The following is a 113,536-nucleotide window of genomic DNA, read 5'->3' as shown; positions in this document are numbered from 1 at the left end:
GCGAGCCGGTCCGCCGCCGACAAGGTGGAGATCAAGTCCGAGACCCCGGTTCAGGACCAGACCTTGAACAAGGACCTGGACCCCGAGGCCGAGCACGACCGCAAGTGGAACAACTTCGTGGACCGGGTGCGCGAGGATGGAACCGGCCGGACCGAGACCGCAACCTCCGCCAAGACCGCCGCCACCGAGGCCAAGGCGGGCGAGGCCAAGACCGCCCTGGCCCAGCAGACCGCCGCCTCCGCCAGCACCGCCAAGGGCAAGGCGTGGGAAAATGTTTCCGCCCCCAAGGTCCTCAAGCAGGTCGATCAGGCCGTGCTCAAGACCCTGCAAAACGGGGCCAAGCAGCTGACCCTGCAGCTCACTCCCGAGAACCTGGGCAAGCTGTCCGTGGTCCTCTCGGTCCAGGGCAAGGAGGTCAGCGCGACCATCCGGACCGAGAATTCCGACGCCCACAAGATCATCACGGACAACCTTCAGATCATTAAGAATTCTTTAGAATCTCAAGGCCTGAAAGTGGACAAGCTGGATGTCCAGGCCGGGCTCGCCGACAACCAGAATTACGGGAACTGGTTCGGCGAAAGCCAGCACAATCTGTCCCGCGAGCGGGAGGCCATGGTGGCCATGCGCAACCACATGCGCTCCATGCGGGCGCAGAACGGAGGCGGTGTGGCCCGGGACGTGCAATCCGTCGGAGAACGGGTAATTACTTCCGATCAGGGCTTGCACCTTATCGCATAAACGAGGTCTATCATGGGTTACGTAGACACGACAGGCATCTATCTGGGGCAGCAGGAGGAGCGACTTGCCGCCTCGAACACGCCGACCGAGCATGAAACCAGTCTGGACCAGGACGCCTTCCTGTCCATCCTGGTGGCCCAGCTCACGCACCAGGATCCCCTGAACCCCATGGAGGACACCGAGATGACCTCTCAGTTGGCGGAGTTCTCGAGCCTGGAGCAGCTGACCAACATCAACGACGGCATCTCCACCCTGAACGAGACCATGTCCCAGAGCGACATCCTCACCGCCGTGAGCTTCATCGGCAAGGAGGTCAAGGCCGAGGGCTACAAGGTCAGCCTGAGCGAGGGCAACGCCTCGACCATCTACTACGGCTTCGGCGAGACCGTCTCCAGCATCATCATGAACATCTACGATTCCGAAGGGGCCATCGTCCGCACCGTGGAGCTCGGCAGCAAGGAGTCCGGCACCTACCAGTACACCTGGGACGGCAAGGACGAGGACGGCGAGCTGCTGCCCGACGGCCAGTACGGCGTGGGCATCCTCGGCGTGGACACGGGCGGCGACTACGTCATGGTCCAGACCGAAATCTCCGGCAAGGTGGACGGCGTGGTCACCGAGGACGGCACCCAGTACTTGCGCCTGGAGGACGGCCGGTTCATCAACATGCTCAACGTCAAGGAGGTCGTCGATCCCGACGCCTCCGCCACGGTCGATGCCACCGACACCTCGGACGAGGGCAACGACACCGACACCGGCGCCTAGGCGACGAACGATCATTTCACTCCGGACCGAAGGCGGTCCGGGGCTCTTGGAGAAGAGATTAGGAGGTTATTATGGGTTTAGGAGCATCACTGTTCTCAGGCATTTCCGGCCTGACGGTCCACTCGGAGCGCATGACGGTCATCGGCAACAACCTGGCCAACGTGAACACCACGGGCTTCAAGGGCGCCATGATGCAGTTCGAGGACCTGGCCAGCGCCGACTTCGCCACGGTCAACGGCGTGGGCCAGGTGGGACGCGGCGTGCGCGTGTCCACCATCTATTCGGACTGGGGCCAGGGGGCCTTCGAGACGTCCACCGAAGCCACGGACATGGCCATCTCCGGCGACGGCCTCTTCGTGGTCTCGCCCCTGGGCGAGGATGAGAAATACTACACCAGGGCGGGCAACTTCCGCTTCGACAGCGACGGCTACCTGGTGGACCCCCACGGCTACGTCCTCCAGGGATGGGAGATCGAGCGCTCCACCACCACGGTGACCACGACCACGTCGAGCACCACGGAGACCGCCAACTCCGCGCGGATCATCGGCACGCCGACCAACATCCGCATGGAGAACTTCCAGTCCGAGCCGAACCCGACCACCAACGTGTCCATCGTCACCAACCTGGACCCCTCGGCCGCGGACGGCTCCACCAGCTCGACCAACCCCTATTTCGCCATGTTCAACAACTGGGACGGCTCGGCCGAGACCCCGCTGGCCTCGACCCTGTACGCCTACTCGACCACCCTCAAGGTCTACGACGACATCGGCACGGCCCACAACCTGACCGTGTACTACGACCCCGTGACCATGAGCAACGCGGGCGGCGACACGGTCTGGGAATTCATGGTCACCTGCGAGCCCTCGGCCGACCGGCGCATGCTCTCCGGGGCCAACGGCCTGATGACCTCCATCGGCGAGGCCCAGACCTCGGCGTCGGGCGTGCTCATGATCGGCACCCTGACCTTCACCACCGGCCAGCTCTCGGGCATGAGCGCCTACACGCTCAAGTCCAACGGCGGCACGAACATCAAGGACCTGTCCAACTGGTCCCTGGCGGACTTCTCCACCAGCGGCTTCCCGGTCTGCACGGCCAACTTCCTGGGCAAGTCCAACGCCAGCACGGCCGAGGCCGCCGAGGCCACGCCCCTGCAGATCGACTTCGGCATCTCCAACAAGGACCTGTCGAGCAACGGCTCCGGCGCCGTGACCATCGGCTGGGACGGCGGCCTGGGCAACGTGCCCACCAATGCCGCCATGGTCGGCAACAACATCAGCAACACCGGCTACCTGGCCAACTTCAAGGACCCGGCGGTCAGCGCCCTGGCCACCCAGAGCTTCGACACCGGCGGCTCGTCCACCCTGTACCAGAGCCAGAACGGCTACTCCGCGGGCATCCTGCAGAACATCTCGGTCTCGCGCGAAGGGGTCATCTCCGGCCACTACTCCAACGGCCAGGTCCTGGAGCTCTACGCCGTGACCCTGGCGACCTTCACCAACCAGCACGGCCTGCGCCGCGAGGGCGGCAACCTGTTCACCGAGACCCTGGAGTCCGGCCCGGCCCTGACCGGCCAGGCGGGTTCCACGGGCAAGGGAACCATCGACGGCAACGCCCTGGAGATGTCCAACGTGGACATGGCCACGGAGTTCGTCAACATGATCACCACCCAGCGCGGCTTCCAGGCCAACACCAAGGTGATCACCACCGTGGATTCGATGCTCGGCGAAGTCATCTCCATGAAGCGGTAACAACGGTCTCAAGTAACCCATACTGATAGACGTCCTTCTCCAAGCGCCCCCCGGCCACCCACCGGGGGCAAGAAAAAACCCGGCGGCCCCGCGATGTGAACTCATCGCGGGGCCGTTCGGGTTATGGTGCGGGCACGAAACCGGCTGGGGAGGGTTGCGCCCTGCTCTCGTGCTTTTTTGAGGAAAAGGCGGTTGCGAGAGCGGGGGAATGGCCGCGCATCCGCGTCGGGGCTTTGGATTGTTTTCGTTACATCGTATTTCGCCCTTACGGCGACTTCCTTTTTTGCCGGCGCAGAAAAAAGGAAGCAAAAACTGCGCTGCGGTGCTGCCGCGCGCCGACGGACCCAAGAGCCGGTAGGCGGCTTTCGCTGGTTGTGAGCGAATGTCTGCCGCGCAGACGCGCTCAAACCCGCGCTTTCGCCGCCGGACACGGGCTCTAGGGTCCGCCGCCGATTACCGCTCTTCGGCTGCGAGGAGTGGGCCGGTGCGGATGGCCGGGTACGAAGAGGCGGGGTGAGGGGAATTGGGCAGCGGTCGCGCGGTGGAGGTTGGGAATCTCATCTGTGGGCGGGCTTGGAAGGAACACAGTTGGTTTGACCGTACTCGCGCGACAGGGGTGTAGCGGATCGCCTTGGCGGCGGCCCACTGAGACTCAGGTAAAGCGCGTCGCGGAATGCCTAGGAAAGCTCACCGCATTCCCTCCCCCTTTCATGGCTCTTCCAACACAAACTCCCGCCTTCACCCCTCATCCCCCGCCCACACTCCCCCAACTCGCGCCCACTGGAGCGATTCGGGTGCCCCCGGCACCCGACAGCGGCTCTCCGCCCCGCCCTCCCGCGTCCCACCGCCACTCTTCAAGCACCCAACCAGCCCTGGAGGGGGCGCGTAGAAGCCGACCGCGAAGGGGGGGCGGCTCCTGTTCCACCGAAGCTCGGTCTCCTTCAAAAGGGGCCATCCCGCTCCAGGAGCCGCACTTTACTTTTGCTCAGATGGAGCCACCCCGAGCGGATCGGATTCTTGCGACCCCTCCCCGGGCGGCCGCCCACCCCGCAAGGCCCTTTTTTTCGTCTATTTTTTTGGGCCAGCAAAAAAATGGACCCCGCCGGGAGGGCATGGAGAAATGTGTGGGGCGCAGCCCCACACGACGGCTCTCGGAGGGAGGGGCGCAGCTCCCTCCCGGCTCTCCTCGCCGCAGGCGCGCTCTTCAGGCAGCGCCGCAGGCGCATTCACCACACAAAATCCAAGGCGAACCTTCGAACAAGCAAACCGCACCCGCTACCCATCCATCATTATGTTCTTAAGGCACCGTCGATGCCCATCGACGCCCCCCTCCCCACCCGGCAAATATTGACGAACCATTGACAGCCAACGGTTTCCACTCCTTTCCGCAAGCGGAAAAAATAGCCTTTCTAGACTTTTTTTAAACACTCAGTTTCTTAATATTCCTTGAGAAAATTAAGTTGGCACACATGATGCTTAATTTTGGCAAAATGGATTTGAGAATCGAACAAGGAGGGTTCTGATGTCTTTAGTCATTAACCACAACCTCATGGCGATGAACGCCCAGAGAAACCTGTCCGAGCACTACAGTCGGCTCGGCGTTTCCACCCGGCGTTTGTCCTCCGGCCTGCGAGTCGGCACCGCCGCGGACGATGCGGCCGGGTTGGCGATTCGCGAGCTCATGCGTTCGGAGATCAGCTCCCTGCACCAGGGCATCCGCAACGCTTCCGACGCGATTTCGCTGATCCAGACCGCCGACGGCGCGCTCCAGGTGGTCGATGAGAAGCTGATCCGCCTCAAGGAACTGGCCATGCAGGCGTCCACGGGTACCTACAACTCGGACCAGCGCATGATTATCGACTCCGAGTACCAGGCCATGTGCTCGGAGATCACCCGTATCGCCAACGCGACGGACTTCAACGGAATTTACCTGCTCAACGGCAACCTGTCCGGCGATCCGGGCGTGGACCACGACGGCACGGGCCTCCAGGCCACCGGCCCGCTGAAGATCCACTTCGGCACCGGCAACGACTCGGCCGAGGACTACTACTACGTGGCCATCCAGGGCTCCACCGCGTCCGCCTTCGGCCTCGGCCACCTGGCCGCCATGAAGAACGGCGACACCTGGGAGGCCATGAACGCGGGCAAGTCCATCTCCACCCAGGCTCTGGCCCAGGCCGCCATGGAGGCCATCAACCAGGCGATCATCTCCAAGGACAAGATCCGCGCCAACCTCGGTTCCATGCAGAACCGGTTGGAAAACACCATCACCAACCTGGAAATCCAGGCCGAGAACCTGCAGGCGGCCGAATCCCGCATTTCCGACGTCGATGTGGCCCAGGAAATGACCGAATTCGTGCGCAACCAGATTCTCACCCAGTCCGCCGTCGCCATGCTGGCCCAGGCCAACTCCCTGCCCAGGATGGCCATGCAGCTCATCGGCGGCTAGCCGCACCGGACTGCACGCGACTGAAGACCATCGGAAACCGGCCCTGCGGGTGCATCCCGCAGGGCATGGTCTCCGGTGGTTTTTCACGCCTGATGTCGGGGGAATCTATTCTTCTTCGAGAAATTCCAGGCCCATGCGCGCGGCCTCCTGCTCGGCCCGCTTGACGCTGGTGCCCAGGCCGCGAAACCGTTCGCCGTTGGGCAGGGTCACGTCCACCTCGAACAGCTTCTCGTGCTCGGGGCCGCTGGTTCCGGAGAGCACGTAGACCGGCCGGTCGCGGAACACATCCTGGGCCACTTCCTGCAACCGGCTCTTGTAGTCCTTGGTCTCGGGCAGCATGGCCCGGGCGGGCCACTGGTCCTCGAAGATGTCCAGGATGGTCCGGCGGGCGGCCTCGAAGCCGCCGTCCAGGAAGACCGCGCCGAGCAGGGCCTCGAAGGCGTCGGCCAGCAGCGCGTCGCGCTCCCGGCCGCCCTGGAGCTCCTCGCCCCGGCCCAGGCGGATGAACCGGTCCAGTTCGAGCTCGCGGGCGATGCCCGCCAGGGACTGTTCCTTGACCAGCTGGGAGCGGATGCGCGTGAGCTGGCCCTCGTGGGCCGTGGGGTAGCGCTTGAATCCCTCCTCGGAGATGCACAGTTCCAGCACGGCGTCGCCCAGAAATTCCAACCGCTCGTTGTCCTCGAACCCATCCTGCTCGTTGGCGAACGAGGAGTGCGTCAGGGCCGTCTCCAGGAACTTGACTTGGCCAAACCTATGGTGGATACAATCCTGTAGCGCAGCAGTATCCATTCAACCCCCTTGTTTATGCAGCCAGACGCCCAACTTCACGAACTTTTCAACCCCGAATCCATCGCCGTGGTCGGCGCTTCCCGAAGCCCTCTCAAGCTCGGGCATCTCATCCTTTCGAATTTAATCTCGGCAGGGTACAGGGGGACAATATTTCCCGTCAATCCCGCGGGCGGAGAAATTCTCGGTCTGACCGCCTACCCGTCCACGGCCGACCTGCCGCGCCCGCCGGACCTCGGCATCATCGCCCTGCCGCGCGAGCAGGTCCTTCAGGCCATGCGCGACCTGGCCGACGCCCGCGTGGACGCCATCTGCGTCATCACCGCCGGGTTCCGCGAGACCGGCCGCGACGGCTTCGAGCTGGAGATGGAGATGGCCGACCTGGCCCGGCGCCGGGACATCACCCTGCTCGGCCCCAACACTCTGGGGCTGTTCAACACGGCCATCAACCTGAACGCCTCCATCGCCCAGACCATGCCCGCCAAGGGGTCCATCTCCTTCTTCTCCCAGAGCGGAGCCCTGTGCTCGGCCATCCTGGACTGGGCCGAGGGCGAATCCATCGGCTTCTCCAAGTTCGTCTCGCTCGGCAACAAGGCGGGCGTGTCCGAGGCCGACGTGCTCGAGGCGCTGGGCGACGACCCGGACACCAAGGTCATCATCGGCTACCTGGAATCCGTGGACGACGGCCGCAGATTTCTGACCCGGGCCCGGGCCGTGACCGAAAAGAAGCCGGTCATCATGATCAAGGCGGGCACCACCGCCGCGGGCGCGCGGGCCACGTCCAGCCACACCGGCTCCCTGGCCGGGAGCGTGGAGGCGGGCCTGGCCGCGTTCAAGCAGGCGGGCATCATCCGGGTGGAGAGCCTGGAGACCCTGTTCGACCTGGCGCGCGCCTTTTCCGAGCAGCCCCTGCCCCAGGGCCCGAACTTGGCCGTGGTGACCAACTCCGGCGGACCGGGCATCCTGGCCGCAGACGCCTGCGAGGCGGCCGGGCTCAACCTGGCCCGGCCCTCCCTGGCCACCCTGGAACGGCTGGCCAAGGCGCTGCCGCCCTTCGCCTCGATCTACAACCCCATCGACATCATCGGGGACGCCAAGGCCGAGCGCTACCGGGCCACCCTGGAGGCCGTGGCCGAGGACGAGGTCACCCACGCCATCCTGGTCCTGCTCACGCCCACGGCCTCGGCCGAGATCATCGAGACCGCCCAGGTCATCATCGACGTGGCCAAGACCTGCGACAAGCCGATCTTCGCCTCGTTCATGGGCGAGGATCGCATCGGCCCCGGCCGCGACATGCTCCTCAACGCGGGCATCCCCTGCTACGCCTACCCGGAACCGGCGGTCACGGCCATCTCGGCCATGCTCGCCCACTACCGCTGGAAGAACCGCCCCTACCCGGTGGAGGTCTGCTTCCGCCGCGACAAGGGACGGGCCGAGCGGACCATCGAGGCCGCCCTGGCGGCGGGCGTGACCGAGCTGCCCTTCAACGACGCCATGGACATCGCCGCGGCCTACGAGCTGCCCGTGCCCGAGACGCGGCTGGTGCGCACCTCGGACCAGGCCGTGCGCGCGGCCAAGAAGATGGGCTACCCCGTGGCGCTGAAGATCGAATCGCCCCACCTGACCAGCCGGGGCGAGGTGGACGGCGTGGCCCTGGACCTGCACACCCCGCGCGAGGTGCGCGACGCCTGGCTGGACATCACCGCCCGCGCCCAGCGCAAGCGCCCGGACATCTACATCGCGGGCTGCCTGGTCCAGACCATGGGCCCCATCAGGGCCCGCGAGGTCGTGGTCCGCTTCGCCCAGGACCCGCAGTTCGGCCCGCTCATTTCCTTCTGCCTGGCCGGGCCCTCGGCCGAGGTCCTCGGCGACGTCAGCTACCGGCTGGCCCCGCTGGCCCTACAGGACGTCCAGGACATCGTCCGCGAAATCCGCTCGTTCCCCCTGCTGCGCGGAGTGCGCGGCGCGGAACCGGTCAACCTGACGGCCATCGAGGACATCCTGCTGTCCATGTCTCAGATGGCCACGGACTTCCCGGAGATCCGCGAGGCCGTGCTCAACCCCATCCTGGTGGACGCCGAGGGGGCCTTCGTGGCCGACCTGCGCGTGACCGTGGGGCCCATATGACGTTTGGACATTTTTTGCGGTCTCATATACTAACAAAAGACGGGGCGGAGCGGTTCCCGCCCCTTTCACCCTCAGGAGGACAATAGGCATGGCTGGACTCTACATCGGCTCGACAACCGGGTATTCAGGCAAGAACATGATCGTCATGGGCCTGGGCCTGCGCCTGCAGAAAGACGGGTACAACGTGGGCTACATGAAACCCGTGGGGGCCATGCCCATGGAGGTCGACGGCAAGCTCGGCGACGAGGACGCCGCCTTTGTCCAGGACGTGCTCGGCCTTTCCGAGGACCCGGCCATGGTCACCCCCGTGGTGGTCACCCAGGACTTCAAGGTCAAGGCCTTCACCGGCAAGATGGAGGGGCTGCTGGACAGCATCGTCGCGGGCTATGAAGCCGTGTCCAAGGACAAGGACATCACCCTGGTGGCCGGTTCCGGGTCCATGTACTCCGGCAAGTACTGCGACACCGACGCCATCTCCGTGGTCCGCCGCCTGGGCATCAAGACCATCGTCATCGACCGCTTCCAGAAGGAACTCAAGTACGACTACCTCATGGCCATGAAGGAGACGCTCGGCGACCTCATGGCCGGGGCCATCCTCAACGACGTGCCCCCGAATTTCATGGACGAGATCACCCAGCTCCTGGGCCCGGCCCTGGAGGCCAAGGGCGTCAAGATCCTCGGCGTCATCCCCCGCGACCCGCTCATGGGCGCCATCAAGGTCGGCGACCTGGCCGACCGGCTGGGCGGCAAGATCATCTCCGCCCACAACAAGAGCGAGCGCGTGGTCGAGTCCTTCCTCATCGGGACCATGCAGGTCGAGAACTTCATGACCCACTTCCGCAAGAAGAAGAACTCCGCCATCATCGTGGGCGGCGACCGGTCCGACGTGCAGCTGGTGGCGCTCGAAGGCGACTGCCCCTGCCTCATCCTGACCGGCAACCTCTACCCCAACGACATCATCCTGACTCGGTCCGAAGTCCTGGAGACCCCGATCATCATGGTCCGCGAGGACACCTTCACCGTGGCCAAGAAGATGGACGACATCCTCTCCCGGCACAAGCTGCGCGACGCCATCAAGATCAAGCAGGGCGCGGAGCTCGTGTCCAGCAACATCGACTTCGAATACCTGGTCAAGGAACTCGGCCTGAAATAGCGCACGCCCGCCACAGACGAAGACAAGGGTGGTCCGCCGACGCGGACCACCCTTTTTTTGTCGCCCGCCGCCGGGCGAAAGTCGTTGCTGGCCTCCGTCGAGCGAACGTCCGCCTCCGGTCACTCCGCCCCGGAGGCCATGGACCGGAACACGAAGCCGAGGTTGGCGGGGTTCTCGCCGACCCGGCGGATGGAGTAGGGCCACCAGTCGCGGCCGAAGGGCAGGTAGAGGCGCACGGACACACCCCGGTCGGCCAGCTCGCGCTGCCAGGCCGGGCGGACCCCGAGGAGCATCTCCACCTCCCACCGGTCGCGTTGCCAGCCGTTGACCTGGGCCACGTGTTCGGCAAAGGCGGCCATGCGGTGGTCGTGGGTCCCGAAGACCGGGTACACGCCGCGCTCGCGGGCCTCGGGCGAGAGCAGGGTGACGATGGCCCGACGATAGGCCTCGTCGCGCTCCGCCCTGCCGGTCACGGCCACCCGGCCGGGCTCGGCGAAGGCCCCCTTGACCAGGCGGACCCTGGCCCCGTCCGCCACCAGCCGGGCCAGGTCGCCTTCGGTCCGGTGCAGGTAGGCCTGGACGGTCACGGCCACGGGCAGCCCCTCGGCGCGCAGGGTGTGGTACAGGTCCAGGGTCGGTTCCGTGACCGAGGAGTCCTCCATGTCGAGCATGAGCACGTCGCGCCCGCCCCGGCCGTTTTCGGCCACGTCGCGGGCCAGGGCGGCCACATTCCCGCGGCAGGCATCCCAGGAGATCATGGCCCCCAGCTGGGTCGGGTCCACGGACAGGTGCACGTCCAGCCCGGCCTGGCCCAGCCCCTGGGCCACCCCGGACAGGGCCCGGCGGGTGGCCTCGATCTCGGCCGGGTCGGCCACGTATTCGCCGAGATAGAACAGGGAGGCGGACAGCCCCCGCTCGCGCAGGGCGCGGGCGCGCGCCAGCCCCTCGTCCCCGTCCCGGCCGCCCACGAACCGGCGGGCGAACCGGCCCATGTACCGGGATTCCTGCATCAGCCGGGTCACGGACGCGCTCCGGGCCAGGCCGATCATCATCTTCTGCCACAGCGGCATAGCTCCTCCTTGGTTTCGGGGGCACCATGCCGCAGGGCGCGGACCGGGTATTGTACGAAATTGCGGCCCGGATCAGGACCGGCCGCCCGCCAGGTACTGGCCGGGCGTGGCCCCGGTGAACTGGCGGAACACGCGGGTGAAGTGGGCCTGGTCCGCGAAGCCGGTCTCGGCGGCCACCCGGCTTACGGGCAGCCCCTGGGCCAGAAGGCGCTTGCCCAGGTCCACGCGCAGCTGGTTCTGGTAGGCATGGGGCGGCAGGCCCGTGGCGGCCTGGAACACGCGCAGCAGGTGGCAGCGGCTGAGGGAGGCGGCTTCGGCCAGTTCGTCCAGGGAGACCTTTTCCGCCAGGTGGGCGGCCAGATAGTCGCGCACCGCCCGCACCGCGTCCCGTCCGGCGGGCCGGGGGGCCGGGCCGCGTTCGGGGCCGGACACGGGGCCGGGCGCGCCGTGGCGGGACACGGCCTCGGCCAGCAACTGGACGAGCAGGGTCTCCTTTTCCAGCCGGTCCGCGTTGTCGGCGATGGCCGTCTGAAGGGCGCGCAGCCGCTCGGCCAGCGGGCCGTCATCGACCACGGGGTCGGGGAAGCGCGGGGGCTCGGCCTCCGGGCCGAAGAGCTCGCGGGCCGTGGCCGTGAGCCAGGCCGGGGCCACGTAGAACATGGTGTAGGCCATGTCCGAGTCCGGGTCGGGGTTGCAGGCGTGGGCCAGGCCCGGCCCGATGAACACGAGCTGGCCGGCGGTCGCGACGTGCCGCCCCCCTTCGAGCTCGAAGGTGGTCCGGCCGTGCTCGATGAAGCCCAGGGAATAGGCGTCGTGGACGTGCGGGCGGAAGGCCTCCTCCCGGTAGGAGGACCGGCGCACCTCCACGCCCGGCAGGTCCGGGTCGCGCCAGAAGCGCACTTGGCGGTTGGTCGGCGTCTTGCCCATGCCCCTTGGTACGGGCACGCCGCCCGCGCGTCAACCGCCCGGAGCGGTGGGAAAAGGCTGTATCCCCAAGGGGCAAACGGGTACACTCCGGCCATGAGCAATGCATGCATCGACAAGACCGACCTGACCACGCGGCCCATTTCCGAGGTCATCCGCCAGGTGGCGGTGCCCTCGAGCGTGGGCTTTTTCTTCCACACCATGTTCAACGTGGTGGACACATGGTGGGCCGGGCGCATCGACACCGAGGCCCAGGCCGCCCTGGCCCTGTCCCTGCCCGTATACTTCATCATCACCGCCCTGGCCGGGGGCATCGGCACCGGGTCCACCGCCCTGATGGGCGCGGCGCTCGGGGCGCGCGACCGGAACAAGGCCGCTCTGGTGGCCGTGCAGATGCTCGGCTTCGGCCTGCTCGCGTCCGTGCTCCTGGCCTGGTTCGGCCTGACGTGGTCCCCGGCCATCTTCGGCTGGCTCGGGGCGCACGGCTCCTACCTGGACACCTGCCTCGAATACATGATCCCGATCTTCGCCTGCAACGCGGTGAGCATGGCCCTGTTCCTGTTCAACGCCATCCTTCAATCCCAGGGCGACACGGCCAGCATGCGCAACGTGCTCATCCTCATGGCCTCGCTGAACGTGATCCTGGACCCGTGGTTCATCCACGGCGGGTTCGGCCTGCCCGCCATGGGCCTCCAGGGCGTGGCCTGGGCGACCATCCTCCTGCAATGCGTGGGCGCGGTCTACCTGCTGCGCAAGGCCCGGCGCACCGGGCTGCTCAAGACCGACAAGGGCCGCAACCTCATCCCCCGGCTCAAGATCTATGCGGAAATCGCCCACCAGGGATTCCCGGCGGCGCTCAACTCCATGACCGTGGCCCTGGGCTTCTTCGTCATCTTCCGCTACGTGTCCGGGTTCGGACCCGAGGCCTCGGCGGCCTACGGCGTGGCCACGCGCATCGACCAGGTGGTGCTCATGCCGACCATCGGCCTGTCCGTGTCCGCCCTGACCATCACGGCCCAGAACTACGGCGCGGGCAGGATCGACCGCATCCGCGAGAACTTCCGCAAGAACCTGCTCTACGGCGCGTACCTGCTCATCCCCCTGTCCGTGCCCATCCTGTTCTTCGCCGAGCCGCTCATGCGCATCTTCACCCAGGACCCGGCGGTCATCGCCGTGGGCGCGGGCTACCTGCGCATCGACGCCTTCACCCTGTACGGCTACGTGGCCATCTTCGTGCCCACCTCGGTCCTCCAGGGCATGAAGCGGCCCCTGTTCGCCATCTGGCTCGGCCTGTCCCGCCAGGTGGTCGCCCCGTTCCTGCTCTTCACCCTGTTCACCCAGCTCCTCGGCTACCCCATCACCGCCCTGTGGCTGTCCATCTTCGCCATCGTCTGGACCTCCGCCGCCGTGGCCCTGTGGTTCGCCAAACGAACCATCGACAAGGTCGAGTCCTGCCAGTCCCGCACCCCCTGACCCGACCCAACCGCCTTCGCACGCAAAGCGCAGCCCCCCCCCCCGGAGCATCTTCGAGCGCACCGCGCGCGAACAGCCCCCACCTGGAGCGATTCAGGTGCGGCACGCACCCGACAGCGGCTCTCTCTCCCCTCCCCTGGAGCGCCTTCGAGCGCACCGCGCGCGAACAGCGGCTCTCTCCCCCGCGCACGCACGCCGCGAGGCTTTCGAGAGTGGGTCAGCCGTGCATTTTTAGCGAGGGGCTTTCATCCTCACGTATGGGGCAATACGCTGCGGTGAAAGCCCCTCGCTAAAAATGTGCGGATGGCCCGCTATCGGAAGCCGCCGCCCCCCGCGCCACCGTGGAGTTGACACCATAGCCGCGCGCGGCTATGGTGTTCAACTCCACGGCGGGCCAGTAGCTCAGTTGGCAGAGCCACCGGCTCATAACCGGTCGGTCCCAGGTTCGAATCCTGGCTGGCCTACCAACGACCCACTTCCGGGAGACGTGATTGACGAAGACCCGAAAGCAGAAGATCGCATATATCCTGAAATCCCCCGTTAAGGCCGTTGGCCGGGTGATCGAAGAGGACAAGAGATGCTCCCGAGGGGGAAACCCTACGGGAGCATCCTCATTATGGTAGGTGGCCGTAAGCACATGAAAATTCAAGACATTTTAGCGATTTTCCGCAACCTCGCCCCGGAGGGCAACCAGAGTTCCTGGGACAATTCCGGGGTGCAGGTGGCCGGGAGCGCGGCCGAGACCGGCAAGGTGGCCGTGACCCTGGAGCCGACCCCGGCGGCCGTGGGGCGCTGCCTGGACTGGGGCGCGGGCGCGATCATCACGCACCACCCCCTGTACCTGAAGCCCAAGGCCCCCAACGCGGAGTCCATGTACCTGGACGTGCTGCGCGCGGTGGTCCGGTCCGGGAGCTGGCTGTACGCGGCCCACACCTCCCTGGACACCCGGCCGGGCGGCCCGGCCTTCTGGCTGGGCGAGGAGCTGGGCCTGACGGGCGGGCGGCTGCTCGAGGTGGAGCACGGCAGCGCGCCGGTGGAGGCGTCCTTCTACTGCGACGAGCCCATCTCCCGCGAGGCCGCCGACATCTGGGCGGACCACGACGGGGTGCACTCCGTGGCCCAGAGCCGCACGGGCGAGGTCCGGGTGGTCTGCGACGAGCCCCAATGGCGCGGGCTGGCGGACAAGATCGAATTTTCCCTGGGCCGACGCCCCCTGTTCTACCTGCGCTCCCTGACCGCGCCGGTCAGCGAGGTGGGCTTCGGCGAGGCGGGCGAGCTGCCCGAACCCCTGGCCTTCGAAGCCTTCATGGCGCGGCTGGCCGGGCTCATCGAACGCGAGGTGCTGATGATCGCCGGGCCCAGGCCGGAGACCGTGCGCACCGTGGCCTACTGCGGCGGGTCGGGCACGTCCCTGATCGAGCGGGCGGCCGGGGCCGGGGCGGACGTGTTCGTCACCGGGGACATGAAGTACCACCCGGCCGTGGAGACCCCGGTCTGCGTGGTGGACGTGGGCCACTTCTCCCTGGAAGAGGAGATGATGCGCCGCTTCGCCGTGGAATTGGGCGAGGCCCTGCCGGACGCGGAGGTCCGCTTCTTCCCGGGCGAGGACCCCTTTGCCCCCTATGTCAAATAGCGGAAGTATTTTTCGTGATTTCAAATAGACAGAGAGGTTAATCCATGTATCAGAAACAGATTGAACAGTTGATCGTCCTTCAGGAAGTGGACGACGAAATCCTCGAGCTGACCAAGGAAATCGACCAGGCGCCCCAGGAGCTGGCCGATCTCGAGGGCCAGCTCGGCGAGTTCGAGGAGCGCCGCGGCCAGATCGACGAGAAAATGGGCATCCTCAACGAACAGAAGAAGAAGCTGTCCGTGGAGATCGAGGAGGATGCGGGCAAGATCAAGAAGTCCAAGAACAAGCTGATGCTGGTGGGCAACACCAAGGAATATCACGCCATGATGCGCGAGATGGATTCCCTGGAAAAGCTCAACCGCATGCGCGACGACGAGCAGGCCGCCGTGCGCGAGGAGCTGGTCCGCCAGGATGAGGCCACCCAGGCCCTGAATGATGAAATGAGCGGCGTGCAGGAACAGTTCGAGGCCCTCAAGACCACCCTCGAAGAACGCCTGGAAAAGGCCAACAAGAAGCTGGAGGCCCTGAACCGCAAGCGCAAGAAGGCCTGCAAGGCCGTTCCGCCGCCGATCCTGGGCCGCTACGAATTCATCCGCGAGCGCATGGAGCACCCGGTCATCGTGCCGGTGTCCGAAGGCGTGTGCTCGGGCTGCAACATCATGATCCCGCCGCAGGCGTACAACGATCTCCAGAAGGGCCAGCAGATCCTGAGCTGCCCCAACTGCCAGCGGCTGATCTACTGGCAGGCCTTCGTGCAGGCCGAAAACATCTCCTTGGACGAAGAGGAGTAGCATCACAAGTCCGGAGTCGGGCAGGTCATCGCCGCGGTCCAACGACCGGGGAGGAAAGTCCGGGCTCCACAGGGCAGGACGCTGGGTAACGCCCAGGGGGAGCGATCCCCGTCAAGTGCAACAGAAAGCAGACCGCCTCCGGGATTTCCCGGCGGTAAGGGTGAAACGGTGGGGTAAGAGCCCACCGGCTGTCGCGGCGACGCGGCAGGCCAGGTGAACTCCGTCCGGAGCAAGACCGAATAGGACAGCGTTTGAGGCCGGCCCGGCCGAGCTGTCGGGTTGGTTGCTCGAGCCGTCCGGTAACGGCCGGCCTAGATGAATGATGACCACCCCGCAAGGGGAACAAAACCCGGCTTATGACCGGCTCCGACTTGTGTTACCGCGCGGGGGAGGCCACCCTCTCCCGCGCCCGATTTCGACAGGCAACCGCAGGGACCGCAATGAACGACATCTGGGGCATGATCCTGGCCGCAGGCTCGGGCACCCGCCTGGCCGAGGCCACGGGGGGCGAGCGCAAGCAGTACCTCGAGTACAAGGGCGCGCCGCTCTTCTGGCACTGCGCCCGGACCTTCGCCCGCGCGGCCGGGATGAGCGGTCTGGTCTTCGTCTTCCCGCCCGAGGATGCGGCGGACCAGGAAAAGAAGCTGCGCCAGTACTTCAAGACCGAGGACCTGGGCGTGCGCTGGGCCGTGGCCCAGGGCGGCGCCCGCCGTCAGGACTCGGTGCGCAATGGGCTGGCCGCCCTGCCCAAGGAATGCGGCCGGGTGCTGGTCCACGACTCGGCCCGCCCGTTCGTCTCGGCCCGGATCATCGCGGACCTGATCGAGGCTCTGGACCGGGGCGCGCGCGGCGTGATCCCGGCCATCCCCGTGACCGACACCGTGAAGCGGGTCGCGGACGGGACCGTGCGCGAGACCCTGAACCGGGCCGAACTGGCCGCGGTGCAGACCCCCCAGGGGTTCGAGACCGCGCTGCTCCGGGAGGCCCACGACCGTGCCCTGGCCGAGGGCTGGGAGGTCACGGACGACGCCTCCATGGTCGAGCGGCTGGCCGAGGTCCGGGTCATCCCCGGCGAGGCGGGCAACGTCAAGATCACCGTGCCCGAGGACCTGGAACGGCTGCGCGCGGCGCGGACCACCGTGCCCTGCATCGGCTGGGGCTACGACGTGCACCGCTACGGCGGCTTGGCCGACCGGCCCATGGTCCTGGGCGGCGTGCCCATCCCCGGCGGCCCGGCCGTGGTCGCCCACTCGGACGGCGACGTGCTCCTGCACGCCCTGGCCGACGCCATGCTCGGCACCTTCGGCGGCGGGGACATCGGCACCCACTTTCCGGACACGGACCCGAATTTCGACAACGCGGACAGCGGCATGCTCGTGCGCGAGGTCATGGCCATGGCCGAGCGGGCCGGGACCCGCGTGGTCCACGCGGACCTGACGGTCATCGCCCAGATTCCCCGCCTGGCCCCGCACGCGGCGCAGATCGCCCGCAACGTGGCCCGGCTCCTGGGGCTCGAACCGCACCAGGTCAACTTCAAGGCCACCACCGAGGAGAAGCTCGGCTTCACCGGCGAAAAGAAAGGCATCAAGGCCGTGGCCTGCGTCACCGGCCTGAGGGAGATGTGATCGTGTCCGGGCTGAAGAAGTTCCTGCTCTCCTTCGTCATCTTCGCGGCCATCTGTTTCTTCGGCCTGAAGTGGTACGTCAACGCCGAGGTGGACAAGGAGCTGACCCGGACCGTGGCCGAGACGCCCGGCCTGGCCCTGTCCTACGCCGACCTGACCGTGCACATCGTGGACCACACCGTGGTCCTGGACCGGGTGGACGCCCTGTTCCCCTCGGGCCAGCACATCCAGGCCGACTCCGTCAGCATCGCGGCCTTCGACCGGAACAACCCCATCCCCCACTACGCGACCATCGCGGCCAGGGGCCTGACCATCGAGGTGTCCCCGCAGAATTTCGGCGTATTGTCCGGATACATCCGGGGGCTCGGCATCGAGGTCCTGTCCGGCGACGGCACCCTGGACTACGCCTACGACCCGGAGACCAAAATCCTGGAGCTCAAGGGCCTCACCCTGGACGATCCCAAGCTCGGGGCCCTGCGGTTGACCGGCTCCCTGGACAACCTGAACCTGACCGGGTTCCGCCCGGAGCAAAGCTTCGCCCTGGGCATCCGCAAGGCGGTCCTGACCTTCGACAACCGCGAGTTCATGCGCCTGGTCAGCGCGGACTGGGCCCGGCGCATGGGGCTGTCAGAGACCACCACCCTGGGCAGGATCAGCGCCGAACTGGACGGCCTGGCCGCCTACGCCGAGACCCAGGCCAACGAACCGGCCCGCGAGACCATGCTCGGCCTGAAGACCTTCCTGAACGATCCCGGCACACTGACCGTGTCCGCCAACCCGGCGGAGTCCGTGCCCGTGCTGTACTTCTTCATGGGCCGGGACCTGTTCGAGAACCTGGACCTCCTGAACGTCCGCGTGGACAATGGCCCGGCGGGTAAAATTTAATCGAAGTTGAAGTATTTCAATACAATAAAAATGGAGTAATCCAATGAGACTCTACAATACCCTCAAACGGCGGAAAGAAGAATTCACCCCGGCCCACAACAACGACGTGAACATGTACGTCTGCGGCATCACGGCCTACGACCTCTGCCACATCGGCCACGCCCGCTCCAGCGTGGTCTTCGACGTGCTCTATCGCTACCTCAAGCACGAGGGGTATGACGTCAACTTCATCCGCAACTTCACGGACATCGACGACAAGATCATCAAGCGCGCCAACGAGGTGGGCAAGGAGGCCAGCGAGATCGCCGAGAAGTTCATCGGCGAGTTCTACGTGGACATGGACCGCCTGAACATCGAACGGCCCAGCGTGGAGCCCAAGTGCACCGAGCACATCCCGGAGATGATCGCCCTGACCCAGCGGCTCATCGACAAGGGCCACGCCTACGCCACCCCGTCCGGGGACGTCTATTTCAAGGTCCGCTCCTTCGAGGGGTACGGCAAGCTGTCCGGCCGGAACATCGACGAGCTGGAGTCCGGCGCGCGCATCGCCCCGGGCGAGGAGAAGGAGGACCCGCTGGACTTCGCCCTGTGGAAGGCGGCCAAGCCCGGCGAGCCGTTCTGGGAATCCCCGTGGGGCAAGGGCCGTCCCGGCTGGCACCTGGAGTGCTCGGCCATGTCCGAAAAATACGCGGACCTGCCGCTGGACATCCACGGCGGCGGCCAGGACCTGGCCTTCCCCCACCACGAGAACGAGGTGGCCCAGAGCGAGGCCGCCACGGGCAAGCCCTTCGCCAACTACTGGGTGCACAACGGCTTCGTCCAGATCAACTCCGAGAAGATGTCCAAGTCGCTCGGCAACTTCTTCACCATCCGCGACATCCTGGCCAAGTTCCTGCCCGAGACCCTGCGCTACTTCCTGCTGACCATGCACTATCGCAGCCCCCTGGACTTCTCCTTCGACGCCCTGGAAGAGGCCGAAAAGGGCCTCAAGCGCATCTATTCCGCCCTGAACCAGATCGACGAGGAACTGGCCAGGGACAAGTGGAAGAAATCCCCGTTCCCCGAGGAACTGGTCAAGGAACTGGACGACCTCGAAAAGCACTTCGCCGAGGCCATGGCCGACGACCTGAACACCGCCGGGGCGCTCGGCCACGTCTTCTCCGCCATCCGCCTGGCCGGGCGCGTGGCCGAGGACAAGAACCTGCGCAAGTCCGAAGGCGGCCGCGACCTCTTCGCCCGGATCAAGGCCGACATGGCCGACTGGGCCTCTGTCCTCGGCATTTTCGAGCGCAAGCCCGCCGAGTTCCTCCTGGAACTGCGCGACAGCCGCGCCGCGCGCGCGGGCATCGACCCGGCCAAGGTCCGGGAACTCCTGGACGCCCGCGCCCAGGCACGCAAGGACAAGGACTTCGCCCGGTCCGACGCCATCCGCGACGAACTCGCCGCCATGCAGGTCGAAGTCCACGACACCCCCCAAGGCGCCACCTGGGACGTGCTGTAGGGGAGAAGAATGCCTCCGGCGGCCGGGGGAAGGGGGAAGGAACCCTTTGAAAAGGGCTTCCCTTTCCCCCTTCCCCCGGACCCCCTTCCCCCTTTCCCTCCTAAACTTTTTAGCGCCGCTTCGCGGAGTGCGCCAAAGGAAAACCCCGGTTCGTTGAGCCGGGGTTTTCCTTTGGCGCGCGCACGGTCTCGCCGAAGGCGCGATAAAAAGCTTTGAAGGGGAGTCCAGAGGGGAAACTTTCTCGAAAGTTTCCCCTCTGGCCGCCGGAGGCATGCTTTTCTCTACTCGACCAGGAACGACCAGAAGTAGCGCTCCGTCCCGGCCGCCGGGTAGCTGGCCGCGTCGCCGAGGCGCCAGCCCGCGGGGATGTCGTTTTCGGCGGGCGGCGGGTCGTTGGAGAGGATCACGGCGACGCCGGTGCGTTCCGTGTCGCGGCGGAGCATGGGGTGAATGAAGTCGAGGAGTTTCTGCCAGGGCATGAAGGCGCGGCTGAGGATGAGGTCGGCGGTGGCCTGGTGCCCGGACCGGGACAGCCGGTCCAGGGCGTCTTCGGCCCGACCCAGGAAGACGTTGGTGGCGGGCAGGTCGAGGCGACCGAGCACGCTCTTCATGAAGGTGGCCCGCTTCTCGCGCACCTCCACCAGCCAGTAGTCGCCGTCCTGCCAGAGCACGCGCAGGGGGATGCCGGGCAGCCCGGCCCCGGCCCCGAAGTCGAGGCACAGCGGCCGCTCGGGCAGGCGCAACCCGGTCACGAAGTCGGCCAGGAACAGGGAATCCACCACCAGCCGGTCGAACACTGTCCGCCAGTCGGACGGGCCGACCAGGTTCATCTTGCGGTTCCACTTCATAAGCTGGTCCAGGTACGCGGCCAGCAGTTCGGCCCGGTCCGGGGCCAGGTCGCGGCCCAGGCTGCGCGCGGCGGCCAGCACGTCGTCACGGGAGGGGGTGGTATCGGGCATGGGCAGGAAATACGTTGTTTCCGGGAAACAATCCAGCCCTCCGCAAGCAGGAAGGCCGCCCGGGACAGGCGGCCTTCTTGGGGAGGATGTAGGGTGTGACGTTCGGGCGGAATGGCTGGACCGCCCATGGTAGAGAGTATGTCATGCGCGTCGGGGCCGGTCATGCCCCATCCGCACCTCCCTTCTACACCCCCCAGCCCAAAAAACATTGACCTGGATCAACGCCGGCAACATTTTTCAAAAAAACTTGCCGACACCCACCAACGCGCCTCGGGTGCCACAGGCACCCGACAGCCCACCAGCCAATGCGGTATACCCCCCCTCCCCCAACTGGAGCGATTCGGGCGGCGCAGCCACCCGAAAGCCCGCCATTCAAAGGGAATAAAAAACGTCCCAACTCCCCCAACTGGAGCGACTCGGGTGCGCAGCACCCGACAGCGGCTCTCTCCCCCGCGCTCGCACTAGGCTTTCGAGAGTGGGTCAGCCGTGCATTTTCTTCCGGCCGCGACAACCGCAGCGTGCCTCAGCTCTTAGGCCGAGCTTGCTCGGTCTTAGAGATGACGACAGCAGCGATAGCCGTCTACGTGAGGATTGGCGCGGCCGGAAAAAATGTGCGGATGGCCCGCTATCGGAAGCCGCCCCCCGCGCGCGCTACTCGTCCACAGGACGAGTATAATCGCAGCCCTTCTTAGGGCAGGCGATGTGGTCGCCCTTGTCCCTGGTGGTCTTGCGCACGAGGATGGGATGGTCGCACTTGGGGCAGTGCTCGTTGATGGGCCAGTTCCAGACCGCGTAGTCACACTTGGGGTATTCGGAGCAGGAGTAGAATATCTTGCCCCGGCGCGAGGATTTCTCCACCAGTTCGCCGGTGCACCCTTCGCGCGGGCAGGGCACGCCCGTGGAGTACGGGGCGGCGTAGGTGCAGTCCGGGTAGTTGGAGCAGGCGATGAAGCGCGAGCCGGTGCGCGCCTTCTTGAGCAGCAGTTCGCCGCCGCAGTCCGGGCAGACGCCGACCACCTCGGGCTTTTCCGACTCCACAACCTTGATGTTGCCTTCCTCGTCGCGGGTGAAGTTGACGATGGACTTGCAGTCCGGGTAGCCGGTGCAGCCCAGGAACTCGCCGCGCCGGGACTGCTTGATGGCCATGGGGCGGCCGCACTTTTCGCAGATGACCCCGGTGTCCTCGGGCTTTTCGCGCTCGACCACGTGGATGTGGCCTTCCTCGTCGCGGGTGAAGTTCTTGATGTTCCGGCAGGTCGGGAACCCGGTGCAGCCCAGGAATTCGCCGGTCTTGCCGAACTTGATGGCCATGGGCTTGCCGCACTGGTCGCAGTTGATGTCCGTGACCTGCTGGGACCGGGCCATCTCGGTGCGCGCCTTTTCCAGGGTGGGGTAGAAGTCGCCGCCGAAGTCACGGAGCAGTTCCCCCCAGTTCTTCTTGCCGTCGGCCACGTCGTCGAGCAGGGACTCCATCTGGGCGGTGAAGCCCACATCCATGAGGGCCTGGAAGTGCTCGGACAGCTGGTCGGACACGGTGAAGCCCAGCTCGGTGGGCACGAACCGCTTCTCCTCGAGCCGGGCGTACTCGCGGTCGATCAGGGTGGAGATAATGGCCGCGTAGGTGGACGGCCGGCCGATGCCCAGCTCCTCCAGGGTCTTGACCAGCGACGCTTCGGAGTAGCGCGGCGGCGGCTGGGTGAACTTCTGTTCCTTTTTCAGCTCGTTGAGTTGCAGGACCTCTCCCTCATGCAGCTTGGGCAGCTCCACGTCGTCCTCGGAACCGGCCTTGTCCATGGCCGCCAGGAAACCGGCGAAGAGCAGCCGCTCGCCCTTGGCGCGCCACACGGTCTGCGGGGCGTTGACCAGCACGGTGGTGTCCCAGAAGGTGGCCGAGGCCATCTGCGAGCCTACGAACCGCTGCCAGATGAGCCGGTAGAGCTTGTACTGCTCGGCCGGGAGGAAGCTCTTCACGCTTTCGGGCGTGATGGCCACGTCGACCGGCCGGATGGCTTCATGCGCGTCCTGGGCCCCGCCCTTGGTCTTGAAATTCCGGGTCTTGGACGGATAGTAGTCCGCCCCGAACATCTCCAGGATCAGCTCCTTGGCCGCTTCCTGGGCCTCCTTGGCGATGCGCACGGAGTCGGTACGCATGTAGGTGATCAGGGCGGTGGTGCCCCGGCTGCCGAGCTCGACGCCCTCGTAGAGTCGCTGGGCGATGGACATGGTCCGCTTGGCCGAATAGCCCATGCGCCGGTTGGCGTCCTGTTGCAGGGTAGAGGTGATGTACGGCGGCAGGGGCTGGCGCTTGCGCTGCTTTTCCTGCACCGAGTCCACGGTGAACGCGCCCTGTTCGAGCAGGGCCTGCAAGGCCTCGGCCTCGCTCGCGGTGGAGATGTGGTTGGCCCCCGGCTTGACCGCCTTGCCTTCGAGCTTGTGCAGGTCCATCCAGAACGGCGGCGGGTTTCCGCCCGCCAGGAGGACCTTGAACGGCCAGTATTCGTCCGCCTTGAAGGCGCGCCGCTCCTTTTCGCGCTCCACCAGGATCTTGAGCGCCACGGACTGCACGCGCCCGGCCGAGATACCGCGCTTCACGTTCTTCCACAGGATGGGCGAAATCTTGTAGCCCACCAGCCGGTCCAGGATGCGCCGGGCCTGCTGGGAGTCGAACAGGTTCTCGTTCAGGTCCTGGGCGTGGGCCAGGGCCTCCTTGACCGCCCGGGAGGTGATCTCGTTGAACTGGATGCGCCGGATGTTGTCGTTCACCGGCCGGAGCAGCTCGGCCACGTGCCAGGCGATGGCCTCTCCCTCGCGGTCCGGGTCGGGCGCGAGATAGACGGTGTCCGCCTTCTTGGCCGCGGCCTTGAGGCGCTTGACCACGTCCTCCTTGCCCTGGATGATCTCATAGTGCGGGGCGAAGTCGTTCTCCTCGTCCACGCCCAGGTCGCGGGTGGGCAGGTCGCGCACGTGGCCCACAGAGGCGTCCACCATGTAGTCCTTTCCCAGGAACTTGGAGATGGTCTTCACCTTGGCGGGGGACTCGACGATGATCAAATCTTTCGGCATGTTGCGGCTCTCTTCTCAGGCTGTTGAAGGACGCGCGATTGCGTCCTCGCACTCGCGCATCCTTCAACAACCGAAGGATTGTATCCGGCCTGTCTTGGTGGCGGCGGGGTCCCGGCACGTCCGAAACCCGTTCCCGACAGACTGAGGGGGGTCTATGCCCGCTTTTCCGCCGACTCGTCAAGCCTCTTTATATGGATAATGGGTGAAACGGTCATTTTCTCCTATTTTCCGTCCCGGTGCAATGCCCGGCCCGGCCCGGCTGTGACCCATTCTCCATGCGCGGGGCACATTCCGTCACCCGTTCGTCAGGCTGCCGACCAAAGGGCGGGGTATGGTCACGAGATCATACAACCTATCTGCATTCAAGGAGAAAACAATGTCTTCCGAAGCTCTTAATCGTCGTGATTTCCTGAAACTGGGGGCCCTGGCCGGGGCCGCCGCCGCGATCACCGCCCTGCCCGTGCGCGCCCAGGCCGCCCCGTCCGCCGTGACCCTGGACGAGTGTCTGGCCATGACTCCCGAGGCCATGGCCGACGCCTCGGGCCCGGTGTCCGCCTCCTGGGAGTCCATCCTCCAGGCCGCCGCGGCCATCCGCAACCCGGCCCTGCGCGCCCAGGTCCGGGAAATCCTGAACAACCCCGCGCCCACCGTCACCAAGGGTATCGGCGCGTCCGAGAAGCAGGCCATCCACAAGGAGCTGGCCGCCAAGGGGCTGATCAAGGACGTCTCCGAGGCCGACTTCCTGCCGCCCTCGGCCGACCCGGCCAACGCGCCCCAGCCCTTCCGCTCCGCGCCCGGCTCCGGCTATTCCAGCCACCACGCCTACCCCGGCGGGCTGTGCACCCACACCGGCCTGAACACCCGCGTGTCCATGGCCCTGTACGACGGCTACCGCGAGGTCTACGACTACATGCTCGACCGCGACGTGGTCATCGCCGCCCAGCTCCTGCACGACCTGCACAAGCCCTGGGTCTTCCAGTGGAACGCGGACGGCGAGTCCCGCACCGAGCGCTCCCTGGCCGGAACCGGCGAGCACCACCCCCTGGGCGTGGCCGAGTCCATCCACCGGGGCGTCCCGGCCGAGGTCGTCGTGGCCCAGGCCTGCGCCCACAACCACCCGCGCACCGAACAGGACGAGGCCCAAGTGGTCGGCTGGCTGACCGCCGCGTCCATCATCGCGGGCGTCGATCCCGTGGCCTACGGCCTGCTCGCCGCCGACGGCAGGACCCTGCCCCTGCCCCGCCGCCAGGAAGGGTTCGTCACCCACCTCGGCGACCACGACTGGGTCCTGACCGTGCCCGCCAACCAGTGGGTCCTGCCCGTCCTCGAAAAGGTGGCCGTGCGCGACTACAAAATCTCCCAGGCCGACCTCAAGGCCAAGCCGTTCAAGCAGTTCCGCAACTACGTCTACTCCCAGGCGACCATCATGTCCCTGTACGAAACCTACGCCGCCCAGGGCGAACCCGAACTCGTCCGCACCATCCACGCCATCGTCACCCCCGCCTAAGGGCGGTCACACTCCACGCCGGGCGCGGCTCGCCGCGCCCGGCATGTTCCGCCTCCGGCGGCCGGGGGAAGGGGGGAGAGGGAACCCTTTGAAAAGGGCTTCCCTCTCCTCCTTCCCCCGGACCCCCATCCCCCTCTCCTTCCTAAACTTTTTAGTGCCGCTTCGCGAGGTGCGGGGGCGTTTGTGGTGGTCTTCGGGCCGGGGGGGTGGCGTAGGCGAGGGGCCGGTATGGGGAGAAAGAAAATACTGTCAGGATTCTGTTGGCCGGGGTACTAGAGAAAATCTAGACTTAACATTCCGGCAATATTGGCCATTTTCATGCGGTTACAGTTCCGGTAAAATTTCGGGTGGTTAGGGGGCGCAAAGTCGTGGTATAAGCGGATACGCGGCGAACGGTTGCGAAAAATCATCAGTAACTCAGTAAACTAATTGAAAATCGGACCGATAAGAGCCATTGGGACCTAAGGGCCCGATTGGGCGGGTCGGCAGCGGTCCGGTGGGGCAGAGTCGAACATGAACGAGAGAAAACGGGAACTGGCCGAACGGGCGGCCGAGGTGCGCGAGGCCCTGGCCGTGGCCGCCGGACAGGCGGGCCGCGCGGCCGAGGACGTCACCCTGGTGGCCGTGTCCAAGCTGCACCCGGCCTCGGACATCCGGGACCTGGCCGAGACCGGCCAGACCGAATTCGGCGAGAACTACGTCCAGGAGGCCCTGGACAAGCAGAACGAGTTGGCCGGGCTGAACGTCAACTGGCATTTCATCGGCGGGTTGCAGTCCAACAAGGCCAAGTACGTGGCCGGGAAGTTCGCCCTGGTGCACAGCGTGGATTCCTCCAAGCTGGCCCAGGCGTTGCATAAAAAGGCGGTGAGCCTGGACGTCGTCCAGGACATCCTGATTCAGGTGAACATTGCGGGGGAAACGCAAAAGTCCGGAATCACGGTGGAAAGCCTGCCCGAGCTGGCCGAGGCGGTCCTCGGCATGGAGGGGCTGCGGCTCGTCGGATTGATGACGATGCCGCCGTTTTTCGACGAGCCCGAGCGGGCCAGGCCGGTGTTCGCCCGGCTGCGGGAGCTGCGCGACGGGCTGGAACCGAGGCTGGGCGTGTCCCTGCCGCACCTGTCCATGGGCATGACCGGCGACTTCGTCCCGGCCGTGCAGGAGGGGGCGACGCTGGTGCGCATCGGCACGCGGATTTTCGGGGCGAGGCCGCCGCGCGGCTAAGAACAAAGCGGAGACAGCATGGATCTGGGTACCATAATCGGCATCGTCCTCTCCTTCGGACTGGTCCTGTCGGCCATCATGACGGGCTCCAGCCTGATCATCTTCGTGTCCGTGCCCTCCCTGCTCATCGTGGTGGGCGGCACCATCGGGGCCGGATTGGTCAACTACCCCATGAACTACGTCATCGGCGTCATCGGGGTCATCAAGAACACCTTCTTTTCCAGTCTGGACTCCCCGGCCGAGGTCATCGACCGCTTCAAGGACTACGCCAACCGCGCCCGCCGCGAGGGCATCCTGTCGCTTGAGCCGCTCATCAAGGAGATCGACGACGACTACATGCGCAAGGGGCTGCAGCTGACCGTGGACGGCCTGGAGCCCCAGACAATCCAGGAGATCCTGGAGACCGAGATCTCCTACCTGGCCGAGCGGCACGCCACCGGCGCGGACGTGGTCTCGGCCCTGGGCACCCTGGCCCCGGCCATGGGCATGATCGGCACGGTCATCGGCCTGGTCCAGATGCTCCAGACCATGAGCGACCCGTCCTCCATCGGCCCGGCCATGGCCGTGGCCCTCCTGACCACCCTGTACGGGGCGATCATCGCCAACCTCGTGCTCATGCCCATGGCGGGCAAGCTCAAGGCGCGCAGCAAGGAGGAGGTCCTGCTGCGCGAGATGATCATGGAGGGCATCCTGTCCATCTCCAAGGGCGAGAACCCGCGCATCATCGAGGAGAAGCTGAACAGCTACCTGCCGCCCAAGGACAGGATCGTCTCCGACTAACCATCCCGCCCGAGGGGGCGCGCCATGGCCAAGAAGAAGCAAAAACGGAACTGCGAGGAGATGCCGCTGTGGATGGTCACGTTCGCGGACTGCATGACCCTCATGCTGACCTTCTTCATCCTGCTCGTGTCCATGGCCACCATCGACCAGCGGCGCAAGCTGGTGGCGCTCGGCTCCATCATCGGCACCTTCGGCTTCAACCAGGCCGGCTACGACACCTTCTCCCAGAAGGACACCAAAAAGACCGTGGAGCCCGGCCCCATCGACACCGGCGACCTGGAGCCGCTCCAGTCCCTGAAATGGGAGAACGTGAGCCAGGACATCAACTTTTCCTCCAGCCGCTTCGTCCAGATCCTGTCCATCAACGCGAGCCTGCTCTTCGGCCCGGACGGCTACACCCTGAGCCCCGAGGGGCGGGCCACCCTGGACCGCTTCCTGCCCCTGCTCGAACAGGTCAAGTACCCCCTGCTCCTGGCCGGGCACACCTCGGACCTGCGCGACGAGCTCGGCATGAACTACCAGCCCGGCGACGACAGCCGCAACCCGGACCTCTCCTGGAAGCTCTCCCTGAACCGGACCCTGGCCATCTACCGCTACCTGCTCGACAAGGGCATGAGCCCGGACATGCTCCGCGTGGAGGGGTTCGGCAAGTACCGGCCGCACTATCCGCCGGACACCCCGGAGAACCGGGCCCGCAACCGGCGGGTTGACATCGTCCTGGACAAGCGCTCCAGCCGCCTGAGCGACCGCATCGTCGAGACCATGCCCGTGGTGCCCGACCGCCGGGACGCCATGAGCGTGGACGGCTTCGAGTTCGACGTGTCCACGCCCAAGGAGCTGCAATAGCCATGGGCAAGAAAAAGAAGGAAGCGCCCTGCCCGCCCATCGCCCTGTGGCTGGTCACGTTCTCGGACCTGATGACCCTGCTGCTGACCTTTTTCGTCCTGCTCCTGACCATGGCCTCCATGGACAATTCCATCCTGACCAAGGTCACCCTGACCACCGCGGACCTCGGCCTGCTCGACAAGCGCGGCTCGGGCCGGGTCAACGCCAAGGAGCGGCTCATCGTCGAGCTCATGGAAAAGCCGTGGGAGGTCCTGGACAAACAGCAGCGCATCAAGGACCTGCTCTTCCCGGACGACATCCTGCCCGACGAGATCAGCAAGGCCGAACTGAACGACAACCTCGACGTCCTGGCCAAGCAGGACGGCGTTGCCCTGGTCTTCACCGACCGGATTTTATTCGCCCCGGGCGGGTCCGAGCTGTCCGACACGGGCAAATTCCTCATGGCCCGTCTGGTGCCGATGATGACCCAGACCGACGCGCCCATCAACGTGGCCGGGTACACCGACGCCTCGGACGCGACCCAGACCCCGCTCGAACTGTCCGGGGACCGCGCCCTGGCCGTGCTCGCCTTCCTGGTGGACAAGGGCGTGCACGACTCGCGATTCTCCCTGTCCGCCTACGGCGACGCCTTCCCGGTGATCAACGAACTGGGCCGGCCCGTGGCCTCGCCCAGGAACCGGCGGGTGGAGATACTGCTCAAGACCGCCCGGCCCATCGGCGGCTATTGACGGACCTGAAAAGGGCCTGGCAAACCGGGCCGATTGACGATAAGCAACGGATAACAACCCGCGAAAAAGGGAACTGCCATGGCTGAAGAAGCACTGCTCCAGGAAGAAGGAAAAAAGAAGAAGGGCGGCCTGCTCAAGTGGATCATCCTCGTCGTCCTGCTGGCGGCGCTGGGCGTGGGCGGCTGGTTCGGCTACAAGATGTTCTTTGCCGCGCCCGCCGAGGACACGGCCGCGCAGACCGACGCCGCGGGCGACCCCGGCAAGCCCGCCGAACAGCTGGAGGGCCAGATCGTGGCCCTGCCCACGTTCCTGGTCAACCTGGCCGACCCCCTGGGTCGACGCTACCTGAAGCTCGGGGTGGAGGTGGAGGTGCGCGACGCCGACGCCCAGGCCGCCCTGACCAAGTACGAGGCCAAGGTCAAGGACACCCTGCTCCTGCTCCTGTCCAGCAAGACCTACGAGGGGTTGTCCACCATGCAGGACAAGGTGGAGCTCAAGCAGGAGATCGCCGACCGCCTGAACCAGATCATCGGCAACGGCGGGGTGCTCCGGGTCTACATCACCGAGATGGTCATTCAATAGCACGCTTCTTGCTAGTTCGGTTTCGGGCCGTCCCGGTTTTTGACGGCCCGGACGATGAACAACGTTTTCAACGAGGTGAGCGACATGGCTGACGATCAGGATAAACTCGCGCAGGAATGGGCCGACGCCCTGCTCGAGAGCGGCGATTCGGACCCCCTGGGGAACCTGGACGACGTGACCGACCCCTCCGAGGCGGGCAGCGCCGACATGGGCAGCGACGACGAGGCCCTGGCCGACGAATGGGCCGCCGCCCTGGCCGAGACCGAGCAGGAGGAGGTCCGCCACGAAAAGGAGCAGGCCTTCCTGTCCACCCAGACCCACGACTACGAACTGCCCGACATGGGCCCGGACGCCAAGGCGGGCAGCTCCTCGGGCAAGCGCGACCTGGACTTCATCCTGGACATCCCGCTGGAGGTCTCGGCCGAGCTGGGCCGCACCAAGCTGCTGATCAACGAGCTGCTGCAACTGGGCCAGGGGTCCGTGGTCGAGCTGAACAAGCTGGCCGGCGAGCCGCTGGAAATCTACGTCAACGGCAAGCTGGTGGCGCGCGGCGAGGCCGTGGTCATCAACGAGAAGTTCGGCATCCGGCTGACGGACATCATCAGCCCCATCGAGCGGGTGAAGCAGCTTGGCTAGCCCCGTTTCGGTCGGCGCGGCCGCCCCGGTGCAGCTTCCGGCAGTGGATTCGGGAACCACCATCCTGACCACCGCCGGTTACCTGTTCCTGCTGCTCGGCGTCATTTTTCTGGCCTACTGGCTGCTCAAACGCTTCGGCGTGCCCGGCGCGCTGACCTCCTCCGGGCCCAACGGCCCCCGGCTGGTCAACCGGCTGATGCTCGGCAACCGCCAGTCCGTGGCGGTGGTCCGCTACCGCGACAAGGATTTGCTGCTGGGCGTGACCGAGCACAACGTCACCCTGCTGGCCGAGGAGGAGGCCGCCCCGGAGCCGGAACCGGCCGGGCGCAGGTCCTTCGCCTCGGTCCTCAAGCGGAGCGCGGGCCGTGACTAGCAAACGGTTCGTCGTCCTGCTGACGGTCCTGGCCGCCGTGCTCCTCCCGGCCCTGGCCTGGGCCCAGGCCCCGGTCATTCCCAAGCTGTCCATGGAGCTGGCCGCCGGACAGGCCGATCCCCAGGAGGTCTCGACCCTGCTCGAGATACTCTTCCTGCTGACCATCCTGTCCATCGCCCCGGCCATCCTGCTGACCATGACGTCCTTCACCCGGATCATCATCGTCTTCCACTTCATCCGCCAGGCCATGGGCACCCAGCAGATGCCGCCCAACCAGATCCTGGCCGCCCTGGCCATCTTCATGACCATGGTCATCATGTACCCGGTGGGCAAGACCATCAACGAGACCGCGCTCCAGCCGTACATGAACGAGACCATCAATTTCACCGAGGCCCTGACCAGGGCCCAGGTCCCCATCCGCCAGTTCATGTTCAAGCACACGCGCGAGAAGGACCTGTCGATCTTCTATTCCATCACCAAGGAGCCGCGCCCCGAGAACAAGGAGGAGGTCCCGACCATCATGCTGGTGGCCGCCTACACCATCTCCGAGCTCAAGACAGGCTTCACCATCGGCTTCCTGATCTACATCCCGTTCCTCATCCTGGACATGGTGGTCGCCTCCATCCTGCTGGCCATGGGCATGATGATGCTGCCGCCGGTCATGATCTCGCTGCCGTTCAAGATTCTGCTGTTCATCCTCATCGACGGCTGGAACCTGCTGGTGGGCTCCCTGGTCAACACCTTCCAGTGACCACGCGCACCGTGTTGCCCGGGGAGCGGTGCGTCCGAAGACCTCCCCGCAACCTCAACCGCCCCGGCAAGGAGGGCCTGAAATGACACCGGAATTCGTCGTCGGATTCGCCAGACAGGCCATCGAGATGACCCTGATCATCTCCCTGCCCATGCTCGGCATCGGCATGATTGTGGGCATCTTCATCTCCATCATCCAGGCCGCCACCCAGATCCAGGAGATGACCCTGACCATGGTGCCCAAGATCATCGCCATCTTCCTGGCCCTGCTCCTGGCCTTCCCCTGGATCATGGACAAGATGACCGCGTACACCACCAATCTCTTCCTGAACCTGCCCAACTACATCCGCTAGCCCGCGCCACGGGCCGGTTCGCGCCCCTCGGCGCCCTGCCGCGCCCCGCCTCCGGCCCCCGAACCGCCGTCCATACCCGAACGGGTATCGGACATTCGCTTATTCCTTGCCAAAATTCATTCAGGATATTAACGTTGCCCAACGTATCCTTTATTCAAGTAAATATTGATACAGGCAGGAGAAAGCATGTTGCCGCGCCGCTTAGCCCCCCGACGGACTCCCCCCCTTCTCCTCCTGCTCTGCCTCCTGCTCCTGCCGCCCGTCCGGGCCGGGGCCTATCCGCTCTTCCGCGCCGCCGAAATCGCCCTGCCGCAGGGCACCACCCTGGCCCAGGCCGTGGAACGGCTCGTCCCGGCGGACGCGCCGACCCCGGTCAAGGTCCTGGAACCCGCTCCGGGCACGCTCATCCCGGTGGACGCGGCCTCGCCCATCCTGCGCTGGGAGGACCCCGCCGCCGAAGCCTGGCTGATCACCCTGAGCGTGGACGGCGAGCCCCTGTGCAAGGGGCTCCTGGACGCCCCGTACTGGGTCCCCGAGCGCGGCCTGTGGGAGCGCATCCGGGCCGCAGCGGGCGAAAGGACCATCGAGGCCCGCATCGCGGGCATCGGCCCGGACGACCGTCTGGTCTCCTCCGGCGCGACCTCCTTCGCCGTGTGCGACGAGCCCGTGGCCGCGCTGCTCTCCTTCCTGCGCAAGCGGCTGCCCTTCCGCACTGCCCAGAAGAATCCCCACGACAGCCAGGTGGTCGTCGGCGACCTCACGGAGTACGGCAGGCCGCGCATCGTCATGCAGGACGTGCCCGTGTGCTTCAACTGCCACGCCTATTCCCTGGACGGGTCCACCTACGGCATGGACATGGACTACAAGGGGGACAAGGGCGGCTACGCCCTGGTGGACGTGACCGAGCGGGTCTCCCTGACCGACCGCGACGTGGTCTCCTGGAACGCCTACGTCCCGCCCAAGCCCGCCGCCTACAGCATGGGGCTGTTCACCAGCCTGTCCCCGGACGGTCGCTTCGCCGCCTCCACCGTGGGCGAGACCTCGGCCTTCATCATGCTCGACGACCTCTATTTCTCCCAGATGTTCTACCCGGCCACTGGCCAGATCGCCATCCTCGACCGCGGGACCGGCGCGGTGGCCCCCCTGCCCGGAGCGGACGACACCCGTTTTGTGCAGACCAACCCGTCCTTCACCCCGGACGGCACCCGGCTGGCCTTCGCCCGGGCCGACGTCCAGCCCGACCTCGTGGCCAGGATCGTGGCCGGCGACCTGCGCAAGGAGGACCCCGCCCAGGACATCCGCACCGCCAACGCCAAGTATCCCATCCAGTTCGACCTCTGGTCCGTGCCCTTCGACGGAGGCCGGGGCGGTGAGGCGCGGCCCATCGAGGGGGCTTCGAACAACGGCCTGAGCAACGTCTTTCCCAAGTACTCGCCGGACGGCCGCTGGCTGGCCTTCACCCAGTGCGCCACCGGCCTGGTCCTCCAGCCCGACGCCCGGCTGGCCATCGTCCCGGCCGAAGGCGGCGAGGCGCACGTGCTCGCGGCCAACACGAAGCTGATGAACTCCTGGCACACATGGTCGCCCAACTCGCGCTGGCTGGCCTTCGCCTCCAAGGGGAACTCCCCCTTCACCGAAATTTTCCTGACCCACATCGACGACGACGGGCGGTCCAGTCCGCCCCTGCGGCTCTTCCGCTTCAGCCATGCGGAACTGGCCGCCATGGTCCCGGAGTTCATCCCGGACCATGCCAGACACAGGCAACGATCCATGGAGCTCGCGGACCCGGAGGGGGCCTTGGGCGAGTCCATGGCCACGGACGGCAGATAGGGGAAATATTTCATTTTTATTCAAGGAGAACAACATGGTATGCAAAACTAGAGGACTGTGCGCATTACTGGCCTGCCTGCTCGGGCTCGGCCTGCTGCTGATCCCGGCCCTGGCCTCGGCCTACGGGGGCGGGGGCGACGTCGGAGGCCCGCCCTCCTCCTCCACCAACATCGAACCCTGGACCCAATCCGAGCTGCAGGAGATCTTCAGCTCCACCTCGGCCCAGCAGCGCGACACCCTGGTCCAGGCCTTCTCCGGCTCGACCATCACCAAGCGCGACCTGCTGACCATCCGCCAGGTCTTCCTGGAACACAACTCGGCCGCGGCCAACAACGAGGCCGCCATGCTCGACGCCTGCGTCAAGACCCTGGAGGTCCTGGACAAGATGGGCGAGATCACCCAGGAGGGTCTGTCCTTCGTACCCGGCGTGGGCTGGGTCACGGCAGCCACCCTGAGTGCCGCGCGCGGCGGGGCCAACGCCTACCGCGACGGTCTGGGGACCAAGGACATCGTCAAGGGCGTGGTCATCAGCGCCGGGGCCTCGACCCTGGTCGGCCGATTCTCGCCCCTGAACGCGGACCAGGCCTTCAACACGGCCAGGGCGGGCATCAACGTGGCCCGCAGCACGGTCAGCCAGCAGGTCAAGACCCGGGCGGTGGCCCTGGTCAAGCGGGCCTTTGCCCGGTTCGGCATCAAGAAAACTGCGGATTACGCCACGGAAAAGGGCATCGGCAAGGCCATGGAGACACTGGCGGACTACGTCGGCGCGCCGAACATGGCCCAGCAGCCCAACTACGTCCAGGACCCGTCGTTCGACCCCATGTCGTCCGCACCCGCCACGCCCATCGCGGGCGGCACGCCCCAGCTCTAGGCTCGAGGCCCGGAACCGAACCAGCAACCAAAGGCGATAATCCATGCGCAAATACAGCTTATTCCTGCTCGCGCTGCTGTGCAGCCTGGCCCTGGCCGGATGCGACACGCCCACGGGGACCGCGACCCTGACCCCGCCCCCGCCCAAGGACGTGCCCGCGCCCCAGGTCATCCCCCCGGCCCCGGAACAGAAACTCGACGACATTAAGCTCGTCTCCGCCGCCCTCATCGAACGGCTGCGCGGCGGACACATCAGCGTCGAGAACGTCACCCTGGACCCCGACGGGCAGCACTCCGTGGGCGAACTCGACTTCAACTACGACGGCTTCGACGTCAAGAACGTGGCCGTGACCGGCTACATCACCGCCGAACTCGCGCCCGGCAAGGTCCAGGCCATGCTCGAAGGGCTGATCCTTTTCAAGGACATGATCAACCGCCGCGCGGGCGTGTACTTCTGCGCCCAGTACGTGGTCAGCCAGCGGACCATCAACATCACCAAGTCCGTGGTCGCGGGCATCCCGCCCGACTTCCCCAGGGTGGAGACCTACTTCATCCCCGCGGAAAAGTTCAAGGCGGCCGCGTCCACCCTGCTCTCCTACACGGACTACTACCTCTTCGCCATCGAGAACGCCGAACCCATGACCTACGGCGAGGGCGAGAGCTCCGCAGGCCTGACCGGCGACTACTACATCCTGACCTTCTGCAAGGACCGCATCTACGAGGAGGCAACCCTGTCCATGAAGGTCACGGACCGGCCCTACGGCGCGGGCAAGCGGCTCGCCGAGGGCGTGTCCATCAACGACTCCGGCTGGCGCATCCTGGTGGCGGGCGGCAAGTTCGCCCCCGGCTCCCGGCGCTACAAGTTCTACGTGGGCGTGACCTACAAGCAGGAGACCGGTTCCTACCTGCCCGAGGTCGTGGTCGGCGAGTTCCACAACGTCAAGCGCCCCTATGAGGCCGAACCGGCCACGGCGGCCGCCGGACCCACGACCGCCGAACCCGCCGCGCAGGCCGCCGAAGGCCCCCTGGCCTCGGGTGCGCGCTTCCTCAATCCGGTCTTCCCGGAGGACGTGGAGGTCATCCAGATCCGGCTGCACGAACTCAAGCTGTACAACTACAAGATCGACCGCGACTTCGGCCCCCTGACCCGCAAGGCGCTGGACACCTTCAACGAGCAGCACGGCCTGCCCAAGGGGCAGTGGTCCCTGGGCGTGCAGAAGGAGCTGTTCAAGGGCACCGGCCAATAGCCGCCCGCACAGGAAAGGAGAACCCTCGTGTCACACGGCAATCCCCGCTCGAAACACCTGCGTCTCGGCCTTGCGGCCGCCCTGCTCTGCCTGTTCCTGCCCGCCCTGGCCTTCGCCTACGGCGGAGGCGGCGACGTCGGAAAGAGCACCACCGGCGGCCCCACGGGCCAGGACCTCCCCGACTGGATCGACTCCACACCCTACGAGACCGGCATCGAAGGCGAATACGTGGAGCCCGCCCCCGGTACCTGGGGCGGCTACTACACCCCGGAAGGCCGGCCGACCCAGAAACCCGGCAAGAACGACACCCCGTGGTACAACACCCCGGAATACGAGTTCGTCGAAAAGCTGGTCATCGACCAGACCCAGGACAAGATCATCGAGATGGTCCTGGCCAGCAACCCCCAGCTGCTGGCCACGGTCAAGGCCCTCCAGGCCGCCAACGGCGTGTACGAGTTCACCAGGGACGCCAAGGACAAGCTGGACAAGTCCAAGAAGGACTACCAGAAGGCGCTCATCGGCAACATGGGCTCCAACCTCAAGGGCCCGGACAGCGAAATCCCGGAAATGAGCTCCTACACCCCCGGAGGCGGCGGCCCCGCACCGCTCAACGAAAGCATCTTCATGCAATAAGGACCCCATCATGCGCATCAGACTCCTCATCCCGGCCCTGCTCCTGCTCCTGTGCCAGGTCGTCCCCGCGGCCGCGGCCGACCAGCAGTGGCCGTCCGACGCCCGCGACGTGGCCTACGCCGTCGCCTGCCGGGCAACGGGCCAGCCGGGCCTGGCGAACATCACCTTCGATCCCGGCACCCAGGCCACCATCGAAGGCGCGGGGAGCGGCTTCTACGCCGCCTTCCAGACGGGCCGGATCGTCCTGGTGGGCTACGCCAACCACGGCGTGGGCAACCGCTACGACGCCGACGTCTCCGGCGTGATAAACCTCACGGACAGCAGCGGCCGCCTCACGGCCCTGCAATTCGCGGCCACCTACACGGTCAACGGCGCGGCCATCCGGGTCAACCGGTGCGCGGCCGCCACGGCCTCGCCGCCCACGGCCCTGGTCGAGGTCTTCATCGTGCCCATGGAGACCTTCGCCACCATCCCCTACGAGGTCTTCTCGGACTGGAACGCCCTGTACAGGCTGGCCCGCGAGCACGCCTACACCCCGCCGCAGACGGACGCCCCGGCCGGGAACTACATGGTCATGTCCTTCCTGCGCAACCGGCTGCCCCTGAACGCCAAGTTCGAGGCCATCGTCTCCGACCGCAGGACCGCCAAGCGGGCCACGGACAACTCCGTCAAGAACCAGGAGCGGTACATGGACTTCCAGGGCTGGCGCGTGCACATGTTCGCGGCCAAGTTCTCGCCCACCAGTTCCCGCGACCGGTTCTACATCAACTACTACTACACGCCGGGCAACGGCATGCCCGAGAAGGACCGCGACCGCGTGCAGATCGCCCGCTGGGACTCCAAGCCCGCGGACAAGCCGCAGCCCGCCAGACGGCCCATGGTCGTTGAGGAGGCCCCGCGCACGGCCCAGGCCGGGTACTCGGACGACGTCATCGATCCCATGCGCACCGCCGAGCCCGCCTCCGCCCGGACCGCGCCCGCACCGCAGGCCCGGACCGCGCCCCAACCGGCCCCGCAGGCCGTTCCCCGCGCCCAGTCCGCGCCCCAGGCCATCCCGGCGGCGCAGCCCGCGCCCCGACCGGCCCCGGCCCCGGCCCCCGTGGCCAGCGCCCCGGCCCAGGGTCCTCTGGAACGCGGCCTGGCCTTCCTCAACCCGGTCTTCCCGGACGACGTGGAGCTGATCCAGAACCGCCTCAGGGAACTGGGCATCTACAAGGGCCCCATCGACAAGCGGTTCGGGCCACAGACCAAGCGCGCCCTGGACCACTACGCCGTGGGCCAGGGCTACCCCAAGGGCCAGTGGTCCCTGGGCCTGCAAAAGGTCCTGTTCCGGGGCACCGGCCTCTGATCGGACCTTCGACCGGCAAACCAGGGGCGGCCTCACGCGAGGCCGCCCTTTTTTTCGGGCACGGGGCCGGACGGCGGGACCAACGCGGGGACGCCGCCGCGCCGTCCGCCGGGGAAGGCGTCTCCACCCCGGTTCCACGCCCACGCGGGTGGTGACAAGCGGCGGGAAAGGGCTTAGATTCGGGGGTACGGTGAAAACGCCGCGCAAAATCAACCTGAACGAGAGCCCATGACCCAGAAGACCTTCCCCAAGGGGTTGCCCGGCAGCAAACTGCGGGCGGCCCTGGACCCGGCCACCATTCCCTACGCCACCAGCGCCGACGTTCCGGCCCGGAACGTATACTCCAGGCTCCAGCCCAGGGCGATCCACGCCCTGTCCCTGGCGCTTGAGATCAAGGGCAACGAGCACAACCTGTACGTGGCGGGCGAGCCGAACATGGGGCGCACCTATTTCGTGCAGTCCTTCCTGAAACCGGCCGCGGCCAAGGCCACGCCCCCGGCGGACTGGGTCTACCTGTACAACTTCGAGGACAGCGACAAGCCCATCGCCGTGTCCCTGCCCGCAGGCCGGGGCCGCAAGTTCAAGACGGCCCAGACCAAGGCCATCGCCCATATCCGCCAGGAGATTCCGGCCCGGTTCGAGAAGGACACCTTCCAGAAGAAGCACGAGCGCATCGTCAAGAAGTTCAACGCCAAGCGTGAGGAATTGTTCAACAAGATGGACGACACGGCGGAGAAGGAGAACTTTTCCCTGTCCCTGGACGACGAGGGCGTGCTGACCCTGTCGCCCATCGTGGACGGCGAGGTGGTCTCGGACAAGGACTTCGACAAGCTCAAGCCCGCCCAGCGCAAGAAACTCAAGGCCAAGGGCGAGGAGCTGCTGGCCGGGGTCAGCTCCATCCTTCGCCAGATCAACCAGAACGAGATGGACATGCGCGACTCCGAGACCGCGCTGCAACGGGAGACGGCCAAGGCGGTCATGGCCGACTGCTTCGCGCCCATGGCGGACAAGTTCAAGGACATCAAGGGGCTGGCCGACTACTTCGCGGCGGTCACGGACGAGGTGGTGGACAACGTGGACCAGTTCACCCCGCGCGACAACTCCCTGGCCGGGCTGCTGCCCGAGGGCATGCCCACGGGCGAGGACTTCTTCAACCGGTTCGAGGTCAACCTGTTCGTGGACAACGGCAAGACCAAGGGCGCGCCCGTGGTGGTGGAGGACCACCCCACGGCCTTCAACCTGCTCGGCTCCATCGAGCGCGAGGCCGAAATGGGCGCGCTGTACACGGACTTCACCCTGATCAAGGCGGGGTCCCTGCACCAGGCCAACGGCGGGTTCCTGATCCTCAACGTGGAGGACCTGCTGTCCAACCTCAGCTCCTGGGAGGGGCTCCTGCGCGCGCTCCGGTCCGGACAGTCGCGCATCGAGGACCCGGTGGACCCGGAACAGGTCCGCGCCCGGACCATCCAGCCCGAGCCCATCGACCTGGACCTCAAGGTGGTCCTCATCGGCACGGACGAGCACTACGAGGTTCTGCTCTACAGCGACGACCGGTTCGCCAAGTATTTCAAGCTCAAGGCGCATCTCCAGCACGCCACCTCGCGCACGGCGGCGAACATCCGCAACTACATCTCGGTCATCGGCCAGACCGCGCGGGAGGCCGGGGTCCTGCCCCTGACCCGCGAGGCCATGGCCGGGCTCATCGACTTCTCCTCCCGGCTGGCCGAGGACCAGAAGAAGATGTCCCTGTTCATCCCGCTCATCCGCGAACGCATGATCGAGGCCTCGGCCCTGGCGCGCATGGCCGGCAAGGAGGTCGTGGACGTCTCGGCCATGAGCGAGGCGGTCCGGGCCAAGGACTACCGGGCCAACCTCTACGAAGAGGAGTTCATGGCCGACTACGACCGCCAGGTCATCAAGGTGGACACCGACGGGTACGGCACCGGCCGGGCCAACGGGCTGTCCGTGACCCTGTTCGGGGACTACGAGTTCGGCCTGCCGCACCAGATATCCTGCACCGTGGGCGTGGGCCACGGCGGCATCCTGGACCTGGAGCGCGAGGCCCAGCTGGGCGGGCCCATCCACACCAAGGGCATGATGATCATCAAGTCCTACCTGGTCCGGCTGTTCGCCCAGAACAAGCCCATCGTGCTGACCGGGTCGCTGTGTTTCGAGCAGTCCTACGCGGGCATCGAGGGCGACTCGGCCTCGGGCGCGGAGCTGGCCTCCCTGCTCTCCGCCCTGTCCGACACGCCCATCAACCTGTCCTACGCCATGACGGGCGCGGTCTCGCAAAGCGGCGCGGTCATGGCCGTGGGCGGGGTCAACCGCAAGATCGAGGGGTTCTTCGAGGTCTGCCGCCGCCGCAAGCTGACCGGCCGCCAGGGCGTGATCCTGCCCGCGGACAACGTGGTCAACCTGATGCTCAAGGACGAGGTGGTCCGGGCCGTGGACGAGGGCAAGTTCCACATCTTTCCGGTCACGTCCATCGAGGAGGCCCTGTTCATCCTGACCGGACTCAAGTGCGGCACGCGCGGCAAGAACGGCCAGTTCCCGCTCGGCACCCTCTACCGCAAGGTGGACCAGCGCTTGGCCGAGCTGGCCGAGCTGGCCCTCAAGACGACCTCCGGCGGCTGCGGCAAGTAGATCAGAAGGTCCGCACCAGCCACTCGCGGAACACCGGATCGACCAGGACCAGCCCCTTGTCCGTCTCGACCACGTAATCCTGGTTGCGCAGGTGGCTGACCGCCTTCTGCACACCGCCCGCGCTCAGGCCGTAGGCGGACAGGAAGGCCCTGGATGTGGGCTTGGCGCCGGGCTCCCTGGCCAGGCCGATGAGCACGGCCTGCTGCACCGAGGTCAGCCCGTCGATGATCCCCTGGTAGGCGTAGCGCTCGTTGCCGAGCATGAGGTCGAAGGCCCGGTCCACATCCTCGAGACCGGGCGACGGCGGCCCGTCGAACAGGAAATACCCCAGCATCTGCGCATAGTACGGATACTGTTCCACCCGCTCCGAGACCCGCGCGGCCGACGGTTCCGGGATGTGTCCGCCCGCGTCGGCGAACCGGTCGCGGATGTACCGGGTCAGGGCCTCGTGGGGCAAGGGCGGCAGTTCCATGGGAAAGCTGCTGTTGTAGAACGGCCTGCCGTTGTCCGCGAACATGGCCCGCAGGATGCGGCGGCGGCTGCCCGCGTACAGGTAGGCCGCGTCGTGGGTCTGCATCTGTGCGCGCAGCAACGCCTCGGTCTTGCCCTTGTCGATGCCGACGATGTCCTGGAACTCGTCCAGGGCCACGTGCACGGGGTGGCCGCACTCGGCGGAAAACCGGCCGATCTCCCCCAGCAGGCTTTCGAGCAGGTCGTACCCGGACAGCCCGGCCACGGGCCGCACGTCGATCTGCACACCGCCGTCCGGCGTGGGCGAAAAGGTGGGGCGGTAGGTTTGAAAGAAGCGCAGGACCGCCCGCCTGCCCTTTTCCAGCAGGGGCTCGCGGCGGTTCAACCCCTCGTACACGGCCTTGGCCAGCCGCCCCGCCAGGTCGTCCACGGACATGACGCGGTACAGGTCCGCGTACACGGTGTACCCGCCCTGCCCGGCGATGCGGTCCTGAACGCGCAGGATCAGCGAGGTCTTCCCGTACCTGCGCGGCGAGAACAGGGTCACGCTCGCCCCGTTCAGGCCGTGCCGGACCAGTTCGTCCAATTCCCGTTCCCGGTCGCAGAACGGGTCCTCGGGACGAAGCGTTGTGATGCGGAACGGATTCTTCATGTTCATGGCTCCACTTGAATTATTCTCTGCGCATTATTCTATAAGAATTATTTTTCTGTCAAGCGGTATGCGCCATGCGTTGACGCGGGCCCGGCGCGCCGTTAGGGTCAGGCAATCTCTGCGAAGGAGCTCATCAATGTACTGGATAGCGTTCGGCGACATACACGAATCAACCGGCCTGCTGGGGTCCGTGCCCGGCCTGGCCGAAGCGGACGGGGTCATCGTCACCGGGGACCTGACCAACCGGGGCGACCGCGAGGCGGGCAAGCGCGTGCTCGACGACGTGGCCCGGTTCAACCCGCGCATCCTGGCCCAGCCCGGCAACATGGACACCGACGGGGTGACCGCCTACATCCGCGAGCGGGACATGGACATCCACCTGCGCGTGCGCGAACTGGCCCCCGGCCTCAAGCTCATGGGCGTGGGGCTGTCCACCCCCACCCCCTTCGGCACGCCGGGCGAGGTCCCGGAAGCCACCCTGGCCGAGTGGCTGGACCAGACCTACGCCCTGACCGACGGCTTCGAGCGGCTCATCTGCATCATCCACGAGCCGCCGCTCGACACCGAGGTGGACCGCCTGTCCAACGGCCAGCACGTGGGCAGCCCGGCGGTGCGCGCCTTCCTGGAACGGGTCCAGCCCGCCCTGGCCGTCACCGGCCACATCCACGAGGCCTCGGGCACGGACCGCATCGGCGAGACCCCGGTCATCAACCCCGGCATGCTCGCCCACGGCGGGTTCGTGCGCATCGACTACGACGGCGAAACCCTGTCCGCCGCGCTCATGAGGGTCCGGTGAACGGCATCGGCTTCATCTGGGTGGGCAAGCTCAAGGAGCGCTTCTCCCAGGACGGGTGCGCCCTGTACTGGAAGAAGCTGTCGCGCTTCTTCCCGCTGGAGGAGACGGTCATCAAGGACGCGCCCGGCAAGCTCCCCCCGGCGGACAAGAACCGGGTCGAGGGCGAGCGCATCCTGGCCAAGGTCAAATCCGGCGACGTGCTCATCCTCCTGGACGAGTTCGGCGAACGGCTGACCAGCCGCGCCCTGGCCGACAAGCTCCGCGCCTGGACCGACGCGCCCAACCAGCGGCCGGTCTTCGTCATCGGCGGCCCCTTCGGCCTGTCCGACGAGGTCAAGGCGGCCGCCCGGCACACCATCCGGCTGTCCGACATGACCCTGCCCCACGAACTGGCCCGGCTCCTGCTCCTGGAGCAGCTCTACCGCGCCGGGACCATCCACCGGAACATGCCCTACCACCACGATTAACGGAGATTTCCCATGCTCGACATCGACTACCTGGAACGCGTGGCCCACTATTTCGACTCCGGCGACTGCCAGTTCGAATTCGAAAACGGCGAGGAGGAACGCCGCCTGCTGATCATCGACTTCCTCGAACACCTCATGGAGCTGGGCGAAAAGGCGGACGAGCTGGCCACCAAGCTGATCTTCAAGGACGCCTACGCCTCCCTGACCACCGAGGAGGGCGCGGCCGCCGCCGAGGCCGCCGAGGCGGCGGAAAAAGGCACGAAGCAGTAGGCGCCCCGCGAGGGGCGCGCCGTGCCCGGCCGTAAACGCCGGGATTGATGGGATGGTCGGGGACGCGGTGCGTGCCCGGCCCGAGGAGAACGCCGTGCACGCGGCCCCGCTTGGGGCCGTTTTTTTTTGCGGCTAGACCACCAGGATGGGGATGTTCACCCGGTGGCGCACCGGCTCCACGGTCTCGCCCCAGAGCAGGTCGCCGAGCAGGCGGTGGCCGTGGGAGCCCATGACCAGCATGTCCACGTTGTGCCCGGCCGCGAACTTGATCAGCTCCGGGGAGGACTCGCCGAACAGGAGCACCGGTTCCACGGCCACGCCGGTGGTGGCGATCTCCTCGGCGATCTCCGTCAGGTACTGCTCGTCCTCGCGGGTGTGCTCGTCGTAAACGTGCTGCTCCCCGCCCGCGCCGCTGCCGAAGACCTGGGCCAGGGCCGTGTCGGTCACATGGACCAGGGACAGCATGGCCCCCTCCCGTTGCGCGATGGACAGGGCCTGGCTGATGATCGCCGGGTCGCCCGCGTCCCGGCCCAGGGCCGCGGCCACGTGCGAGACCTTGCGCGTCTCGATCTCCCGGATGACCGCCGGGGCCCCGCCGGGCGTCTCCTCTGCCCACCCCTTTTCACCGCGCACCAGCGGCAGGACGAGCAGGTAGAGCAGGAACCCTCCGGTGGCCAGGGCGGCCAGGACGATGAGGGCCGTGACGATGAACGGCGCGCCCCCGGCGCTCCAGTCGGCGATCTGGTCGTAGACCAGCTTGCCGTTCAGCCCGATGATCACGGCGGAGGTCAGCCAGGCCAGGACCTTGACCCACGACCGGCTGGCGAAGGAGCCCATCTTCAGCCTATCCCCGGTGAAGTGGACCAGGGGCACGATGGCGAAGGGCAGTTGCAGGCTGAGGATGACCTGGCTCAGGATGAGCAGCCGGTAGGTCCCGGCGTCGCCGAACAGGGCGATGACCACCACGGCGGGCAGCAGGGCGATGCAGCGGGTGATCAGCCGCCGGAGATAGGGGCGCAGCCGGACCTTGACGAACCCCTCCATAACGATCTGCCCGGCCAGGGTGCCGGTCAGGGTGGAGCTCTGCCCGGCGGCCAGCAGGGCCAGGCCGAAGGCGATGGGGGCCACCTGGGTGCCCAGCAGCTGGGCGAGCATCTGGTCCGCCTGCTGGATCTCGGTGACCACGATGCCGTTGCGGTGGAAGACCGCCGCCGCCAGGACCAGGATGGCGGCGTTGACGAAGAAGGCCGCGTTCAGGGCGATGGTCGAGTCCAGCAGGTTGAAGCGGCAGGCCTGGGCCTTGGCGTCCGCCAGGCGGGACACGTTGCGGGTCTGCACCAGGGAGGAGTGGAGATACAGGTTGTGGGGCATGACCGTGGCCCCGATGATGCCCAGGATGATGTAGACCGAGCCCTCGGGCACGGAGGGGACGAGCCCGGCGGCGGCCGCGCCCCAGTCGGGCTTGGCCAGGAAGAGGTTGACGATGAACCCGCCCGCTATGACGGTGATCAGGGAGAGGATGAAAGCCTCCATCTTGCGGATGCCCAGACGCTGGATGACCAGGAGCAGGAAGGTGTCGAAGAGCGTGACCGCCGCGCCCCAGAGGAGCGGGAGGCCGAAGAGCAGATTGAGGCCGAGGATGGTCCCGAGGACCTCGGCCAGGTCGCAGGCCGCGATGGCCACCTCGCAGAAGAGCCAGAGGACGAAGGACGCGGCCCTGGAATATTCGGCCCGGCAGGCCTGGGCCAGGTCCTTGCCGGTGACGATGCCCAGCCGGGCGGCCAGGGTCTGGAGCAGCACGGCCATCATGTTGGACATGAGCACGACCCAGATCAGGGCGTAGCCGAAGCGGGAGCCGCCCTCCAGGTCCGTGGCCCAGTTGCCGGGGTCCATGTAGCCCACGCTGACCAGGTAGGCGGGCCCGAGAAAGGCGAAGATGCGTTTCCACAACTTGGGGTCACGGGTCTGGACGCTGCCGTGCACCTCTCCCAGGGATTTCCCGTCGGGCTGAACCGTACTCATCTCCATCGACTCCATGTCCGCTTGATCAAACGCGCCGGGGAACGCGCCCCGAAGCCTCAACCGGTACACCCGACCCCGGCGGAAAGGCAAGCCGGGCCGCCCCCCTTTTCACCCGATAGTCACCATCGCCACAAAACAACCAACCACCACCCGCGAACGCGGCGGACGAAAAGAAGCCCCCCGCCACACCCGCGAAGCGCCACAAAAAGTTTAGGAAAGGAGAGGGGATGGGGGTCCGGGGGAAGGGGAGAGGGACAACCCTTTTCTCAAAGGGTTTCCCTCTCCCCTTCCCCCGGCCGATCGCTGCTGTCCTCATCCGTAAGGCTCGAAGACTCGCCAACGGCTGAGGCCCGGAGGCACCGCTTCCCTACTTCGCCAGGCGGGCGAGGTCGGCTTCGCGGATTTCCTTGCGTTTGATCTTGCCGGAGATGGTCTTGGGCAGTTCGTCCACGTATTCGATGACGCGCGGGTATTTGTACGGCGCGGTCAGTTCGCGGACAAAGGACTGGAGCTGCTTGGTCAGGTCTTCGGACGGCTCGTAGCCGGGGGCCAGGACCACGGTGGCCTTGACCAGCTGGCCGCGCACGTCGTCGGGCAGGCCGGTGACGGCGGCCTCGATGACCGCGTCGTGGGCCACCAGGGCGGACTCCACCTCGAAGGGTCCGATGCGGTACCCCGAGGATTTAATCAGGTCGTCGGTGCGGCCCATGAACCAGAGGTAGCCGTCCTCGTCGGCCCAGGCCTTGTCCCCGGTGTGGTACCAGCCGTGGCACTTGACGCAGGCGGTCTTTTCCGGCTCGTCCATGTAGGAGTCGAACAGGCCGAGCACGGGCGAGTCGATGTTGATGCAGATCTCGCCCTCCTCGCCCTGGGGCACGGGTTTGCCCTCCTCGTCCATGAGGGCGATGTTCCAGCCGGGCACGGGCTTGCCGATGGAGCCGGGCTTGGGCTCCATGAACTTGAAGGTGGCCACCTGCAGGGTGGTCTCGGTCTGGCCGTAGCCCTCGAAGATGGGCATGCCCACGGCCTTTTGCCAGGCGTGGAAGACCGAGTCGTTGAGCAGCTCGCCCGCCGTGGTGCAGTGGCGCAGGTTGGACAGGTCGTACTGGGACAGGTCCTCGCGCACCAGGAAGCGGTAGATGGTCGGCGGCGCGCAGAAGGTGGTCACCTTGTTGTCGGCCACGACCCTGAGCAGGTCGCCGGGATGGAACTTGCCCCGGAAATCCCAGACGAAGATGATCGCCCCGGCCATCCACTGGCCGTAGAACTTGCCCCAGACCGACTTGCCCCAGCCCGTGTCGGACACGGTCAGGTGGATGTCGCCCGGCTCCAGGTCGTGCCACAGCGCGCCGGTGGTGTAGTGGGACGCGGCGTACTTGTGGTTGTGCAGGACCATCTTGGGCAGGCCCGTGGTGCCGGAGGAGAAGAAGATGACCATGGGGTCGTTGCCGCCGGGGGAGTCCGGGGTGCGCGGGAAGCTCGGATCGCCCGAGGCGAGCAGCGCATCAAAGTCGAGCCAGCCGTTTTCGGCCTTGCCCTCCACCTGGACGAGCAGTTTCAGACCGGGGCAGTCGGGCCGGGCCCGGTCCACGCGCTCCACGATGGAGTCCTCGCAGATGAGGGTGGAGATGCCCGCGTAGTTGACGCGCTCGCGGATGTCCTTGCGGGTCAGCAGGGACGGGGACGGGATGGGCACCGCGCCGATGCGGTGCAGGGCGAGCATGGTCACCCAGTATTCCACCCGCCGGTAGAGAATGACCATGACCCGGTCGCCCTTTTTCACACCCTTGGCGACCAGCGCGTTGGCCAGCCGGGAGGAGGTCTCCTGGAAATAGCCGAAATCGAAATCGCGCCGGTTGTAGTGGTCGTCCACGTGGATGAGCGCCGGGGTTTTCGGGTCCTTGGCGTCCAGGACGTCGAAGGCGAAGTTGAAATCCTCGGGGCACTGGGGCGTGTATCGTTCGCAAAAATCCTTGTAATCGACGTATTCTTCTTTGGTGAACATGGGGGTTTTCTCCGTGATTCAGATCAGGTTTCGTGATTTTTTCCGCAACAAAAATCCATGAACTTGTTCCGGGCGGGTCGGGGGATTCCCGACCGACCCTATAGAATCACGTCGAGAAAACGGACGGGCTTGCCGTCCAGGCCGCGCAGGGCGTGGGGGGTTTCCGAATTGAAATAGAGCGAGTCGCCGGGCTCGACGATGATCGGTTCGCCGCCCAGGCGCACCTCGAGGCGGCCTTCGAGCACGTAGATGAACTCCTGGCCCCGGTGGGCGGTCTCGGTCATGTCCTCGCCGGACTTGGGCGGGACCTCGATGAGGAAGGGCTCCATCTCGCGCCCGGCGAACTTGTAGCCCAGGGACTTGTAGTCGTAGTCCTTGCGCCGGTCCACGGAGAATCCCTCGTTCCTGCGCACCAGGGAATAGGACTTCAGGTGCGGCTCGCGGCCGGAAATGAGCGTGGTCAGGTCCACCCGGCACAGCCGGGACACGTCGAGCAGGTAGCCCACCGGAATCTCCATGGTCCCGGACTCGAAGGCCAGGACCTTCTCCTCGGTCACGCCGAGCAGGTCGGCCATCTCCTTGGGCGTCCAGCCGATGCCCTCGCGCACGCCCACCAGACGGGGCGCGATCTCCTTGTACTGTTCCATTCCATACCTCCAAAAGGGGACTGTTCAAAAGGGTGCGCCCAAACGGCGCGGGCATGCGCGCGGCCGGGAAAGCCCCTTTCCCGAACGCCCGCCGCTCCGTTGCCCTACCCCCTGCCGATACGTGCGGCAAGGGATTCCGGGGGAGACCTCCGACAGCGGGTCCCCCCCGGCATTGTTCACGCGATCGCTAGGCGTCGGGCCACAGGTCGGCGGCCAGCTCGCGCAGCTTGTATTTCTGGATCTTGCCCGAGGCGGTCATGGGGTACGCGTCCACGAAGGTCACGTATTTCGGGATCTTGTACCGGGAAATCCGGCCACGGCAGTAGTCGATGATGTCCTCTTCCTCGATGTCCGCGTCGCCCTTCCGGATGACGAAGGCGCCGCATTCCTCGCCGAACTTGCTGCTCGGCACGCCGGCCACCTGCACGTCCAGGACGCCGTCCATCTTGTACAGGAACTCCTCGATCTCACGGGGGTAGATGTTCTCGCCGCCGCGGATGATCATGTCCTTGAGGCGGCCAGTGATGGTCAGGTAGCCGTCCTCGGCCATGACCCCGAGGTCGCCCGAGTGCAGCCAGCCGTCGTCGTCGATGGCGTCGCGGGTGGCCTTCTCGTTGTTGTAGTAGCCCTTCATGACGTTGTAGCCCCGGCAGCAGACCTCGCCGACCACGCCGGGGGGACACTCCTCGTTGGTCTCGGGATTGACCACCCGGACCTCGATCTCGGGCATGGCCCGGCCCACGGTCTCGGTCATGTGCTTGAGGGAGTCGCCGACCACGGTCTGGCTCATGACCGGGCTGCCTTCGGTCAACCCGTAGCAGATGGTGATCTCGCGCATGTTCATCTGCTCGATGACCCGCTTCATGACCTCCACCGGACAGGGCGAACCGGCCATGATCCCGGTGCGCAGGGACGAGTAGTCGAAGCGCGTGAAAAGCGGGTGGTCGAGGATGGCGATGTACATGGTCGGCACGCCGTACACGGCGGTGCAGCGCTCCTGGTCGATGGCGGCCATGACGTCCAGGGGCACGAAGTCCTCCAGCAGGACCATGGTCACGGCGTGGTTGACCGCGGCCATGACCCCGAGCACGCAGCCGAAGCAGTGGAACAGGGGCACGGGCAGGCAGAGCCGGTCGCCGGGCACGAACTTCTGGTTCGCGCCGATCCAGTAGCCGTTGTTGACGATGTTGTAGTGGGTCAGCTGCACGCCCTTGGGGAACCCGGTGGTGCCCGAGGTGTACTGCATGTTGACCACGTCGAACGGGTTCAGGGAGGCCTGGCGCTCGGCGTACTGCTCGTCCGTGACCATGGCGGCCATGGCCTGGAGCTCGGGGATGGAGTACATGCCCCGGTGCTTCTCATGGCCCAGGTAGAAGACCCGCTTCAGGTGCGGAAACTTCTCGCTCTTGAGCTGGCCGCGCTCCTGGACGCGCAGTTCCGGCACCTGCTCGTAGGTGGTCAGCACGTAGTCGTGGTCGCGGTACTGGCCGATGATGAACAGGTTCTCGGTCTCGGAGTGCTTGAGCAGGTATTCCAGCTCATGGGAGCGGTAGTGGGTGTTGACCGTGAGCAGGACCGCCCCGATCTTGGCCGTGGCGAATTGCAGGGCCACCCAGTAGGGCACGTTGTTGGCCCACACGGCCACCTTCTCGCCCTTTTGCACGCCGAGCCCCATCAGCCCCTTGGCGATGGTGTCGGTCAGTTCGTCGAACTCCTGGTAGGTCAGGCGGAAGTCGCGGTCCACGTAGACCACGGCCTCGATATCCGGGTACAGTTCCGCCTTCTCGTTCAGCAGCTTGCCGAGGGTGATTTCTCTCAGTGCGCTCATACACCCTCCTTATTCCGGGAAATAGAGGACGGCGTAGATCTCCGCCTTTTCCTCTCCGCCGCAGGCCACGTTGTGGGGCACGATGGAATTGAAATAGATGGAGTCGCCGGTTTCGAGGATGCGCTCCTCCTGGCCGTAGCGCACCCGCAGCTTGCCGGAGTGGACCACGATGAACTCCTCGCCCTCGTGGGAGGACAGGGACTCGTCCCTGGCCGACTCGGGCATGAGCTCGATGAAGAACGGCTCCATGTGGCGGTCGGTCTTGCCCTTGCCCAGGGAGTGGAAGATCAGCCCGGTCTCCTTGCCGTCCGGGTGCATGATCAGCTCCTCCTCGCGCTCGGCCAGGCGGATGATCAGCGGGTCGCTCGAAACGTGGTCGTCCATGAAGGTGCCCAGGCGGACGCCTAGGGCGCGGGCCAGCTTTACCAGGGGCCGCAGGGAGGGGTACATGTCCTCCTCTTCCACGGCACGGATGAAGTCCTCGGACAGGGTGGTTCTGTTGGACAGATCCTCGATGCTCAGATTCTGCTTCTCTCGGTAGGCGCGAATCCTCTTCCCGATAGTACTCATGTTGTTTCTCCGTTTTCGATGGCACAAATGCTGGCGCAGGGACTCTTACGATGCTGACGGGAGTGTCGGGGGACGACCGTCGCCCCTGCCTGTAGCGGATATAAGGACATTTGTCACCACTTGGCAAAACAACGCTGCTCAACCGTTAGACCGGTTGCCTTCCCCGGGGTCCGCGTGTACCGTTTTGCACTCGGACCCCTTTCGAGACCACGAGGCATTGTTGTGAACCCTGACGAACCCCTGACCCTCGGCCGCCCCGGCAAGGCAAAACCACACGCCACGGGCGCTCCCCGGCGTGCGGCGGTCCCGGCCGACGTCCGCGTGGCCAGGATTTCGGGCGCCTTCTCCAGCCAGGTCGTGGCCCTGGTGGGCACCGGCACCACCCGGCGCAAGGTCGTGCAGAAGGCCTTCTGGTTCGCCGAGGAGGCCGAGCCCGGTCCGGACGGCGCCCGCACGGTCCTGGTCCAGCCCCTGAACAACCAGAACGTCCCGTCCGGGGACAAGCAGCCGGTACCCCTGCCCGACTTCCTCCACGACTACAGCCCGGAACTCGAATACTACCAGGCCGAGGTCTACCCGCGCATGCGCGAGCTCAAGGAGACCCTGACCCGCGCCGAGAAGCAGCGCGGCCAGGGCGCCCTCTACTCCGCCCAGTTCGAATACGAATCCGCCCTGGGCCTGGACGAGCAGAACGTCCGGGCCAACTTCGGCCTTGGCCTGACCTACCTGGCCCGAGGCGACACGGACAAGGCGGGCGACATCTTCAAGCGGCTGGTCGCCCTGGACGCGGCCTTCGCCCCGGAGCACAAGCACCTCTTCAACGAGTTCGGCATCAGCCTGCGCAAGTCCGGGCTCACGGACCAGGCCGTGGCCTACTACGCCCGCGCCCTCGAGATCACCGAGGAAGACGAGAACCTGTTCTACAACATCGCCAGGGCCCACTTCGAGCGCGGCGACGAAGCCCGGTGCCGGGAAAATCTGGGCAGAGCCCTGGAGCTCGCCCCGCACATGGAGGTCGCCCTCCGGTTCCTCGAATTTCTCGACAAAAAGGCGGGCTAGGGTGTCCCTCTCCCTGGACCGGGTCTCCTTCGCCTATCCGGACGGCCCGGCCATCCTCGACAACGCCTCCCTGGCGCTGGAACCCGGCGGCTACCACCTGCTGCGCGGCCCGTCCGGCGCGGGCAAATCCACCCTGCTGCGCCTGCTCTGCCGCCTGGAGGAGGCCCAGACCGGGATTATTTCCTTCAAGGGCACGCCCATCCGCGACATGCCTCCGCCCGAGCTGCGCCGTTGCGTGGCCTACGTCCAGCAGCTGCCCACGCTCCTGCCCGGCACGGTCCGCGACAACCTGCGCCTGCCCTTCGCCTTCAAGGCCAACGCCGGACTGACCCCGCCCGAGGACGCCGCCATCTCGGCCCAGCTCGCTGCCTTCCTCCTGGACGGCGTGACCCCGGACTCGCGGGCCGACAAGCTGTCCGTGGGCCAGGCCCAGCGGGTCTGCCTGATCCGCTCCCTGCTCCTGTCGCCCGAGGTCATCCTCCTGGACGAGCCCACCGCCTCCCTGGACGCCCACTCCTCACGGGTGGTCCTGGACCGCACGCGGGAGCTGGCCGAGGGCGGCGTGACCGTGGTCATGATCTCCCACTCCGAGACCGTGCCCGACGGCGTGACCCGTTTCATCGCCCTCGAAGACCGCAGGCTGGTGCTCGCTTGACCCCGCACATCATCGAAATCGGCCCGTGGCAGCTCGCCCTGTGCCTCGGCTTCGTGCTCCTGGCGGGCGCGACCTCCTTCGTGCACAAGCTCGGCCTGGGCCGTGACCTGGCCGTGGGCACGGTGCGCACCTTCGCCCAGCTCTTCCTCATGGGCTACGTCCTCAAGTTCATCTTCGAGGTGCGCATCTCCTGGCTGGTCCTGCTCATGTTCGCCTTCATGGTGGCCGCCGCCGTGCACACCATCCGGGGGCGGGTCAAGGAGCGGTCCATCTCCTTCGCCGTCCCCACCTTCCTGTCCATGCTCGTGTCCTACGCCCTGGTCACCGTGGTGGTCACCGGGGTCATCGTCGGGGCCAGGCCGTGGTGGACGCCGCAGTACTTCATCCCCCTGGCGGGCATGATCGTGGGCAACTCCATGAACGCCATCTCCATCTGCCTGGACCGGCTCTTCTCGGACCTCCGGTCCCGGCGGGCCGAGGTGGAGATGAAGCTCGCCCTGGGCGCGGACTATCGCGAGGCCTCGCGGGAAATCCTGGCCGGGGCCGTGCGGGCGGGGATGATTCCGTCCATCAACTCGCTCATGGCGGTGGGGTTGGTATCCCTGCCGGGGATGATGACCGGGCAGATTTTGTCCGGCACGGACCCGTTGACGGCCATCCGCTACCAGATCGTGGTCATGTTGATGTTGGTGGCGTCCACCGCGGTGGGGGCGTTGATTGTCACCAATCTGGTGAGGAAACGGTGTTTTTCCAAGGGGCAGCAGTTGTTGCTCCGATAGCGAGTTCCTTCCCTTTCCTTTTTTTTCTTTTCCCTTTTCTTTGCCTTTTGCGGTCTGGGCTCGATACGACGGCGAGAGCCGCGTTGGAGCCTGCGGCTCCTCGCTCCGGGGACGCGCCCTCGGCGCGAAGAGCCAGCGAGGCGGCTGCGCCGCCTCGGCTTCCATGCCCTCCCGGCGGGGTCCATTTTTTTGCTGGCCCAAAAAAATGGACGAAAAAAAAGGCCCTGGAGGGGACGCGGCCGCCCGGGGAGCGGGCGCAAGAATCCGATCCGCTCGGGGCGGCTCCATCTGATCAAAAGTATCAACCGGCTCCCGGTGCGGGATGGCCCCTTTTGGGGAAGACCGAGCCTCGACGGAACAAGAGCCGCCACCCCTTCGCGGTCGGCTTCTACGCGACCGCTCCAGGGCTCGTTCGGTGCGGGGAAGAGGGGTGGCGGGACGCGGGGAGGCGTGCCGCTGTGCGGGGGGCGCTGTCGGGTGCCCGAGGGCACCCGAATCGCTCCGAGAGGGGGGGAAAGAAAGGCCGCCCGGTGGGCGGCCTGATAATTATCGGGTCAGGGGATATCTATCCAGGCGGTGCCCTGGCGGGAGCTTTGCAGGCAGGCCTCCATGAAGCGGACGCCGCGCAGGCCGTCCTCGCCGGTGGGGAAGTCCATGGCCGCGCCCGTGGCGATGGTGTCGCAGAAGGACTTGTAGATGTTGGCGAAGGCCAGGAGCCAGCCCTCGGGGTGGCCGGCCGGGGTGTGGGAATAGGCCATGGCGCCGGGCAGCAGCTCCGGGGTGCCTCGGGTGATGATCCGGGCGGGCTCGTTGATCGGCGTGTAGCGCAGGTGGTCCGGATCCTCCTGGAACCATTCCAGGCCGCCCCGGTCGCCAAAGACGCGCAGCCGCAGGCCGTTGACCGTGCCCGTGGCCGCCTGGGAGTACCAGTAGACCCCGCGCGCGCCGGTGTCGTACTCGGTCAGGATCACGCCGTTGTCGTCGAGCGTCCGCCCCTCCACCAGCGAGTCGAGGCGGGCGGCCAGCCGGGTCAGGGTCAGGCCGGTGACGTGGGGCACCAGGTATTCGACGTGGGTGCCCACGTCGCCCAGCGACAGGACGCCGCCGCTGCGCTCGGGGTCGGTCCGCCAGGAGGCCTGGACGTTGCCCGAGGTCTCCACCGGCTCGGCCAGCCATCCCTGGGGGTACTCGCAATTGACGAAGCGGACCTCGCCCACGTCACCGCGCGCGATCATCTCGCGCATCTGCCGGACCATGGGATAGCCCGCGTAGGTGTAGGTCACGGCCAGGACCAGCCGCCGCTCGCGGGCCAGCCGGACCAGCTCCTCGGCCTGGGCCGAGGTGTGGGTGAACGGCTTGTCGCACATGACGTTGATGCCGCTCAGGAGGCAGGCCTTGACGTTGGGGTAGTGGGCCTCGTTGGAGGTGACCACCACGGCGAAATCCACATCCCCGGCCTCAAGCCGGGCCAGCTCCTCGGGCGTGGCGTAGACCCGGTCCCCGTCCAGTTCGAGTTCCCGCCCCAGGACGCGGCTCTTTTCCAGGTCGCGGGAGAAACACCCGGCCACCAGCCGGGCCTGTCCGTTCAGGGCCAGCGCCCGCCGGTGCACGCCGCCGACAAAGGCGCCCGGTCCGCCGCCGATCATGGCATATTTGAGCATGTCTTCACCTCTTTTCGGGGCAGCATACACCATCCCCGGCCGCCGGGGAACCCCGTGGAACGGTTCCGCTGGCCTCGTGAAACGGGCTGTGCTATCCCCCGGGGCATGGGATTCTTCACGAAACTGCTGTCCGGGCCGGACCAAGGCCGGGGGACAGAGCGGACCAGGACCGCCGGGGACCTCGGCGAGGACGCGGCCGCGCGCTACCTCGAAGCCAGGGGATTCCGGGTGCTGGCGCGCAACTGGCGCTTTCACCAGTGGGAGCTGGACCTGATCTGCCGCGACCGGGACACGGTGGTCTTCGTGGAGGTCAAGACCCGGCGGGCCGGGTCCATGGGTGCGCCGGGCGAGGCCCTGACGCGTAAAAAGCAGGCCCGGCTGATCAAGGCGGCCAGCCACTACCTGACCGAGCACGACCTGTGGGACGAGCCGTGCCGGTTCGACCTGGCCTCGGTCACGGACACGGGCCGGGTCCTGACCGTGGAACTCGAGGAAAACGTCTTTCAACTGGATGGACAGAGAGCATGAGCGATACCGGCACCCTGTTTGTCGTGGCCACCCCGCTGGGCAATGCGGACGACCTGTCACCGAGGGCGCGGCAGGTCCTCATGGACGCGGACGTGGTCCTGGCCGAGGACACCCGGCGGGCCGGGCTGCTCTTCCAGCGGCTGGGGCTGCCGCGCCACGGCAGGCTGATCTCCTTTTTCGAGCACAACGAGGACAAGAAGCTGCCCAAGGTCCTGGACCTGCTGGCCGAGGGGCTCCGGGTGGCGCTCATCTCGGACGCGGGCACCCCGCTGCTGTCCGACCCCGGCTTCACCCTGGTGCGCGCCTGCCGCGAGCAGGGGTTCCGGGTCACGCCCGTGCCAGGCCCGTCCGCCCCGGTCACGGCCCTGTCGGCCTCGGGGCTGCCGCCCCTGCCCTACACCTTCCTGGGCTTTCCGCCGCGCAAGAAGAGCCAGACCGAGCGGCTGTTCACGGCCCACCGCGACACCGGGGCCACCCTGGTCCTGTTCGAGCGCAAGACCCGGCTCAAGGGCACCCTCCAGATCGCCCGCGAGATCCTGGGCCCACGCGACTTCTGCGTGGCCCGCGAGCTGACCAAGGAGTACGAGGAGTTCCTGCGCGGCAACCTCGACGCCCTGGACGGGTTCGACTTCGAGCTGCGCGGCGAGCTGACGGTCATCATCGCCCCCGGCGGGGACGACGGCGAGGCGGACGAGGCGGTCATCCTCAGGCGCATCGAGGAGGAGACCGAGATCGGCGGCAAGCCCAAGGAGATCGCCCGCCGCGTGGCCGAGCGCAGCGAAGGCTGGACCGCCAAGGAAGTCTACGCCCTCATGCGCGACTGATCGCAAAGACCGGGGAAAGGTGCCTCGCCAAGCGAAGCGGAAAGACCCCGCGCCGAAGGCGCCGTAGAGGGATGCAAGGGTGCGAACCCTTGCCCGCCGGAGGCGAAAATCACCCGACATCGCCGCGCAGCGGCATCCAAACCTGACTTTTCCTCATACCAAAAAAATCCGGAAGGCCGGAAGCGGGGCATCCCGCTTCCGGCCTTCCGGTTGCAGCAACAGGCTTGGGCCGGGGCTATAAGCCGTACAGGGCGTCCTTGTGGAAGAAACAATAGAAGTCGCCGGACTCGGCGAACAGCGCGGGATGACGCCGGGTGAAGCGGCGGGCGGAGCGCAACGCGGTCGGGCAGCATCCCTTGACGAACGCGCCGACGATGGGACCGAGACTCGCCAGAAACGCCATCACGGCGAAGACCAGCAGACCGTCCACGAACATGAGATCGATTTCCATACTTTTATCCTCCGAAATTGATTCAAACTAAAGTATAGCCTCTTTTCGCGGCGAAGCAACCCCCTTTGCAAATTCTTTTCTTCACATTCCCCCGTCATTCGGGCATTTCCGGGCGGCTTGACATCTCGGCCCGACTGCTTGACAAAGCCCCGTATGAACCTGTCGAGCATTGCCCGCAAAGGGCTTGACGGCGTCCTGCCCTCGGACGCCGAGATATTGTTCCTTATTGCACAAGCGCAGGAACGCCTCCCCGAGCTGCTCGGACACGCCCGGCGCATCCGTGAGGCCCGGTTCGGCAACCGGGTGGGGCTGTGCGCCATCGTCAACGCCAAGTCCGGGACCTGTTCCGAGGACTGCGCCTTCTGCGCCCAGTCCGGCCACCACGCGGCGCACAGCCCGGAATATCCCCTGCTGCCCACGGGCGAGATCGCGGCCGCCGCAGACCGGGCCAGGGCGTCCGGGGCGACGCGGTTCGGCATCGTGGCCTCGGGCAAGCTGGTGGGCGGGCGCGACCTGGACGGCTTCGAGCGGGCGGTCCGGGCCGTGGCCGGGGTCGGCCTGACCCCGGACCTGTCGCCGGGCCTGCTGGACCGGGCCCAGCTGGCGCGCCTGAAGCGGGCCGGGCTCGCGGGCTACCACCACAACCTGGAGACCTCGGCCACGCATTTCCCCCGCATGTGCACCACCCATGCGTACCAGGAGGACGTCGATGCGGTCCGGGCCGGGCTCGACGCCGGGCTGTACGTCTGTTCGGGCGGCATCTTCGGCATCGGCGAGACCTGGGACGACCGGGTGGAGCTGGCCCTGCTCCTGCGGGAGCTGGGCGTGCCGTCCGTGCCCATGAATTTCCTGACGCCCATTCCGGGCACGCCGCTGGAGCACCGCGCCCCCCTCGCCCCGGAGGAGGCCCTGGCCATCGTCGCCCTGTACCGCTTCCTGCTGCCGGACCGGCACCTGCGCATCTGCGGCGGGCGGCCAACGGTCTTCGGCGAGGCGCGGCTCGAGCCGCTGACCGCCGGGGCCGACGGCCTGATGATCGGCGACTACCTGACCACGCGGGGCAACGACGCGGCCTCGGACCTCGAAGACATGCGCCGGGCCGGACTGGCCCCGGCAAAGGAGTGATCCCCATGGCCGACAAGCGACATCCCGACCAACCCCGGTCCGGTTCCCCCCTGCCCGACTCCCCCCTGTCGGACCTGCACCGGCTGGTCTGGACCGCGCTCCTGGCCGCCCTCATCGGGGCCGGGGCGTACCTGATCGTGCCCATCGGCCCGGTGCCGGTGTCCATGCAGCCGTTCTTCATCTTCCTGGCCGGGTACCTGCTCGGACCCCGGCACGCGGTCATGGCCATGGGGCTGTACCTCCTGGCCGGGTGCATCGGCCTGCCCGTGTTCGCGGGCGGCAAGTCCGGGCTCGGCTACCTGTACGGGCCCACGGGCGGCTATCTGATCGGCTTCCTGGGCACGGCCTTCCTCTGCGGACTGGCCCGAACCCGCGAGGGCGGGCTGCCCTGGGCGCGCGGTCTGGTCGCCGGGCTGGCGGGCGTGTCCCTGGCCTACCTGACCGGCGCGGCCTGGCTCATGCACGCGCTGGACATTACCTGGATCAAGGCCGGTGCCGTGGGCGTGCTGCCCTTCATCCCCTGGGACATCCTCAAGGTGGTCGTGGCCCTGGCCTGCGCCCGGCACATGGTCCGGCTGGGCCTGACGCCCGGCCGGTAGCGAGGCGATTCCCCGCCCCCACTGGACAGCCGGGACCGTCTATGCTTTGATGCGCTCCCGTCCATAACCTGATAGGATGCGCCCAATGAAGACCACGCCGCTGACCGATATCCACCGCCTGACCTGGACCGCGCTCATGGCCGCCCTCATCGGGGCCGGGGCCTGGCTCAACCTGCCCATCGGCCCGGTGCCGGTGTCCCTCCAGACCTTTTTCGTGGCCCTGGCCGGGTTCGTGCTCGGCCCGGTGCGCGGCGGCCTGGCCGTGGGACTGTACCTCCTGGCCGGGGTCGCCGGACTGCCCGTGTTCGCGGGCGGCGGGTCCGGGCTCGGCCACCTGTTCGGGCCCACCGGCGGCTTCCTGATCGGCTTCGTCCCCTACGCCTGCATCGCCGGACTGGCCCGCGACGACGACGGGATCTCCTGGGCGCGCGGGTTCGTCTTCGGCATCCTCGGCATGGCCGTGCTCTTCGTCCTGGGCGTGGCCTGGCTCAAGTTCTCCCTCACCCTGACCTGGGCCCGGGCCTGGGCGCTGGGCGCGGCCCCGTTCCTGCTCTGGGGGCTGATCAAGACCTCCCTGGCCGTGATCACCGGCCGCCACCTGGTCCGCGCCCGCCTCCTGCCCGCCCGCACCTAGCACAGGGACGTCCATGGCGGCTCACGGCATCTCCCGACTCCAGGCCGACACCAAGACGGTGGCCTTCCTGCGCAGCTTCCTGCGCTGCTACCTGACCGGCGCGGGCTTCAACACGCGCGGCATGCAGAACATCGGGCTGATGTACGCCATGCTGCCGGGGCTCGGGGCCATCCACAAGGACCCCAAGGACTTCCGCGCGGCCCTCAAGCGGTACGCCCGCCACTACCAGTCGCACCCCTTCTGGACCCCGTGCATGGTCGGCATCCTGCTCAACGTGGAGACGACCATCAGCGCGGGCCACTTCCCGCCGCGCATGCTGGCCAAGGTCCGGGACACCACCAGCTACACCCTGTCGGCCATCGGCGACTCGGTCTTCGCGGGCAGCCTGCTCATCTTCTGGGCCCTGCTGACCATCTGCCTGCTCCTGACCGGCTTCCCGTACCTGGCCTTCGCCCTGGGGCTGGTCATGTTCGTCGGGCTCCAGGTCTTCCGGGCCTACACCTTCATCGGCGGGGTCAAGCAGGGGTTCCGCTTCCTGGAGCGGCTCCGGCACTGGGACCTGATCAACTGGGGGACCAAGGTCAAGTACGCCAACGCGGCCCTGCTCCTGTGGCTGTGGACGCTCATCTGGCCGCGCCCCTATGACTGGTGGGAGTTCGCGGTCGGCCTGGCCGCGCTCCTGCTCTTTGCCCGCTACGTGCGCACCGGCCTGCTCTCCAGGGTGCTGGCCGTGGCCGTGTTCGTGGGCCTGATTGAACTTTTCCCGTGGATCGAGACCGCGGCCAAAAACGCTTTTGGCTTGTGATTTCCCTCCCGATCGGACATAACCACGACGTGAAAAGCAGGTTTTGCTATGACGGATGAAAGCACCAAGACCGACGAGACACCGGGGTACCTATCCAGGAAGGTGGTCGTCTCCTCGGAGAACGGGCTGCACGCCCGGCCCGCGGGTCGGCTGGCCCAGGAGGCCCAGACCTTCGACTCGGAGATATCCCTGGTCGTGGACGGCCAGTCCGTGGACGCCAAGTCCATCCTGGACATCCTGACCCTGGCCGCCGGTCCGGGCAATTTGGTGGAACTGCGCGCCGAGGGCGCTGACGCCGCGGCCGCGCTGGATCGGCTGGAAGCGCTGTTCCTGAACAAATTCGAAGGGGCATAAATGGCTGACTCGACCCTCACGGGCATACCGGTCGCCACCGGCATTGCCATCGGCAAGGCCTTTTTCGTGAACCGGAATCACATGGCGAACCTGCCCCGGCAGATCGTCGCCGCTGAAGACATGCCCGCGGAGATCGAACGCCTCCACGCCGCCTTCAAGGCCGTGGAGGGCGAACTGGCCGCCATCCGCGAACAGGTGCCCGAGGAACTCAAGAGCCACGGCTCCCTCATCGACACCCACATGATGATGCTCAAGGACCCCAAGCTGTCCGGGTCCGCCAAAAAATACATCGAGACCCTGGGCCTGAACGCGGCCTGGGCGCTGGAAAAGGCCGTCTCCGACCAGGAGGCCGCCTTCGAGGCCATCAAGGACCAGTACATCCGCGAGCGCATGCAGGACGTGCGCGTGGTCGCGGAAAAGGTCCAGACCAAGCTCATGGGCGTGAAGACCGACCTGTCCTCCATCTCGGGGCGGGCCATCATCATGGCCCACGACCTGACCCCGGCGGACACGGTCGAACTCCAGGTGGACAAGATCATGGCCTTCGCCACCGTGCGCGGCGGCAAGACCTCGCACACGGGCATCATGGCCCGGTCGCTGGGCATCCCCGCCCTGGTGGGCGTGGGACGTCTGGAGGAGGTCCACGACGGCGACCTGGTGGTCATCGACGGCCTGACCGGCAAGATCGTGGTCAACCCCACCGAGTCCGAGCTGGCCGAATACAACGAACGCGCCGCCCTGTTCGAGGACTACACGCGCAAGATCCGCCGCCACTGCCACCTGCCCGCCGAGACCTTCGACGGCTCGCGGGTCATGGTCCAGGCCAACATCGAGCTGGTCGAGGAGGTCACGGCGGTCCTGGACAACGGCGGCGAGGGCGTGGGGCTGTATCGCACCGAGTACGCCTACCTCAACCGGACCAGCCTGCCCACCGAGGACGAACTGGCCGAGAAGTACATCGACCTGGCCGCGATCATGTCCCCGCGCAAGGTGGTCTTCCGCACCCTCGACCTGGGCAGCGACAAGTTCATCTCCGCCTTCGGCGAGCTCAACGAGACCAATCCGGCCATGGGGCTGCGGGCCATCCGCTTCTGCCTCAAGAACCCCCAGCTGTTCAAGACCCAGCTGCGGGCCATCCTGCGCGCCTCGGCCTACGGCAACGTCTCGCTCATGTTCCCCATGATCTCGGGCGTGAAGGAAGTCCGCCAGGCCAAGGCGTGGCTGGCCCAGGCCAAGGCCGAGCTTCGGCGCGAGGGCGTGGACTACGACCCGGACATGCCGCTCGGGACCATGATCGAGCTGCCCGCGGCGGTGATGATCGCCGAGTTCCTGGCCCAGGAGGTGGACTTCTTCTCCATCGGGACCAACGACCTGATCCAGTACTCCATCGGCGTGGACCGGACCAACCGGCACGTGTCCTACCTGTACCAGCCCCTGCACCCGGCCACCCTGCGGGCCATCAAGTTGGTGGTTGACGCCGCGCACCAGGCGGGCATAGAAGTGTCCCTCTGCGGCGAGGTGGCCTCGGACCCGTTCTGCGTGCCCATCCTGCTCGGCATGGGCATCGACTCCATCTCCATGACCCCCCAGGCCATTCCCGGCATCAAGCGCATCATCCGGCAGACCAACATGCACGACTGCCGCCTGCTGCTCAAGGACGTCCTGGAGTGCCGCACGGTCAGCCGCATCAACAACCTGGTGATGGACAACATCTTCAAGCATTTCCCGGAGGAAGTGACCTTTTTCTCCTCCCTGCTCGAAAACGACGAGCTGCCCAGCTAGCATCATGGCCAAGAAAAAAAACAAGACCCTTTCGCCCGACACCATCGCGGTCAACAAGCAGGCCCGCCGCCTCTACGAGATCCTCGAGACCTTCGAGGCGGGCATCTCCCTGGTGGGCTCCGAGGTCAAGTCCCTGCGCGGGGGCCAGGTCTCGTTCAAGGACGGCTACGTCTCCTTCCGCCAGGGCTCGGCCTTCCTGGTGGGCGTGCACATCGCGCCCTACGAGAAGACCGGAACCTACGACCAGCACGACCCGGAACGCGCCCGGCGGCTGCTCCTGCACAAGCACGAGATCAGCGTGCTCCAGGCCAAGACCGAACAGAAGGGCCTGACCGTGGTGCCCATGAAGATGTACTTCAGCCGGGGCAAGGTGAAGGTCCAGCTCGGCCTGGGACGCGGCAAGAACGTCCACTCCAAGAAGCAGGACCTGAAGGACCGCGACATCGCGCGCGACACCCAGCGGCAGCTGGCGTCCTACTAGCGGACGTCCTCCGGGCGGGGACGGGCGACCCCAATACGCAAGGAGCTGCCATGAGGCGATTGTCCGTGAAGTTGGCCTGTGCGGCCGTTGTCCTCGTCGTGCTCGCGGGCTGCGGCCCGGCGTCGGCGGCCGACGGTGCGCAGGCGATCCGGGCGCAATGGCGGGTCGAGGCGGTGCCGGGCGACGACTGGCCCGCATACTGGCTGGTCAACAAGGACCATTCCGCATTGCGCCAGGAGATGTTCCTGGCCGGCCCCATAGCCGGCGAGCGCCCCTGGATCAGCGACGTGGTCACGGTCGACGGGAAACGGGGGATTTACCTCATCGTCTATTATGCGGGACAGCCCGGCACCAGCGAGCTGGTGGACGTCTTCTACGCCCTGGTCTACGACGCCCGCGACAAGGCCATCCTCGGCCACTATCCCTATAGCCGCAAATCCTGCCGGAACGACTACGGCCCGGAGTGGATCTTCGGGAACAACCGCATACGAATCCGGGACGAGGGCGCGGAAATCGTCGTGATCGACTACTGAGCCTTCCGACCGGACCGGCCCGCACCGTCGATGAACGTCGCCCTTCCGCCGCCGCCCGGCGATCCTACAATTTCTCTATGATCAGCCGATACCGGCCATAGGGGTGGGCGTCCAGCTCGACGGAAAACAGGGTGTCCAGGGCCTCCACCTCCACCAGACGCTGAAACACCGTCGCATCCGGCCCCTTGCGTATGCGGATGCCGTCGCCCGAGATGACCGTTGACGTCTCCCCGTCCAGGTCGGCAACGGTGATGCGGAACCTGTCCCCCTGGAATGCCAGGACCTTGTAATAGGTCATGTGCTCGCCCCCGACGTCGGCGACGATGGTCAGGGGCGCGGCGTTTTGCGTGAAGTCGATGTAGCTGTAATCCCGGCTGACCAGCTCCTGACGGTGGCGCACCTGGGACGGGACGCACCCCGCGACCACGGACAGGAGGCACAACACCAACATCGGCAGGCCCGGGCGGACGGTCCGGGCCGGTTTGTCGGACAGCGTCCGCAAGAAAGCAACGGATATCATGGCAAGCCCTCCGCACGGCGGCTTCACGGTTCACGACTTCGGGTTCATGACAACGGGTTCACGACAACGATTCGCGGCCCGGAGGCAGGCAACGGCAACCGTCACGAGTCCGCCGGGAGCCAGTCCCATACAGGGGGGACGGACGGGAACGGATTATTTTTGTCCGCTCCAGCACCAGCTCGGCGCAAAGACCGTCGCCTCGTCCTTCGGCACCGGCCCGATTGCCGCATAGCCCCCGGCCGCACCGGCCCTTTGCCGCCAGGCCAGACGGACCGGCTTGGGCGGCGAGCAGGACAGGCAATCGTCGGTGAGGTGGTCGAAGATCACCAGGTCGCGCATGGTCGCCCCCGCCCCGTCGAGCACGCAGGGGATCGCCCAGCTTTCCACGGCCGCCGCCTCGCGCCATTCGCCGGAGGGTTCGTGCACCAGGAAATGGAAGGTGCAGGCGTGGTTGCTGCAAAACCCCTTTTGCACGGCCACCATGTCCTCGCTCCGGTCGCCGTTCAGGTCCACCGCCGCGACCAGGGTCTCGGCGGGGAACACCCCGACACCCCGCAGGAACGCATCGCCGAGGACACGGGCGATCACGTCCCGCTGCCCCGGCACGGGAGGCGCGAAGTCGAGCCGGGAGGCCGCGTCGGCGGCAGAAGCCGAACAGGCGAGCACCCACGCCAGGACACAGGACAGCCACAATTTCTTCATCGTTTCAGCCGAAAAAGGGGAGTGTTCACGCCGTCTCCGGAGAGTCTAGAACAGGCTGCCCTGGACCTGCGGCTTTTCCTCGGGCCGGACCTTCCGGAAGGTCAACCGGTGGAGGCGGCAGGGGCCGAGTTCGCGAATGGCCGCCACGTGGGCCTCGGTGCCGTAGCCCATGTGTTTGGCCAGGCCGTAGCCGGGATAGCGGCGGGCCAGCCGAACCATGAGCCGGTCGCGGAAGGTCTTGGCCAGGACCGAGGCGGCGGAGATGGCCGGGACCTTGCCGTCGCCCTGGACCACGCACTCCTGGGGGATGTCGCGTTGCAACGCGTGGCCGGGGATGAGCTTGTCGCCGTCTATGCGCAAGAAGCGCGGCTCGGCCTTCAGGGCCCACACGGCCCGGCTCATGGCCCGGAACGTGGCCTGCAGGATGTTGATCTCGTCGATCTCCCACGGCCAGGCCACGCCCAGCCCCCAGGCCACGGCCTGCTCGCGGATGCGCGGATAGAGCGCCTCGCGCTTCGCGGCGGTCAGCTTCTTGGAGTCGTCCAGCCCCGGCAGGTCGTACTCCGCCGGCAGGATGCACGCCCCGGCCACCACCGGCCCGGCCAGACACCCCCGCCCCGCCTCGTCCACGCCCGCGATCTCGGTCGCCGCAAAACTCCGTCCGCCGAACAACAACACCTGCGCCATCGCTTTTCCTCCGCCCCGTTTGTGCCCCAAACCCCGCCGAAAATCCACCGCCCCAAACCAGAAAAGCCCGGAGTGCCATTCAACACTCCGGGCATATATATCAATGTAACATCTGGAAAATTTTCGGAGAAGTGGGTGGCTGTGCCGACGGGAGGTAAAGCCGGGGGCCGAAGCGTATCGTAATACGCGAGGGTCCGGGTTTGCCGAGCGGCGGTGCAGACGCCCGCTTATCCTCCCTCCAAACCAGAAAAGCCCGGAGTGTCATTCAACACTCCGGGCATATATTTTATCTGATTTCTTGTAATTTTTTGGAGAGGTGGTGAGATGCGGCGACGCGAGGGGATTTCAGGGCCGCCGCGTATCTTAATACGCAAGGGTCTGAAATCGCCGAGCGGCGTCGCAGATCGCCGCCTATCCGAAAAATTATTCCCAGATCTGCTTGGACTTGATGCGGGCGGCCTTACCGCGCAGATTGCGCAGGTAGTAGATGCGGCTGCGGCGAACCTTGCCCTCGGAGACCACTTCCACGCGGTCGATGAAGGGGGAGTTCATGGGGAACACGCGCTCCACGCCGATGCCGTCGGAAATCTTGCGCACGGTGAAGGACGCGCCGGTGGTGCCGCGACGGCGACGCAGGACAGCGCCCTGGAAGACCTGGATGCGCTCCTTCTCGCCCTCGATGATCCGGTAGTGCACCTTGACGGTGTCGCCGGCCTTGAACTCGGGGATATCCAGACGGATGTGTTCGGCTTCGATTTTCTTGATGATGTCCATGGTATTCTCCTTAAAATTGCAGAGTGCTGGACCAACGGCCCGCAGCCGCCATCCGCCTCTAGTACTCATCCGCCACGAGCCGGTCGACGATGATGGCGACCGCGCTTCTGACCGACAGATGGTTGTAGTCATCCAAATACCGGAGCGGCCTGACAATGCCGTCGGTTTTGGAGAGGACTTCCTCCGCCAGACCGTGTCCAGTACCAAATATCAATAATACTGGAGAGTTGGCGAGCCAGCTTCGCACATCGCCGAAGGTCAGGGCGGGCTGGGCTTGTTTGCGGCGATCCAATCTTGCAGACGTGGCCGCGAAGCGGGGACGTTGCCCTGTTTGCGCCTCGATGTCAAGAACCGCGCCCTCGATATCGTCAAAAACCTTGACCTTGGCAAAGGCCTCGGCCCGGTCCGGATTGGCCTGCGCGCCCGCGCCCTCCCGCCAGTGGCCCAGGAGCCGTTCGGCCAGCGCCTTCTGGTCCTCGATGGGCGTGGTGGCGTAGAATCCGCCCAGCCCGTAGCTGCGGGCCACGCGGGCCATGTCGTGCAGGTCCAGGTTGGTCACGGACACGGCCACCTTTTCGCCGAACTTGTTGGTCACGGGGTAGTGACACAAGGCGATGTACAGGTTGCGCCCCAGCCGGGTGCGCGGCAAGCGGCGCAGAAAGTCGATGTCCTCCACGGTCAGGCGGGCCGTGGGCAGGACGTCCGGCCGGTCGCGCAGGGTGGCGGTCAGGGACTGCTCGCGCCGCCAGGCCGTGATCCTGCCGTGGTCTCCGGAGCGCAGGACCTCGGGCACAGTGAGCCCGTCGAACTCCTCGGGCCGGGTATAGTGCGGGTATTCGAGCAGTCCGGCGGAAAAGGACTCCTCGTCGCCGGATTCCTCGTGGCCCATGAAGCCGGGCAGGAGCCGGGCCACGGCCTCCACCAGGCAGACCGCCGCGGCCTCGCCGCCGTTGAGCACGAAATCGCCCACCGAGACCAGCTCGACGGGATAGAGGTCGAGCAACCGCTCGTCGATGCCCTCGTAGCGGCCGCAGATGAGGGTCACGTCGTCCTCCAGGGCCAGCTCCCGGGCCTGGGCCTGGGTGAACGGCTTGCCGCGCGGGGAGAGCATCAGGATGCGCCCCCTGGACGGAATGGAGTCCAGCGCCTTGACCATGGGGTCGAGCTTGAGGAGCATGCCCGGCCCGCCGCCGAAGGGGCGGTCGTCCACGGACTTGTACACCCCGCCCGCGAACTGCCGGACGTCCACGAAGTCCAGGCCCACCAGGCCGGTGTCCACGGCCTTGGACATGAGCCCGCTGCCCAGGGGGGACTCGAAGAAGTGCGGGAAGATGGAGACGAGGTGGAAATTCATGCGGTCGGCTTCTTCGGGCGCGGCGGGCGGCGCTTCTTCGGTTTGGGCGGCTCGGGGTGCAGGTAGAGGTCGAGCAGCCCCTCGGGCGGCTCGACGACGATGGTCTCGGTGTCCAGGTCCACGTCCAGGACGAACTCGGGCACGGCGGGCAGGAGGATCTCGGTGCCCTCGCCGTTCTCGATGACCCAGGTGTCCTGCTCGCCGGTCTCGTAGAACCCGACCAGCTCGCCCACCTCGGTGCCGTCGGTCAGGACCACCCGACAGCCGATCATCTGGTAGAGGTAGTGCTCGCCCTCGTCCGGTTCGGGCAGGTCGGCCTCGCGCACCAGCAGCTCCCGGCCGCGCAGGGCCTCGGCCTGATCGCGGTCGGTCACCTGGGGCGAAGTCATCAGGACCAGCCCCTTGTGCTCGCGCCAGGAGGTCACCTCGATGGGCCGGGGACGCCCCTTGCCGTCGGACAGGAACAGCGGCGTACGGTCGAAAAGGGCCGGGGAGTCCGCATAACTTTTTATGCCGAACTCCCCGCGAATGCCGTGCGCCTTGACCACCCCGCCCACGGGGATGAAACCGGGCTCTTTCTTCATGGGCTTTCCGCTCGTTTGCTCTGGGGGACCGGGCCGTCCAGCCGGACCGCCCGGAGCCGGACATGGCCGCCTGCCGCAAAAGACCGGGGCCGCCGCGCAGGCTTGCCCGCACGCCGGTCCATGGTCGTTCGCGTCCCGCCTCGGGCCGGAAAGGCCCTCGCGCGGACGTGCAGATGTCCAGCCGTTCCCGAAGGAGAAGCTACTCGAGAATCTCCAGCACGGAGCGTTTCCGCGCCTTGGTGGAGGCGGCTCCAAGCAGCGTGCGCATGGCCCTGGCCGTGCGACCCTGCTTGCCGATGACCTTGCCGAGGTCTTCCTTGGCCACCTTCAGCTCGATAACCGAGGTCTGCTCGCCTTCGACTTCGGAAACTTGCACTTCGTCCGGGTTGTCCACCAGGGACTTGGCAATGTACTCAATCATCTCTTTCAACATGACGTCACCTCCGGTGCCGACGCGTCGCCGCGCGCCGTGAATATGAGCTGCCAAACGTGGTCCGGACCCGCAGGTCGGGCCGGCGGGCCCGCCTGTCAAAAAAAGCGCGCGCTACTTGCCGGCTTTCTTGAGCAGAGAACGAACCGTGTTGCTGGGCTCCGCGCCCTTTTCCAGCCACTTCTCGATCTTCTCCATGTCCAGCGAGATCTCGTTCGGCTGGACCATGGGATTGTAGTGCCCGAGGAATTCGACGGGGCGTCCATCGCGGCGGACGGCGCTGTCGAGAGCCACCACGCGGTAGAAGGGACGCTTCTTGGAACCCATACGGGACAGTCTGATTTTCATTGCCATGGTTCTTATACTCCCAATAGTTGATTAATACGTTTTTGCCTACTTTATGGCAAGTTATATCGCTTGAAGGACCTGTGTCCCGGTCACTTACTTTTTGCGCTTCTTCTTATTCTTCTTTTTGTTCAGCTTTTTCTTCTGACGCTCTTTCAGCGTCTTCTTGGAGACGGTCCGCCTGGACTCCTCCTCCGCGCCGGGCATCCCCGGCATGCCGGGCATTCCGGGCATGCCGCCCAGCGCGCCCATGTCGGGCATGCCGCCGCCCAGGCCGGGCAGCTTGGGCAGTCCGCCGAACAATCCCTTTTTCTTCTTGCCGTCGCCGCCGCCCATCATGGACTGCATGACCTTGCTCATCTGCTTGAAATTCTTGATGAGCGCATTGACGTCGGCGATCTTCACGCCCGAGCCCCTGGCGATGCGGTCCTTGCGGCTCGCGTTCTTGAGCAGTTCGGGCTGGCGGCGCTCCTTCAGGGTCATGGAGGAGATGATCGCCTCGGTGCGCTTCATCTCGTCCTCGGGCAGGGCGTTGTCGCCCAGCTGCTTCATGATGTTGCCCATGCCGGGGATCATCTTGAGCAGCCCCTCCATGGAGCCGAGCTTCTTGAGCTTGCGCATGTGGCCCAGGAAGTCCTCGAAATCGAACTCGGCCTTGGCCATCTTCTCGGCCAGGGCCTTGGCCTCCTCCTCGTCGATCTCGCTCTGGGCCTTCTCGATGAGGGTCATCATGTCGCCCATGCCGAGGATGCGCGAGGCGATGCGGTCGGGGTGGAAGAGCTCCAGCTCGGAGAGCTTCTCGCCCACGCCCACGAACTTGACCGAGCGGCCGGTCACGGTCTTGATGGACAGGGCCGCGCCGCCTCGGGCGTCGCCGTCCATCTTGGTCAGGACCACGCCGGTGATGCCGAGCTTGTCGTTGAACGACTCGGCCACGGTGACCGCGTCCTGGCCGGTCATGGCGTCGGCCACGAACAGAATTTCCTGGGGCTGGCACTCGCGCTTGATGTTCGCCAGCTCGTCCATCAGCTTCTCGTCGATGTGCAGCCGGCCCGCGGTGTCGAAGAGGATCAGGTCGCAGCCCAGCTCCTCCGCCTTGACCAGGGCGTCCTTGCAGATGTCCACCGGGTTCATGTCCGTGGTGGACGGGTAGACCGGCACGTCAAGCTGCCGGGCCAGGGTGTTCAACTGGTCGATGGCCGCCGGGCGGTACACGTCGGCGGGCACCAGGTACGGCTTCTTGCCGTGCTGCTTGCGCAGGAAAAGCGCGATCTTGCCCGAGGAGGTGGTCTTGCCCGAGCCCTGGAGGCCGACCATCATCAGCTTCAGCGGCCTGGCCTTGAGGTCCAGGTCCTGCTGCTCGCCGCCGAGCAGCTCGATGAGCTCCTCGTTGACGATCTTGATGAAGTGCTGGCCGGGTTCGAGACCCTTGAGGACCTCGTCCCCCAGGGCGCGTTCCTTGACCTGATCGACGAACCGCTTGACCACCTTGAAGTTGACGTCGGCCTCGAGGAGCGCCAGACGCACCTCCCTCAGACCCTCCTTGATATTGTTCTCGTCAAGGGTCTTTTTGCCGCCCAACCTGGAGAAGGTGGCGCCGAGTCTTTCTTGCAGGCTCTCAAACAACGGATCAACTCCCCGGAATTACTAAATTTCTTCTTTTTGCCTGCGCGAAGACCACCGTCCAGCGCGGGCAAAGAGGACGTTTGTTAAGCCAGATTCCCCGGATAGTCAAGGGCGGCGGGGGATGCTCACAGGAGCCGCCCCTGCTCCGGAGGCGCGGGAGGTCCCTTGTCCGGGCCGGGGTCGGGCACGGCTTCGAGCAGTTCCGGACCGTCCGTGACCGGGCTGTTGACCCTCGGCGACACGGGCCAGACGCGCATGGCCCCGGCCGGGTACGGGACCAGCAGCCGGGCCAGGTCCCCGCGTTCGGCCGCCGGGTCGAGCCAGGCGGACCAGGCGGCGGGCGGCAGGATGACCGGCATGCGCTCGTGGATGTCCGCCATGACCGCGTTGGGCGGGCAGGTCAGCACGGACAGGCTGTCCAGGACCTGGCCGCTCCGCGGGTCGGTCCAGCTGGCCCCGATCCCGGCCATGGCGAAGCAGTCCGCGTCGCGCAGCCCGAAGGCGAAGGGCGTGCGCACGCGCCCCTCGCGCCGCCACTCGTAGAAGGCCTGGGCCGGGACCAGGAGCCGCCGGGCCCGCGCCCCCTCCCGGAAGGACGGCTTGTCGAACACGGTCTCGCTGCGGGCGTTGATCAGCCGCGCCCCGATCTGCGGCGAGTCGGCCCAGGCCGGGACCAGCCCCCAGCGGCGGCGCGCGAACCCCTGCCCGTCCAGGCAGAGCACGTCGCTGCCCGGCGCCGCGTTGTAGCAGGGCGCGTAGTCGTCCGGCATGGGGAGGCCGAAGACCTCTTCCAGCCGCTTCTTGGGGATGCCCAGGGCGAATCGTCCGCACATGGGGCCAAGCATACCCGGTTGCGCGCCCTTTCGCCACCCCGTGAACGGGTCGGGGCACACGTTGCGCGGGGGGCGAAAATGTGCCAATAATCCAAGGCAGATGTCATACCACCGGGAACAGCTCTTCGTCGGCGTCTGGCTGACCCACTTCGTGCCCTGCTTCTTTGCCGGGGCCGTGCTCCTGCTCACGGCCGGGCGGCTGCCCCTGCCCCTTGTTCCGGACGGCGCGGCCGCCGCCCCGATCCGGACCGTGCTCAACGGCACCGCCATGGCCCTGATCACCCTGCTCTACCATCGCTGGCGCAACCGGCGCATCCGGCGCTACTGGCCGGAGACCGAGGCCGTCTATGCAGGGCCCCGACTGCGCCGCGCCGCACTGGTCGGATTCCTGGCCGGCGCGGCGGACATCCTGCTGACCCTGAACGAATGGGGCGTTCTCTTCCTGGCGGTCCTGGTCCTGGCCGTCCTGGGCTGGAACCTGCGCGCCTTCGCCCTGCGCGCCCTGCTCCTCATGCGGCCCAACGGCGAGATCACCTGGGCCGACGTGAACGAACTGCTGCGCATCTACCTCGCCACCCTGATCGGCTTCACCCTGGTCAACGCGGCCGTGGACGGACTCCACGTCCTGGGCGGAAGCATGCCCCCGTTCGGATTCATGTCCGAAGGCGGCGAACTCTTCCTCAACGCCCTCTACTATACGGTGGTGACCATGACCACGCTCGGTTTCGGGGACATCGTGCCCCGCACCTGGGACGGCAAGATCCTGCTCATCATCCAGAGCCTGCTCAGCTATTTCATGTTCGCCTTCATGATCGGTATCATCACCCGCGGCGTGACCCAGGGCCGCCGACCGTAACCGGAGACCAGCCATGCCCCTCGATCCCCTCGTCATCCTCCTCGCCTTCGGCTGCGGCTACGTGGTCAGCCGGGCGGGGCTGCCCCCGCTGACGGGCTACCTTCTGGCCGGGTTCGTCCTGTCCACCCAGGGATACGTTTCCGGTCCGGCCATCCAGGCCGTGGCCGACATCGGCGTGACCGTCCTGCTCTTCACCATCGGGCTCAAGCTCCGCGTGAAGAGCCTGCTCCGACCCGAGGTCTGGGCCGGGGCGTCCGTGCACATGCTCCTGACCGTGGCCCTGTTCTCGGCCGGACTCATGGGGCTGTCCGCCGCCGGGTTCGCCTTCTTCTCCGGCCTCGGCTGGCCCACGGCCCTGCTCATCGCCTTCGCCCTGAGCTTTTCGTCCACGGTCTTCGCGGTGAAGATCCTGGACGAGAGCGGACGGGCGGGCTCCCTGAACGGACGGACGGCCATCGGCGTGCTCATCATCCAGGACATCTTCGCGGTCCTGTTCCTGGCCTTTTCCACGGGCAAGCTTCCCACGGCCTGGGCCCTGGCGGTGCTGGCCGGGCTGCCGCCCGCCCGCTGGGTGTTCATGCGCATGCTCGACCGCATCGGCCACGGCGAACTCCAGGTCCTGTTCGGTTTCTTCCTGGCCTTCGTGGCCGGGGCCTGGGCCTTTGACGTGGTCGGCCTCAAGGCCGACCTGGGCGCGCTGGTAATGGGCATGCTCCTGGCCCCCCACCCCAGGGCCAAGGACCTGGCCGGAGCCCTGTACTCCATCAAGGACTTCCTGCTGGTCGGCTTCTTCCTGGAAATCGGCCTGGCCGGGCTGCCGGACCTGGCGACCCTGAACGCCGCCCTGATCCTGATCCTCGCCCTGCCCATCAAGGTCATCCTCTTCTTCCTGATCTTCACCCGATTCCGCCTCCGGGCCCGGACCAGTCTGGTCACCGCCTTCAACCTGGCCGACTACAGCGAATTCGGCCTTATCGTCGGCGGCCTGGCCGCGGCCAACGGCTGGCTGTCCCGCGACTGGCTGCTGGCCCTGGCCATCGCCCTGTCCCTCTCCTTTGTCCTGGCCTCGCCCCTGAACCGCCGGGCCGACCGGCTGTTCGAGGCATGGCGGAAATTCCTGCAACGGTTCGAGACCCGGGAGCTCCACCCGGACGAGGAACCGTACCAGGCGGGCAACTGGCAGGTGGCCGTGATCGGCATGGGCCGGGTGGGTACCGGAGCCTACGACTACTTCACCGACAAATTCGGCCCCGTGGTCCTGGGCCTCGACCTCTCCCCGGAAACCGTGGACAACCATCTGGCGGAAGGCCGCCAGGTCCTGCTGGCGGACGTCACGGACCCGGACTTCTGGCGCAAGCTCCCCCGGACCCGCTCCCCGTTCAAGCTGATGGTCCTGGCCGCCCCCGCCCTGGAGACCCAGCTCCACGTCCTGGACAGGCTCAAGCAACGCGGGTTCGCAGGGACCGTCGCGGCCATGGCCCAGTATGACGACGAGGTGGACATCCTGCGCGAGGCGGGCGTGGACACCGCCTTCAACATCTTTGCCGAGGCCGGTGCCGGCCTGGGCTCCCACATCTGCCGCGAAACCGAGGATCTGGGCATCGAATCGCAGCTGCCCGACGAGGGCTGAGCGCAGGCCGTGTGCAGCCCCGTGCACCCGGTTGCCAGGGGCGCGCGATGGGTATAGGGGACCCGCCAGACAGGACAGGTTCCCCCATGAAGATCACTCCCGACCGTTTCCGGCTGGCCGTCCAGGCCGCCTTCACCCTCCTCTCCCTGTACGCGGGCTACCGCTTCCTCCTCTTCCTCGACTGGGTCGCGGGCCGCTCGGACGTCTTCACGCCCAAGCCCGGCGCGGTGGAGGGGTTCCTGCCCATCTCCGCCCTGCTCGGCTTCCGCAGGCTCGTGTCCTCGGGCTTCTGGGACCGCGCCCACCCGGCCGGGCTGGCCGTGTTCCTGGCCGCCCTGGTCATGGCCTTCCTGTTCCGCAAGGGGTTCTGCGGCTACATCTGCCCGGTGGGCTTCCTGTCCGGGCTCCTGGAACGGGCCGGACGCAGGCTCGGCCTGGCCAAAGTCCCGCCGCGCAAACTCGACCTGGCCCTGCACGCCTTCAAGTACCTGGCCATGGCCGCCTTCCTGTTCGCGGTCTTCGCCATGGACCCGCGCTCCCTGGAATCCTTCCTGCGCAGCCCGTTCAACCTGACCTCGGACGCGCGCATGCTCGACTTCTTCCTGCACCCGTCCGGCCTGGCCCTGAGCGTGCTCGCGGCCCTGGTCCTGCTCAGCCTGCTGGTGCGCAACTTCTGGTGCCGGTACCTCTGCCCCTACGGCGCGCTCCTCGGCCTGCTGGCCTGGTTCGGGCCGGTGCGCGTCACCCGCGACAAGGACGCCTGCGTGCACTGCGGCAAGTGTTCGGCAAGTTGCCCCTCGGGCATCGCGGTGGAAAAAAAGGACCGGGTCCTGACTCCGGAGTGCATCGGCTGCGGCCAGTGCATCGGGGCCTGTCCGGTCAAGGGATGCCTCGGATTCTCCGCCCTCGGACACCGCATCCCCTGGCAGACCGTGGCCGTGGGGGCCGTGCTCGTGCTCGTCATAGCCCGCCTCTGGGCCGGATACGCCGGGGCCTGGGACAACCCCCTCCCCCCCGACATGCTCAAACGCATCTACCAGGCCGGAGCCGGGCTGTAGGGGGGAAGAGAATGCCTCCGGCGGCCAGAGGGGGAAACTTTCGAGAAAGTTTCCCCCTCTGGACTCCCCCTTCCAAGCTTTTTGTGTGCCTTCGGCATGTCCGTGCGAACGCGGGAAGGTGCGTCTTTTTTCTTAAAGAGAACGCACACCATCAGGCTTTCGAGAGTGGTGCAGCCGTGCATTTTCTCGGGCGCAGCTCAACCGGAGGCGTAGCCGTCTACGGTGACGGATTGAGCGAAGCCCGAAATATGTGCGGATGCGCCGCTATCGGAAGCCGCGCACCGAGAACACCCCGCGAAGCGGCGATAAAAAGTTTAGGAAGGGAGAGGGGATGGGGGGTCCAGGGGAAGGGGAGAGGGAAACCCTTTTCTCAAAGGGTTTCCCTCTCCCCTTCCCCCGGCCGCCGGAGGCATCCCCCTCTATCCCAGCCGCCGCAGGCGCTGCATGGCGTCTTCGAGGACGTCCATTTCCTTGGCGAAGCAGAAGCGCGCCAGGGTTTCGCCCACCGGGCCGGAGTAGAAGGCCGAGCCCGGCACGCAGGCCACGCCGGTTTTTTCCAGCAGGTACAGGGCGCGTTCCTTGGCGGTTGCGCCGGGTAGCCGGGTCACGTCGGCCAGGGTGTAGTAGGCCCCGGCCGGGACGTGCGGGGTCAGGCCGATGGCCCGCAGGGTGTCGCAGAAACGGTCCCGCTTCATCTGATGCTCGTCGGACACGCCCCGGTAGTAGTCCGGCCCGAGTTCCTCCAGCCCCGTGGCCGCGCCGATCTGGAGCGGCGCGGGTGCGCAGACGTAGACCAGATCGCTGAAGTGGCCGATGGCCAGAGCCCACTCGGGGTCGCACAGGGCGTAGCCCAGCCGCCAGCCGGTGATGGCGAAGACCTTGGACAGTCCCGAGATGGTGATGGTCCGGCGGGCCATGCCCGGCAGGGTGGCCGGGGCGATGTGCTCACGGCCGTCGAAGACGAAGTGCTCGTAGATTTCGTCGGTGAAGACGAACAGGTCGTGGGCCTCGGCGAAGTCGGCGATGACGGAGAGCTCCTCGCGGTCGAAGACCTTGCCCGCCGGGTTGGACGGGGTGTTCAGGACGATGGCCCGCGTTTTCGCGGTCACGGCCCGCTCCAGGTCCTGCGCCGCGAAACCCCATTCCGGCGGTTCCAGGGTGACGTAGACCGGCTTGATGCCGAGCGAGACCATGGTCACGATGTGGTAGCCGTAGTAGGGCTCGAAGACCAGAACCTCGTCGCCCTCGTCGAGCAGGGCCAGGCAGGCGGCATAGAACGCGCCCGTGGCCCCGCAGGTGGCGACCACCTGGCCGTCCGGGTCCAGGTCCATGCCGGTGAAGCGGCGCTGCTTGGCCGCGATGGCCGCGCGCAGCCGGGGCAGGCCGTCGAAGCGGGTATAGATGTTGGTGCCCGCGCGCATGGCCTCCTCGGCCCCCCGGATGACCGGCTCGGGCACGGGCAGGTCGCACACGCCCTGGGCCAGGTTCACGCCCGACACGCGGGCGCATTCCAGGGTCATGTTGCGGATTTCGGACTGGGCCACCAGCGGCCTGCGTTTGCTCACGTTCAGCGACATGGGGATACTCTCCGGTTGAAACGGTGGGATGGCGACAGGCTCGAACCATAGCCGACTTCCCGGCGGAATAAAACCCCGGACGCGTTCCGGCCCGGCCCGTCGCCCCGAGGGTTTGACGCTTTTCTTGCCATTGTCTATAGGTAATGGGCTCTGTGCTGCCGACAAAGGAGAGACCGGTGCAACGTCCGGCGTACCCGACCCTTCCTGCGGCCCTTTTCGCGTGTCCCGTTGCGGACGCGCTCCCCGACAATGCCCACCGCCCGGCCCGGCCCTTGGCCGGAAACGCCGCCTCCGGCCTCGACCGGCTGCTCGGCCTGCTGCTCGGCCTGCTCCTCCTGCTCCTGGCGGCCCTGCCGCTGTGGGGTTGCGGCCCGGACAGGCAAGCCCCGCTCACGGCCGGGGAGGCCGACAGGTTCGTCCACGACAACCGGCTGGTCCAGGAACGGGGCCGGGAGGTCCGCGATTCCCTGGGCATCATGGACCTCAGGGAGAAGGAACGGCTCGTCGGCCGGGCCAAGAGGGAGAAGAGCGTCGAGCTGGGCTGGGACCCGGCCCGCTACGACCACGTCTTCCAGCTCTTCCTCGACGCCCTGCGCATGCGCGGCTACCGGGAGTCCCTGGCGCGCCTCGAACGGGAGATGGGCCAATCCCCCTCGCCCTCGAAGCTCGAACAACTCCGGAACACCCATGCCTACATGGAGAAGAACATGCGCGAACTGGACCGGCACAGGGCGGAAACCTCCACCGCCGCCGAGCGGACCTTCGTCCATGAGCGCCTGGCCTCCCTGTCCGAGCCCTTTGACGAGAGCGCCCCGGTCTTCCATTGGGTCGAGTGACCGCGCCGGGCCGAGCCGACGGCGGGCCCGGGTTGACGAAAAAGGCGCATCCCCCTATAGCCTGTAATACGAAACCTTTTTTTCAAGGAGCATCCCATGAGAGCCCTGACCTCCGCCTTGCTGTCCCTGCTGGTCCTGTGTTGCCTTGCCGCCTGCGGCAACGACGTGGCCGACGATCCCAAGCTGTCCGAGGAAGGCAAGGAGGTCGTCCAGGCCGTGGGCGGTCCCTTTGACGCGGCCGAATTCAAGAAATTCCTCAAGGTCCTGCCGGAGATTCCCGGCCTGACCGCGCAGAACGCCGGCGACGGCTCGGGCGTGGGCATGAGCGCGGCGGTCAAGAGCGCCATCGCCTCCCACGGCTGGGACGAGAACCGCTTCCTGTACATCTACGGCCACGCCATGGTCATGGCCAACTACGAGCAGATGCAGGGCATGACCGCGCAGTTGCAGGACCAGTTCAAGGACCTGCCCGAGGACCAGCGCAAGGCCATGGAGCAGATGATGTCCCAGCAGGTCGGCGGCCAGGTGGACGCCTTCAAGGCCGAGGTGGACAAGCAGGTCCCGGCCTCGGAACAGGCCGTCATCCGCGACAACATGGACGCGCTCATGACCGCCGTGGGCATGCGCTAGGCCCGGCATGACCAACCTGCTCTCCCTCTGGGGACTGCCTCCGGGCCGCCAGCGCACGGATATCGTCCTGCCCGGCAGCCCGGAGCGCTGCCTGTCGCGCCGCGCCCTGGAGGACGGCCGGGGCCGGATCTGGATGCTCGAGACCCTGCGGCCGGGCCAGTTCGAACGGCGTGAGCGCATCGGCCGCGCCCTGGACGGGCTGTCCCGCGCCGGGCTGCCCGTGCCAGCCTACCTGGCCGGACCGGACGGCCGGTTCGTGGTCGAGCACGACGGCCGGTATCTACAGCTCTCCCCTTACGTGCCCGGCGACCCCCTGCCCCAGCCCGAATTCATCGAGGACGGCGCGCGCGGCGAAAGCCTGGGCGCGTTCCTGTGCCGGTTGCGCGAGGTTTCGGGCACGGTCCGCGAGTTCGACGACGAGCCGCCCTTTGTCCTGGAGGCGTACGTCAACGAGCTCCTGACCCTCATGGCCGAACGCCGCCCGGACCTGCACAGGGACCTGATCCCGGTATTGCCCGCCCTGGCCCCGCTCTTCGAGGCCTGGCCCGGCCTGACCACCGCGTTGTGCCACGGCGATTTTCACCCCCTGAACGTCATCTGGCACGGCCGGGCCGCCGTGGCCGTCATCGACTGGGAGTTCGCGGGCATCCGGCCCTGCCTGTTCGACGCGGCCAACTGCCTGGGCTGCGTGGGCATCGAAGACCCCCACGCCCTGGTGCGCGGCCTGGCCCCGGCCCTGCTGCACACCCTGCGCCGGGGGCTGTGCCTGGACCGGGACGCCTTCGCCCTGCTGCCCGAACTGCTCCTCGGCCTGCGCTTCGCCTGGATGTCCGAATGGCTGCGCCGCAAGGACGAGGAGATGATCGGAATCGAGGTTCACTACATGCGCCTGCTGGCCAACTCCCTGGACACCCTGCTCCCGGCCTGGCAAAAACTGCTCGGAGAATGATGCGCTTCCTCAATACCTACGCCCACCTGCCCGCCCCCTTTTTCCAGCGCATCGACCCCGAGCCGGTGGCCGCGCCCACGCTCATCCGCCTGAACCGTCCCCTGGCCGAACGGATGGAACTCGACCTGCCCGGCGACGAGGCTGACCTGGCCGCCGTGTTCACCGGCAACCGCATCCTGCCGGGGGCCGAGCCCGTCGCCCAGGCCTACGCGGGCCACCAGTTCGGCCAGTTCGTGCCCCAGCTCGGCGACGGTCGGGCGCACCTCCTGGGCGAGGTGGTCAACGCGGCGGGCGAGCGGTTCGACATCCAGTTCAAGGGGTCGGGCCGAACCCGGTTCTCGCGCGGCGGCGACGGCCGCGCCCCGCTCGGCCCGGTCATCCGCGAGTACGTGGTCAGCGAGGCCATGCACGCCCTGGGCGTGCCCACCACCCGCGCCCTGGCCATGGCCGCCACGGGCCAGCCCGTGTTCCGCGAGGACGAACTGCCCGGCGCGGTCATCACCCGCGTGGCCTCGGGATTCGTGCGCGTGGGCACCTTCGAATACTTCGCGGCCCGGCGCATGGAGCCCGAGTTGCGCCTGCTGGCCGACCACGTCATCGAACGCAACCACCCCGAGGCGCGCCAGGCGGCCAACCCGTACCAAGCCCTCTTCGAGTCCGTGTGTGCGGCCCAGGCCGAACTCATGGCCCGGTGGCTCTGCCTCGGCTTCGTGCACGGGGTCATGAACACGGACAACACCGCCGTGAGCGGCGAGACCATCGACTACGGCCCGTGCGCCTTCCTGGACCGCTACGACCCCGACGCGGTGTTCAGCTCCATCGACCAGTTCGGGCGCTACGCCTTCAACCGGCAGCCGAACATCATAACCTGGAACCTGGCCTGCCTGGGCGGCTGCCTCCTGCCCCTGCTCGATCCGGACGAGACCCGCGCCCGCGAAATCGGCGAAACGGTCCTCGACGGCTTCATCCCGGCCTTCACCGGCCACTACCGCCGCGAGCTGTGCCGCAAGATCGGTCTGCCAGGCGACGACGAGTCCTTCGGGCTGGCCCGGCGGCTCCTCGAACTCATGCGCACCGGCCGGACCGACTTCACCAACACCTTCCGGTCGCTTGCCGATGCCCAGGCCGCCCCGGCCACGTTCACCGCCCCGTTCGCCACGCCCGACATCGCCGCCTGGCTCAACGACTGGCTCAGGCGCCTGACCGACACCGGCTCCGCCGACACCGCCCGCGCCGTCATGCGCGCCGCCAACCCGGCCTTCATCCCGCGCAACCACCGCATCGAGCAGGCCATCCGGGCGGCCGTGACCGGCGACTTCGCCCCCACCCACCGGCTCATCGACGTCCTGGCCCGCCCCTTCGACGATCAGCCCGAAAACAACGCATACGCCACCCCGCCCCGCCCCGAGGAGCGCGTCACCCAAACCTTCTGCGGCACCTGATGCCTCCGGCGGCCCATCGCCGAGCGGATGCCTCCGGCGGCCAGAGAACCCTTTGAAAAGGGTTCTCTGGACTCTCCCAAACTTTTTGTCGCCGCTTCGCGGGTTGCAAGCGCGATTACCCCGGCCAACAAGGGCCTCCCTCCCCCAAATGAAACGATCCGGGCGGCGCAGCCACCCGACAGCGGCTCTCCCCCCGCGCTCGAAACAGGCTTGGGAGAGTGGGTCAGCCGTGCATTTTTCGCTGCCCCATTGGGATCGAACGCATAAAAAAAGACCCTGCCGCACCCGGCAAGGCCTCATCTTCATTCTTCCCTCTTCTGGAGCGATTCGGGCGGCGCAGCCACCCGACAGCGGCTCTCCGCGCTCGGGATAGGCTTGGGAGAGTGGGTCAGCTGTGCATTTTTCGAGGGCCCGTTTGACCGCAGCGTAGCCTTCTACGTGAGGATCAAACGGGCCCTCGAAAAATGTGCAGATGGCCCGCTATCGCAAGCCGCTTTGGTCAGTCATCCAAATCAGCCGCCAAGGCGGCGATCTCTTCGCGGATAATCTTGGCCGCCTCGGCGGGCACGAGCTGGGCGATCTCCTCGCGCAGGCGGTGCTCCAGCTCCTCCACGCGGCCCTCAAGCTGGCGGACCTTGGCCTGGAGGCTCTCCAGGGTGGGCTCGTCCTCCCCGTGGGTCTCGGCCAGGAGCAGGGCCACGTCCTCTTCCACGTCCATTCCAGCGTCGGGCGGCATGGCCTCGGCGGCCAGGACCTCGTCCAGGGACCCTTCTTCCAGGTCCATGACCAGGTCGTCGTCCAGGTCGGCCTCCGCCTCCTCGGCGTCCACCACCCCGGACACGTCCACCTCGACGTTGTCCAGCAGGCTGTCCACGTCCTCGATGTCGTCGTCCTCAAGCTGGTCCAGGCCGGTCAGTTCGGCGTCCACCGGCGCTTCGACGGCCTCGGCGGCCAGGTCGGCGAAGACGTTGCCGTCCACGACCACGGGCCCCGCGGGCTCCTCGAACGGTTCGGGCTCCTCGCCTTCGGGCTCGTCCATGATCGCGTCCAGGGCGTCGGCGTCCATGGCCTCTTCCACGGAACTCTCGGGCTCGGCCACGGGCATCTCGGGCGCGGGCTCATCGTCCATGACCGAGGCCAGCAGATCCGGATCCAGGTCCTCGTCCAGGTCCGGGACCTCGACGTCGAGGGAAATTTCTTCTTCGGGTTCGGCCTGGACCTCTTCCTCGATCAGGTCGTCCAGGTCGATGAGCGGCTCTTCTTCGGCGGCTTCGTCGGCAGGTTCGGCAACGGGCTCGGCCTCGGGTTCCTCGATCAGGTCGTCCAGATCGATGATCTCCTCGTCCTCGGGCTCCTCCGCCTGATTGTCCTCGGCGATGTCCGCCACCAGGGCCTCGGCCTCCGCACCGTTGGGCGCGCTCTTTGCGGCGGCCTTTTCGGCGTCGGCCCGCTCGACCAGCTCGACCACCTCGTCGAGGACGATCAGGTCGTCGTCCCCGTCGGACTCTTCGGCCAGGTCGTCCAGGAGGAGCAGGTCGTCCTCCTCCCCGCCTTCATCCCCGCCGTTCGGGGCTTCCTCCACGACCTCGTCCAGGACCAGCAGGTCGTCGTCCCCGGCCTCGGGGGCGGCCTGCGGGGCCGGTTTCGGGGTTTCCACCTGGTCGTCCAGCACGATGGGACCGCCGCTCTCGTCCACGACGGGAGCGTCTTCGAGGTCGTCGGCGAAGAGGTCCTCGAGCTCCTGTTCGAAGTCCGCGTCCACGGTATCGGGGTCGAAGCCCTCGTCGGCAGCGGGTTCGTTCAGCACGTCGCGCACATCGGCGTCGTCATCTTTGGGAGCGGGCGGTGGAACCGGGGTCATGGTTGCCTCCAGACGGAGTTTAAAAAGGGGGGCCGTGTTGCACAGCCCCCCTTGGATTCACCCTAAAGGCTTATTTGGGGTGGCATTCCTTGCAGCTGACCGGAACGTTCTTGCCGGCCTTCTTTTCCTTCTTGTGGCAGGCCAGGCAGGAAGCGTCGGACTTCTTGCTGTGGAAGGCGGAGTAGAAGCTGGTCGGCTCCTTCTTGGCAGCCGCGCTCGCGTCGATGTGGCAGCCTTCGGAAGCACAGCCCTTGACGTCGTCCTTGCTGGTGGCCTTGTGATGGCAGACCAGGCAGTCGATGCCGCCGTCAACGTGTTTCTTGTGCGGGAAGACCACGGGCGTCTTGGTCGCTTTGGCGCCGGCCGGGACCTCGATGGTGATGCTGTCCGCAGGCGCGTTGGCCGCAATGACCACGGGCAGGCAGAAGACGCACACCAGGGCGGCCACCATCAGGCTGATGATGAGAGATTTCTTCATGTACCTAGTTCCTCCTGTTGCATAAAAGATAAACAGTCACACTCTCTACTATGCGGGATAAATAAGTATCCACCCCCTGTCAAGCGGAGGGCTGCCATCGTAGACCCTTGCTTTTACCCGATAAAGCCCCTTGAGCGCAAGGGGGGATTTGCACTTTGATCCGGCGGTTTTACAGGGCGTATTTGCGGTGATAGCCGCGCGGGGTGAGCATGCGCCCCCCCACCAGGCGGGTGGCCGAGTTGCCGACCAGGAGCACGGTCTGCATGTCCGCCTTTTCCACATCCACGTCCTTCAGCGGCACGGCCTCGACGAACTGGCCCACGCGGTACGCCTTGCGCACGATGCCCACGGGCGTGGTCGGCCTGCGGAACTGGCCGATGATGTCCAGTGCCTCGCGCAGGTGGTCGCTGCGCCGCTTGGAGCGGGGGTTGTACAGGGCGATGACGAAATCCGCGCTGGCCGCGGCCTGAAGGCGCTGTTCGATGCGCTCCCACGGGGTCAACAGGTCGCTCAGGGAGATGGACGCGAAGTCGTGCATGAGCGGCGCGCCGAGCAGGGCCGCCGCCGCGTTGAAGGCGGCCACGCCGGGGATGACCTCGAAGGGCACGGTCTCGAGCAGACCCTCGCTCTCCAGGACCTCCATAAGCAGCCCGGCCATGGCGTAGATGCCCGCGTCGCCGGAGCAGACCATGACGGTCCGGCGCCCGGACCGGGCGTGCTCCACGGCCTGCCGGGCGCGGTCCAGCTCGCCCATCATGCCCGTGGAGATGACGATCTTGCCCTCGAGCATGCCGTCCGGGACCAGCTCGATGTACGCCTTGTACCCGGCCACCACCTCGGCCTCCTCGATGGCCCAACGGGCCGCCGGGGTCAGCAGGGAGATGTCCCCGGGTCCGAGACTGACCGCCTTAAGCACGGTTGCTCCGGGCCACGGCCAGGGTCACGGTGGAGGTCTTTTCCTTGGTCACGATCAGCTCCCCGCCGTGGGAGGCGAGCATGGCCGAGGCCTCGGCCACGCTGGGCACGCCCATGTGCGCCTGGACGCGGTCCGAGGGCGTGGGCGTGTCCACGGCCGCGAGCTGGGCCGTGGAGTAGAAGACCGGGTCCACGCCGAACTCCTCGGCCGCCTCGAGCAGGCCGGGTTCGTTGCGCTTGGCCTCCACCGAGCCGACCGAGGCGATGGATTCCATGGAGAAACCGTATTTCTTGAAGACCGCGTAGACGTGGTCCAGAATCTCGTAGGTGGTGATGTCCCGGCGGCAGCCGATGCCCAGATGCAGGACCCTGGGGTGCAGGGCCAGGCTGCCCTCGGGGGCGTCGTTGTGCCAGGAGACCCAGATGCCCGGCATGGTGTCGTTCCAGTCCTCGTACCCGACCTTGCCCTCGAAGGAGGCGTTCCAGGCCAGCCCGAGCCAGTCCTCGGGGTCGTAGAGCTGGACGGTCCGGTCCTCAAGCAGGGCCATGTTCACGTCCTTGACCTTGTTGATGGTCCCGATGGCCAGCCCCTTGGCCATGGCCAGGCTGTCGATGGACAGGACCCCGGCCGAGTCCGTGGCCGTGGTGATGACCGACTGCCCGCCCATGATGCGCGCGCAGCGGTCGGCCAGTTCGTTGGCCCCGCCCAGGTGGCCCGAGAGCAGGCTGATGGCGAACAGCCCGGTCTGGTCCATGCAGACCACGGCCGGGTCGGTCTCCTTGGATTGCAGGTGCGGGGCGATGCAGCGGACCACGATGCCCGCGGCGGCCACGAAGATGTGCCCGTCGAAGGCGTTGAACGAGGCCGAGACCAGGTGTTTGAGGGACTCGAAGGAGATGGCGTCCTCGGCCTCCAGGTTCTTGGAGGCATAGAGCGTGCCCGGCAGCCTGGCGGCCAGCCGCTTGGCCACGGCCAACCCCTGGGAGGTCAGGGCGTAGATGGCGATTTTCTTTGCTGGCATTCCTTCTGTCTACCAGCAACCTCGGGTCGGGGGAAGAAAAAAACAGCATGACGTGGGGTGTTTTTTCCCGGTTCCCGCACGGTCGGCGAAAAAAGGGCCGGGAACCCGAAGGATTCCCGGCCCGATGGGTATACTGGTGGCGAAACGACCTAGAATTCCACCGCGCGGGCCGCGGCCAGGGTCTTCTCGAAATCCTCGTCCGAGTGGGCGAAGGAGGTGAAGGCGCACTCGAAGCCCGCCGGGGCCAGGTAGATGCCTTGGGCCATCATCTGCTTCCAGTAGATCCCGAAGGTGGTCTGGTCGCAGCGGCCCGACTCGGCCATGTTGGTCACGGGCGCGTCCGAGAAATACAGGGTGAAGGCGGAGCCCGCCTGGGCCACGTAGACCGGCTTGCCCTTGGCCCGCAGGATGGCGGCCAACTCGTCGGTCAGGGCCTTGGTCTTCGCCTCCAGGGCCGGATAGTCGCACTCCTGCAACCGCTTCAGGGTGGCCAGACCGGCGGCCATGGCCACGGGGTTGCCGGACAGGGTGCCCGCCTGGAACACGCCGCCCACCGGGGCCATGTGCTCCATGATCTCGCGCTTGCCGCCGTAGCAGCCCACCGGGAACCCGCCGCCGATGATCTTGCCGAGCGTGGTCAGGTCCGGGGTGATGCCGTAGCGCTCCTGGGCCCCGCCGGGGGCCAGGCGGAAGCCGGTGATGACCTCGTCGAAGATGAGCACCGCGCCGTATTGCGTGCACAGGTCGCGCAGCCCCTGGAGGAAGCCCTCCTTGGGCAGGACCAGACCCATGTTGCCCGCGCACGGCTCCACGATGACGCAGGCGATCTCGTCGCCCGAGGTCTCGAAGTGCTTCCGCACGGCGTCCAGGTCGTTGTACTGGGCCAGCAGGGTGTGGCTGATGACCTCCTCGGGCACGCCGGGGGTGCCGGGCACGGTGCCCGCCGCCGAGCCCGCCGCCGCCAGGAAGGCGTCGGCGTGGCCGTGGTAGTTGCCGATGAACTTCACGAACTTGTTGCGCCCGGTATAGCCGCGCGCCAGCCGCAGGGCGGACATGGTCGCCTCGGTGCCGGACGAGACCATGCGCATCATCTCCATGGACGGGATGATCCTGCTGATCTCCTCGGCCAGCAGGACCTCGCCCAGGCAGGGCGCGCCGTAGCTGGAGCCGTGGTCCACGGCCTCATGGGCGGCCGCGTTCACGGCCGGGTCCTGGTGCCCCAGGAGCAGCGGCCCCCAGGAAAAGACGTAGTCGATGTACTTGCGCCCCTCCACATCCCAGAGATACGCGCCCTTGGCGTTCTCGATGAAGACGGGTTCGGCATTGACGTACTTGCAGGCCCGAAGCGGCGAGTTGACCCCGCCGGGCATGAGGGCCAGCGCCCTGGCGTAAAGCGATTTCGAATCCATTGTGGTGCTTCCTATTTGAAATAGACCATGGAGGTCTTCTTGAGTTCCTTGAGGGACCTGAGGGTACAGTGGTCGTCGATGCCCACTGCCTGTTCCAGCTCGGCCACCACCTCGTCGGTCTGGCCGGGCCGCTCGCCGTGGATCATGGTGTAGACGTTGTAGGTCCACTCCGGGTAGGTCCGGCGCACGTAGCAGTGGGATATCTCGGGCCGATCGGCGAATATCTGGCCGACCTCCTCGATGCGCTCGTCCGGCACCCGCCAGGCGACCATGGCGTTGTGGCCGTAGCCCGCCTTCTGGTGGCGCAGGGTGGCCCCGAAGCGGCGGATGATCTTGCGCTTCTTGAGATCGGCCAAGAGGTCGATGACCTCCCGCTCGGTCGCGCCCGCGGCCTCGGCGATAGTCTTGAACGGCTGCTCGGTGTCCGGCAGGTCGCCACCCGCCAGGGCGAGAATCCTTTCCTCGGTTTCGCTGAATCGTATTGCCATGGGGGGTCTATACATTCCGCCGCCCCCGGATGCAACCGGCGCGGGCGGTTTTCGGCACGGTCCCGCCCTTGCCACGCACGGTCGGGCCACGTATGCTGGTGTACTCGACAACCGAGCCAAGGAGATCCTGAATGAAGATAGCTGTACTGGGCGCGGGCGCATGGGGCACCACCCTGGCCGACATGCTCGCCAAAAATGGCCGGAACACCACCCTGTGGGCGCGCGAGCCCGAGGTGGTGGCCGACATCCGCAACCATCGGGAAAACCGGGTGTTCCTGCCCGGCGTGACCCTGTCCGAAGCGCTTGAGGTCGAGTCCGACCCGGCGACCGCCTTTGACGGGGCCGACTACTTCCTGGTTGTCATCCCCAGCCAGTTCATCCGCCCGGCCCTCGTCGGGTTCCGCGACCTGCTCCCGGACCGCCCGGTCCTGGTCAACGCCTCCAAGGGCATCGAGCTCAGCACCCTGGCCCCGGTGTCCCGCGTGGTGGCCGAGGCGCTGGAGGGCAAGGGGCCCCGGTACGCGGCCCTGTCCGGCCCGTCCTTCGCGGCCGAGGTCTCGCGGAACATGCCCACCTCCGTGTCGCTGGGCTGCGAGGACCACGACCTGGGCCGCGAGCTGCAGGAGGCCTTCTCCACTCCGTATTTCCGCGTCTACTACACCCCGGACTACCGGGGGGTGGAACTGGGCGGCGCGGTCAAGAACGTCATCGCCATCGCGGCGGGCATCGCCGACGGCCTGGGCTTCGGCCACGACGCCCGGGCGGCCCTGATCACGCGCGGCCTGGCCGAGCTGAGTCGGCTGGGCGAGGCCATGGGCGGCCAGGAACGGACCTTCATGGGGCTGTCCGGCATGGGCGACCTGGTCCTGACCTGCACCGGCGACCTGTCGCGCAACCGCCAGGTGGGCCTCAAGCTCGGCCAGGGCAAGACCCTGGACGAGATCGTCGGCGAGATGAAGGCCGTGGCCGAGGGCGTCAAGACCACCCAGTCCCTGCACGACCTGGCGGCGAAGCTCGAAGTGGAGCTGCCCATCACCGAGCAGGTCTACAAGATTCTCTACGAAGGCAAGGACCCGGCCCAGGCCACCACGGACCTGATGAGCCGGGACCTCAAGGATGAGTAACAGGACGAATAACAGGACGAACAACCGAAGGAGCGCCATGCGCCGAATCATCGTCGCCACCCTTTCCGCCGCCCTGGTCGCGGCCGTCCTGCTGTCGGGCGGCTGCTCCAAGCCGTGGACCCACCCCGACTACTCGGGCAAGGAGCTGGACCGGAAGTTCCAGGAGGACTCCCTCAAGTGCGAGGTCGTCGCGGGCGAGGAGTTCCCCCTGGACAAGCACAAGCAGAACAAGCGGTTCCTGATGTGCATGGCCGACCTGGGCTGGAACTACCACCCGGACGGCGAGGGCTACCGCTTCCAGACCAAGCCGCGCTAGGCGGGGGACGCCATGGCTGACGGTCGGGTCCTGGTCCTCGGTTCCACGGGCTACGTGGGCGGGCGGCTGGTGCCGCTGCTCTTGTCGCGCGGCCACCCGGTGCGGGCCGCCGGGCGCAGCGTGGACAAGATCCGTGCCCGCTCCTGGGGCGACAAGGTCGAGGCCGTGCGGGCCGAGATGCACGACCTCGAGAGCCTGAAACAGGCGGCCGAGGGGTGCGACGCCGCCTTCTACCTGGTCCACTCCATGACCCGTCCGGGCCGCGACTTCGCCGAGCAGGAGCGCGACGCGGCCTACAACATGGTCCAGGCGGCCAAACACGCGGGCCTCAAGCGGATCATCTACCTCGGCGGGCTGGGCGAGGACCGCGAGGACCGGCCCCTGTCCACGCACCTGCGCTCGCGGGCCGAGGTGGGCCGCATCCTGGCGCTGGGCCCGGCCAAGGTGACCACCCTGCGCGCGGCCCAGATCATCGGCTCGGGCTCCTCGTCCTTCGAACTGGTCCGCTACCTGGCCGACCGGCTGCCGTTCATGATCACCCCGGCCTGGGTGCGCACCAGGACCCAGCCCATCTGCATCCGCAACGTGCTCGGCTACCTGGCCGGGTGCCTCGAAAACGAGGCCACGGCCGGGCTGACGCTCGACATTGGCGGGCCGGACGTCCTGTCCTACGAGGAACTTTTCCATCTCTACTCGGAGGTGGCGGGCATCCCCCGGCGGCGGCTGCTGCCCCTGCCCTTCGTCTCCCCGCGCCTGTCCTCCTTCTGGGTCTCCCTGATCACCCCGGTGCCCATGCCCCTGTCCCGCGCGCTCATCGAGGGGTTGCGCAACGAGGTCGTCTGCCGGGACCACCGCATCCGCGAGCTGGTCCCCCAGGAACTGCTCTCCTGCCGCGAGGCCATCCGCCGCGCCCTGGAAAAGACCGAACAGCAGGCCGTGGAGACCTGCCTGTTCGACGTGGGCTCCGCCTGCATGCCCGAGTGGGCCTCGGTGGACGACCCCCGGTACGCGGGCGGCACGCGCTTCGAGATGGGCTACCGGGCGCGGCTCCAGGGAGACCCGGACAAGGTCTGGGAGCAGGTGGCCCGCATCGGCGGGGAGCGGGGCTGGTATTTCGGCGATCCGTTGTGGCGGCTGCGCGGCCTGCTCGACCGGCTCCTGGCCGGGCCCGGCCGACGGGGCCGCCCGCGCGGCGACAGCGAACCGCGCGTGGGCGACGCCCTGGACTTCTGGCGGGTGGTCGCCTCGGACTGGGGGCGTCGGCTCCTGCTCAAGGCCGAGATGCGCCTGCCCGGCGAGGCCCTGCTGGAATTTCGGCTGGACACCAAGTGGGACAACGCCGTGGACCTGTCCATGACCGCCAAGTTCCTGCCGCGCGGCCTGACCGGCATCCTCTACTGGTATGCCATGTATCCCTTCCACGTGCTGCTCTTCGGGAACATGCTCGAAAACATCTCCGACCTGGCGGGCACCACCCTGTACGAACCCGCCCGGCGGGTGCGCTGACCGTGAGCCGGGGGCTGCGCACCGGCCGGACCACCGGCACCTGCGCCGCAGCCGCGGCCATGGCCGGGGTCCGCTTCCTGCTGACCGGCGAAACCGTGGCGTCCGTGGATGCCCCCCTGCCGCCCGGCGGCGCGCTGACCGTGCCCGTGGAGCGCATCGAGCCCGAGGACGGCGCGGTCCGCGTCACGGTCGTCAAGGACGGCGGCGACGACCCGGACGCCACCCACGGCCACGAGATCCAGGCCGTGGTCCGGGTGGAGCCGGGGGACGGCCCCTTGGGCGTGGTCCTCGCCGGCGGCCGGGGCGTGGGCCGGGCCACCCTGCCGGGCCTGCCCGTGGCCGTAGGCGAACCGGCCATCAACCCCGACCCGCGCCGCCAGATCGAGGCGGCGGTCCGGCTGGCCGCCCAGGGACTGACCTCCGGGCGCGTCACCGTGACCATCGAGGTCCCCGAGGGCGAGACCATCGCCAGGGCGACCATGAACCCGCGCCTGGGCATCGTCGGCGGCATCTCCATCCTGGGCACCCAGGGCATCGTCAAGCCCTACTCCCACGCCTCCTGGAAGGCGACCATCGAGGAGGGGCTGAGCGTGGCCCGGGCCCAGGGGCTCGACCGGGCGGTCATGACCACGGGCCGCCGCAGCGAGCGCCTTTACCTCGACGCCCGGCCCGACACCCCGGAAACGGCCCTGATCCAGGCCGCCGATTTCTTCGAGTTCGCCATGAACGCCGCCGCCGACCACGGCTTCACCCGGGCGGCCTGGTCCCTGTTCTTCGGCAAGCTGGTCAAGCAGGCTCAGGGGCTGCCCTACACCCACGCCGGGACCCACCCCGTGGACTTCGCCCTGCTGGCCGACCGCTGCCTCGAAGCGGGCTGCGACCCGGCCCACGCCCCGGCCGTCCGCGCGGCCAACACCGCCCGCCAGGTCCTCGACCTGCTGGCCGACGACCCGGGCCGCCCGGCCCTGATCGCCCTGCTGGCCGGACACGCCAAACGGGCCGCTGAAACCTTCTCCGGCAACCGGGTCGCGGTGGAATACCTGGTCTTCGACTTCGACGGCGCCCGCCTGTTCGGGGACTGACGGAGCTGCCCGCCCAGCGCGGATTCCTTTTTTAGAGTATGGCCCGGAGGAGCCAGAGGGTGGCCATGCCGCTGAGGATGGTCACCAGGATGCTGCGGGTCTTCCAGGCGGCCAGCACGGCCACGGCGGCCGCCGCCGGACGGGCCAGGCCCGTGGGGCCGCCGTCCGTGCCGTGCAGGAGCACGGCGGGCACGATGATGGCGGGCAGGACCGAGGCCGGGATGAACCGGAGCATGCGGACCACGGCCTCGGGAAAGGTCACGCGGTCCACGATGAGGATGAAGGAAAAGCGGATCAGGAAGGTGCCCAGCCCGATCAGGACGGCCACCAGCCACCAGGCGGACGCGTCACGCACGGGCGAGCCTCCGTTCGGCCAGGTAGCCGATCAGGATGCCGGTCACGGCCCCGGCCATGAGCCCGAGGTTATAGGGCAGTCCGTCGGCGAAATAGGCCACCGTTCCGGCGGCCAGGGCGGCCAGGGCCGTGGGCCGGTCCCTGATGGCGGGCACGACCACGGCGATAAAGGTCAGGGGCACGGCGAAACCCAGGTCCCAGGCGGGCGGAATGACCGCGCCCGCGGTCGCCCCGAGAACCGCGCCCACGGAATAGGAGCCCCACACGGCCAGGCCCGCGCCGAGGAAATAGTACGGCTTGTTCACGGGCTCCGCGTCCTGCCGGGCGTAGCGGGCGATGGACAGGGCATAGGCCTGGTCCGAGAGGATGAAGCCGAGCAGGGCCCGGCCGGGCAGGGGCATGGTCTTGAGGTGCGGGGCGATGGAGGCCGAGTACATGAAAAAGCGCAGGTTGATGATCAGCCCGGTGAGCACGACCACGACCAGGGAGGCGTGGTGGGTCATGAGCTGGACCGCGGCCAGCTGGCTGGCCCCCGCGTTGATGGCCCAGGTGAAGCCGAGCGCCCCCCACAGGGACATGCCCGCGCCCGCGCTGACCGCGCCGCAGATGAGCCCGAAGGGAAGCATGCCCAGGAGAATGGGGATGGAGTCGCGCGCCCCGGCCAGAAGGGATTGTCGTCTATCGTCCATGTCAGTCGATCCGCCGTCCGGTGGAGTTACAGTCCGGCCCGTCCGCCGTCAACGGATTAATTGCCCGCCGCGCCCTCCGGGGGACTGGACTTTTGGGCGCAAATGACGGGATACTCGCGACCATGAAAACCAAGGAAACCTACCGTTGCGCCGCCTGCGGCGCGCAGTCCCCCCGCTGGCAGGGCCAGTGCCCGTCGTGCAAGGAATGGAACACGCTCGAGGCCGTGACCGTGACCAGGCGGGACTCGCGTCCGGTGGGCGCGGCCGCGTCCCAGGCAACGCCCCAGGTCCTGGAGGACCTCGAAAGCGAGCACCTCGGGGCTCGGACCTCCGGGCTGCCCTCCCTGGACCACCTCCTCGGCGAGGGGCTGGTGCCGGGCGCGGCCATCCTGCTCGGCGGCGAACCCGGCATCGGCAAGTCCACCCTGCTCCTCCAGCTGGCGGGCAGCCAGGCGCGCCTGGGGCACACGGCGGTCTACCTGTCGGGCGAGGAATCCCTGCCCCAGCTCAAGGCCAGGGCGGACCGCCTCGGCCTGCTCGGGCCGGGGCTGCTGGCCATGGCCACCAACAAGGTCGAGGACGGCCTGGCCGTGCTCGAAGGGCCGAACCCGCCGGAACTGCTCATCGTGGACTCGGTCCAGACCCTGGCCTCGCCGCTGGCCGAGGGCATCCCCGGCTCGGTCAGCCAGGTGCGCGCCGTGTCGAGCGAGCTGGTGGAGAAGACCAAGAAGTGCGGGACCACCCTGATCCTGGTGGGCCACGTGACCAAGGACGGCCAGATCGCCGGGCCCAAGCTCCTCGAGCACATGGTCGACACGGTCCTGTACCTGGAGGGCGACCGCAAGCATTTCTCGCGCATCCTGCGCGTGCTCAAGAACCGTTTCGGGCCGAGCGACGAGCTCATCGTCTTCACCATGAAGGAGCAGGGGCTTGAGGTGGTCGAGGACCCGGCGACCTTCTTCCTGGGGGCGCGGGACCCGTCCCTGTCGGGCACGGCCATGGCACTGGCCGTGGATGGGCAGCGGCCCTTCGCCGTGGAGGTCCAGGCCCTGGTCTCCAAGTCCTTCCTGACCATCCCCAGGCGCACGGCGCTCGGCTTCGACACCAACCGCCTGAACCTGCTCCTGGCCGTGCTCGAAAAACGGCTGCGCCTGAACCTGAGCGGCCACGACATCTACGCCAAGATCACCGGCGGGCTGGCCTCGCGCGACCCCGGCCTGGACCTGGCCGTGGTGGCCGCGGTCATGTCCTCGTTCTACGACCAGCCGTTGCCCGAGGCCTCGGTCTACTGGGGCGAGATCGACCTGAACGGCCAGGTGCGCCCGGTGGCCGCCCACGACGTGCGCCTGAAGCAGGCCGCGCGGCTGGGCCACGGCCCGGTCTGCCACTCGGGCACGGCCCCGACCCTGGCCGACCTGCAACGGCTGCTCTTCGGCAAGCGGTAGCCGACCCCATGACATTTTCACCGAAATAGTGGTACCTTCGGCCAGACCGTGCCGTATGGATGCGGTCGGCGGACGCGCGACGGGGCGCGCCCGCGCATCGGCGAACAGCGACCTCAATGCGGAGGAAGACATGAGCGACATTCTCGACTGGACCAACGCGGACCTCGATACACTGGATATGGCGGCCTACGCGGCCCGGGCCGAAACCATGGCCGCGCGGCTGCGCGAGGAGACCGGCGCGGGCAGGCTGCCCTTCCTGACCATGCCCTACGAGGCGGCGCTGAAGAAGCAGCTGGCCGATCTTGAGGGGTACCTCGACCGGTTCGAGCACATGCTCCTGCTCGGCATCGGCGGCTCGGCCCTGGGCGCGCGGGCCCTGCAAAAGGCCTTCCACCCCTCCCAGGACCGGCCCGGCCACCGGGGCAAAAGCCTGTGGATCGCGGACAACGTGGACGCCTACGCCCTGACCGCCTACATGGACAGTCTGCCGCCCGAAAAGACCGTTGTGGTCACGGTGTCCAAATCAGGCGGGACCATCGAGACCGTGGGCCAGTATTTCATCATCAAGGAGTGGATGAAGGAGCGGCTGGGCGACGCCTGGGCCGACAACATGCTCCTGGTCACGGACGCGGAAAAGGGATTCCTGCGCGGCGAGGCCGACGCCTACGGCATCAAGGCCCTGCCCGTGCCCGACAACCTCGGCGGACGCTACTCCGTGCTCTCGGCCGTGGGCCTCATCCCGGCCCTGTTCCTAAGCATGGACATCGACGCGCTCCTGGCCGGGGCGCGCGAGGTGGCCGACGTCCTGGCCGACCCGGCATTGAGCGGCGAGACCCTGGCCGGGACACAGGCCTTCCGCCTGGCCGCCTGGGGCGCGGCCCTCATGGACAAAGGCTTTACGGAGATGATCTTTTTCGCCTATATCCCCTTGTGGGCCAGCTTCGGGGACTGGTTCGCCCAGCTCTGGGCCGAGTCCCTGGGCAAGGAGGGCAAGGGCAGCCAGCCCGTGCCCGCCGTGGGCGTGACCGACCAGCACTCGGTCAACCAGATGTTCATGGACGGCGTGCGCAACAAGGCGTGCCTCTTCCTGACCTGCCCGTCCCTGCCCGACGGGCCGGACTTCCCCGAGGACCTGCCCGACCAGTTCGCCTACGTCCGGGGCAAGCCCTTCGGCGAGCTGATCCGGGCCGAGGGACTGGGCACGCGCATGGCCCTGTCCAGGAGCGGCGTGCCCCTGGTGGAGATCCGCATGGGCGCGGACGGTCCCCGGCAGGCGGGCAAGCTCATCGGCCTGCTCGGCGCGGCCACCATCCTGACCGGCTGGCTCATGGGCATCAACCCCCTGGACCAGCCCGCCGTGGAGCTGGGCAAGCGGCTGGCCAAGGCGCGCATGGACGCGGACGGGCTCGCCGAGGAGAAGGCGCACCTGGCCGCCTTCCTGAACGCAAACAGAGACGAACGGGAGTTCTGAGTCGTTGCAAAACAATCATGAGGAAGGCAGCAGCCCGCTCCAGTTCGTCCGGGTCATTTCCTGGACCCTGCTGGTCATCATCCTGAGCTTCAGCCTGCTGTTGTCGCTCTTCATCTCCAAATATGCGGAGCAGACCCTGCTCGAGAAGCAGGAGGCCTTCGCCCTGCTCCTGGCCGAGAACGTCAGCCACCAGCTGTTCACCCGCTTCGTCATCCCCACGGTGCTGAAGTTCGGGGCCATCCGGCTGCGCAACGAGGACCAGGCGGGCGCCATGGACAAGGTGGTCCGCTCGACCATCCACAGCTTCCACGTGTCCACCCTGCGCATCTACGACCGCGAGGGCAACATCACCTATTCCCTGAACAAGGACGAGGTCGGCAGCGACGGCAACGCCGACTACATGGTCGGCAAGACCTGGGAGAGCGAGGCCTTCAGCGCGGAGATTCTGTCCAAGGTCTCCAAGGTCGCCTCCCTGTTCCGGGTCAGCCTCGACCCCGACTCCATGGTCCTGCGCGCCTACTACCCCCTGCGGGTCGAGCGCAGCCTGACCGACATCGAGTCCAACCCGATCATGGGCATCCTGGAGTTCCAGCAGGACATCACCGCCGACTACCTGGCCACCCTCAACTTCGAACGGCTGATCATCGCCTTTTCCCTGGTCACCTCCCTGGTCCTCTTCTTCCTGGTCCTGACCGTGCTGCGCCGGGCCGAGCGGCTCTCCAACCGGCAGCTGCGCGAGAAGGAGCGGCTCATCTTCGAGTTGCAGCAACAGGAGAAGCTGGCGGGCATGGGGCGCATGGTCGCGGGCGTGGCCCACGAGATCCGCAACCCGCTGGGGATCATCTGCTCCAGTTCCGAGCTGGTCCTCAAGAAGGCGCGCAAGGAGAACAGCTCCAACGTGCGTATCCTCGAGGCCCTGCACGAGGAGGCCAAGCGGCTGTCGCGCACGGTCACGGAGTTCCTGGACTACGCCCGGCCCAAGAAACCGGCCATGCACGACGTGGACATCCGGTCCATCCTCGATCAGGTGGCCGTCTTCATGGAGCCCGAGTGCGAGAAGCTCGGCGTGACCGTGGACCGCGACTTCGACGGCGACCTGACCACCAAGGGCGACAAGGACCTGCTCTACCGCGCCTTCTACAACCTGGTGGCCAACGCGCTCCAGGCCATGAACGGACCGGGCGAGCTGTCCATCAGCGCGGCCCGGGGCGAAAAGGGGCTGCACGTGACCATCATGGACAGCGGGCCGGGCTTCGCCCCGGAAAACCTGGACCGGGTGCGCGACCCGTTCTTCACCACCAAGGACACCGGGACCGGCCTGGGGCTGGCCCTGGTCTCGACCATCTTCGAGAGCCACGGCGCGGAGATGGCCCTGAGCAACGCCGAAGAGGGCGGCGCGCGGGTGGACGTCATCTTCCCCGCCTAGGCCCGCAACCCACGGAGACAGACAGCATGTCGAAAGCATGGATACAGGCCAAGCACTCGGAATTCGTCCGGGACCTGTTCAAGTTCTTCTGCCAGGCGTGCGACCAGCTGGAGATGCAGTTCGTCCGCTTCGACGAGGACGGCACGGTCGAGTTCGACGTGCTCAAGGACCTGGTCGGCACCGAGATGAACAAGGGGCTCTTGTGGCGCATGAAGGACACGGCGCACCACGTCTTCCGCAACGACCCCCACGCCCAGCTGGGCGGGCAGTTCCTGGACTGGGCGCTGGGCTACATCTTCCACGAGACCCTGAAGCTCAAGGAGGACGCCTACCAGAAGCAGAACTACGCGCCCTGGTTCCACCGCCTCTACGAGGGCGACCTGAACACCTCGGAAAAGGACGTCACCCAGCAGCTCTTCCAGGTCCTGAACCAGACCGAGGAGTCCATGCGCCGCGAGATCGACCGCATCCGGTTCATCATCGCCAAGTGCCGCCAGCTGCTGCCCTACTACCTGCACCGCTACAGCGACAACGTGCTGCTGGCGCGCTACATCTTCTCCCAGAACGGACTGGTCCGGTCCGTGTTCACCGGCGAGTACGACGGCCTGATCTTCGCCATCTACGGGCACGAGCCCGAGCGCATGTACATCCTGGCCAGCCAATCCCTGCGCCTCGGCGGCTGGGTGGAGGAGGCGGCGCAGGCCGTGGAGGAGGCCGTCCGCGAGAATCCGACCAGCAAAATGGTGTTGCAAGAAAAGAAAATTATTGATAATTGGTCTGATACAACAAATACATGACCCGGCCTTTCGCCGGGGATTGTGAACCGTGATTCATATGAGGAGGCCTTCAATGAAAAAGCTGATTTTACTGGTAATCGCCCTGTGCGTCGTGTTCGCCTGGGGCTGTTCCAAGAAAGTCCAGACCGAACCCGAAGTGGTTGTGGTCGAAGAAAAGGAAGTCGTCGTCGAGGAGCAGCCCGCACCGGCTCCGGTGGTTGATCCCATGGCCGTGTACAAGGCCGAATACGACGCGCTGCCCGTCACCCATACCGTGACCAAGGGCGAATGCCTGTGGTGGATTTCCGAGTACAAGCACGTGTACAACGATCCCTTCATGTGGCCCCTGATCTACAAGGCCAACCGCGACAAGATCAAGAATCCCGATCTGATCTACCCCGGCCAGCAGTTCGACGTGCCCCGCTACGGCTTTGACCTCGAGGAAGTGAAGGCTTCCCGCAAGCAGGCCGGCGCGCCCTGGAAGGCCCTTGAGCCCGGTCAGGACGCCGTCATCCCCGCGGAGATGCGCGCCGCGCTCGGCTACAGCTTCTAAAGGCCAGCCTCACCAGCCATACAGACCCGCCCATCCGCGAGGATGGGCGGGTTTTTCCGTTGTCCGCCCTTCCGCTCCGATTGGACCGCAAGAAACGGGTGGTTTTGCCCGGCCCCTCCGGGTAGTCTGCCCTCATGACCGCTGAAGACACCCGCCACCAGGCCCGCCTCGCCGCCGTCCTGAATCGCGACCAGACCGGGGATTTCGTCTACGCCGTGCGCACCACCGGCATATACTGCCGTCCAGGCTGCCCGTCGCGCTCGCCCAACCCGGCAAACGTCGCGTTCTTCGACACCCCGGCCCAGGCCGAGCAGGCGGGCTTCCGGGCCTGCAAGCGCTGCCGCCCGGACGACCCGGCCCACCGCGACCTGGCCTCAAACCGCGTCATCAGGGCCTGTCGGGCCATGGAACAGGCCCTGGACGCGGGCGACGAAGCGCCGTCCCTGGACGACCTGGCGCGGGGCGCGGGGTTGAGCCCGACCCATTTCCAGCGGTTGTTCAAGAGCCGCGCGGGCGTCTCGCCCAAGGAGTACGCCCAGGCCCTGCGCGACGAGCGCGTCCGCTCCGCCCTGCGCAGCGGCTCGTCCGTGACCCGCGCCCTCCTCGACGCGGGCTTCGGCTCGGCCAGCCGGTTCTACGAGCGCGCGGGCCGGACCCTGGGCATGAACCCCGCCGCCTACCGCAAGGGCGGCCGGGGGATGACCATCCGCTACGCCGTGGCCGACTCCTTCCTCGGCCCGGTCCTGGCCGGGTTCACCGACCTCGGCGTGTGCGCCGTCGAGCTCGGCGACACCCCCGAGGATCTGGTCCGGGCCCTGCGCGACCGTTTTCCCGAGGCCGACCTATGCGACGCCCGGGCCGACCTCGCCCCGCTCCTGGCCGAAGTGGCCGCGTTCATCGCCCGCCCGGACCACGGGTTGGACCTGCCCCTGGACATCCGGGGCACGGCCTTCCAGATCCGCGTCTGGAAGGAGCTGGCCTGCATCCCCGTAGGCGAAACCCGGACCTACACGGACATCGCCGCGGCCCTGGACAACCCCGGCGCGGTTCGCGCCGTGGCTTCGGCCTGCGCCGCCAATCCCCTGGCCGTGGTTATTCCCTGCCACCGCGTGGTGGGGAAGTCGGGGCGGTTGGCGGGATACCGATGGGGTATCCCGCGCAAGCGGGCGTTGCTCGACAATGAGCAAAATGAGGAATGAGAGGCGGCCGGGAAGGCTGGCCCCATGCCTTGGGGAAGAGCCGCATCGGGGGCTGCGCCCCTCGCTCCGAAGAACGCGCCTGCGGCGCGAGAGCCGTCGTGCGGGCTGCGCCCGCACATTGCTCCATGCCCTCCCGGCGGGGTCCATTTTTTTTGCTGGCCCCAAAAAATAGATGAAAAAAAGGGCCGTGCGGGGTACGCGGCCGCCCGGGGAGGGGGCGCAAGAATCCGATCCGCTCGGAGCGGCTCCATCTGATTAAAAGTATAGACCCACTCCCGGAGCGGGATGGTCCCTTTTGAGGGAGACCGAGCTTCGGTGGAACAAGAGCCGCCACCCCTTCGCGGTCGGCTTCTACGCGCCCGCTCCAGGGCTGTGACGGTGCGGGGAAGAGGTGCGGCAGGAGGCGGGAAGGCGTGCGGGTTGGAGGGACAAAGAACCGTTGTCGGGTGCCGGGGGCACCCGAAGCGCTCCGGGTCTAGGGCTCACGGTAGGCGTCCAGGTCCGGGGCGGTCTTGCTCGGGTGGAACTCCACGATTTCGTATTCGGCGGCTCCCTCGATCAGGAAGGGGTCCTCGGCAATGATCGCCTTCACTTCGGCCCGCGATCCGGCACGGGCGATGATCACCCCACCCGTGCGCGGTTCCCGCCGCCCGGAAAACAGAAACGTCCCGGCGGCATAATTCTTTTCAAGATATTCGACATGCGGCGGAATGAGCCGGTCGATCTCGGAGAGGGGCTTCACGTAGGTGAGGAGCAGGATGAACATGCGGCAATTCCCTGTTTTCGGATGAAATAGCAAGCGGAAGTGTACTGTCGCCGACAAGAGAAGGCCAGCGCAAAAAGTCCCTGCCGAACCACCCCTGCCCTGCCCGAATCGCTCCATTGGTCGCAGGGGAGAAAGGGACACGAAGGTCCGTGAGAGGAAACGAAGTACGACCACGCAACCGCGACCATTTCTCTGCTCCCCTCCCTTCTTCGTACCCGGCCATCCACCCCGACCCACTCCCCAGCCCGATGTGGATGCGCGGCCAACCTTCCCGCAACCCGCTTCTTCGTACCCCGGCCATCCACCCCGGCCCACTCCCCACACCCGAAGAGCGGTAATCGGCGGCGGAAGCGCAGGTTTGAGCGCGTCTGGGCGGCAGACATTCGCTCACAACCAGCGAAAGCCGCCTACGGGTTCTTGGGTCCGTCGGGGCGCGGCAGCACCGCAGCGCAGTTTTTGCTTCCTTTTTTGTGCGCCGGCAAAAAAGGAAGTCGCCGTTAAGGCGAAACACAATGTAAGGATGACAACCCAAAGCCCCGACGCGGATGAGCGGCCATTCCCCCGTACACGCCCTCTTCCCAAAGACGAAAGGGCCGGGAAAGCACTCGCTCTCCCGGCCCATGTCGTCTCTAAAAACACCACGCCTGTTAAGGCGTAACCACCTCCAGCCCCCCCATGTAGGGCCGAAGCGCCTCGGGAATGACCAGGGAGCCGTCGGCCTGCTGGTAGTTCTCCAGCACGGCCACCAGACAGCGGCCCACGGCCAGGCCGGAGCCGTTCAGGGTGTGGGGATAGAGCTTCTTCTTGGAGTCCTTGGGCTGGAAGCGGATGTTGGCCCGCCGCGCCTGGAAGTCCTCGCAGTTGGAGCAGGACGAGATCTCGCGGTACTTGCCCTGGCCGGGCAGCCAGACCTCGATGTCGTAGGTCTTGGCCGCGCTGAAGCCCATGTCGCCCGTACACAGGACGATGGTCCGGTAGTGCAGGCCGAGGATTTCCAGGATGCGCTCCGCCGAATGGGTCATCTCCTCAAGCGCCTCGTAGGAGTGGTCGGGATGGGCGAAGTTGACCATCTCCACCTTGTAGAACTGGTGCTGGCGGATGAGGCCCTTGGTATCCTTGCCGTAGGAGCCGGCCTCGGACCGGAAGCACGGGGTCTGGGCGCAGAACTTGACCGGCAGCTTCTCCTCGGGGATGACCTCGTCCGCGTAGATATTGGTCAGGGGCACCTCGGCCGTGGGGATGAGGTAGAATTCGCGCTCGTCGGTCAGCTTGAACAGGTCCTCCTCGAACTTGGGCAGCTGGCCCGTGCCGGTCATGGTCTTGCGGTTGACCATGAACGGGGGCAGGACCTCGGTGTAGCCGTGCCGCTCGGTCTGGGTGTCGAGCATGAGCTGGGCCAGGGCGCGCTCCAGCCGGGCGCACCAGCCGAAGCTGATGGAGAACCGGGCCCCGGCCAGCTTGGCCGCGCACTCGAAGTCCAGGCCGCCCAGGGCGGTGCCGATCTCCCAGTGTTCCTTGGGCTCGAAATCCATGACCGGCTTCTCGCCCCAGTAGCGCAGGACCGGGTTGTCCTCCTCGCCCGCACCCAGCGGCACGGACTCGTGGGGGATGTTCGGCACGGACATCATCCAGTCCTGTTCGGCCTTTTCCACCTCGGCCAGCTCGCGGTCGAGCTCCTTGGTGCGCTCGGCCACCCTGCCCATCTTTTCGAGCAGGTCCGAGGCGTCCTCGCCCGCCTTCTTGCGCTTGGCGATCTCCGGGCCCACCGCGTTCTTCTCGGCCTTGAGCGACTCCACCTCGCCGATGAGCTGCTTGCGCCGCTCGTCCAGGTCGGTGAACTCGCGCACGTCGATTTTCGAATGGCGCTTTTCCAGGCTCGCGCGGACCAGGTCCGGATTCTTCTGCATCAATTTGAGATCAAGCATGACGAAATATCTCCTGATTGTGGCTTCGATACCGGGTGTATCCTAGGCCACGGCTTCTTTCAAGGCGGCCAGGACCTGTTCGCGGTCCATGGCCGTGGTGTCGATGACCACCGCGTCGTCGGCCGCCTTCAGCGGGGCCACGGCCCGGTTGCGGTCCTGGGCGTCGCGCCGGGCGATCTGCGCTTCGAGCGCTGCGCGGTCGGCGGGTTTGCCCATGTCCCGCAGTTGCAGGAAACGCCGCCGGGCGCGCTCCTCCACGGAGGCGTCCAGGAAAAACTTGTGCGGGGCGTCCGGGAAGACCACGGTGCCCATGTCGCGGCCCTCGGCCACCAGGGAGAACCGCTCGCCCAACCGCTGCTGGGCCCGCTTCAGAAAGGTGCGGATGACCGGCAGGGTGGCCACGTTCGAGGCCCACATGCCGACCTCCTCGGTGCGGATCTCGTCCCCGATGGGCGCGCCGTTCAGGGACAGGACCGAGTCCTCGCCCTCCCCGGACAGGCCGTATTCGAACCCCGCCAGGGCCTGCTCCAGCTTCGGTTCGGGCCAGTCCCAGGCCCCCTGCCCGAGCTTCCAGGCCACGGACCGGAACATGGCCCCGGTGTCCAGGTAGGGGATGCCGAGCAGCCGGGCCAGCCGCTTGGCCATGGTCGATTTGCCCACCCCGGCCGGGCCGTCGATGGTCACGATCAGGGGTTTACCCATTGAGGATGTCCCCCAGGGCCTGGATGAACAACCGGTTCTCCTTGTCCGTGCCCACGTTCACGCGGATGCAGTCGGCCAGGCCGAAGCTGCCCAGGTGGCGGACGATGATACCGCCTTCGAGCAGGGTCTGGAAGACCGTCTTGGCGTCCATGGGCGGCCGGAACATGACAAAGTTGGACTGGCTCGGCCAGACCTTGCAGCCGAGCCGGGTCAGCTCGTTGGTGAAATACTCGCGCCCGCGCATGACCGTGGCCAGGGTCTCGTTGAAGAAGACCTCGTCCTCGATGGCGGCCAGCCCGGCCTCCTCGGCCAGCAGGTTGACCGTGAACGGGATGCGCGCGTTGCGCATGAGCGCGGCCAGGGGCGCGGGCATGATCCCGTAGCCCAGGCGCATGCCCGCCAGGCCGTAGGCCTTGGAAAAAGTGCGCAGGCAGACCAGGTTCTCGAACTTGTCGAAGGCCTGGACCGGGGAATAGGACTCCGGCGGCCAGGCGAACTCGATGTACGCCTCGTCCACCACCAGCAGGCAGTCCCTGGGCAGCACGCCCGCCAGCACGGTCAGGTCCTCCACCCCGGCGGCCAGCCCCGTGGGGTTGTCCGGGCTGGTGACCACGACCATGGCCGTGTTCTCGTCCGCGGCCTCGGCCAGGGCGTCCAGGGGCAGGGCGCAGTCCTCGCCGCGCGGCACCACCCGGCACTCCAGGCCGCACAGCTTGGCGCACATGCCGTACATGGCGAAGCTGTGCTCGTAGAAGACCACGTTGGAGATGCCCGGCACCGCCTTCATACGGAAGAGCATGTCGATGATCTCGTCCGACCCGTTGCCCACCAGCACGCACTCCTCGGGCACGCCCGCAACCTCGGCCACGGCCCGGGTCAGCCTCGGGGTGTGGTTCTCCGGATAGCGGAAGGCCCGCGCCGCGTTGCGCTCGATGGCCTTGACCACCAGCGGCGACGTGCCCAGCGGGTTCTCGTTGCTGGCCAGCTTGATGACCGAGGTCAGCCCGTACCGCTCCTGAATCTGCTCGATGGTCAGACCCGGCACGTACGGCGCGAAATCCAAAATCTCCGGACGAACGGTAAACTCTCTCATCACTCTCTCCTCGAAAAATCGCCTCGCGGACGCGGATGGCCGTGCCTTGCCGTCCCTGAAGCGTCTCCCCGCGTCCCTCCCCGCGAAGCGCCCAAAAAGTTTCGGAGGGTGAGAGGGGTTGGGGGTCCGGGGGAAGGGGGAGAGAGGGAAGCCCTTTGCAAAGGGTTCCCTCTCTCCCCTTCCCCCGGGCGCCGCAGGCGCAAATAAAAAGGAACGGCCGAGACCGTTCCTTATATGGTTTATCCTGGTCCGTAAAGGAACTAGCTGGGTCGGACGGTGAGAACCGGGGCCTTGGAGCTCTTGACCACCTTTTCGGCCACCGAGCCGAAGAGGATGCGGTCGATGCCCTTGCGGCCGTGGGTGCCCATGACGATCATGTCGCACTTCTCGGCCTCGCAGATGGCCAGGATCTCCTCGGCGGGATAGCCGGTGACGACCTTGCCTTCCACGTTGAGATCGCTGAAGTTCTCCTTGACGAACGCATTCATGGTGTCCTCGGCGCCGGTGACGATCTCGCCCACGAAGCTCTCGATGGAACTGGGCGGCACGTGGAAGCCCACGTACTGGCTCAGGGACGGCGCCACGTAGAGTACCAGAATCTTCGCCCCGGAACTCTTGGCCATCATACTGGCGTAGTCGGCGACCATGGGGCTGTAATCCGAGAAATCAACCGCGCACAAAACCTTCTTGATTTCGGCCATGTCCTTCTTCCTCCTTGCTGTATGGTCCACCCCCCGAAAAACGGAGGGGAATGACTCCTGCCTACTTTTTCTATGCCTTTCCCGCTGCGGATAGACAACCTTTTTCTTCTGCATTAGAGTTGCCGTGTGCACGGGCGGCACCGCCCCGGCGGCAGAAATTGCCGGGCCTTTCATTGTATAAGAATATGATTTTCCAGCAAGTTGTCAATAGGTAGGCGTTGGCAGGGTCCTTGCAACATTCCAGGCAAACCACAGGATAGGAGTTGAACCATGGAGATCCGTCCTGATCAGATCGAGGGCGTCCAGCCGGAACAATCACAGCGCCGCAACAAGGCGACGCAGTCCGACGCGGCCTTCGGGGATCTTCTCAATCAGGAAGTGGCGCGGGGAGAAACGGCTGTCTCGCCGTCCGTTGCGCCGCCCTTAATCGTGAATCCCCTGTTCGCCGCCGGGTCGGTCGCCGAAGTGCAGGCCGTGTCCGACGACGGCGCGGAAATCGCGGGCCAGGTGGAATCCATCCTCGACAAGTGGGACGACTACGCCGCCACCCTCGCCGACCCCGAGGCCGGACTCAAGTCCGCCTACGGCACCCTCGACGAGATCGCCGACGACGTGGCCAGCCTCAAGGCCGGACAACCCGACCTCGAGACCACCCACCCCGGACTCAAGTCCATCGTCGATGAACTGGAAACCCTCGCCGCCACCGAACAGTTCAAGTTCAACCGCGGCGACTACGCCTAACAAACAAAACCCCCATTTCGCCCGGCCCGGCCCACTCCCGTGGACCGGGCCGCCCTCTTTTTCAAGGCATGCCTCCGGCGGCCGGAGCGCTGCCCCGGACCCCGCCAGAGAACCTTTTGAAAAAGGTTCTCTGGACTCTCCAAAACTTTTTTCGCCGCTTCGCGGGGTGCGAGCCCAAACAAAACGGCCTTCAACCCTCCACCGGGTCAACGGCCTTTGGTCTTCACTCTTCATGGAGCGATTCGGGTGCGCAGCACCCGACAGCGGCTCTCTCCCCCGCGCTCGGAATAGGCTTTCGAGAGTGGGTCAGCTGTGCATTTTCTTCCGGCCGCGACAACCGCAGCGTAGCCGTCTACGTGAGGATTGTCGCGGCCGGAAAAAATGTGCAGATGGCCCGCTATCGGAAGCCGCCTCCCGCAAAGCCGGACATACGCAAAGCCCCCCGGAAGCGCACGGCTTCCGGGGGACCTCCAATCTCTATAACTATGGCGGCTATTCGCCCAAGTACGCTTTGCGTATATCCGGATTCGCCAGCAACGCCCCAGCTTCGTCTTCCATGACGACCTTGCCCGTCTCAAGGACATAGCCCCGGGAGGCGGCCTGGAGGGCGAGGTTGGCGTTCTGCTCGACCAGGACCACGGTGACGCCCTGCTCGTTGATCATCTTGATGATGTCGAAGATCTGCTTGACCAGGAGCGGGGCCAGACCCATGGACGGCTCGTCCAGGAGCAGGACCTTGGGGCGGCTCATGAGCGCGCGGGCCATGGCCAGCATCTGCTGTTCGCCGCCGGACAGGGTGCCGCCGAGCTGCTTGCGCCGTTCGCGCAGCTTGGGAAACAGGTCGAAGACGCGGTTCACGTCGTCCTTGACCCCAGCGGCGTCTCGTCGGAAGAACGCGCCCATGTCCAGGTTTTCGAGTACGGTCAGGCGCGGGAAGATGCGCCGCCCCTCGGGCACCTGGCACAGCCCCATGGTCGGCAGGATGTCCGAATGCACGGCGTTGATACGCTCGCCGCGATACAGAATGTCGCCGGACACGGCCCTGACGATGTTGCAGATGGTCATCAGCGTGGTGGACTTGCCCGCGCCGTTGGCCCCGATGATGGAGACCACCTCGCCCTCATAGACCTTGAGCGAGATGCCCTTGAGGGCCTGGATGCGGCCGTAGGCCGAGACCACGTTGTTCAGTTCGAGAATGGGCGTTGTATCTGTCATGGGTTACTCCGCCTCCTCGGACCGGCGACCGACGCGCTTGGCGGGCCAGATGCCCGCCGGGCGGATGAGCATCATCAGGGTCATGGCGCCGCCGAACACGAGCATGCGGTAGAGTTCGAATTCGCGGAAGACCTCGGGCAGGGCCACCAGGGCGAGCACGCCGAGGATGACGCCGGGGATGGAGCCCATGCCGCCGAGGATGACCATGGCCAGGACCATGGCGGATTCCAGAAAGGTGAAGGATTCGGGCCCGACGAACTTCATGCGCGCGGCGAAGAAGGCCCCGGCGAACCCGGCGAAGGTCGCGCCCATGGCGTAGGCCAGGAGCTTGAGCAGGAAGGTGTTCACGCCCATGAGCTCGGCGGCGGTCTCGTCCTCGCGGATGGCCTCCCAGGCGCGTCCCACGCGCGAATAGTTGAGCCGGTAGACCGCCAGGATGGTCACCACGGCCAGGCCGAGGATGACGTAATACATGCTCGACAGGGAACGGAACTCGTAGCCGAAGAGCTCGGGCCGGGGGATGGACAGGATGCCGTTGGGGCCGTTGGTCAGGGACATCCAGTTGTTCAGGACGAGCCGGACGATCTCGCCGAAGCCGAGGGTGACGATGGCCAGGTAGTCGCCGCGCATGCGCAGGGTCGGGTAGCCGATGATGCAGCCCGCGATGGCCGCGATGAACGCGGCGATGGGCAGGCAGAGCCAGAAGGACAGGCCGTAGTTGATGCTCAGGATGGCGTAGGTGTAGGCGCCCACGCCGTAGAAGGCGATGTAGCCGAGATCGAGGAGCCCGGCCAGGCCGACCACCACGTTCAGGCCCAGGCCCAGGCAGACGTAGATGAGCACGCTGATGGCCACGTCGTGGGCATAGCGCTCGGTGACCAGGGGATAGACGATGGCCCCGGCCATGACGATGCCCAGGAGCAGCCAGGTGGGGGCCTTTTCATAGGCCGCGGCGAGGGCTCCGGCCGCGCCCTTGACGGGCTTGCCCACGGAGTCGAGGTAGCCCGCCTCCTTGACCTGGTAGAAGAACATGATGAAGACCGCGGCCACGGCCACATAGCCGAAGACCTTGAAGGTCGTGGCGAACTCCAGCCCGTCCGGCTTGATGCCGAGCATGGGCCACAGGAGCAGGAGGAACCAGAGCAGCCCGACGCCGCAGGCCATCCACAGTCGTTTAGACTCGCGTATCGTCAACGTTCTCTCCCATGATGCCGGTGGGTTTGAAGTACAGCACGCCGATCAGGATGATGAAGGCGAACACGTCCTTGTACTCGCCGGAGATGTATCCGGCGGCGAAGATTTCGACCATGCCGATGATCAGCCCGCCGATGAGCGCGCCGGTGATGTTCCCGATGCCGCCGAGCACGGCCGCGGCAAAGGCCTTGATGCCGGGCACGAAGCCCATGGTGTAGTTGACCGAGCCGTAGTACAGCCCGACCATGATGCCGGCGGCGGCGGCCAGTCCGGCGCCCACGGCGAAGGTCAGGGCGATGATCCGGTTGGAGTTGATGCCGACCAGGGCGGACATGACCTTGTCCTGGGCCGTGGCCCGCATGGCCCGGCCGATGCGCGTCTTGAAGACCAGGATGTTCAGGCCCACCAGGAGCAGCGCGGTCACGACCACGATGAGGATCTGCATGTAGGAGATGGACAGCGCGCCCACCTCGAAGCCGCCGGAGGTGATCTCCGTGGGATAGGGCCGGTCGTAGACGCCCTGGGTGAGCATCAGGCCGTTCTGCAGGAAGATGGACATGCCCAGCGCGGACAGCAGCGCGGCCAGGCGCGAGGCCTGCCTGAGCGGCTTGTAGGCCAGCTGTTCCACGGCCATGGCCAGCAGGGCGCAGTAGCCCATGGCCAGGACCAGGGAGATGGCCAGGCAGGCGTAGGGATGCAGCCCCTGCGAGGAAAGATAGGAGATCAGGATCACGCCCATGTACCCGCCCGCGGCGAAGAACTCGCCGTGGGCGAAGTTGATGAGCTGGATGATGCCGTACACCATGGTGTAGCCCAGGGCGATGAGGGCGTAGACGCCGCCGAGCGTGATGCCGTTGATCAGCTGTTGCAGAAAAAAGTCCATGTTGTTCCAGTGTCCGGGACCCCGCCGCAACGGGGCCCCGGTTGGTTAGACGGGTTGAGGCCTAGTACTTCTCGCCGGTCAGGGAGTTCCAGTAGGGCACGAACTGGCCGTCCTGGACCTTGTACACGGTGTAGTTGGAGCCGGAGTCGCCGTTCTCCTGGTAGTTGATCTGCTTGGACGCGCCGGTGAAGTCGAGCTTGAGCAGCTCGTCGCGGACCTTGGCGGGATCGGTGGTGCCCGCGGCCTTGACGGCCATCAGGTACGCGGTGGCGGAGTCGAAGGCGTAGGCGGAGTACGCGCCGGGCTCGTTGCCGGTCTTGGCCTTGTACTTGGCCAGGAACTCCTTGAACTTGGGCGCGTTCTTGTCGATGGCGCCGAAGGTGCAGTACATGCCCTCGGCGTCGCCCTTGGCGATCTCGATGAGTTTCGGATGGTAGACGGCGTCCTGGCCCATGAGGATGGCGTTGATGCCCATGCGCTTGGCCTGGAGGACCATGAGCGCGCCCGTGGCGGAGTTCTGCAGGGAGATGTAGAACAGGTCGGGGTTGGCGGCCTTGACCTTGGTCAGCACGGCGGAATAGTCCTTGTCGCCCTGGTTGACGTGGTCGTGTTCGAGGACCTTGATGCCCGCGGCCTCGGCGGCGGCGGCCACGCCCTCGGCCAGGCCCTGGGAGTAGGTGGTCTTGTCGTCGACGATGAAGACGGTCTTCACGCCTTCGACGCTCTGCATGAACTTGACGGCGGCCGGGGCCTGGTGGTCGTCACGCCCGCAGGTGCGGAACATGTACTTCAGGCCGCGCTCGGTGACCTTGGGATTGGTGGATGCCGGGGTCAGCATGATGATGTTTTCCTCGGCCAGGGTCTCGGAGGCCGGGATGGTCGAACTGGAGCAGTACGCGCCGACCACGGCGGTGACCTTCTCGTTGATCAGCTTGTTGGCTGCGGCAACGGCCTGCTTCGGGTCGCAGGCGGTGTCTTCGGGGAAGACTTCGATCTTGGAAAATCCGGGGATGCCGCCGGCCTCGGTGAAGACCTCCACGGCGATCTCCGCGCCCTGGCGGATGTCGGTGCCGTCGGCGGCGTAGGGGCCGGTCAGGGGGGACATGGTGCCGATCTTGAGGACCTGTTCGGCCTTTTTCTCTTCGCCGCCTCCGCAGCCCGCGAGGAGCAGGCCCAGAGCGAGCAGAGCCACTGCGAGTACCAGTAAACGTTTCATAAACACTCTCTCCATTCGTTGCGGTTCAGCCAGCCTCTCTTTTACTGGCCCAAATATGCCTCGATCACGTCGGGGTTGCGCTGAATCTCCTCAGGCCGCCCCTCGGCGATCATCACACCGTGGTCGAGTACGACGATGCGGTTGCAGATGCCCATGACGACCTTCATGTCGTGTTCCACCATGAGCACGTTGATGCCCAGGCCGGTGATCCGGCCGATGGACTCCATGAGTTCCTTGGACTCGGCCGGGTTCAGCCCGGCGGCGGGCTCGTCCAGGAGGATGGTGTGTGGCTCCGAGGCCAGGGCGCGGGCGATCTCGAGCCTGCGCTGGTGGCCGTAGGGCAGGTTGCAGGCCACCTCGTCGGCCCGGCGGCCCAAGCCCATGAAATCGAGCGCCTTCTGCGACCTCTCGACGATCCGCTCCTCCTCGCGCCGCTGGCCCGGGCTGCGCAGGATCGCGCCGACCACGCCGGACTTGGAGCGGCTGTGCTGGGCGACCATGCAGTTCTCCAGCGCGGTCATGTTCTGGAACAGGCGGATGTTCTGGAAGGTTCGGGCGATGCCCATGGACAGCACCTGGTAGGGCCGCAGTCCCGTGATCCTCGTGCCGTCGTAGGAGACCGAGCCGCTGGAGGCCTTGTACACGCCGGTGATGACGTTGAAGACCGTGGTCTTGCCCGCCCCGTTGGGACCGATCAGACCCACGACCTCGCCCTCGGACACGGAAAAGGCCACATCGGTCAAGGCCTGTAATCCGCCGAAACGGACACAGATGTCGTCAAGAGTGAGATTTGCCATATTTACCTAATTAAATAGTAGAAATCGTCTTCCAGGACAAGGGGGGAGACGCCCCTTTTGTCATTTCAATAGGTTGAAATGACGGTCCTTTTTTGATTGGACCCCACTTCTTACCTTATTTGGCAAAAAAAGTCTAATACTCGCCGGATTTATGGTTCGTCAGGGGAAAATTTGGCAAATTTGGAAAAGTGATGAATTTTATTCTTGATGACCCCTTGTTTTCGCAGGCAAAAATGGGTTTTATTGTGAATTCGTGACTTCCGACCGCGTTCGTGCCAGAATCATGGTTCAAATGGCGGCGCGCCGCAGGGCGCCCCCGTGTTCAGACATTCAAAGGAGTTCGACAATGGCAAAAACCATACTCATCACCGGCGCCACCGCCGGATTCGGCCAGGCCATGGCCCGCCGGTTCGCGGCCGAGGGCTGGAATCTCGTCATCACCGGCCGCCGCGCCCAGCGCCTCGAGGAACTCAAGGCCGCCCTTTCCCCGGCCAAGGTGCACACCGTGAACTTCGACGTGCGCGACCGCGAGGCGTGCGCCAAGGCCATCGAGGACCTGCCCGCCGAGTTCGCGGCCATCGACGTGCTGGTCAACAACGCGGGCCTGGCGCTGGGCCTGGAGCCCGCCCAGGCGTGCGACCTGGACGACTGGGAGACCATGATCGACACGAACATCAAGGGGCTGACCTTCATGACCCGCGCCGTGCTGCCCGGCATGGTCGAGCGCAACGCGGGCCACGTGGTCAACCTGGGCTCCGTGGCGGGCAACTACCCCTACCCCGGCGGCAACTGCTACGGCGGCACCAAGGCGTTCGTGAACCACTTCTCCAAGAACCTGCGCGCCGACCTGCTCGGCACCGGGGTCCGCGTGACCAACATCGAGCCCGGCCTGTGCGAGACCGAGTTCTCGGTGGTCCGCTTCAAGGGCGACAAGGCGGCCGCGGACAAGGTCTACGAGGGCACCCGGCCGATCACCGCCGACGACATCGCCGAGTGCGTCTTCTGGACCACCAACCTGCCCGCCCACGTGAACATCAACTCCCTGGAGGTCATGCCCGTGCAGCAGGCCTTCGCCCCCTTCGCCATCGCGCGCGACAAATAGCGCCCCCGGCAACGACCAATGCAGACGGGCCATTCCCTTCAAGGGGATGGCCCGTCTTGCTTCGGGCTCGACGCTTACCATTTCCCCGATATTCCAGGTTGTTCAGTGAGGCGACCTAATGAATGGTTACGCCGATGTCGGCGACTGGCGTTTTAAAATATTTATCTTTCTTTATTTATATTTATATTATATATTGCTTTCATGAAATACCCGCATTACATCCAAAACCTCCAGGCAGGACGACTTATGCGAGACCGTGAACCGACAACTTCGGAAATAATTTACTATCATGTCGAACATGCCCTCGGACATTTTCAAATTTTAATCCAATCGATTATCGGTTTTGCCTCGGGTGCAATCCGAGGTGCGACGCTGCTGAACGGCGGTGCCGCCGTCGCCCTGCTCGGCTTCCTAGCCTCGAACTTCCAGCTGCGGAATAACGAATTATTGCCGGCACTCCAATTCTTCGTCGCCGGGGCGCTGTTTGCGTCCGTCACGTGGGTGTTCAGCTATTTGAGCCAGATTTGCTACGCGTTCGATCTCAAGTATCGCTGGAACTATTCGAACAGCGTCGAAGAATGCCTCACCAAAAAATCGACATTCCGTAAAGCGGCGGGATGTCTTCTTCAGCTCATAGGGATGGCTTTCATGATCACCTCATACGGCCTCTTCGCCTGGGGCTGCTTTACCGCCTATGACGCGATCCAAAAAACAACCCTCACGTCCGGCCTATAGTTCTGGTCGCCGGGATTCCCCCGGTCTCCTCCCTCTACCATCCTCCCCATCGCCCCCTGGGTGCGCAGCACCCAGGCAGCCCTTTCCCTACAAATACTATCGCCCCCCTTGGAGCGCCTTTGGGGGCGCAGCCCCCAAACAGCGGCTCTCGACACACCGAGGCTTGGGAGAGTGGGTCAGATGTGGATTTTCCGAGGGGCGATTTGACCGCAGCGTACCCCAAGTACGTGAGGATCAAATCGCCCCTCGGGAAATTCGCAGATGGCCCGCTATCGCAAGCCGGCACCCCCGGACCGACGGCGCAAAAAAAGGCCCCGCGCATGAGCGCGGGGCCTTGTTTTTGCGTCGGATGGTCCGGGGCTACCAGTCGCCGCCGAACGCGTCGCTGCCCAGACCGAAATCGGCCTCGGGCTCGCCGCCGACGGCCGGGCCGTCGACGGGGGCGGCAGCGGCACCGGCATCACCGGCTGCGCCGGCCACACCGGCCACAACCACGCCCTGGCTCTTGACCTTTTCCACTTCGGCCATGAGGTCGTTGAGCTTCTTGGTCATCTCGTCGAGCTTGGTGGAGGCCACGGTGACCTTCTGCTCGCCGGCGGCGTTCTGCGCGTCGACGGTCTTGATCTTGGCTTCCATGGGGCCGATCTTGGCGGCCAGTTCCTTTTTCTCGGCCTCAAGCTTCTCGACCTGGGCCTTGAGGGCGGCGTTGTCGGCCTTGAGACCGGCCAGGATGTCCAGGACGCCCTTGGCGCGGGCGGCCTCGGCCGCGGGCAGGGCCTCAATCTTGACCTGGTTGCCGAGCTTGGAGATGTCGCCCTCGGCGTAGCCGGTCAGGCCGGGTTCCTGTTCGTAGATCCAGGCCTTGGACAGGGCCTGCGCCACGGGGGCGACGTCCGCGTCCAGAGTTTCAGCCTGGGTGATGTAAGCCAGCATATCGAGCTGAGTCTGGTCGGCGGCCTCGCCGCGCAGCACAGACACGAAAGCGTTCATGGGGAAAACCTTAGCTTCAGCCATTTGATGCCTCCTTAACTAAGTAAGCTTCGTTTGTATGGTTCGCCCAGGCGACTAGCGGTCGGCGCCCATGGGGATGCGGCCAATCTTCTTGGCGTAGGACAGGGCCACGGTGCGGTAGACCAGGTGGCCCAGCTTGGACCACGGCAGGTATGCCAGCAACATGAACACGGCGATCAGGTGCACGTAGTAGATGGGGTAGGCCAGCAGGGCCACGCCCAGCACGCGGAACACCAGCGCGCCGAGACCGGTCAGGAAGATGGTCCAGATCAGGGTCAGCAGGTACCAGTCGTACCAGCTGGAGGACTGCTTGGACTGGTCCAGGTTCACCCGACGCTTGGTCAGGGCCATGAGGCCGTAGATGCCCAGGCCCGCGCCCACGTAGGCGAGCAGCTTGACCGGGGACCACAGGGGCATGGGGGTGTGCCCGATGGCGGACACGATGTTGCCCAGGCCCTCGACGCCGATCTTGCGCAGGAACCAGCCGCCCCAGTGACCTGCGGCGACCACGCCGGTGACGATCATGAGCGCGATGAAGGCGAACATGAGCCAGCGGTGGCCGGAGGCGCGCTTGATGTCGAGTTCGTCGGATTCCTCGTCGCTGCACTCCAGGAACTGGGTGTGCTGGAGGACTTCGTACTTGATGGTGTCGATCAGGCAGGCGCAGAAGCACGGTTCGCTCTTGCGGCCCACGATGAAGGTCTTGGGCTGGTCGTCAAAGGCCTTGAGCATGTTCCGGACGCCCGCATAGAAGCCCCAGAGCATGAACAGGAAGACCAGTCCGAAGATCGGATCGATGAAGTAGTCGCCGACGAACAGGCCGCCGAAGGCGATGACGCCGTCCGACGCGACCTTCCACGCATGGGTGGCGTGGTCGAACTCGAAGGTGGGCAGGAAGGAGCCCAGGCGCGAGGCCTGGAAGATCCAGATCAGCGCGTAGATGATGGCCGGGATGGCGGCCAGGGGCAGCAGCCCGCTGGAGCTGGACATCCACTTGCCGATGATCGGCATGGGGGCCAGGTTGCGGTAGGCCATGTTGCGCAGGGCGGACAGGAGGTCGCCCGGCTTGGCGCCGCGCGGGCACAGGTCGGAGCAGGTGCCGCAGTTGTGGCACAGCCAGATGTCGATATCATTGACCAGACGGTCCTTGAGACCCCACTGGGCCCAGACCATCTCCTTGCGGGGATAGGGGCTGTCGGCGGGGGACAGGGGACAGACCACCGAGCAGGTGGCGCACTGGTAGCACTTCTTCAGGGAGTCGCCGCCTACGGCCTGCAACTCTTTCACGAACTTAAGGTCCGGTTGTACCTTGACGGTATTGGACATGCCGTACCTCCTAGTAACCCTTGAACGGGTTGGGGCCGAAGTTGGTGGTGATGTTGTTGACGAACTCGTCGATCATTTCCGGAACCTTGTCGTACATGTCGATGGAGATCTCGTACTGTTCGACGCGTTCCGGCTCGACACCGAGACGTCCCAGGGACTCGGCGATGTTCTCCTTGCGGCGGTTGCACAGCTCGGAGCCCTTGACGAAGTGGCACTGGTAGTCGTCACCGTACTTGCAGCCGAGCAACATCACGCCGTCGATGCCCTTACTCATGGCGTCGGCGACCCAGATGGCGTTGACCGAGCCGAGGCAGCGCACCGGCAGGAAGCGGACGTACGGGGACCAGGACTTGCCGCGCATGGCGGCCATGTCCAGCGCCGGGTAGGCGTCGTTCTCGCAGGCCAGCACGATGATGCGCGGGCCGCCGGCGTCCAGGGTGTCGGGGACCTTCACTTCCTTGATGGCCTGGCCGATCTGGCTGATGCCGTAGTTGGCGAAGGAGATGACGCGCTCCGGGCAGGCGCCCATGCAGGTACCGCAGCGGCGGCAGCGGGTCGGGTTGGGCAGCGGAGTGCCCTTCTCGTCGTCGTCCAGGGCGCCGAACGGGCATTCCTCGGTGCAGCGTTTGCACTGGGTGCAGCGCATGAAGTTGAACTCCGGGAAGCTCAGGTCGCCGGACCGGGGATGCACGGACACGCCGCGGTTGGCGGACTCGATGCACTGGATGGCCTTGAGGGCGGCACCGGCCGCGTCCTCGGCGGCGAGGCCCAACCCCATGGGCTGGCGCACGCAACCGGCTGCGTAGACGCCCGTGCGGCGGGTCTCGTAGGGGAAGCAGATGTAGTTGGAATCCGCGAATCCGTCGAACAGCTCGAGGTCCGGGAAGGCCGGGCCCTGGCGGTAGACGAAGTTCATGGTCGGGTCGGCCGCGGTGGTCGGGACGATGGCGGTGGGGACCACGACCATGTCGGCGACCAGCTCGACGTCGGCGCCGAGCAGGGTGTTCTTGGCCTTGACGACCACGGAGGAACCGGCCTCGGAGACTCCGGTGACCGTGCCCTTGGTCAGCATGACGCCCGGATCATCCTGGGCGGCCTGATAGTATTTCTCGTTGATGCCGGGGACCATCATGTGGTCGTAGACG

General features: G+C 66.5%; 109 protein-coding genes, 1 tRNA gene and 1 other RNA gene (2 of these 111 cut by a window edge). 66 read left to right on the top strand and 45 right to left on the bottom strand.

Annotated elements, in window-relative coordinates; genetic code table 11:
* From DND132_RS13860 to DND132_RS13845, 4 genes are all read left to right on the top strand, one after another.
* Positions 1-738 carry the end of a flagellar hook-length control protein FliK gene (locus DND132_RS13860; RefSeq protein WP_014323384.1) on the top strand. 1,050 nt of this gene lie to the left of the window's left edge, so only the last 738 of its 1,788 coding nucleotides appear in the window; its start codon lies off the left edge, out of view; it ends in the stop codon at positions 736-738.
* A 12-nt stretch (positions 739-750) separates the two neighbouring features.
* Entirely contained in the window at positions 751-1,503 is a 753-nt protein-coding gene (locus DND132_RS13855) for a flagellar hook assembly protein FlgD (RefSeq protein ID WP_014323383.1), read from the top strand.
* Positions 1,504-1,574: 71 nt separating this feature from the next.
* Positions 1,575-3,251 carry a flagellar hook protein FlgE gene (locus DND132_RS13850; protein WP_014323382.1) on the top strand — a complete coding sequence of 559 codons (1,677 nt, stop codon included), beginning with the start codon at positions 1,575-1,577 and terminating at the stop codon, positions 3,249-3,251.
* 1,522 nt (positions 3,252-4,773) lie between these two features.
* On the top strand, positions 4,774-5,700 hold the full coding sequence (locus tag DND132_RS13845) for a flagellin N-terminal helical domain-containing protein (protein WP_014323381.1): 927 nt from the start codon (positions 4,774-4,776) through the stop codon (positions 5,698-5,700).
* 105 nt (positions 5,701-5,805) lie between these two features.
* Here the strand turns inward: DND132_RS13845 and rnc are convergent, their stop codons facing one another.
* Positions 5,806-6,489 (bottom strand): ribonuclease III, encoded by a 684-nt coding sequence (rnc, locus tag DND132_RS13840; RefSeq protein ID WP_014323380.1) that lies wholly within the window; start codon positions 6,487-6,489, stop codon positions 5,806-5,808.
* A 15-nt stretch (positions 6,490-6,504) separates the two neighbouring features.
* Between rnc and DND132_RS13835 the strand changes: the two genes are divergently transcribed.
* The gene (locus tag DND132_RS13835; RefSeq protein ID WP_014323379.1) at positions 6,505-8,613 is read left to right on the top strand and encodes an acetate--CoA ligase family protein; all 2,109 of its coding nucleotides are present in this window, start codon (positions 6,505-6,507) and stop codon (positions 8,611-8,613) included.
* An 88-nt stretch (positions 8,614-8,701) separates the two neighbouring features.
* The gene (locus DND132_RS13830; protein WP_014323378.1) at positions 8,702-9,766 is read left to right on the top strand and encodes a phosphotransacetylase family protein; all 1,065 of its coding nucleotides are present in this window, start codon (positions 8,702-8,704) and stop codon (positions 9,764-9,766) included.
* Between the two features lie 119 nt (positions 9,767-9,885).
* On the opposite strand, the gene DND132_RS13825 is transcribed toward DND132_RS13830, so the two are convergent.
* Together DND132_RS13825 and DND132_RS13820 are read right to left on the bottom strand one after the other, a co-directional pair.
* Positions 9,886-10,836 (bottom strand): proline dehydrogenase family protein, encoded by a 951-nt coding sequence (locus tag DND132_RS13825; protein ID WP_014323377.1) that lies wholly within the window; start codon positions 10,834-10,836, stop codon positions 9,886-9,888.
* Between the two features lie 72 nt (positions 10,837-10,908).
* Positions 10,909-11,763: an AraC family transcriptional regulator gene (locus tag DND132_RS13820; protein ID WP_014323376.1), complete on the bottom strand. Its 855-nt coding sequence runs from the start codon at positions 11,761-11,763 to the stop codon at positions 10,909-10,911.
* Between the two features lie 93 nt (positions 11,764-11,856).
* Here DND132_RS13820 and DND132_RS13815 point away from each other — a divergent pair, with 93 nt between their 5' ends.
* From DND132_RS13815 to cysS, 8 genes are all read left to right on the top strand, one after another.
* Positions 11,857-13,233: an MATE family efflux transporter gene (locus DND132_RS13815; protein WP_014323375.1), complete on the top strand. Its 1,377-nt coding sequence runs from the start codon at positions 11,857-11,859 to the stop codon at positions 13,231-13,233.
* Positions 13,234-13,624: 391 nt separating this feature from the next.
* A tRNA-Ile gene (locus tag DND132_RS13810) sits at positions 13,625-13,700 on the top strand.
* Positions 13,701-13,870: 170 nt separating this feature from the next.
* Complete coding sequence (locus DND132_RS13805) at positions 13,871-14,866, top strand: Nif3-like dinuclear metal center hexameric protein (RefSeq protein WP_041915812.1); 996 nt, start codon at positions 13,871-13,873, stop codon at positions 14,864-14,866.
* Between the two features lie 44 nt (positions 14,867-14,910).
* The gene (locus tag DND132_RS13800; RefSeq protein ID WP_014323373.1) at positions 14,911-15,657 is read left to right on the top strand and encodes a zinc ribbon domain-containing protein; all 747 of its coding nucleotides are present in this window, start codon (positions 14,911-14,913) and stop codon (positions 15,655-15,657) included.
* Between the two features lie 12 nt (positions 15,658-15,669).
* Positions 15,670-16,029, top strand: an RNA gene (gene rnpB / locus DND132_RS17905) — RNase P RNA component class A.
* Between the two features lie 68 nt (positions 16,030-16,097).
* On the top strand, positions 16,098-17,282 hold the full coding sequence (gene ispD / locus DND132_RS13795) for a 2-C-methyl-D-erythritol 4-phosphate cytidylyltransferase (RefSeq protein ID WP_014323372.1): 1,185 nt from the start codon (positions 16,098-16,100) through the stop codon (positions 17,280-17,282).
* A gap of 2 nt (positions 17,283-17,284) precedes the next feature.
* Positions 17,285-18,166 carry a hypothetical protein gene (locus DND132_RS13790; RefSeq protein WP_148267003.1) on the top strand — a complete coding sequence of 294 codons (882 nt, stop codon included), beginning with the start codon at positions 17,285-17,287 and terminating at the stop codon, positions 18,164-18,166.
* A gap of 43 nt (positions 18,167-18,209) precedes the next feature.
* Complete coding sequence (gene cysS, locus DND132_RS13785) at positions 18,210-19,667, top strand: cysteine--tRNA ligase (protein WP_014323370.1); 1,458 nt, start codon at positions 18,210-18,212, stop codon at positions 19,665-19,667.
* Between the two features lie 281 nt (positions 19,668-19,948).
* On the opposite strand, the gene DND132_RS13780 is transcribed toward cysS, so the two are convergent.
* Positions 19,949-20,626 carry a 16S rRNA (guanine(527)-N(7))-methyltransferase RsmG gene (locus DND132_RS13780; protein WP_014323369.1) on the bottom strand — a complete coding sequence of 226 codons (678 nt, stop codon included), beginning with the start codon at positions 20,624-20,626 and terminating at the stop codon, positions 19,949-19,951.
* A 651-nt stretch (positions 20,627-21,277) separates the two neighbouring features.
* The gene (gene topA / locus DND132_RS13775) at positions 21,278-23,689 is read right to left on the bottom strand and encodes a type I DNA topoisomerase (protein ID WP_014323368.1); all 2,412 of its coding nucleotides are present in this window, start codon (positions 23,687-23,689) and stop codon (positions 21,278-21,280) included.
* A 376-nt stretch (positions 23,690-24,065) separates the two neighbouring features.
* On the opposite strand from topA, the gene DND132_RS13770 reads away from it, so the two are divergent.
* The 16 genes from DND132_RS13770 (at position 24,066) to DND132_RS13695 (ending at position 40,039) form a co-directional block, all read left to right on the top strand.
* On the top strand, positions 24,066-25,196 hold the full coding sequence (locus DND132_RS13770) for a twin-arginine translocation signal domain-containing protein (protein WP_014323367.1): 1,131 nt from the start codon (positions 24,066-24,068) through the stop codon (positions 25,194-25,196).
* A gap of 513 nt (positions 25,197-25,709) precedes the next feature.
* The gene (locus DND132_RS13765) at positions 25,710-26,417 is read left to right on the top strand and encodes a YggS family pyridoxal phosphate-dependent enzyme (RefSeq protein WP_014323365.1); all 708 of its coding nucleotides are present in this window, start codon (positions 25,710-25,712) and stop codon (positions 26,415-26,417) included.
* Positions 26,418-26,435: 18 nt separating this feature from the next.
* Entirely contained in the window at positions 26,436-27,197 is a 762-nt protein-coding gene (locus DND132_RS13760; RefSeq protein ID WP_014323364.1) for a motility protein A, read from the top strand.
* Positions 27,198-27,221: 24 nt separating this feature from the next.
* On the top strand, positions 27,222-28,043 hold the full coding sequence (locus DND132_RS13755) for an OmpA/MotB family protein (RefSeq protein WP_014323363.1): 822 nt from the start codon (positions 27,222-27,224) through the stop codon (positions 28,041-28,043).
* Between the two features lie 2 nt (positions 28,044-28,045).
* A complete protein-coding gene (locus DND132_RS13750) occupies positions 28,046-28,771 on the top strand; it encodes an OmpA/MotB family protein (RefSeq protein ID WP_014323362.1) in 726 nt (241 codons plus the stop codon).
* A gap of 78 nt (positions 28,772-28,849) precedes the next feature.
* The gene (locus DND132_RS13745) at positions 28,850-29,353 is read left to right on the top strand and encodes a flagellar basal body-associated FliL family protein (RefSeq protein WP_014323361.1); all 504 of its coding nucleotides are present in this window, start codon (positions 28,850-28,852) and stop codon (positions 29,351-29,353) included.
* Positions 29,354-29,437: 84 nt separating this feature from the next.
* On the top strand, positions 29,438-29,989 hold the full coding sequence (gene fliN, locus DND132_RS13740) for a flagellar motor switch protein FliN (protein ID WP_014323360.1): 552 nt from the start codon (positions 29,438-29,440) through the stop codon (positions 29,987-29,989).
* Positions 29,982-30,362, top strand: coding sequence for a flagellar biosynthetic protein FliO (gene fliO / locus DND132_RS13735; RefSeq protein ID WP_014323359.1), 381 nt, complete (start codon positions 29,982-29,984; stop codon positions 30,360-30,362). Before fliN ends, fliO begins: the two co-directional genes overlap by 8 nt.
* A complete protein-coding gene (gene fliP / locus DND132_RS13730) occupies positions 30,355-31,113 on the top strand; it encodes a flagellar type III secretion system pore protein FliP (protein ID WP_014323358.1) in 759 nt (252 codons plus the stop codon). The genes fliO and fliP overlap by 8 nt, the downstream gene beginning before the upstream one ends.
* An 82-nt stretch (positions 31,114-31,195) precedes the next feature.
* The gene (fliQ, locus tag DND132_RS13725) at positions 31,196-31,465 is read left to right on the top strand and encodes a flagellar biosynthesis protein FliQ (RefSeq protein WP_014323357.1); all 270 of its coding nucleotides are present in this window, start codon (positions 31,196-31,198) and stop codon (positions 31,463-31,465) included.
* A gap of 186 nt (positions 31,466-31,651) precedes the next feature.
* Positions 31,652-33,295: a TolB family protein gene (locus DND132_RS13720; protein WP_014323356.1), complete on the top strand. Its 1,644-nt coding sequence runs from the start codon at positions 31,652-31,654 to the stop codon at positions 33,293-33,295.
* Positions 33,296-33,329: 34 nt separating this feature from the next.
* Positions 33,330-34,166 carry a hypothetical protein gene (locus tag DND132_RS13715; protein WP_014323355.1) on the top strand — a complete coding sequence of 279 codons (837 nt, stop codon included), beginning with the start codon at positions 33,330-33,332 and terminating at the stop codon, positions 34,164-34,166.
* A gap of 43 nt (positions 34,167-34,209) precedes the next feature.
* Entirely contained in the window at positions 34,210-35,412 is a 1,203-nt protein-coding gene (locus DND132_RS13710; RefSeq protein ID WP_014323354.1) for a peptidoglycan-binding domain-containing protein, read from the top strand.
* A 27-nt stretch (positions 35,413-35,439) separates the two neighbouring features.
* Positions 35,440-36,045, top strand: a complete 606-nt coding sequence (locus tag DND132_RS13705; protein ID WP_014323353.1) for a hypothetical protein — start codon at positions 35,440-35,442, stop codon at positions 36,043-36,045.
* Positions 36,046-36,055: 10 nt separating this feature from the next.
* Positions 36,056-37,393, top strand: coding sequence for a peptidoglycan-binding domain-containing protein (locus DND132_RS17785; RefSeq protein WP_014323352.1), 1,338 nt, complete (start codon positions 36,056-36,058; stop codon positions 37,391-37,393).
* A gap of 228 nt (positions 37,394-37,621) precedes the next feature.
* The gene (locus DND132_RS13695; protein WP_014323351.1) at positions 37,622-40,039 is read left to right on the top strand and encodes a Lon protease family protein; all 2,418 of its coding nucleotides are present in this window, start codon (positions 37,622-37,624) and stop codon (positions 40,037-40,039) included.
* A gap of 1 nt (position 40,040) precedes the next feature.
* Here DND132_RS13695 and DND132_RS13690 read toward each other — a convergent pair whose 3' ends face one another.
* Positions 40,041-41,162, bottom strand: a complete 1,122-nt coding sequence (locus DND132_RS13690; protein WP_014323350.1) for an AAA family ATPase — start codon at positions 41,160-41,162, stop codon at positions 40,041-40,043.
* A gap of 136 nt (positions 41,163-41,298) precedes the next feature.
* Here DND132_RS13690 and DND132_RS13685 point away from each other — a divergent pair, with 136 nt between their 5' ends.
* The 3 genes from DND132_RS13685 to DND132_RS13675 are packed head-to-tail and all read left to right on the top strand — an operon-like array spanning position 41,299 to position 42,695.
* Positions 41,299-41,958 (top strand): metallophosphoesterase family protein, encoded by a 660-nt coding sequence (locus DND132_RS13685; RefSeq protein ID WP_014323349.1) that lies wholly within the window; start codon positions 41,299-41,301, stop codon positions 41,956-41,958.
* Positions 41,955-42,425, top strand: coding sequence for a 23S rRNA (pseudouridine(1915)-N(3))-methyltransferase RlmH (locus DND132_RS13680; protein ID WP_014323348.1), 471 nt, complete (start codon positions 41,955-41,957; stop codon positions 42,423-42,425). Before DND132_RS13685 ends, DND132_RS13680 begins: the two co-directional genes overlap by 4 nt.
* 12 nt (positions 42,426-42,437) lie before the next feature.
* Positions 42,438-42,695, top strand: coding sequence for a hypothetical protein (locus tag DND132_RS13675; RefSeq protein ID WP_014323347.1), 258 nt, complete (start codon positions 42,438-42,440; stop codon positions 42,693-42,695).
* A 132-nt stretch (positions 42,696-42,827) separates the two neighbouring features.
* Here DND132_RS13675 and DND132_RS13670 read toward each other — a convergent pair whose 3' ends face one another.
* The 5 genes from DND132_RS13670 to DND132_RS13650 form a co-directional block, all read right to left on the bottom strand.
* Positions 42,828-44,717, bottom strand: coding sequence for an Nramp family divalent metal transporter (locus DND132_RS13670; RefSeq protein WP_014323346.1), 1,890 nt, complete (start codon positions 44,715-44,717; stop codon positions 42,828-42,830).
* Between the two features lie 367 nt (positions 44,718-45,084).
* Positions 45,085-46,722 carry an AMP-binding protein gene (locus DND132_RS13665; protein WP_014323345.1) on the bottom strand — a complete coding sequence of 546 codons (1,638 nt, stop codon included), beginning with the start codon at positions 46,720-46,722 and terminating at the stop codon, positions 45,085-45,087.
* Between the two features lie 98 nt (positions 46,723-46,820).
* A complete protein-coding gene (locus tag DND132_RS13660; protein ID WP_014323344.1) occupies positions 46,821-47,369 on the bottom strand; it encodes a helix-turn-helix domain-containing protein in 549 nt (182 codons plus the stop codon).
* 187 nt (positions 47,370-47,556) lie between these two features.
* Entirely contained in the window at positions 47,557-49,197 is a 1,641-nt protein-coding gene (locus tag DND132_RS13655) for an AMP-binding protein (RefSeq protein WP_014323343.1), read from the bottom strand.
* A gap of 9 nt (positions 49,198-49,206) precedes the next feature.
* On the bottom strand, positions 49,207-49,767 hold the full coding sequence (locus tag DND132_RS13650) for a helix-turn-helix domain-containing protein (RefSeq protein ID WP_014323342.1): 561 nt from the start codon (positions 49,765-49,767) through the stop codon (positions 49,207-49,209).
* 222 nt (positions 49,768-49,989) lie between these two features.
* Between DND132_RS13650 and DND132_RS13645 the strand changes: the two genes are divergently transcribed.
* The 3 genes from DND132_RS13645 to DND132_RS13635 are packed head-to-tail and all read left to right on the top strand — an operon-like array spanning position 49,990 to position 52,260.
* Positions 49,990-50,826 carry a tetratricopeptide repeat protein gene (locus DND132_RS13645; protein WP_014323341.1) on the top strand — a complete coding sequence of 279 codons (837 nt, stop codon included), beginning with the start codon at positions 49,990-49,992 and terminating at the stop codon, positions 50,824-50,826.
* Position 50,827: 1 nt separating this feature from the next.
* Entirely contained in the window at positions 50,828-51,481 is a 654-nt protein-coding gene (locus DND132_RS13640) for an ABC transporter ATP-binding protein (RefSeq protein ID WP_014323340.1), read from the top strand.
* On the top strand, positions 51,478-52,260 hold the full coding sequence (locus DND132_RS13635; protein ID WP_014323339.1) for an ABC transporter permease: 783 nt from the start codon (positions 51,478-51,480) through the stop codon (positions 52,258-52,260). Before DND132_RS13640 ends, DND132_RS13635 begins: the two co-directional genes overlap by 4 nt.
* A 554-nt stretch (positions 52,261-52,814) precedes the next feature.
* Here DND132_RS13635 and DND132_RS13630 read toward each other — a convergent pair.
* Positions 52,815-53,921, bottom strand: a complete 1,107-nt coding sequence (locus DND132_RS13630; RefSeq protein WP_014323338.1) for a Gfo/Idh/MocA family protein — start codon at positions 53,919-53,921, stop codon at positions 52,815-52,817.
* Between the two features lie 105 nt (positions 53,922-54,026).
* Between DND132_RS13630 and DND132_RS13625 the strand changes: the two genes are divergently transcribed.
* Together DND132_RS13625 and rsmI are read left to right on the top strand one after the other, a co-directional pair.
* Positions 54,027-54,449: a YraN family protein gene (locus tag DND132_RS13625; RefSeq protein ID WP_014323337.1), complete on the top strand. Its 423-nt coding sequence runs from the start codon at positions 54,027-54,029 to the stop codon at positions 54,447-54,449.
* The gene (rsmI, locus tag DND132_RS13620) at positions 54,446-55,273 is read left to right on the top strand and encodes a 16S rRNA (cytidine(1402)-2'-O)-methyltransferase (RefSeq protein ID WP_014323336.1); all 828 of its coding nucleotides are present in this window, start codon (positions 54,446-54,448) and stop codon (positions 55,271-55,273) included. Before DND132_RS13625 ends, rsmI begins: the two co-directional genes overlap by 4 nt.
* Positions 55,274-55,508: 235 nt before the next feature.
* Here the strand turns inward: rsmI and DND132_RS13615 are convergent, their stop codons facing one another.
* Positions 55,509-55,724, bottom strand: a complete 216-nt coding sequence (locus DND132_RS13615; RefSeq protein ID WP_014323335.1) for a hypothetical protein — start codon at positions 55,722-55,724, stop codon at positions 55,509-55,511.
* A gap of 153 nt (positions 55,725-55,877) precedes the next feature.
* Here DND132_RS13615 and bioB point away from each other — a divergent pair, with 153 nt between their 5' ends.
* From bioB to DND132_RS13575, 8 genes are all read left to right on the top strand, one after another.
* Positions 55,878-56,849: a biotin synthase BioB gene (bioB, locus tag DND132_RS13610; RefSeq protein ID WP_014323334.1), complete on the top strand. Its 972-nt coding sequence runs from the start codon at positions 55,878-55,880 to the stop codon at positions 56,847-56,849.
* Between the two features lie 5 nt (positions 56,850-56,854).
* Positions 56,855-57,448 (top strand): biotin transporter BioY, encoded by a 594-nt coding sequence (locus tag DND132_RS13605; RefSeq protein ID WP_014323333.1) that lies wholly within the window; start codon positions 56,855-56,857, stop codon positions 57,446-57,448.
* 85 nt (positions 57,449-57,533) lie between these two features.
* Positions 57,534-58,082, top strand: a complete 549-nt coding sequence (locus tag DND132_RS13600; protein WP_014323332.1) for a biotin transporter BioY — start codon at positions 57,534-57,536, stop codon at positions 58,080-58,082.
* Between the two features lie 13 nt (positions 58,083-58,095).
* Complete coding sequence (locus DND132_RS13595) at positions 58,096-58,887, top strand: PTS system mannose/fructose/sorbose family transporter subunit IID (RefSeq protein WP_014323331.1); 792 nt, start codon at positions 58,096-58,098, stop codon at positions 58,885-58,887.
* 48 nt (positions 58,888-58,935) lie between these two features.
* A complete protein-coding gene (locus tag DND132_RS13590; RefSeq protein WP_014323330.1) occupies positions 58,936-59,241 on the top strand; it encodes an HPr family phosphocarrier protein in 306 nt (101 codons plus the stop codon).
* Positions 59,242-61,023, top strand: a complete 1,782-nt coding sequence (gene ptsP, locus DND132_RS13585) for a phosphoenolpyruvate--protein phosphotransferase (RefSeq protein ID WP_014323329.1) — start codon at positions 59,242-59,244, stop codon at positions 61,021-61,023.
* A gap of 4 nt (positions 61,024-61,027) precedes the next feature.
* The gene (gene smpB, locus DND132_RS13580; protein WP_014323328.1) at positions 61,028-61,504 is read left to right on the top strand and encodes an SsrA-binding protein SmpB; all 477 of its coding nucleotides are present in this window, start codon (positions 61,028-61,030) and stop codon (positions 61,502-61,504) included.
* A gap of 50 nt (positions 61,505-61,554) precedes the next feature.
* Positions 61,555-62,037, top strand: coding sequence for a hypothetical protein (locus tag DND132_RS13575; RefSeq protein WP_014323327.1), 483 nt, complete (start codon positions 61,555-61,557; stop codon positions 62,035-62,037).
* A 64-nt stretch (positions 62,038-62,101) separates the two neighbouring features.
* Here the strand turns inward: DND132_RS13575 and DND132_RS13570 are convergent, their stop codons facing one another.
* The 10 genes from DND132_RS13570 to DND132_RS13525 form a co-directional block, all read right to left on the bottom strand.
* A complete protein-coding gene (locus DND132_RS13570) occupies positions 62,102-62,488 on the bottom strand; it encodes a hypothetical protein (protein ID WP_148267002.1) in 387 nt (128 codons plus the stop codon).
* Positions 62,489-62,710: 222 nt separating this feature from the next.
* On the bottom strand, positions 62,711-63,259 hold the full coding sequence (locus DND132_RS13565) for a hypothetical protein (protein ID WP_014323325.1): 549 nt from the start codon (positions 63,257-63,259) through the stop codon (positions 62,711-62,713).
* Between the two features lie 45 nt (positions 63,260-63,304).
* Positions 63,305-63,946: a ribonuclease HII gene (locus DND132_RS13560; protein WP_014323324.1), complete on the bottom strand. Its 642-nt coding sequence runs from the start codon at positions 63,944-63,946 to the stop codon at positions 63,305-63,307.
* Between the two features lie 423 nt (positions 63,947-64,369).
* Positions 64,370-64,720: a 50S ribosomal protein L19 gene (gene rplS / locus DND132_RS13555; RefSeq protein ID WP_014323323.1), complete on the bottom strand. Its 351-nt coding sequence runs from the start codon at positions 64,718-64,720 to the stop codon at positions 64,370-64,372.
* A 58-nt stretch (positions 64,721-64,778) separates the two neighbouring features.
* The gene (gene trmD / locus DND132_RS13550) at positions 64,779-66,074 is read right to left on the bottom strand and encodes a tRNA (guanosine(37)-N1)-methyltransferase TrmD (protein WP_014323322.1); all 1,296 of its coding nucleotides are present in this window, start codon (positions 66,072-66,074) and stop codon (positions 64,779-64,781) included.
* Positions 66,071-66,658, bottom strand: a complete 588-nt coding sequence (gene rimM, locus DND132_RS13545) for a ribosome maturation factor RimM (RefSeq protein WP_014323321.1) — start codon at positions 66,656-66,658, stop codon at positions 66,071-66,073. Before rimM ends, trmD begins: the two co-directional genes overlap by 4 nt.
* Positions 66,659-66,857: 199 nt before the next feature.
* Complete coding sequence (locus tag DND132_RS13540; protein ID WP_014323320.1) at positions 66,858-67,091, bottom strand: KH domain-containing protein; 234 nt, start codon at positions 67,089-67,091, stop codon at positions 66,858-66,860.
* A 111-nt stretch (positions 67,092-67,202) separates the two neighbouring features.
* Positions 67,203-67,442, bottom strand: coding sequence for a 30S ribosomal protein S16 (rpsP, locus tag DND132_RS13535; protein ID WP_014323319.1), 240 nt, complete (start codon positions 67,440-67,442; stop codon positions 67,203-67,205).
* 87 nt (positions 67,443-67,529) lie between these two features.
* A complete protein-coding gene (gene ffh / locus DND132_RS13530) occupies positions 67,530-69,059 on the bottom strand; it encodes a signal recognition particle protein (RefSeq protein WP_014323318.1) in 1,530 nt (509 codons plus the stop codon).
* A gap of 125 nt (positions 69,060-69,184) precedes the next feature.
* The gene (locus DND132_RS13525) at positions 69,185-69,892 is read right to left on the bottom strand and encodes an SOS response-associated peptidase (RefSeq protein WP_014323317.1); all 708 of its coding nucleotides are present in this window, start codon (positions 69,890-69,892) and stop codon (positions 69,185-69,187) included.
* Between the two features lie 100 nt (positions 69,893-69,992).
* On the opposite strand from DND132_RS13525, the gene DND132_RS13520 reads away from it, so the two are divergent.
* The 3 genes from DND132_RS13520 to DND132_RS13510 all read left to right on the top strand — a co-directional run bounded on the left by DND132_RS13520 (position 69,993) and on the right by DND132_RS13510 (position 73,436).
* Complete coding sequence (locus DND132_RS13520; RefSeq protein ID WP_014323316.1) at positions 69,993-70,748, top strand: potassium channel family protein; 756 nt, start codon at positions 69,993-69,995, stop codon at positions 70,746-70,748.
* Between the two features lie 13 nt (positions 70,749-70,761).
* Positions 70,762-72,378 (top strand): cation:proton antiporter family protein, encoded by a 1,617-nt coding sequence (locus DND132_RS13515; RefSeq protein ID WP_014323315.1) that lies wholly within the window; start codon positions 70,762-70,764, stop codon positions 72,376-72,378.
* Between the two features lie 86 nt (positions 72,379-72,464).
* Positions 72,465-73,436: a 4Fe-4S binding protein gene (locus DND132_RS13510; RefSeq protein ID WP_014323314.1), complete on the top strand. Its 972-nt coding sequence runs from the start codon at positions 72,465-72,467 to the stop codon at positions 73,434-73,436.
* Positions 73,437-73,855: 419 nt separating this feature from the next.
* Here the strand turns inward: DND132_RS13510 and DND132_RS13505 are convergent, their stop codons facing one another.
* On the bottom strand, positions 73,856-75,013 hold the full coding sequence (locus DND132_RS13505; RefSeq protein ID WP_014323313.1) for a pyridoxal phosphate-dependent aminotransferase: 1,158 nt from the start codon (positions 75,011-75,013) through the stop codon (positions 73,856-73,858).
* Between the two features lie 272 nt (positions 75,014-75,285).
* Here DND132_RS13505 and DND132_RS13500 point away from each other — a divergent pair, with 272 nt between their 5' ends.
* From DND132_RS13500 to DND132_RS13485, 4 genes are all read left to right on the top strand, one after another.
* Entirely contained in the window at positions 75,286-75,849 is a 564-nt protein-coding gene (locus DND132_RS13500) for a hypothetical protein (protein ID WP_148267001.1), read from the top strand.
* A gap of 96 nt (positions 75,850-75,945) precedes the next feature.
* Entirely contained in the window at positions 75,946-76,479 is a 534-nt protein-coding gene (locus DND132_RS13495; RefSeq protein WP_014323311.1) for a hypothetical protein, read from the top strand.
* Positions 76,480-76,486: 7 nt separating this feature from the next.
* Positions 76,487-77,428 carry a phosphotransferase enzyme family protein gene (locus tag DND132_RS13490; protein WP_014323310.1) on the top strand — a complete coding sequence of 314 codons (942 nt, stop codon included), beginning with the start codon at positions 76,487-76,489 and terminating at the stop codon, positions 77,426-77,428.
* Positions 77,428-78,870, top strand: a complete 1,443-nt coding sequence (locus tag DND132_RS13485; RefSeq protein WP_014323309.1) for a protein adenylyltransferase SelO — start codon at positions 77,428-77,430, stop codon at positions 78,868-78,870. The genes DND132_RS13490 and DND132_RS13485 overlap by 1 nt, the downstream gene beginning before the upstream one ends.
* 499 nt (positions 78,871-79,369) lie before the next feature.
* On the opposite strand, the gene DND132_RS18345 is transcribed toward DND132_RS13485, so the two are convergent.
* The 6 genes from DND132_RS18345 to ahbB form a co-directional block, all read right to left on the bottom strand.
* Positions 79,370-80,731, bottom strand: coding sequence for a hypothetical protein (locus DND132_RS18345; RefSeq protein ID WP_014323308.1), 1,362 nt, complete (start codon positions 80,729-80,731; stop codon positions 79,370-79,372).
* Between the two features lie 70 nt (positions 80,732-80,801).
* Complete coding sequence (locus DND132_RS13475) at positions 80,802-81,209, bottom strand: cytochrome c3 family protein (protein WP_014323307.1); 408 nt, start codon at positions 81,207-81,209, stop codon at positions 80,802-80,804.
* Between the two features lie 169 nt (positions 81,210-81,378).
* Positions 81,379-82,125 carry a precorrin-3B C(17)-methyltransferase gene (gene cobJ, locus DND132_RS13470; RefSeq protein ID WP_014323306.1) on the bottom strand — a complete coding sequence of 249 codons (747 nt, stop codon included), beginning with the start codon at positions 82,123-82,125 and terminating at the stop codon, positions 81,379-81,381.
* Positions 82,118-83,146 carry a cobalt-precorrin 5A hydrolase gene (locus tag DND132_RS13465; RefSeq protein WP_014323305.1) on the bottom strand — a complete coding sequence of 343 codons (1,029 nt, stop codon included), beginning with the start codon at positions 83,144-83,146 and terminating at the stop codon, positions 82,118-82,120. The genes cobJ and DND132_RS13465 overlap by 8 nt, the downstream gene beginning before the upstream one ends.
* 149 nt (positions 83,147-83,295) lie before the next feature.
* Positions 83,296-84,555 (bottom strand): glutamate-1-semialdehyde 2,1-aminomutase, encoded by a 1,260-nt coding sequence (hemL, locus tag DND132_RS13460; RefSeq protein WP_014323304.1) that lies wholly within the window; start codon positions 84,553-84,555, stop codon positions 83,296-83,298.
* A gap of 11 nt (positions 84,556-84,566) precedes the next feature.
* Entirely contained in the window at positions 84,567-85,043 is a 477-nt protein-coding gene (gene ahbB, locus DND132_RS13455) for a siroheme decarboxylase subunit beta (protein ID WP_041915809.1), read from the bottom strand.
* Between the two features lie 131 nt (positions 85,044-85,174).
* On the opposite strand from ahbB, the gene DND132_RS13450 reads away from it, so the two are divergent.
* From DND132_RS13450 to cbiD, 4 genes are read left to right on the top strand one after another with little or no spacing between them, the layout of a single operon-like run.
* Positions 85,175-86,167 (top strand): NAD(P)H-dependent glycerol-3-phosphate dehydrogenase, encoded by a 993-nt coding sequence (locus DND132_RS13450; RefSeq protein WP_014323302.1) that lies wholly within the window; start codon positions 85,175-85,177, stop codon positions 86,165-86,167.
* 37 nt (positions 86,168-86,204) lie between these two features.
* A complete protein-coding gene (locus DND132_RS13445; RefSeq protein ID WP_014323301.1) occupies positions 86,205-86,483 on the top strand; it encodes a hypothetical protein in 279 nt (92 codons plus the stop codon).
* A gap of 12 nt (positions 86,484-86,495) precedes the next feature.
* On the top strand, positions 86,496-87,989 hold the full coding sequence (locus DND132_RS13440) for an SDR family oxidoreductase (protein ID WP_014323300.1): 1,494 nt from the start codon (positions 86,496-86,498) through the stop codon (positions 87,987-87,989).
* 2 nt (positions 87,990-87,991) lie between these two features.
* Positions 87,992-89,071: a cobalt-precorrin-5B (C(1))-methyltransferase CbiD gene (gene cbiD, locus DND132_RS13435; RefSeq protein WP_014323299.1), complete on the top strand. Its 1,080-nt coding sequence runs from the start codon at positions 87,992-87,994 to the stop codon at positions 89,069-89,071.
* 31 nt (positions 89,072-89,102) lie between these two features.
* On the opposite strand, the gene DND132_RS13430 is transcribed toward cbiD, so the two are convergent.
* Together DND132_RS13430 and DND132_RS13425 are read right to left on the bottom strand one after the other, a co-directional pair.
* Positions 89,103-89,426, bottom strand: coding sequence for an AzlD domain-containing protein (locus DND132_RS13430; protein WP_014323298.1), 324 nt, complete (start codon positions 89,424-89,426; stop codon positions 89,103-89,105).
* Entirely contained in the window at positions 89,419-90,114 is a 696-nt protein-coding gene (locus tag DND132_RS13425; protein ID WP_014323297.1) for an AzlC family ABC transporter permease, read from the bottom strand. Before DND132_RS13425 ends, DND132_RS13430 begins: the two co-directional genes overlap by 8 nt.
* A gap of 122 nt (positions 90,115-90,236) precedes the next feature.
* Between DND132_RS13425 and radA the strand changes: the two genes are divergently transcribed.
* The 6 genes from radA to ada all read left to right on the top strand — a co-directional run bounded on the left by radA (position 90,237) and on the right by ada (position 96,984).
* Positions 90,237-91,559: a DNA repair protein RadA gene (radA, locus tag DND132_RS13420; protein ID WP_014323296.1), complete on the top strand. Its 1,323-nt coding sequence runs from the start codon at positions 90,237-90,239 to the stop codon at positions 91,557-91,559.
* A gap of 130 nt (positions 91,560-91,689) precedes the next feature.
* Complete coding sequence (locus DND132_RS13415; protein WP_014323295.1) at positions 91,690-93,030, top strand: hypothetical protein; 1,341 nt, start codon at positions 91,690-91,692, stop codon at positions 93,028-93,030.
* 4 nt (positions 93,031-93,034) lie between these two features.
* The gene (locus DND132_RS13410; protein ID WP_014323294.1) at positions 93,035-94,456 is read left to right on the top strand and encodes a sensor histidine kinase; all 1,422 of its coding nucleotides are present in this window, start codon (positions 93,035-93,037) and stop codon (positions 94,454-94,456) included.
* A gap of 26 nt (positions 94,457-94,482) precedes the next feature.
* On the top strand, positions 94,483-95,253 hold the full coding sequence (locus tag DND132_RS13405; RefSeq protein ID WP_014323293.1) for a hypothetical protein: 771 nt from the start codon (positions 94,483-94,485) through the stop codon (positions 95,251-95,253).
* A gap of 52 nt (positions 95,254-95,305) precedes the next feature.
* Positions 95,306-95,785, top strand: a complete 480-nt coding sequence (locus tag DND132_RS13400) for a LysM peptidoglycan-binding domain-containing protein (protein WP_014323292.1) — start codon at positions 95,306-95,308, stop codon at positions 95,783-95,785.
* Positions 95,786-95,919: 134 nt separating this feature from the next.
* Positions 95,920-96,984 carry a bifunctional DNA-binding transcriptional regulator/O6-methylguanine-DNA methyltransferase Ada gene (ada, locus tag DND132_RS13395; RefSeq protein ID WP_014323291.1) on the top strand — a complete coding sequence of 355 codons (1,065 nt, stop codon included), beginning with the start codon at positions 95,920-95,922 and terminating at the stop codon, positions 96,982-96,984.
* 475 nt (positions 96,985-97,459) lie between these two features.
* On the opposite strand, the gene DND132_RS13390 is transcribed toward ada, so the two are convergent.
* The 5 genes from DND132_RS13390 to DND132_RS13370 form a co-directional block, all read right to left on the bottom strand.
* Positions 97,460-97,750 carry a YciI family protein gene (locus DND132_RS13390; protein WP_014323290.1) on the bottom strand — a complete coding sequence of 97 codons (291 nt, stop codon included), beginning with the start codon at positions 97,748-97,750 and terminating at the stop codon, positions 97,460-97,462.
* A 647-nt stretch (positions 97,751-98,397) separates the two neighbouring features.
* On the bottom strand, positions 98,398-99,675 hold the full coding sequence (serS, locus tag DND132_RS13385) for a serine--tRNA ligase (RefSeq protein ID WP_014323289.1): 1,278 nt from the start codon (positions 99,673-99,675) through the stop codon (positions 98,398-98,400).
* A gap of 42 nt (positions 99,676-99,717) precedes the next feature.
* Entirely contained in the window at positions 99,718-100,377 is a 660-nt protein-coding gene (gene cmk, locus DND132_RS13380) for a (d)CMP kinase (protein WP_014323288.1), read from the bottom strand.
* The gene (gene hisC, locus DND132_RS13375; protein WP_014323287.1) at positions 100,370-101,470 is read right to left on the bottom strand and encodes a histidinol-phosphate transaminase; all 1,101 of its coding nucleotides are present in this window, start codon (positions 101,468-101,470) and stop codon (positions 100,370-100,372) included. The genes cmk and hisC overlap by 8 nt, the downstream gene beginning before the upstream one ends.
* 260 nt (positions 101,471-101,730) lie before the next feature.
* Entirely contained in the window at positions 101,731-102,171 is a 441-nt protein-coding gene (locus DND132_RS13370) for a universal stress protein (protein WP_014323286.1), read from the bottom strand.
* Between the two features lie 270 nt (positions 102,172-102,441).
* Here DND132_RS13370 and DND132_RS13365 point away from each other — a divergent pair, with 270 nt between their 5' ends.
* Positions 102,442-102,912, top strand: coding sequence for a hypothetical protein (locus tag DND132_RS13365; RefSeq protein ID WP_014323285.1), 471 nt, complete (start codon positions 102,442-102,444; stop codon positions 102,910-102,912).
* Positions 102,913-103,404: 492 nt separating this feature from the next.
* Here the strand turns inward: DND132_RS13365 and DND132_RS13360 are convergent, their stop codons facing one another.
* The 5 genes from DND132_RS13360 to DND132_RS13340 form a co-directional block, all read right to left on the bottom strand.
* A complete protein-coding gene (locus DND132_RS13360; protein WP_014323284.1) occupies positions 103,405-104,127 on the bottom strand; it encodes an ABC transporter ATP-binding protein in 723 nt (240 codons plus the stop codon).
* Between the two features lie 3 nt (positions 104,128-104,130).
* Positions 104,131-105,291: an ABC transporter permease subunit gene (locus DND132_RS13355; RefSeq protein WP_041915808.1), complete on the bottom strand. Its 1,161-nt coding sequence runs from the start codon at positions 105,289-105,291 to the stop codon at positions 104,131-104,133.
* A gap of 10 nt (positions 105,292-105,301) precedes the next feature.
* Positions 105,302-106,204 (bottom strand): branched-chain amino acid ABC transporter permease, encoded by a 903-nt coding sequence (locus tag DND132_RS13350; RefSeq protein WP_014323282.1) that lies wholly within the window; start codon positions 106,202-106,204, stop codon positions 105,302-105,304.
* A gap of 61 nt (positions 106,205-106,265) precedes the next feature.
* On the bottom strand, positions 106,266-107,420 hold the full coding sequence (locus DND132_RS13345; protein WP_014323281.1) for a branched-chain amino acid ABC transporter substrate-binding protein: 1,155 nt from the start codon (positions 107,418-107,420) through the stop codon (positions 106,266-106,268).
* Between the two features lie 41 nt (positions 107,421-107,461).
* Positions 107,462-108,217, bottom strand: coding sequence for an ABC transporter ATP-binding protein (locus tag DND132_RS13340; protein ID WP_014323280.1), 756 nt, complete (start codon positions 108,215-108,217; stop codon positions 107,462-107,464).
* A 346-nt stretch (positions 108,218-108,563) separates the two neighbouring features.
* Here DND132_RS13340 and DND132_RS13335 point away from each other — a divergent pair, with 346 nt between their 5' ends.
* Entirely contained in the window at positions 108,564-109,319 is a 756-nt protein-coding gene (locus DND132_RS13335) for an SDR family oxidoreductase (protein WP_014323279.1), read from the top strand.
* A 246-nt stretch (positions 109,320-109,565) separates the two neighbouring features.
* Positions 109,566-110,054 carry a hypothetical protein gene (locus DND132_RS17780; protein ID WP_014323278.1) on the top strand — a complete coding sequence of 163 codons (489 nt, stop codon included), beginning with the start codon at positions 109,566-109,568 and terminating at the stop codon, positions 110,052-110,054.
* Between the two features lie 360 nt (positions 110,055-110,414).
* Here the strand turns inward: DND132_RS17780 and DND132_RS13325 are convergent, their stop codons facing one another.
* The 3 genes in view from DND132_RS13325 to DND132_RS13315 are tightly spaced (at most 51 nt apart) and all read right to left on the bottom strand, a layout consistent with a single transcriptional unit that may run on beyond the window.
* Complete coding sequence (locus DND132_RS13325) at positions 110,415-111,068, bottom strand: hypothetical protein (RefSeq protein WP_014323277.1); 654 nt, start codon at positions 111,066-111,068, stop codon at positions 110,415-110,417.
* Positions 111,069-111,119: 51 nt separating this feature from the next.
* Positions 111,120-112,391 carry a quinone-interacting membrane-bound oxidoreductase complex subunit QmoC gene (gene qmoC, locus DND132_RS13320; RefSeq protein WP_014323276.1) on the bottom strand — a complete coding sequence of 424 codons (1,272 nt, stop codon included), beginning with the start codon at positions 112,389-112,391 and terminating at the stop codon, positions 111,120-111,122.
* 10 nt (positions 112,392-112,401) lie between these two features.
* Positions 112,402-113,536: the 3' portion of an FAD-dependent oxidoreductase gene (locus tag DND132_RS13315; protein WP_014323275.1), read on the bottom strand. 1,133 nt of this gene lie beyond the right edge of the window; 1,135 of the gene's 2,268 nt are visible here — the last part of the coding sequence; the start codon falls outside the window, past its right edge — the gene reads right to left on this strand; its stop codon occupies positions 112,402-112,404.

Origin of the sequence: Pseudodesulfovibrio mercurii (assembly GCF_000189295.2) — a bacterium.
GTDB classification, from domain to species: Bacteria; Desulfobacterota; Desulfovibrionia; order Desulfovibrionales; family Desulfovibrionaceae; genus Pseudodesulfovibrio; species Pseudodesulfovibrio mercurii.
Note: the sequence above shows the minus strand (reverse complement) of the source record. Positions and strands in the feature narration are given on the sequence as shown.

Coding starts and splice junctions, on each gene's coding strand:
- rsmI (WP_014323336.1), top strand. CDS start 54,446: ATGAGCGATACCGGCACCCTGTTTGTCGTGGCCACCCCGCTGGGCAAT.
- DND132_RS13695 (WP_014323351.1), top strand. CDS start 37,622: ATGACCCAGAAGACCTTCCCCAAGGGGTTGCCCGGCAGCAAACTGCGG.
- DND132_RS13720 (WP_014323356.1), top strand. CDS start 31,652: ATGTTGCCGCGCCGCTTAGCCCCCCGACGGACTCCCCCCCTTCTCCTC.
- DND132_RS13490 (WP_014323310.1), top strand. CDS start 76,487: ATGACCAACCTGCTCTCCCTCTGGGGACTGCCTCCGGGCCGCCAGCGC.
- DND132_RS13520 (WP_014323316.1), top strand. CDS start 69,993: ATGTCATACCACCGGGAACAGCTCTTCGTCGGCGTCTGGCTGACCCAC.
- rimM (WP_014323321.1), bottom strand. CDS start 66,658: ATGAAGAAAGAGCCCGGTTTCATCCCCGTGGGCGGGGTGGTCAAGGCG.
- DND132_RS13675 (WP_014323347.1), top strand. CDS start 42,438: ATGCTCGACATCGACTACCTGGAACGCGTGGCCCACTATTTCGACTCC.
- ptsP (WP_014323329.1), top strand. CDS start 59,242: ATGGCTGACTCGACCCTCACGGGCATACCGGTCGCCACCGGCATTGCC.
- ispD (WP_014323372.1), top strand. CDS start 16,098: ATGAACGACATCTGGGGCATGATCCTGGCCGCAGGCTCGGGCACCCGC.
- DND132_RS13765 (WP_014323365.1), top strand. CDS start 25,710: ATGAACGAGAGAAAACGGGAACTGGCCGAACGGGCGGCCGAGGTGCGC.
- DND132_RS13800 (WP_014323373.1), top strand. CDS start 14,911: ATGTATCAGAAACAGATTGAACAGTTGATCGTCCTTCAGGAAGTGGAC.
- DND132_RS13630 (WP_014323338.1), bottom strand. CDS start 53,921: ATGCTCAAATATGCCATGATCGGCGGCGGACCGGGCGCCTTTGTCGGC.
- cmk (WP_014323288.1), bottom strand. CDS start 100,377: ATGGGTAAACCCCTGATCGTGACCATCGACGGCCCGGCCGGGGTGGGC.
- cysS (WP_014323370.1), top strand. CDS start 18,210: ATGAGACTCTACAATACCCTCAAACGGCGGAAAGAAGAATTCACCCCG.
- trmD (WP_014323322.1), bottom strand. CDS start 66,074: ATGAATTTCCACCTCGTCTCCATCTTCCCGCACTTCTTCGAGTCCCCC.
- DND132_RS13770 (WP_014323367.1), top strand. CDS start 24,066: ATGTCTTCCGAAGCTCTTAATCGTCGTGATTTCCTGAAACTGGGGGCC.
- DND132_RS13360 (WP_014323284.1), bottom strand. CDS start 104,127: ATGACAGATACAACGCCCATTCTCGAACTGAACAACGTGGTCTCGGCC.
- DND132_RS13400 (WP_014323292.1), top strand. CDS start 95,306: ATGAAAAAGCTGATTTTACTGGTAATCGCCCTGTGCGTCGTGTTCGCC.
- DND132_RS13655 (WP_014323343.1), bottom strand. CDS start 49,197: ATGAGCGCACTGAGAGAAATCACCCTCGGCAAGCTGCTGAACGAGAAG.
- serS (WP_014323289.1), bottom strand. CDS start 99,675: ATGCTTGATCTCAAATTGATGCAGAAGAATCCGGACCTGGTCCGCGCG.
- DND132_RS13750 (WP_014323362.1), top strand. CDS start 28,046: ATGGGCAAGAAAAAGAAGGAAGCGCCCTGCCCGCCCATCGCCCTGTGG.
- DND132_RS13445 (WP_014323301.1), top strand. CDS start 86,205: ATGCGCCGAATCATCGTCGCCACCCTTTCCGCCGCCCTGGTCGCGGCC.
- smpB (WP_014323328.1), top strand. CDS start 61,028: ATGGCCAAGAAAAAAAACAAGACCCTTTCGCCCGACACCATCGCGGTC.
- DND132_RS17780 (WP_014323278.1), top strand. CDS start 109,566: ATGCGAGACCGTGAACCGACAACTTCGGAAATAATTTACTATCATGTC.
- DND132_RS13485 (WP_014323309.1), top strand. CDS start 77,428: ATGCGCTTCCTCAATACCTACGCCCACCTGCCCGCCCCCTTTTTCCAG.
- rnc (WP_014323380.1), bottom strand. CDS start 6,489: ATGGATACTGCTGCGCTACAGGATTGTATCCACCATAGGTTTGGCCAA.
- DND132_RS13755 (WP_014323363.1), top strand. CDS start 27,222: ATGGCCAAGAAGAAGCAAAAACGGAACTGCGAGGAGATGCCGCTGTGG.
- ahbB (WP_041915809.1), bottom strand. CDS start 85,043: ATGGCAATACGATTCAGCGAAACCGAGGAAAGGATTCTCGCCCTGGCG.
- DND132_RS13565 (WP_014323325.1), bottom strand. CDS start 63,259: ATGAAGAAATTGTGGCTGTCCTGTGTCCTGGCGTGGGTGCTCGCCTGT.
- DND132_RS13625 (WP_014323337.1), top strand. CDS start 54,027: ATGGGATTCTTCACGAAACTGCTGTCCGGGCCGGACCAAGGCCGGGGG.
- DND132_RS13660 (WP_014323344.1), bottom strand. CDS start 47,369: ATGGAACAGTACAAGGAGATCGCGCCCCGTCTGGTGGGCGTGCGCGAG.
- DND132_RS13805 (WP_041915812.1), top strand. CDS start 13,871: ATGAAAATTCAAGACATTTTAGCGATTTTCCGCAACCTCGCCCCGGAG.
- DND132_RS13340 (WP_014323280.1), bottom strand. CDS start 108,217: ATGGCAAATCTCACTCTTGACGACATCTGTGTCCGTTTCGGCGGATTA.
- DND132_RS13590 (WP_014323330.1), top strand. CDS start 58,936: ATGACGGATGAAAGCACCAAGACCGACGAGACACCGGGGTACCTATCC.
- topA (WP_014323368.1), bottom strand. CDS start 23,689: ATGCCGAAAGATTTGATCATCGTCGAGTCCCCCGCCAAGGTGAAGACC.
- fliQ (WP_014323357.1), top strand. CDS start 31,196: ATGACACCGGAATTCGTCGTCGGATTCGCCAGACAGGCCATCGAGATG.
- DND132_RS13600 (WP_014323332.1), top strand. CDS start 57,534: ATGAAGACCACGCCGCTGACCGATATCCACCGCCTGACCTGGACCGCG.
- DND132_RS13715 (WP_014323355.1), top strand. CDS start 33,330: ATGGTATGCAAAACTAGAGGACTGTGCGCATTACTGGCCTGCCTGCTC.
- DND132_RS17785 (WP_014323352.1), top strand. CDS start 36,056: ATGCGCATCAGACTCCTCATCCCGGCCCTGCTCCTGCTCCTGTGCCAG.
- DND132_RS13605 (WP_014323333.1), top strand. CDS start 56,855: ATGGCCGACAAGCGACATCCCGACCAACCCCGGTCCGGTTCCCCCCTG.
- DND132_RS13495 (WP_014323311.1), top strand. CDS start 75,946: ATGAGAGCCCTGACCTCCGCCTTGCTGTCCCTGCTGGTCCTGTGTTGC.
- DND132_RS13575 (WP_014323327.1), top strand. CDS start 61,555: ATGAGGCGATTGTCCGTGAAGTTGGCCTGTGCGGCCGTTGTCCTCGTC.
- DND132_RS13845 (WP_014323381.1), top strand. CDS start 4,774: ATGTCTTTAGTCATTAACCACAACCTCATGGCGATGAACGCCCAGAGA.
- DND132_RS13515 (WP_014323315.1), top strand. CDS start 70,762: ATGCCCCTCGATCCCCTCGTCATCCTCCTCGCCTTCGGCTGCGGCTAC.
- DND132_RS13370 (WP_014323286.1), bottom strand. CDS start 102,171: ATGGCCGAAATCAAGAAGGTTTTGTGCGCGGTTGATTTCTCGGATTAC.
- DND132_RS13690 (WP_014323350.1), bottom strand. CDS start 41,162: ATGAAGAATCCGTTCCGCATCACAACGCTTCGTCCCGAGGACCCGTTC.
- DND132_RS13390 (WP_014323290.1), bottom strand. CDS start 97,750: ATGTTCATCCTGCTCCTCACCTACGTGAAGCCCCTCTCCGAGATCGAC.
- DND132_RS13475 (WP_014323307.1), bottom strand. CDS start 81,209: ATGAAGAAATCTCTCATCATCAGCCTGATGGTGGCCGCCCTGGTGTGC.
- DND132_RS13745 (WP_014323361.1), top strand. CDS start 28,850: ATGGCTGAAGAAGCACTGCTCCAGGAAGAAGGAAAAAAGAAGAAGGGC.
- DND132_RS13650 (WP_014323342.1), bottom strand. CDS start 49,767: ATGAGTACTATCGGGAAGAGGATTCGCGCCTACCGAGAGAAGCAGAAT.
- DND132_RS13615 (WP_014323335.1), bottom strand. CDS start 55,724: ATGGAAATCGATCTCATGTTCGTGGACGGTCTGCTGGTCTTCGCCGTG.
- DND132_RS13465 (WP_014323305.1), bottom strand. CDS start 83,146: ATGCCAGCAAAGAAAATCGCCATCTACGCCCTGACCTCCCAGGGGTTG.
- DND132_RS13510 (WP_014323314.1), top strand. CDS start 72,465: ATGAAGATCACTCCCGACCGTTTCCGGCTGGCCGTCCAGGCCGCCTTC.
- DND132_RS13355 (WP_041915808.1), bottom strand. CDS start 105,291: ATGGCCTGCGGCGTCGGGCTGCTCTGGTTCCTCCTGCTCCTGTGGCCC.
- DND132_RS13560 (WP_014323324.1), bottom strand. CDS start 63,946: ATGGCGCAGGTGTTGTTGTTCGGCGGACGGAGTTTTGCGGCGACCGAG.
- DND132_RS13415 (WP_014323295.1), top strand. CDS start 91,690: ATGAGCGACATTCTCGACTGGACCAACGCGGACCTCGATACACTGGAT.
- DND132_RS13710 (WP_014323354.1), top strand. CDS start 34,210: ATGCGCAAATACAGCTTATTCCTGCTCGCGCTGCTGTGCAGCCTGGCC.
- DND132_RS13595 (WP_014323331.1), top strand. CDS start 58,096: ATGGCGGCTCACGGCATCTCCCGACTCCAGGCCGACACCAAGACGGTG.
- DND132_RS13855 (WP_014323383.1), top strand. CDS start 751: ATGGGTTACGTAGACACGACAGGCATCTATCTGGGGCAGCAGGAGGAG.
- bioB (WP_014323334.1), top strand. CDS start 55,878: ATGAACCTGTCGAGCATTGCCCGCAAAGGGCTTGACGGCGTCCTGCCC.
- DND132_RS13505 (WP_014323313.1), bottom strand. CDS start 75,013: ATGTCGCTGAACGTGAGCAAACGCAGGCCGCTGGTGGCCCAGTCCGAA.
- DND132_RS13425 (WP_014323297.1), bottom strand. CDS start 90,114: ATGGACGATAGACGACAATCCCTTCTGGCCGGGGCGCGCGACTCCATC.
- DND132_RS13405 (WP_014323293.1), top strand. CDS start 94,483: ATGTCGAAAGCATGGATACAGGCCAAGCACTCGGAATTCGTCCGGGAC.
- DND132_RS13685 (WP_014323349.1), top strand. CDS start 41,299: ATGTACTGGATAGCGTTCGGCGACATACACGAATCAACCGGCCTGCTG.
- hemL (WP_014323304.1), bottom strand. CDS start 84,555: ATGGATTCGAAATCGCTTTACGCCAGGGCGCTGGCCCTCATGCCCGGC.
- DND132_RS13335 (WP_014323279.1), top strand. CDS start 108,564: ATGGCAAAAACCATACTCATCACCGGCGCCACCGCCGGATTCGGCCAG.
- DND132_RS13850 (WP_014323382.1), top strand. CDS start 1,575: ATGGGTTTAGGAGCATCACTGTTCTCAGGCATTTCCGGCCTGACGGTC.
- qmoC (WP_014323276.1), bottom strand. CDS start 112,391: ATGTCCAATACCGTCAAGGTACAACCGGACCTTAAGTTCGTGAAAGAG.
- ada (WP_014323291.1), top strand. CDS start 95,920: ATGACCGCTGAAGACACCCGCCACCAGGCCCGCCTCGCCGCCGTCCTG.
- DND132_RS13815 (WP_014323375.1), top strand. CDS start 11,857: ATGAGCAATGCATGCATCGACAAGACCGACCTGACCACGCGGCCCATT.
- DND132_RS13830 (WP_014323378.1), top strand. CDS start 8,702: ATGGCTGGACTCTACATCGGCTCGACAACCGGGTATTCAGGCAAGAAC.
- DND132_RS13665 (WP_014323345.1), bottom strand. CDS start 46,722: ATGTTCACCAAAGAAGAATACGTCGATTACAAGGATTTTTGCGAACGA.
- DND132_RS13345 (WP_014323281.1), bottom strand. CDS start 107,420: ATGAAACGTTTACTGGTACTCGCAGTGGCTCTGCTCGCTCTGGGCCTG.
- DND132_RS13540 (WP_014323320.1), bottom strand. CDS start 67,091: ATGTTGAAAGAGATGATTGAGTACATTGCCAAGTCCCTGGTGGACAAC.
- DND132_RS13670 (WP_014323346.1), bottom strand. CDS start 44,717: ATGAGTACGGTTCAGCCCGACGGGAAATCCCTGGGAGAGGTGCACGGC.
- DND132_RS18345 (WP_014323308.1), bottom strand. CDS start 80,731: ATGACCCCGGTTCCACCGCCCGCTCCCAAAGATGACGACGCCGATGTG.
- DND132_RS13350 (WP_014323282.1), bottom strand. CDS start 106,204: ATGGACTTTTTTCTGCAACAGCTGATCAACGGCATCACGCTCGGCGGC.
- DND132_RS13525 (WP_014323317.1), bottom strand. CDS start 69,892: ATGTGCGGACGATTCGCCCTGGGCATCCCCAAGAAGCGGCTGGAAGAG.
- hisC (WP_014323287.1), bottom strand. CDS start 101,470: ATGAGAGAGTTTACCGTTCGTCCGGAGATTTTGGATTTCGCGCCGTAC.
- DND132_RS13440 (WP_014323300.1), top strand. CDS start 86,496: ATGGCTGACGGTCGGGTCCTGGTCCTCGGTTCCACGGGCTACGTGGGC.
- DND132_RS13780 (WP_014323369.1), bottom strand. CDS start 20,626: ATGCCCGATACCACCCCCTCCCGTGACGACGTGCTGGCCGCCGCGCGC.
- DND132_RS13825 (WP_014323377.1), bottom strand. CDS start 10,836: ATGCCGCTGTGGCAGAAGATGATGATCGGCCTGGCCCGGAGCGCGTCC.
- DND132_RS13365 (WP_014323285.1), top strand. CDS start 102,442: ATGGAGATCCGTCCTGATCAGATCGAGGGCGTCCAGCCGGAACAATCA.
- DND132_RS13760 (WP_014323364.1), top strand. CDS start 26,436: ATGGATCTGGGTACCATAATCGGCATCGTCCTCTCCTTCGGACTGGTC.
- DND132_RS13835 (WP_014323379.1), top strand. CDS start 6,505: ATGCAGCCAGACGCCCAACTTCACGAACTTTTCAACCCCGAATCCATC.
- rpsP (WP_014323319.1), bottom strand. CDS start 67,442: ATGGCAATGAAAATCAGACTGTCCCGTATGGGTTCCAAGAAGCGTCCC.
- DND132_RS13570 (WP_148267002.1), bottom strand. CDS start 62,488: ATGTTGGTGTTGTGCCTCCTGTCCGTGGTCGCGGGGTGCGTCCCGTCC.
- DND132_RS13325 (WP_014323277.1), bottom strand. CDS start 111,068: ATGGCTGAAGCTAAGGTTTTCCCCATGAACGCTTTCGTGTCTGTGCTG.
- DND132_RS13450 (WP_014323302.1), top strand. CDS start 85,175: ATGAAGATAGCTGTACTGGGCGCGGGCGCATGGGGCACCACCCTGGCC.
- radA (WP_014323296.1), top strand. CDS start 90,237: ATGAAAACCAAGGAAACCTACCGTTGCGCCGCCTGCGGCGCGCAGTCC.
- rplS (WP_014323323.1), bottom strand. CDS start 64,720: ATGGACATCATCAAGAAAATCGAAGCCGAACACATCCGTCTGGATATC.
- DND132_RS13820 (WP_014323376.1), bottom strand. CDS start 11,763: ATGGGCAAGACGCCGACCAACCGCCAAGTGCGCTTCTGGCGCGACCCG.
- fliN (WP_014323360.1), top strand. CDS start 29,438: ATGGCTGACGATCAGGATAAACTCGCGCAGGAATGGGCCGACGCCCTG.